The sequence below is a fragment of the Aeromonas sp. 602658 genome (assembly GCF_049173005.1).
GTDB lineage: Bacteria > Pseudomonadota > Gammaproteobacteria > Enterobacterales > Aeromonadaceae > Aeromonas > Aeromonas veronii_A.
This window is the reverse complement of sequence record NZ_JAAKRF010000001.1, coordinates 288,358-403,700: the sequence shown is the minus strand read 5'-3', so window position 1 is coordinate 403,700 and position 115,343 is coordinate 288,358. Positions and strand designations below refer to the sequence as shown.

Genomic DNA, 115,343 nt, shown 5'->3' with positions numbered 1-115,343 from the left:
GTGCGAAAATCGCCGCGGGAGGTGGAAATGGGGAGCGGCAGGAACAGTTCTCGCCGTGCCGGGATCAAACCATCTTCAAACAGCACCACCAGTTGGCCTTGATCTTTTGCAAGCGGCGGCGCTTTGCGGCCTATCTTTTTCTCGGTCTCGCGGATCTCGTCCGGTGAGCCACGTAGCCGCGCCAGACGCAACAAGGCATCTTGCAGGCTGCGGTTGTCTGGCGCTATCTGGTAGCCGCGCTGATAGTCGACCCAGGCATCGTTGAGATCCCCGGCCGCCTCATAGAGCACGGCGGAAAAGTAGAAGGTGTAGGCGTTCTGAAAACCGTTCTTGACCTTGCCGATCAACCGGTCGAGATCCGGTGCGCCGCGCGACATCAGCTGGCGTATCTCGCCTTCTGCTTCGGCCTCTTCGCTCTCATCCTTCGCTTTGCGTACCTCATCGGCTCGCCGTTTCAGGGCCTGCTCCTGCACCTGATTGGCCCGGCGTACCTCCACCAAGGCGCCATCGGCATCTCCCCGTTGCAGGTAGTTGAGGGCCAGATAGTGGTGCAGCATGGTGCGTTCGTAATCGGGGGTGAGATAGGCCATCGACTGGTCGTTGGTAAGCAGGCTGCCCACCTGATCCAGACCGTGGCTCAGCCGGTATTCGGCCTGATTGTCTTCCCACTGAAGGCGGCTGTCGGCGGCGGTGAACGCCTGCTTGCTGTCCGCATCTTGCCCCGCCAGCCAGGCGATACGCCCCTGTTCAAGGCGATCGAGGACAAAGGTGTCATCGCCGAGGGTGGAGTCGCGCACTTCGGGCAGCGCCTCGGCGGCATGGCCCAGCAGCAGCTGGTTGCGCAAGGGCACCATCTGGTCGGAGTAGGAGACAAACATATCCTGCCAGTGGGAGGCGCAGCCTCCCAGCAGGAAACTGGCCAGCATCAGGCCGGCCAGTCGAATGCTCGGGAGTATCACAGGCTGAGCAGGGGGCCCAACGGCTCGCCGCCGACCAGATGCAGGTGGATGTGGTAGACCTCCTGCCCACCGTGGCGGTTGCAGTTCATGATGAGGCGGTAGCCATCTTCGGCGATGCCCGCATCGCTTGCCAGCTTGCGGGCCACGGTGAACATCCGGCCAAGGGCCAGTTCATGTTCGGCTTCCACGTCATTGACGGTGGGGATCAGCACATTCGGGATGATCAGGATATGGGTCTTGGCCTTGGGCTGGATATCCCGGAATGCGGTGACCAGATCGTCTTGATAAAGGATGTCGGCAGGGATCTCTTTACGGATGATTTTGCTGAAAATGGTTTCTTGCGCCATGGCTAACTCCCTTATATGAAAAAGAAAATTGAACTTGCATCCCAAGCGGCTCCCGAAAGAAGGCGAGCAGCGCGTCAAGTGTGACACAAGCCGAGATTTGACACAGCTGATGTCCCATTCCCTTCAGTTATTGTTAAGAATACCGATAGCCAGAGGGACGTCATCTGCAGCGCCTGTTCAGGGGTCTGCAGGGTATCAAAAGGACGGGGTACTCAGGCAAGGGACTTTTGCATATACAGCGGGACAATAATGAAACAAACAATGTCGGATCTCTCCATCTTGCAGCGAGTCTACCTTGGCTTCGCGATCCTGGTGGCCGTGATGGTGGCCAGTTCACTACTCACATTTCGTAGTCAGAATACCCTGGGGGGAGCGCTGGAACAGGTGACCCGGCAGTCTATGCCGCTGGTGATTGCCAGCAGCCAGACCCAGATCACCCTGCTTAGTGCCAACAAGTGGCTGGGGGATGTGCTCACCGAGCAGGACCCCAAACTGCTGCCTGCCGAAGTGGCCGAACTGAAACAGGCCAAGGCCGCGGTAGGCAAGAGCCTCGATGCCTTGCGCCAGCAGGTCGCCCACCACCCCGAGCTGCAAGGGGAGATGAGCACGCTCAGCCAGCAGGTCGACAGCTACCTGCAACTGACCGATACCCTGCCGGGCGAACACGAGGCGCTGCTCACCCGATTGCACAAGGTCAATCTGGCCAAGGGGCAGTTTCAGGTCAGCTTGCCCCAGTTCAAGAAGAGTCTGGGGGACATGATGATCACCATCGACGACAGCTTCATCAAGATGCTCTCCGAGACCCTGACCACCAAGCTCTCCGCTATCGAACTCTCCACCATGGATGCTCTCAATCAGAGCATTCCGGCCCCCATTGAAGCCGCGCTCAAGCGCAACAGGATGCAGATGGAGGGGTTCAACAGCACCATCAAGGATCTGCAGGGTGAGCTCAAGGATTTCGACAACAACATGGGTCACTACGTCCACGGTTTCGTGCGCGATACGACCGGTAATGAAGGTGTCCTGGCCCAGTATCTGGCGCTGATGCAACAGCAGGAGCAGATGCGGGAGAAGAGCAAGCAGGCGAGTGCGCTCATCGTGGCAATTCAGGATCGGCTTGAGCGGATCACCGATCAGAGCCAGCAACTGATGAACCAGAGCATTCAGCATGCTAAAGCCGCACAGAGCCAGAGCACCCTGACTCAGGGAGCCAGCATCGTAGTCGCCATCATGATTGCCATGCTGGTGGCTTATACCCTGGGCAAGGCCATTCGCCGTCCGCTCAGGGAGTTGCTGCGGGTGCTGACCGAAGTAACCCAGGGCGACATGACCCAGCGCATCGGTTTTCAGAGCAAGAATGAATTTGGTCAGCTGGGCAGCCAGATCAACCTGCTGATCGCCCAGATGGGGGAGGTACTGGCGCAGCTTTCACAAGCATCGGCCCAGCTTAACGATGCCGCCCACGGCAACCGTCGCACCACCGAATCGGTGCGGGCGGATCTGGAGAAACAGCGGCAGGAGACCGCCTCGGTCGCCGCCGCAATGACCCAGATGGAGGCCTCGGTGCGGGAGGTGGCGCAGGCTGCCAACCAGACACTGGAGCGGGTGCAGGATGTGGAGAAGGCCTCCGAGATGGGACGCAAGGTGATGGCAGGCAATATCACCACCACTCATCAACTGGCGGGCAAACTGCAACAGACCGGCAAGGTGATTGGTGATGTGAGCGCCATGAGCAGCCAGATCGGCAATATCCTCGATGTCATTCGCGGCATCGCCGAGCAGACCAATCTGCTGGCCCTCAACGCCGCCATCGAAGCGGCGCGGGCCGGCGAGCAGGGGCGCGGATTTGCGGTGGTGGCGGATGAGGTGCGCAGTCTGGCGGGCCGCACCGCCCAGTCCACCAGCGAGATCCAGACCATGATCGAGAACCTGCAGCAGGGGGTCGCCAAGGCGGTAACCGTGATGCAGGAGTGCTCCCGCGAGATGGACAGTTGCGTCGAACAGAGCTCCCACGCCAACAACGCCATGGAGGAGGTGCAGGGGATTGTGGTGCTGATCAGCGACATGTCGAGCCAGATCGCCTCTGCCGCTGAGCAGCAGCAGGCCACCAGCGCCGACATTGCCACCAACCTCAACCGCATCTCCGATATCTCGGATCTCAACTATCAGGGGATTGAGCGGGTAGCCGAGACCAGCCAGCAGCTGGACTCCCTTGCCGAGCAGCAGGAGAGCCTGGTCAAGCGCTTCCGCCTCAGCGCCTGATGGTCGAGAGTTGAAACAACAAGGCCCCGCAGATGCGGGGCCTTGTTATTGCGGTAGTCAACGCAGGAATTACGCGTAGGCGATGGCGCCCTTGCCGACCCCTTCATAAGCGACAATCTTGACGAACTTGTCGCCCACCATCTTCTTCACTTCGCGGGCGATGTAGCAGGCCAGCAGCTCGACCGTGGTGTCGGTGTCGATCATCTCTACCTCGGCGGTGGGGATGGCCAGCTGGAACAGCCCCTGGGGCGCCATATATTTGAAGCCGGTGTGATGCTCGCCAAGCTGGGCATTGGCGCGGGGGCTCAAGGTGAGCTCGGTCAGTGCCACCTTGTCCTCTTCGGTGCCGAGGTAGATATCGCCCCAGCGTTCGGCCCAGTTGAACTCAAGCTCCTGGTCGCGCTCACCATCGACGTGGATCTCGATGGGGGAGCGGTGGCCGTGGGCGATGCGCTGGCAGTTGCCATCGTGCTTTTTCAGGCCGTGGCTGTAGTGGTAGAAGGCACCGGTGATCGCCTCCTGACGCAGGGTCAGGGAGAGATCCTTGATATTGCCCGGCAGCCGTTTGGCCAGCACCGCCAGCAGGTAGCGGGTCACCGACTCTTTATCAACTTGCGGGGCAGGGATAAAGGCAAAGCCCTGGGATGGGCAGCGCAGATGGATGGAGCGACCCGGGCGCAGCAGATCCACTGTGCTTTCGTCACCATCCAGTGTCTCGACGTGGATCAGCGGGCACTCGGTCGGCACCAGCAGCTTGTGGTCCACCTCTTCATCGATGATCGATTTGATCAGCTTCTTTACCCGGCCAAAGTCCAGCAGCATGCTCATTTCGTTGAGCTCACCGCTCATTTCGATATCTACCAGCCAGCTCTCGCCCACCATGCCGCGGCGTTCGCAGAGGTAGCTGGAGTCGATCACGGTCAAATCTCTTACAAATAACTTCATCAGTCAGGCCTTGCTACAGAGAAAGGGCAGTTTTGCGCTATTATGACCCGCGATTATCGGCAAAGGAACTGGAACCCCCCATGAACAAACTGCTTATCAAGAATGCCACCCTGGTCAACGAAGGCCGTATCTATGCCTCCGATGTGTTGATCGAGGGGGAACGGATTGCCCGCATCGCCCCGGATATCGAGGCGCCCGATGCGCTGGTTATCGATGCCGCAGGTCGCCATCTCATCCCCGGAATGATCGATGATCAGGTCCACTTCCGGGAGCCGGGATTGACCCACAAGGGGACTATCGCCAGCGAATCCCGCGCCGCCGTCGCCGGTGGCACCACCAGTTTCATGGAAATGCCCAACGTCAATCCCCAGACCACCACCCTCGACGCCCTCGAAGCCAAATACCAGATCGCCGCCAACTCCTCCGTCGCCAACTACAGCTTCTATCTCGGCGCCACCAACGACAACCTCGAAGAGATCAAGCGTCTCGACCCCAAGCAGTCCTGCGGGGTCAAGGTGTTTATGGGCTCCTCGACCGGCAACATGCTGGTGGACAATCAGGAGACCCTGGCGGCCATCTTCCGCGAAAGTCCGGTGATGATCGTGACCCACTGCGAAGACACCCCGACCATCGCCAAGGCGGAAGAGGCGGCGCGGGCCAAGTGGGGCGAGAATGTGCCGATGGGCGAGCACGGCCGCATTCGCAGTGACGAGGCGTGCTATAAATCCTCCAGCATGGCGGTGGCGCTGGCGAAAAAATACGGTGCCAAGCTGCACGTGCTGCATCTGACCTCGGCCAAGGAGCTGTCGCTCTTTACCGCCAGCCATGACCTGAGCGAGCTGAAGGACAAGAACATTACCGCCGAGGTGTGTGTGCACCACCTCTTCTTCAATGATGCCGATTACGAGACCCAGGGCAGCCTGATCAAGTGCAACCCTGCGGTGAAGAGTGCCGCCGACCAGCAGGCACTGCTGGATGCGGTACGCAACGATGTGCTCGACATCATCGCCACCGACCATGCCCCCCACACCTGGGAGGAGAAGCAGAACAGCTACTTCAAGGCGCCGTCCGGCGTACCGCTGGTGCAGCACTCTTTGCAGGCGCTGCTGGAGCTCTACCACAACGGCGTGTTTACCCTGGAGACTATCGTCAAGAAGACCTCCCATGCGGTGGCCGAGCGCTTCCAGGTGCAGGATCGCGGTTATATCCGCGAGGGCTACTTCGCCGATCTGGTGCTGCTGGATCTGGGCAAGCCTTATGTGGTCAACGATGACAACATCCTCTACCACTGTGGCTGGTCGCCCTTCAACGGCTACCGCTTCCACAGCACGGTGGAGATGACGCTGGTGAACGGCCAGATCGCCTGGCAAAACGGGCAGGTGACTGACCAGATCCTGGGCAAGCGGCTGACCTTTAACCGCTGATTGTTCGCAAAGCAGGCGAACGCACCGTTGCTTAGGAATTGGCGGCGTTTCCCTGTTGACAGGGCGGGGTCATCTCCATAAACTCTGCCCCCGTCAGCCGAGCTGACTCCGTCGGTGTGTAGCGCAGCCAGGTAGCGCATCTGCATGGGGTGTAGAGGGTCGGAGGTTCGAATCCTCTCACACCGACCAAATTCCCCGGTAAAGGCCTTGTCAAACGACAAGGCCTTTTCTTTTGCCTGCGATTCGCCGCACAGGCGTGAAGCCAGTGGTGATGCACGCTGGTCGCTGCTGGCGTGAGCAGATTGTGCTGCCACCGCGCTTTATGGTGTAGTAACAACTCTGTTGCTCATTTGCCTGGCGAGGCCTCTCGTGTCTGCATCCGTATCTAAACCCTGTTGTCTGCTGATGCTCACCCTGCTGCTGGTGGGCTGCGCCACCCCTTACGAGAGTGAAAAGTCATTCTGGAACGGCCAGACCGGTTTCTCCCAGACCCGGCTTGGCCCGGACAAGTGGCAACTGGAGTTTGTCGGCAACGATCTGGTGGACAGGGAGACCGCCCGCAAATATGTGCTCAAGCGGGCAGGGGAGCTGGCACTGGCAGAGGGTTACTCTTGGCTCAAGGTCGATGAGCTGACCATTAACCGTGATGCCGTCAGGGTGACCCCATCACGGCCGATCTTCGGCTTTGACGAGGATGAACCGGATCTCTTTATGGCCCAGATGCAGGTGCAGCATACCATCTCGGCGCTGCTCACTTTTCGCCTGTTGCCACGGGCACTCGATGAGCGAACTCTGAATGCAAATTATCTCGCCGAAATCAAAATAAACAGTGATTAATATTGGTGGTTTGCAAGATCCATATCACATACACCTAATGGCGGGATAAAATTCTGGATAAAGCCTCTAGATTTACCCCCTGCTTTTAGGCATTCTCCCAGCATACCAGCCGCCAGGAATCAACGGCTCGGATCACAAAAACGGACTGTAGTGGCTCCCACGCCACTGTTTACGGCTTGCACCAATCAAAACCGGGACTCCCCCATGAAAATGAATAAACTGACGGTCGCCATCCTCATCTCCATGATGTTTGGCATCCTCACCGGCCAGGGCTATCGCATGTTTGCCGCAGATCAGGCTGCGGATTTTGCCAATAACATCACGATCCTGACCGATATCTTCCTGCGACTGATCAAGATGATCATCGCTCCCCTGGTCTTCACCACCCTGGTGGTCGGTATCGCCAAGATGGGCGACACCCGCACCGTGGGGCGTATCGGTGCCAAGACCCTCGGCTGGTTTATGCTGGCCTCCCTGATGTCCCTGAGCCTGGGTCTGGTGATGGTGACCCTGATGCAGCCGGGTGTGGGGCTTTCGCTCTCCCTGCCCAATGACACCGCCAGCTCGGGCATTGCTGCCGGTGCCATTACCCTGAAAGATTTCGTGACCCACGCCATCCCCAAAAGCGTGGTAGAGGCAATGGCCACCAACGAGATCCTGCAGATCGTGGTCTTCTCACTCTTCTTCGGTCTGGCCGCCGCTGCGCTCGGCGATCTGGCCAAGCCGGTGGTGGTGCTGATGGCCAGCGCTGCCGAGATCATGCTGAAAGTGACCGGTTACGTGATGAACTTTGCGCCGTTCGCGGTATTTGGCGCCATCGCCGCCATGGTGGCCAAAGAGGGGCTGGGTATTCTGGTTACCTACGGCAGCTTTATGGCCCAGTTCTACATCGCGCTGGCCTGCCTCTGGCTGCTGCTGATCGCCATGGGCAGCGTCTTCCTGCGTGGTCGTGTCATCAAGCTGCTGGCGATGATCCGCGAACCCATCCTGCTCGCCTTCTCGACCGCCAGCTCTGAAGCCGCCTATCCGAAGACCCTGGATCGTCTGGAGAAGTTCGGTTGTGACAAGCGCATTGCCAGCTTCGTGCTGCCGATGGGTTACTCCTTCAACCTCGACGGCTCCATGATGTACTGCACCTTCGCGGTGATGTTCATTGCCCAAGCGTATGGAATCGAGCTCTCCATGGCCCAGCAGATCACCATGCTGCTGCTGCTGATGGTCACCTCCAAGGGGATGGCCGGGGTACCGCGTGCCTCTCTGGTGGTGATTGCCGCGACCCTGAACCAGTTCCATATTCCGGAAGCTGGCATCCTGCTGCTGCTGGGGATCGACCATTTCCTCGATATGGGCCGCTCTGCCACCAACGTGCTGGGCAACGCCATCGCCGCCAGCGTGGTTGCCAAGACCGAAGACAGCTTGGGTGACACCGTCGCGCTGGGTGAGAGTGAGCCAGCCAAGGCCTGATCACAACGCTATGAAAAATAAACAACAACGGCCCGCCAATGCGGGCCGTTGTTGTTTATGGCTCGTCTACACTGCTAGATAGTTTCCATCTGGAGTGTACGGTTATGAACATTGCTCGTCGACTGCAACTGATAGCGCTGCTGGTGATGCTGACGCTCATTTTTCTCAGTTGGTTCAGTATTAATCGCCTTGGGGCTGGCAATCGAGACTTGAGCTATGTGACGGACAATACGGTGCCCAGTATTTCATTGATCAAGGAGGTGCAGGCGGTCTTCTATGAGCTGCACTCACGGGTGCAGAGCCATATCCTCAACACCGACAATGACAAGATGCAGCAGATAGAGACGGACATTGCCGATAAACGCAAACAGATTAATTCGTTGTTGGACAAATATAAGGCCGAGATGCTCTCCAATGACGAAGATCGCCGCCTGACCGACGATGATCAGCGCCTTATTGCGCAATATTATCAGGAGATAGACAAGGTTCTGCAGCTCTCCAGACAAAACAAGAACGATGAAGCCAGGGACATGTTGGCGGGAGAAGCCACCAGAGTGTTCCAGCAGTTTGCCAAGGCAATCGAGCTTCATGTCAACTTCAATATGGATTTGGGACTGGCGCTCAAGAAGCAGGGCCAGGAGAATTATGACAACAGCCTGCAAACCCTGTTGTTTATCGCCGGTGGTGCCACCGTGCTGACGATGGGGCTGTTTGTCTGGTTGTTCAATCAGGTGGCCAATCCCCTTCGCACCGCCATGGATACCCTGACCCGGATCCAGCGCGACCTCAACTTTACCCTCAGAGCGGATGTGAAACAGCAGGATGAGATTGGTCTGACCCTCAATGCGGTCAACCGATTGCTCGATACGCTGCAACAGACATTTACCGAATTTTCCGTCGGCAGCTTGCAGATCAAGAGCACTGCCGAATCCCTCTCTCAGGCAGCGCAGCACCTGGCCAGCTCGGCTAATCAGGCCAATGATGCCACCAGTCTGATAGCCGCCGGTGTGGAAGAGATGACGGTCAGCATCACAGATATCTCCCAGCGTACTCAGGAGACGAGCCGTATCACCAATGAGTCGGGGCAGCTGGCTAGCGAAGGAAGCAGAACCATAGATCGTACCGTTCATGCCATCAACGAGATCGCCGACTCCATTCGGCAGGCCTCGGCCGAGGTCATTGCGCTGGGTGAGGGCATTTCGCGCATTGGCGGTGTGGTCAACGTGATCCGTGATGTGGCGGGGCAGACCAACTTGCTGGCCTTGAACGCGGCCATTGAGGCGGCGAGGGCCGGGGAGTCCGGCCGTGGCTTTGCGGTGGTGGCAGATGAAGTGCGCAAACTGGCTGAGCGCACAGCCCAATCCACTCAGGAGATATCTGCCACTGTAGAGGCGATCCAGCAGGAGTCGAACAATACGGTCTCCCGCATGCATCTGGTGGAGGAGAAGGTGAGCCAGGGGGTCAACATGGCTACCGAGAGTGGCGCCATTATTGCCGAGATCCGCAGTGCGTCGCACCGGGTGATGGAGCAGGTGGGCGAGATCACCAATGCCATCCGCGAGCAGAGTTCGGCCGCCGAGTCGATCGCTCACCAGGTAGAGCAGATTGCTCAGGTCGTGCAGCAAACCAGCAGCACAGCGGAGGAGACCTCAGCCGCAGCCGAGGAGCTCAATGTCACCACCGAGAGCATCCACCAGCAGATATCCCGCTATCGCATTCAGTAACGCCGAGAGTTGTTATCCATCTGCTATCCCCGCCAGCTAGCTGGCGGGGATTTTTTATATGGCCTGCTTAGAAGCCCGAGCCCGGTTGCTGCAAAAATGTCGCCTCTTCCGGTGTGCTGGTGCGACCCAGAATGTCGTTGCGGTGGGGGAAGCGGCCAAAGCGTTCGATGATCACCTGATGGCGGCGGGCAAAGTCGGCAAATCCGGCAAAGGTCGCCTGCGCCGGTGTGCCAGCTTGCTCGGCAGCCAGTGCCTCGAACAGCGCCACACTTCTGGCCTGCTGCTCCCGGGATTCGGCATGCTCCAGCGGCAGATAGAAGAAGACCCGCTCCAGTGGTGAGAGGGATTTGTCCGCCCCGATGGACAGCCCTTTCAGGCAGAGATCCCGTGCCAGCGGATCCCGGGCAAAGGCTGCAGGCGTGCCGCGATGGATATTGCGGGGCAACTGGTCGAGCAGCAGGATCAGCGCCAGCCGACCGCTGGGGAGATCGGCCCAGTGGGCGAGACTGCCCTTGGCTGCGGCCTCTGCCAGCTCGCCAAAGCGGCTGGCCAGCAGGGCATCCGTTTCGCTGCTTTTGCCCCACCAGAGCGGGGCTTGCCGTGTGGCCCGCAGGACGTCATCGGCTTCGTCGCCAAACCAGAAATCGATCAGAGGTTGCCAGGGTGGCATGGGAACTCCTTGATGTGATTCAGAGGGAACCAGGAACAAATGGCTCAGGGGTGCTGCCGAAACGGCAGCTTCTCGTTACACTGTGCCATCTTTTGCCCGAAAGACGTAACCCCCCGATGGCGAGCGCCGGATTCTTGGCTCGGCCGATGATGGCCTGCCATCGCCATGAGGTGGCCCTCTTGACCCCGGTGGTTATCGGGACGTACACCTCTCTCCCGGGGTTGTTCTCACTGATATAAGGAATCTCTGATATGGCCGGAACCAGTTTGTTGGCCCTGCTCGATGATATCGCCAGCGTGCTTGATGACGTGGCGCTGATGACCAAGGTCGTGGTGAACAAGCGCGAGACATTTTTCGGGAAGACGTTTCTCACTGATATAAGGGATCTTTGATATGGCTGGAACCAGTTTGTTGGCCCTGCTCGATGATATCGCCAGCGTGCTTGATGACGTGGCACTGATGACCAAGATGGCGGCGAAGAAGACCGCCGGGGTGTTGGGGGATGATCTGGCCCTCAACGCGGAGCAGGTTTCCGGAGTGCGTGCCGATCGGGAGCTGCCGGTGGTGTGGGCGGTGGCCAAGGGCTCATTTCGCAACAAGCTGATTCTGGTGCCCGCCGCCATCGCCATCAGTGCGCTGGTGCCCTGGCTTATCACGCCGCTCTTGATGCTGGGAGGTGCCTACCTCTGCTTTGAGGGGGCCGAGAAGCTGGCCCACAAGTTCCTGCCCCATGAGGCGAGTGAAGGTGAGGCATCCACTGCTCCTATTCCTGATGATCTGGTGGCGTTTGAGCAGCAGAAGGTGAAGGGGGCGATCCGCACCGATTTTATTCTCTCTGCCGAGATCATCGTCATCGCCCTTGGCACGGTACAGGGAGCAAGCCTCGCGCTGCAGCTCTCGGTAGTGGCGGGCATCGCCCTGCTGATGACCATTGGGGTCTACGGGCTGGTGGGGCTGATCGTCAAGCTCGATGACATCGGCCTGCATTTGCTGCAAAAACCTGATGGCAGCGCCCTGCGCCGCGCGGTGGGGCAGGGACTGCTGAGTACGGCGCCCAAGCTGATGCATCTGCTGGCGCTGGTAGGGACGATCGCCATGTTTATGGTGGGCGGCGGCATTCTGGTGCATGGCTGGCCTTTTGCCCATCACCTGATTGAAGGTGCCGCCGCCGTTGTCGCCACTCTGCCCACTGTAGGGGCCGTACTGGCGGCGGTGACGCCGACCTTGCTCAACGCCGTGGCCGGTGTGGTGGCGGGTCTGCTGCTGGTTGCTGTGATGACGCTGGTGAGCCGTCTTGCCCCGGCCAAGGGATAAGCGAGCTTGCGGGCCATTTTATCTTTTTTCCTCTCTTCATTTTTTGGCCGTCGGGTTGCCCGGTGTCGGACTTGCTGCCCGCAGGTCTGTTGTGCCTCCCGATAAAGGCCTTTGCGAGAAGTTATGTATCAACAACAGTGGAATAACGACCATATCTACCCGGGCCTCGACAGCACCGAGCTGGAAGCGGACATGCGCGCTGCCCGCCACGCGCTGGAAGATCTGGCCAGTTATATGGCAGGTCTGGACGGGGTGCGCGGCGATGACGCAGCGCTGCTGGATTTCTTGCGGGAAGTGCGGCTGCGCGCCCGTGATATTCGCCATATCGGCTGGAACGTCGCCATTCTGGCCGCGTGCCGCGGCAGTCAGGATGCGCGGGATCCGCAGGCCAAACAGCTGGCGTCCCGTGCCCGCGCCCTTAATGCCGATCTGTTCAAGACCCTGGCGCCGGTGGAAGATCTGATGCTGGCGCTGCCGGAAGTTGAATTTGCCGCGCTGATGAGTGATCCGCTGCTCGGCGAGGAGGCGTACCGCTTGGGCCATGAGCGTCGTTTGCAGGATCAGCGCTTGCCGGTGGCGGCGGAGCAGCTGGTGATTGGTCTGGGCACCGATGGTCTGCACGCCTGGGGCAACCTCTATAACGATCTGGTGGGCAAGATCCGCTTGACCATTGATGGCCGCGAGATGGGGCTGGCCGAGGCGAGCAATCTGCTCTCCAGCCCGATACGTGCGCTGCGTTTAGAAGCCTTTGATGCCATCAGTGCTGGCTGGGAGGGAGAGCAGGAGACGGTGGCCGCCATCCTCAATGCCCTCAACGGCTGGCGGCTGGAGCTGGCCCGCCAGCGTGGCAACACCCGGTTGCTCGATGCGCTGGATCTCTCCTGCCACCAGAGCCATATCGAGCGTGCCACCCTCGATGCCCTGATGAGCGAAACCTGGCGAGCCCGTGGGTTGGGCCAGCGCGCCCTAGAGCTGATGGCCGAGCGCCTTGGTCTCGACGATCTGGGGCCGGAGGATCTCTTTGCGCCGCCGCCTGCTTCCAGCAGCCGCGACATTCCTTTTGATGAGGCGATCGAGTTGATTGCCGATGCCTTTAGCCGTTTCGATCCCGAGATGGGGGCGTTTGCCCGCATGATGGCCGAGAAGGGGTGGATTGATGCGGCGCCCACGCCAAATCGCCGCACCGGCGCCTACTGCACCAAGTTTGCAGAACCGGTCGAACCGCGGGTCTTCGTCACCTATGCCGGCACCATGGATAACGTCATCACTCTGGCCCATGAGCTGGGCCACGCCTGGCACAACTGGGTCATTCGCGATCTGCCGATGAGCCAGCGCAGCTATCCCATGACGCTGGCCGAAACGGCCTCCATCTTTGCCGAGACTCTGGTGCGCTGCGCCCTGTTCGAGCAGGCAGAAAGTCCCGAAGAGCAGTTGGCGATCGCCTGGGCCGAAGCCGACGGTGCGGCCACCTTCCTGGTCAATATCCCGGCTCGCTTCGATTTCGAGCAGGCCTTGGTGGCCGAGCGGGCGCAGGGTTATGTATCCGCAGAGCGACTCAAAGCGTTGACCGACGAGGCGTGGGGACGCTGGTATGAGGGGAGCCTGACCCGCTATCACCCCATGTTCTGGGCGGCCAAGGCGCACTTCTCCATCGCCGGGCTGGGCTTTTACAACTATCCCTATCTGTTCGGTTATCTGTTCAGCCTCGGGGTCTATCAGCAGTTGATGAGCCGCAAGGCGGCGGGGGAAGAGGGCATTGCCGAAGCCTATCGCGCCTTGTTGCGCGATACCGGCCGGATGAGCGCCGAAGATCTGGTAGCCAAGCATTTGGGGCAGGATATCCGTGAGGCCGCCTTCTGGCAGGGGAGTCTGGCACAGGTAGCGCATGCGGTTGAGCGCTTCGCGCAGTTGCCTGCCTGATTGGGTCTGCGGTGATATGAACAACAGGCCTCCGGACAGTCTCGCTGTCCGGAGGCCTGTTTGTTATGCCTGCTTTTGTTGCGGTTTGATGGGGCCAACGAACAGGGGGCGGGTCTGGTGAGTCAGATCCGGCTGATAGCCGTTGAAGAAGAGGTTGAGCAGCACCGAACTGATGGTGGCCAGCAGGATACCGCTATGAAAAAGCGGTTGTAGCTGCGCCGGAAGCTGCTGGAAAAAATTCCCGGAGACCGTCGGGATCATGCCAATTCCGAGACTGATGGCGACGATATAGAGGTTGTGGCGGTTGCTGTTGTAATCGGTGCGCGCCAGGATGCGGATCCCGGTTGCCAGCACCATACCGAACATGACGATACCGGCGCCCCCCAGTACGAAGGGCGGGATGGAGGCGACTAGCACCGACATCTTGGGGATGAGGCCAAAGGCGAGCAGTATCCCCCCCGACATCACACAGACCCAGCGACTAGATACTCCGGTCACGCTCACCAGACCGATATTCTGGGAGAAGGAGGTGTGGGGGAAGCTGTTGAATATCCCACCAATAATGGTGCCGATGCCATCCACCCGCAGCCCGCGCACGATATCACCGCGCCTGGCCGGATGGCCGACGATGTCGCCAAGGGCCAGAAACATCCCCATGGATTCGATAAAGGTGATGAGCATGATCACCGTCAGGGTGGCGATGGAGATGGGATCGAAGGTGGGCCAGCCGAAGGCGAAGGGCACTATGGGGGCAAACCAGGCTGCCTCGCCGAGGCCATCGAGGCTCACTTCGCCCATGGCGATGGCCACCACGAAACCGAAGATGATCCCGAGCAGCACCGAGATATTGCTGAAAAAGCCCTTGGTGAAGCGGGTCACCAACAGGATAAAGACGAGCACCAGGAAGCTGGTGCCGATATAGCGCAGGCTGCCATATTCCGGATTACCCTTGCCCCCCGCCATCCAGTCGATCCCCACCTGCATAATGCTGATCCCGATGGAGGTGATAACCACTCCGGTCACTACGGTGGGGAAGAGCGGCATCAACCTACCTATCAGCGGCACCAGCAGGGTCGAGATGATACCGGCTGCAATGGTGGCGCCGAAGATGCCCGTCAGCCCCAGATCCGGGTTGGCTCCGATGGCCAGCATCGGCATCACGGCGGCAAAGGTGACCGACATGATGACCGGCAGCCGGATCCCGGCAAAGCGGCCAATCCCGACACATTGCAGCAGGGTGACGATGCCGCAGCAGAAGAGATCCGAACTGATAAGGTAGGAGATTTGATCCTTGGGCAGCCCCAGACTGCCGCCAATCACCAGCGGCACCGCCACGGCGCCGGCGTACATCACCAGCACATGTTGCAGGCCGAGGGTAAAGAGTTGGCCCATGGGGAGCATGCGCTCCACTTCATCCACCGGGCGCTTGCGCGCACCCGGTCGGGGGGAGGGGGGATTGGTCTCGTTCATGAACAGATCACTCCTTGAAGCCCGCGCAACTGCTGCAGGCAAGATAGTGAAAGCCGCAGCTTTCCCGGTCATTGATCTCGTGTATTGACAGAGGTGCCAGATCCCTCGGCAGTAGTGAGAGGGATCCGGTGCAGCACGGGTCAGTGCACAAAACATGCACAACGCCACTCACGAGAGAAAACGTTTGGCGATAACGCCTTGTTTTTGCGAAATGAGTCACATACCGGCCAGATAAGTGTCCGGCTGCTGGCAGGGGAAGGAGCTGAGGGCATCTCAGATTGGTAAGGGGTTTATCATTATTGGTCTGGCGATCTCACTTTGATAGCCGGGCACCATAACGTTGCTCGCAATGCGCCCGTCTTCATGTGACGGCGCTCGCGGGCTGCTGGGCGCAATCGGGGGCGGGGGCGTGATCCAAAGCAAGAAAGTTGGATGTTTTGGTGGCGCGCATGGCCGCCGCTGGGGTAGTTTCGATAAAACCGACACAGATCCTGAGGTCTTATCCATGATCATCTATCTGCATGGCTTTGATGCCACCAGCCCAGGCAATCACGAGAAAGTGCTGCAGTTGCAGTTTATTGATGATGATGTGCGTTTCGTGCACTACAGCACGGTTCACCCCCGTCATGATATGAGCCATCTGCTCAAGGAAGTGAAAAAACAGCTCGATATGAGTACCGATCCCAAACCGCTGATCTGCGGCGTGGGTCTTGGTGGCTACTGGAGCGAGCGGATCGGCTTTCTGTGCGGCATTCGCCAGGTGATCTTCAACCCCAACCTCCATCCTGAAGAGAACATGCAGGGCAAGATCGACCGGCCGGAAGAATATGACGATATTGGCACCAAGTGTGTAACTGAATTTCGTAAGAAAAATTCAGGAAACTGCCTGTGTATCCTTTCCGTTCAGGATGAAGTGCGCGATAATCGGGACACTGAACGTGAATTGAAGAACTATTACGACATCGTGTGGGATGAGCGCGAGACTCATAAGTTCAAAAATATCTCGCATCATCTGCAGCGGATGAAGGCCTTCAAAGAAGCCTGATCCATCACGTCGACCGATTTCGTTTTAGGGAGCCAATGGCTCCCTTTCGTTTTGAGGAACCGAGGAAAATCATCATGATGAATATTGTCGTTGTAGGCGGCGGCGCCGGTGGCCTGGAGCTGGCCACCAGTCTGGGTCGCAAGCTTGGCAAGAAGAACAAGGCCAGGATCACTCTGGTCGATCGCAACCGCACCCACCTGTGGAAACCCCTGCTGCACGAAGTGGCCACCGGCTCTATGGACGCGGGCATCGATGCTCTGAGCTACCAGTCTCACGCCAAGAACCACGGTTTCGACTTCCAGCTCGGCACCCTGACCGACATCAAGCGTGACGATAAACGCATCGTGCTGGCCCCGATCCACGACGACAATGGCGACATCGTGGTCAACGAGCGCGAGCTGCCCTACGACTATCTGGTGATGGCCATCGGTTCTGTCTCCAACGACTTCAACACCAAGGGCATCAAGGATAACTGTATTTTCCTCGATAGCCCCTCCCAGGCGCACCGTTTCCACAACAGCATGATGAACCGCTTCCTGCAGTTCGCCACCGAATATAAGCCGGGCGACAAGGTGAAGATTGCCATCGTCGGCGGCGGCGCAACCGGCGTCGAGCTCTCTGCCGAGCTCTACAACGCGGTCGAGCAGCTCTACGCCTACGGCTTCAAGAACCTCACCACCGACAGCCTGAAGGTGACCCTGGTGGAAGCGGGCCCGCGCATTCTGCCTGCTTTGCCGGAGCGCATCAGCGGTGCCGCTCATCAGGAGCTGGTCAAGCTGGGTGTGGACGTGCGTACCGCCACCATGATCACCGAAGCGACCAGCGATGGTCTGCACACCAAGGATGGCGAGCTGATTGAAGCTGACCTGATGGTGTGGGCGGCCGGTATCAAGGCACCTGACTTCATGAAGGATATCGCCGGTCTTGAGACCAACCGCATCAACCAGCTGGTGGTGAAAGAGACCCTGCAGACTACCCGTGATGAGAACATCTTCGTTATTGGTGACTGCGCAGCCTGCCCGCAGCCGGATGGCAAGTTCGTGCCGCCGCGCGCCCAGTCTGCCCACCAGATGGCCAGCCAGGCGTTCAAGAACATCCTGGCCAAGATGAACGGCGGCGAGATGAAGCCCTACCTCTACCACGACCACGGTTCGCTGGTGTCCCTCAGCCGCTTCTCCACCGTGGGCAGCCTGATGGGTAACCTGATGCGTGGCTCCATGATGGTCGAGGGTTACATCGCCCGTCTGGTTTACATCTCTCTCTACCGGATGCACCAGATCGCCCTGCACGGCTACGTCAAGACCGGCCTCATCATGCTGGTAGGTCGCATCAACCGGGTACTGCGTCCGACCCTGAAGCTGCACTAAGCCGGGATTTGCCACAATTCGGAATAGCAAAAGGAGAGGCGATGGCCTCTCCTTTTTTTATGCGCGCAGATCGGGAAAGAGAGCATTACTTGCCCAGATAGGTGCGGTCGAAGAAGGTGTTGACCCAGTGGGGGCGGTAGATGGCCAGCACCGTCATCGCCATGCCGTTGAGCAGCGCTTCGGGGAAGAGCAACAGCGGCCAGATGGAGAGGTAGTCTGCCGTGATGGTATGCCAGGGGTAGCTGCCGCTTATCCCCATCAGCAGGGCGCTGGCTGCCACCTTGACCGAGATGGCGAGGGCGCCGCCAAGAAAGGCGGCAACGAAGATATAGACAAAGAGATGGCGCGGCAGCCAGGCCCAGCTGGCCAGAAACAGCAGCCAGCTGCTGGCTACCGGCAGGGCAATGCCGACCAGCGCCTGCCAGCCAAAGTCGGCCAGATTGGTGACACCGAAGTAACCGAGCACCAGCAGGGTCAGACAGGGGGCGAGCAGTGCCAGCCGCCAGCCCAGCAGCAGGGTTAGGGTGGTGAGCCCGAGAAAATGTACCTCCAGCCCCTTGTGCAGACCGGCCCTTAGATACCAGAGCGGCACCAGCGCGATGGCACTACCCAGCAACAGGTGCTGATAGAGGGGGTTGTCATGGAGGGTTTGCCACAGGGAGCGGCGCAGGCTAAAGGCCAGCAGTACCAGCCAGATCAGGAGGGCGGCGAGTTGTCCTTCACTCATCTTGTCGTCCATTCATGCAGTAGAGTCCGGGCGGCCTTCCTGACCGCCCATAGCAGAGCAGGCTGACGAGTCAGCCTGCTTTTACCATCAATATTTGACGTTGTTGTGGTACTTGCCGAGGATGCCCTTGACCCGTTCCATGGTCTCCTTGCTGGGGGGCTTGATCCCGCTCAGCTCGTACGGGTCGCCCAGTACGTCCCACTTGTGTTTGCCGAGCTCATGGTAGGGGAGCAGCTCCACCTTCTCCACGCTCTCGCCCAGCTCGGCGATAAACTGGCCCAGCCCTTCGGCGCTCTCGTCGTCGTCGCTCCAGGTCGGCACCACCACGTAGCGGATCCACATGGTCTTGCCTTTGGCCGCCAGATAGCGGGCAAACTCCAGGGTATATCTGTTGCTGACGTGGGTCAGCGGAATGTGTTTCTCGTCATTGATCTGTTTGATGTCGAGCAGCACCAGATCGGTCTGGTCGAGCAGCTTGTCCACCTGTTCGTCGAGATGACGGACGAAGCCGTTGGTGTCGAGGCAAGTGTGGATCCCTTTCTCTTTGCAGGCGGTAAAGAGTTCAGTGATGAAAGCCGGTTGCAGCATGGCTTCACCGCCGGACGCTGTCACACCGCCACCGGAGGCATTCATGAAGTGGCGATAGCTGGTGATGTCACTCATCAACTCCGGTACGGTCACTTCGCGACCACCCTCGGTATCCCAGGTATCACGGTTGTGGCAGTACTTGCAGCGCATCAGGCAGCCTTGCATGAATACGATAAAGCGTATCCCCGGACCATCGACAGTGCCGCAGGTTTCGACGGAATGGATCCGGCCAACGGTGCCGTGAGCTCCGGCTGGCTGGCTGATTTCAACGGCAGGGATCCGATTAATGACAGACATAAACAACTCCAACGATTCGAGCAGGCCGTTATTTTATTACATAAACCCCTATTGATCCTACACCTTTAGTCCGCCGCCCGGCTGCCAAGCAGCTGCTCCAGCCCCTTGACGGTGAGCGGCCGACTGGTGAGATACCCTTGATAATGCTGGCATCCCAAGGTTTTGAGGATGGCCAGTTGCGCCTCCTCTTCCACCCCTTCGGCAGTGACGGTAAAGCGGAATACCTGGGCCAGATCGAGGATAGCCTTGACGATAGCCCTGTCCTGTTCGCTGTGCACCAGGGTCTGAATGAAGCTTCTGTCCAGTTTCACCTCGTCGGCGGGCAGATCCCGCAGGTAAGCCAGCGACGAGTAGCCGGTGCCGAAGTCATCGATGGAGATGAGGATGCCGAGCTCCTTGAGCTGGCGCATTCTGGCAATACTCTCCTGCCTATTCTCCAATACTACCGATTCGGTCACCTCCAGCAGCAGGCGGGAGGGGGGCACACCGGTTTCGCGCAAGATGTACTCCACCTGTTGTACGAAGCCCTGGGTGTGGAACTGGCGAGCGCTGACGTTGACCGACAGATGGGGGATCAGCAGGCCACGGTTGAGCCAGAAGCTGTATTGGGCACAGGCGGTCTTCATCACCCAGTAGCCGATTTCGAGGATCAGGCTGGTCTCTTCGGCGATGGGGATAAACTCCCCGGGTGGCACCATGGTGCCGTCGCTGCGCTGCCAGCGCAGCAGCGCCTCGATACCCGACAGTGAGCCATTGTCGACCCGGTATTGCGGTTGATAGTGGAGTTGCAGCTCGTGATGACGCATGGCATCGCGCAGTTCATTGGTAAGGGTCAGCCGATTTTTCTCGTGCTGGGCCATCGCCTCGGTAAAGAAGACGTAGTGGCCCTGACCGGCGCGCTTGGCCATGTGGGTCGCGGTGTCGGCCTGTTGCATCAGTACCAGATGATCCGTCTCGTTGCCGGAGAAGAGGCTGATCCCCACCGAGGCGCTGCAGTGCAGCTTGTGATCGCCGATGTCAAACGGGGTGCGAAACAGCCCCATCAGCTCGCGGGCGAAGTGCTCTGCCAGAATTTTGGCGGTGACCTCGCCTTGTCCGAGCTGGGTAAAGAGCAGGGCAAACTCATCCCCCGAGATGCGCGCCTGTACCAGATTGTCCTGGGGCAGCTCCCTGAAACGCTGCACCACGGCCTGCAGCAACAGATCGCCGCAGGCGTGACCGAGGGAGTCGTTGATCGACTTGAAGTTGTCGAGATCCACCAGCAGCAGGGCGCCCCACTGGCCGTTGGGGGCGCTCAGGGTCTGCTGCAAAATATGGTTGAGGCTGCGGCGGTTGTGCAGACCGCAGAGATCGTCGTAGTAGGCGAGCTGCTCGATATGTCTGGCCGCCTCTTTTTCCTGGGTGATGTCGTAGAAGCTGCAGATAAAGTGGCTCAGTTCTCCCTGCTCATCCTTGACGCCGTTCACCATCAAGCGCACCGGAAAGAGGTGACCATCCTTGTGCAGGCAGCGCTCTTCACCGAGCCAGAACTCCTGCTCGTTGACGGTGCGGCTGACATCCTCCTTAAGATGATCCCCGTAGTAGGTGGGGCGCAGCTTGCGAATGGAGTGACCGATCACCTCTACCTCGCCAAATCCGGTGATCCGGCTGAAGGAGTGGTTGACCTTGAGGATGATGCCGTTGTGATCCATCACGATCAGCCCATCGTGGGTATTAAAGGCTACCTCGGCCAGTCGCAGGGCATCGTCGGTGGCGAGGCGCTTGAGCTCGATGGCGGCCCGCTCGTGCTGGCTGCTCAACAGATCCAGCAACTGCTCGGGCTCCTCAAGGGGGGTATCGAGCAGCAGGGTGATCTGGCCAATGGGGGCGCCGCTCTGGCCATGGAGCGGAATGCCGATGTAGGCGCTGGCATTGAGGGCCAGCAGCCGGGTCGCCTTGGGATAGCGCACGGGCAGATCTTCCACATAGATGGCCTGACCATGCTGGAACAGCTCCTGAGCGGGGCCGGGGTCGAGCTGGATGGGCTTGAGGGTGGAGCAGATCTCCTCGTTGATGACGCAGCGGGGGATGATCCAGAGATCCTGACCGCGGGGCTGGAACTCGCCGATCCAGCCCACCCGGGCACCGCTGGCGCCCATGGCCCAGCTTACCAGCGTCTTGCAGTAGTCGATGCCGGTCTGCTGGTGTAGCTCGGGCGGGAGGGCCAGCTCGGCGCGGTGCTCTTCCGGTTGCGGTTGCCAGTGGCCGAGCAGCTGGGCGCTGCTGCGCACCAGCTGCAACATCTCCTCGCTAAGCGGGGTGGGATCGAGATACTCCAGACTCAGCACCCCGAACAGCTTGTCCTGCTCCAGCAGGGCACCATCGAGGCGTGAGCGCACACCGGCACTGGTCAGATAGAGGTGATTGCTCAGCATCGGCTGGTGGGCGGCCTCCGAGAAGCTCAACGCTTTGCGGGTACGTAGGGCGCGGATATAGCGGCTGTCACCACGAATGGGGTAGAGCGCCTCGACCCCCAGGGTGAACACAGGGGTGAGTTGCTCGCTGCCGAGATCGCCGTTGGCCTGATAGTGCCAGAGGATGAGCCGATCGGCCCCCAAACTCTCTTTAAGGGCCTCGAGCAGGGGCGCATACTGTTGCTGGCTCGCCATCTGGCTGAGGCGCGGCAACTGCAATGCCAGATCGGCGATGGGCTCTTGGCGAAGGTTCTGCAGACAGATGAGCCAGAAGCCATCCTGCTCGTGGGCGAGGGCGATATGCCACAACTGGCTGGCAAAGCGCACGGTGATCTTGCCGCCATGGCCGTTGGCCAACAGTTGTTCGATGGGCAGGCGCAGGGCATCGGGCAGCTGGGCAGGCCAGGGGGCGCGCGGTTCGTCGAGCCAGTAGAGCGGGGTTTGCATCACGTCGGTCAGGGCGACCAGCCGTTGACTGCGCAGGTCCAGACGGAAAAAGAGCGGCGTCTGGAGGGCAGGAGGAAGATGACTGAGTGCGGTAGACGACATGAACAAACAACATCCTGTTAAGCAACCGTCGGGGTTGCAAGAATACTGCAAAATGGTGTGAAACAAAATTTCATTGAATTCTAAATTAGAAAAGTCTAATTTATTGCCCATTATCATGTATGAGGAGTCTTGCAGATGAAACGGATCCTGATTATCGGTGGTGTCGCGGGGGGCGCATCGGCGGCGGCTCGTGCTCGTCGTTTGAGTGAAGAGGCAGAGATCGTGATGTTCGAGCGGGGCGAGTTTGTCAGCTTCGCCAACTGCGGTCTGCCCTATCACATCGGGGGCGATATCCCCGACCGGGATGCCTTGCTGCTGCAGACTCCCCAGAGTTTCAAGCGCCGTTTCAACGTCGATGTGCGGGTCTTCCACGATGTGATTGAGATCGACAAGGCGGGCAAGACCTTGCTGGTGCGCAACCTGCAAACCGGTGAAGAGCAGCGCGAGCATTACGATGTGCTGCTGCTGAGCCCGGGGGCGGCGCCGATCCGTCCTCCCTTCCCCGGTATCGACAGCCCCCATGTCTATACCCTGCGCAACATCCCGGACATGGATCGCATTCTGGCGGCCCTGCATCACGATCAGCCACGCCACGTCACCGTGGTGGGCGGCGGCTTTATCGGGCTGGAGATGATGGAGGCGCTGCACCAGCGCAAGCTGGATGTCACATTGCTGGAGCTGGCCGATCAGGCGATGGCGCCGGTGGACAAGGAGATGGCCAACATGCTCCATGCCCGCATCCGGGAAGAGGGGATCGACCTGCGCCTGCGCACCGGCCTCACCGCCATCGAGAGTCTGGATCTGCCAGCCGAGAAGACCTCCGCCGTGCCGACCGCCAAAAGCGGTGGCCTGCGCCTGACCCTCAATGACGGTTCCCATCTTGATACCGGTCTCTTGATCCTAGCCATCGGCGTCAAGCCGGAAACCCTGCTCGCCGCCAAGGCGGGGCTGGAGCTGGGGCCGCGGGGCGGCATCAAGGTGGATGCCGGGATGCGTACCTCGGATCCCTTCATCTATGCGGTGGGGGATGCGGTGGAAGAGATTGACTTCGTCACCGGCGAATCTGTGCTGATCCCGCTGGCGGGCCCGGCCAACCGGCAGGGGCGCATCGCCGCCGACAATATGCTGGGCCGAAGCGAAACCTACAAGAAGACGCAAGGGACCGCCATCTGCAAGCTGTTCGATCTGGCGGTGGCCAGCACTGGCCTCAACGAGAAGCGACTGGTGCAACTGGGATTGCCGTTCGAGAAGGTTTATGTCCATCCGGGCAGCCATGCCGGTTACTACCCGGGCGCACATCCGGTCAGCCTCAAGCTGCTGTTTGCCCCGGATGGCAAGATTTATGGCGCCCAGGCCATCGGCAAGGATGGCATCGACAAGCGCATCGACGTGCTGGCCGTGGCCCAGCGCGCCGGTCTCACCGTGTTTGACCTGCAGGATCTGGAGCTCACCTATGCGCCGCCGTTCGGGTCGGCCAAGGATGTGATCAACATGGCGGGCTTTGTGGCGAGCAACCATCTGAAGGGGGACACCCTGCTCTGCCACGTGGCCGAGGTGCAGGCTCGTAACCCCCATCAGCTGGTGGTGGATGTGCGCAATGGCCCGGAGCTCGACAAGCTGGGCCGCATTCCGGGGGCACTGCATATCCCCCTCGACGAGTTGCGTGGTCGCCTCCATGAGTTGCCCAAAGAGAAAGAGCTGCTGATCAGCTGTCAGGTCGGGCTGCGCGGCCATGTCGCCTGCCGTTTGCTGAGCCAGCACGGCTTTAAAGTGAAGAATCTCTCCGGCGGCTTCAAAACCTGGCAGATGGCCACCGCCGAGTAACCGTTTTATTTCTGTGCCTGTTTGCCCCTCTCCCTTGTGCGTGCAAGATGAGGGGCTTTTTGTTTCTGCTTTTCGCCCTCCTTGCATTCCCTAATTGCAGCAATATTTCGACACACTTTATTTCCTGTGCCGGACAAAATTAACGTTTTGTTCAGGGGATGGGTGCTATAACCCCTGCCTCGTTCATGATGAACCGTGTAGTAGGGAGAGTGACATGCTGGATATGCTGATGGCCATTTGGCATCAGGATTTTGACGCCCTGGTTCAGATGCAGGCGGTACCCCTGCTGATCAGTTGCCTGATGCTGGTACTGCTGCTGGAGTCCGCATTCGTCTTCCTGCCCCTGCCGGGGGACAGTCTGGTATTGCTGGCCGGTGGGTTGGTGGGCATGGGGGTGTTTGGCCCTGAAGTAACACTTATTTATCTGCCGTTGGCTGCTGGCATAGGTTCTGTGCTCGCCTATTGGCAGGGACGGGCTCTGCAGCGTACCCGCTTTATGGATCATATCGAGCGGATGTTGCCTCCCGACAGCCTGCCCAAGGCGACCCGGCTGCTGAAAAAGTACGGTTTTCTGGCGATGTTCTCCTCCCGTTTTATCCCGTTCGTGCGGGTGCTGACCCCCATGCTGATGGGGATTGGCCGCCTGAGCGTGCTGCGGATGTGTGTGGCCAGCTTTGCCAGTGCCTTTATGTGGGCGCTCTGCCTCAGTTTGGTGGGCAAGCTGGCGATGAATACCCCCTTCTTCCTCCACCACAGCGAACTGTTGACCCGGGCTCTGCTGATTACCTCGCTGGTGCTGTTTCTGGCGGCCGTCATGGCCATCCTGTTTCGCTGGTTCAAAGGCGGAGCGAAAAACGAGACCAGCCACGACTAGATGACAACCCTTGCCGCACGGAATCAGTGGGCAAAGGGGTTCTCGTGCAGTAGGGGCGCAGAATTGTGCCCATTCGGGTAATGAGCTTTGTGTCGGGTGAGCAGGATGCCTTATCCTGTTTCCAGCCACGCTGCGTTTGCAGCGCTCCAACTCGGGATGGAACCTATGCGCCTCTTCGACTCTCCCTCTGCTTTTCACCGCTCTACCGCCGGAACCGGCGCTCTGCGCCGCCGCTGCTCGGCCCTGCTGCTTTGCGGGGTGGTCGGTTTGCTGTCTGGTTGCGGCCCTGACAAGCCCGCCAGCCAAGTACCGACCGCAGAATCTACAGCGCTGCAGGAGGCCGGGGCGCCAACTTCTGTAGTGCAGGCCAATGCCCGCCAATATCGCGATGCGCCGGCACTGGCGCTGGTCTTCTCCGGCCCCCTGGCGCCGAAGGCAAACTGGCAGAGCTGGCTCGGGGTCAGTGAGGGGGGCAAGCAGGTGCAGGGGGAGTGGATCCTCGCCGACGATGGTCGCACCCTCTATTTCCCGAACGTTCAGCCCGATAAAAGCTATGAAGTGAGCCTCAAGGTGGGGCTGGGCCCATCCCCCCAGAGCTGGACCCTCAAGACCCGCCCGCTGGAGGCGGGAGCCTCCTTTACCGCCAGCGGCATGGTATTGCCGCTGCGCGACGAGCTGCGCCTGCCCATCAGCGCGGTCAACGTGGATGAGGTCAATATCGACTTCTTTCGGGTCGATGCCGAGTATCTACCCCGTTTTCTGGCGGAATATCGCCCCGGTGCTGGCATGGGGAACTGGGAGCTTGAGCAGATCACCAAGCGGGCCAAGCGGGTATTCAGCGGCCGCTATGCGCTGGAGCTCGATGCCAACCGGCGCGAGACCCGCCTCATTAATGTGAAGGAGCCGCAGCTGGCCGAGGCTGGCGTCTACTTTGCGGTGATGTCGCCCCTTGGCAACTACGACTGGCGCAAGGAGACCACCTATTTCGCGGTGAGCGACATGGGGCTCAGTGCCCGCCGTTACCGCGATCAGCTGGAGGTGTTCGTGAGCTCCCTGGCCAGCGCCGACCCGCTCAAGGATGTGCAGCTCTCCCTGCTCGACGAGAAGGGCAACCGGCTGCAGGTGCAGACCACCGATCCCCAAGGCCATCGCCGCTTCGATCAGGTGCAGGGTGCTCGCCTGCTGCTGGCCGAACAGGGCAAGCATCTGGCGGTGCTGCGCCTCGACGGGGCTGCGCTCGATCTCTCCACCTTCGATCTCGGCACCCAGCCCTGGCAGGCCCAGCAGTTGTATCTGTTCAGCGGGCGCGATCTCTATCGCCCCGGCGAGCGGCTCGACAGCGAGATCCTGCTCAAGGGGCAGGATGGCCAGCTGCTGCCGGGTATGGCGGTAGAGCTGGAGGTGAAGCAGCCGGACGGCCAACTGCTCGAACAAAAACGGCTGCTGCCGGACAATTTGGGCGCGGCCCACTACGGTCTGCGCCTGCCGGATGATGCGCCGCTCGGGCGCTGGACTATCAACCTCAAGACCGCCGCCGGTAGCCGCTTCGAGTGGCCTTTTCTGGTGGAGGAGTTTCTGCCGGAGCGGCTGAAACTGCAGCTTGGCAAGGGGCCGGATGGGGAAGTGACGGATTTGGACGCCGCTCTCATCCTGCCGCTGCAAGGGGACTATCTCTATGGCGCCCCTGCGAGCGCAACCAAGGCTAAGGCGGAGGTAAAAATCAGCCGCGCTACCATGCCTTTCACCCAATGGCAGGAGTTCACTCTGGGTGACGTGCTGCTCGCCGAGCAGGCCAGGGATCTCGAGCCGCGGAGTCTCACCCTCGATGCGCAGGGGCAGGGGACTTTTTCGTTAGCTGATGAGCTCGATGGGGTGCGCGCCCTCGGGCCGCTGGAGGTGGCCTATCGGGTGTCGCTCGCTGAGCCCGGTGGCCGCGCCGTCAATCGCAGCCGCACCCAGTATGGCTGGCCCGCGGGCAGCCAGTGGCCGGCGCTCAAGGCCGATTTTGTGGCGGATCGGGTAGAGGGGGGCAAGCCGCTCCCCTTCCAGATCCTCAACCTCGATGAGCAAGGCCAGCCGGTGGCGGGGGCGGTGAAAGTGCGCCTCATCAACGAGTACCGCGACTACTACTGGCACTACGCCGATGGCGAGGGGTGGAAGTACGAGTTCAACAGTCAGCCCTATCTGGAGCAGGAGCAGACCCTGCAGCTGGATGGCAAGGGTCCGACCCCGCTCACGCTGCAACTGGCGGCGGGCTGGTATCGGTTGGAGGTTGAGAACAGTCAGGGCCATCAATCGAGCCTGCGGGTTGAGATCGGCAGTTACGCCTGGGGCGGCGGTGGCGAGCAGGCGCGGCCTGACAAGATTGCCATCACCCTCGACAAGCGCGCCTATCAGGCGGGCGACAAGGCCAAAGTGACCCTGGTGGCCCCGCGCCCCGGCAAGGGGTTGTTGCTGGTGGAAGATGGCGACGGCCTGTGCTGGTGGCAGCGTATCGAGCTCAAGGGGGCCGGTGGCGATGCCAAGGATGCCCGCGGCGAGTTCGAGATCCCGGTCAGTCCCGAGTGGCAGCGCCATGACTTGCATATCTCGGCCCAGATCGCCGCGCCAGACAGCGCCTCCAAACCGGCTGGCAAGCAGCAGGGGCAGAGCTTGCGCTCGGTCGGGCTGGTGCCGCTCACGCTTGATCGGGAAGCGCGCCGTCTGCCGCTCACCCTGAGCGCGCCAGATAAAGCGGTGCCGCTTACCCGGCTGGAAGTGACCGCCACCTCCACCCCCAATAGCCAAGGCCGCGTGGTGCTGGCGGCGGTGGATCGGGGCGTGCTCAATATCAGCGACTACCAGCCTCTCGACCCGTTCGAGATCTTCTTTGGTCGCAAGCGCTTCTCCCAAGATTTGTTCGACAACTACGGCCAGGTGATCCCGCCGCAAGATGGCAAGCTGGCCCGCCTCAACTATGGGGGCGATCGGGCACCGCTGAAAAAGGGCGGTGCGCTGGAGAGTCGGGTCGAAGTAGCTGCGCTCTGGAGCGGCGAGGTGAGTTTTGATGAGAGCGGCAAGACGGTGATCCCGCTCGATCTACCCAACTTCAACGGCGAGCTGGCGCTGATGGCGCTGGCCTGGAACGAACAGCAAGTGGGTGAGGCCGAGCGTGCCGTCAAGGTAGTGGCACCCTTGGTGGCCGAGATTGGCTGGCCGCGCTTTGGCGCCAGAGGGGATGAGACCCGGGCATTGGTGCAGCTGCGCAACATGAGCGGCGAGGATCAGACCCTCTCCCTTGTCTGGACCCTCAACGGTGGGCTCAAGGCAAATGGCGAGCTGCCCGGCACCCTTTCCCTGAAAAATGGCGAGGAGCAGTGGCTGACCCTGCCGCTCACCGTGACCGGGGCGAGCGGTGTGGCAAGCCTGCAGTTGGCTGCCAGCGGCAAGGATTTTGCCATCAACCGCGACTGGACTTTGCCGCTGCGATCCCCCTGGCCTGCCGAGACTCGCCAGCGTTATCAGATGCTGGCCCCCGGCCAGCAGATGAGCTTTGCGCCAGCTGAGCTGGCCGGGCTGGATCGCGCCAACCTGCAGGGGCTGCTCAGCCTCTCCGGCACCCCGCCCTGGGATCCGGCAGCCCAGTGGCAGGCGCTGGCCGATTACCCCTATGCCTGTCTGGAGCAGACCTTGTCCCGTGCCTGGCCTTACTTGCTGACCACGGCCGATGAGCGGGCCGCCTGGAGCAAACCCGCAGAGGGCAAGAAAGCGGCGAGCGAGGCGGACGTGCAACGTGCCCTGTTGCAGCGGCTGCAGCGGTTGCAACTGCCCAGCGGCGGTTTTGGCCTGTGGGATGGTCGCTCCGACGAGGAGCAGTGGCTCACCGCCTATGCCGCCGACTACCTGCTGGCGCGCAAGGAGGCGGGCGACGCAGTGCCGGAGGCGATGCTCAATCAGTCTTTGAACCGGCTGCAAAGCTATCTCACCGACAGTCAGTATGGCGAGCGCTGGAGCAGTGCCCCCGAGCACAGCCGGCTGGCCTATCAGGCTTACAGCGCCTATGTGCTGGCCCGGGTGGGCAAGGCGCCGCTCGCTACCCTGCGCCTTATCTGGGAGCAGCAGGCCGATCACGCTCGCTCCGGTTTGCCGCTTTTGCACCTTTCGCTTGCGCTCTCGGCCATGGGGGATGAGCAGAACGCCGGCAGGGCCCTCAGCCGGGCATTGGCGACCGAGCGCGGGGACGACTATCTGGGGGATTACGGCTCGCCGCTGCGTGATCAGGCCCTTGAACTCTCACTGCTGCGCCAGCACAAGCTGGCTGCGGAGCGCTGGCTTGATCTCAGTGCCAAGGTGGCCGACACCCTGGCTCACCGTCAGTGGCTCAGCACCCAAGAGCGGCTCGCCTTGTTGCGACTCGCCCGCTTCGATCCTGCCGTCGACTGGCAGGCCAGGGTAACTTCCTCTCTTGGCAGTGGATCCCTGAGCGGTTCGGCTCCGCTGCAGCAGAGTGCCCCCGAGGCACTGGCGGCGAGCGCCGTCACCAACGAGGGCAAGGGCTCGCTCTATGTGCAGCGCACCCTGATCGGCTACCCCGAACAAGCGCCAGCACGGATCAGCAAAGGGATGAGCGTGACCCGCAGTTGGTTCAACAGCGACGGTCAGCCGTTCGATCCCGCCAAGGTGAAGGTGGGCGATCTGGTGGTGGTGCGGCTCAATGTCAGCAGTGAATCGGCAGTGCCCTATGCCCTGCTGGTGGAGATGGTGCCCGCTGGCTTCGAGCTGGAGAACCCGGCCCTTGGCAACAGCATCAAGCTGGAAGAGCTCTCCATTGAGGGGAAACCGGCGTGGCAGAGTGAGTGGAACGACTATCTCAAGCATCAGGAGTTTCGCGATGACCGCTACACGGCGGCGCTGGATCTGAGCGAGGGGAGCAACCAGCAACTGGTCTACCTGATGCGTGCAGTGACGCCGGGTCGCTATCAGGTGCCACCGACCCAGGTGGAGGATATGTACCGGCCTGAACTGCGGGCTGTGGGTGAGGATATCCACGAGGTGCGTATCTCTGAGTAACAAACCCTCCCTTGAGCGGGTTCGCCCGCTCACTTTTTGGCAGCGTGGTTGGCTGAGCCTGGGTCGCAGTGGCCGCGCAGGCTGGCGCTGGCTTGGCGGTCTGCCGCGCTGGCTGCACTTTTCGGTGCTGGGAGTTGTAGCACTGCTGCTGTCATTGCTGGCGCTGGATCGACTCTTCCCGCCGCCGCCACTCGACCCTGCCTACGCACGGGTGGTGCTCGACATGAAGGGGCGGCCGCTGCGCGCCTTTGCCGATACCAGCGGCGTGTGGCGCTATCCCGTGACCCTGGAGCAGGTCTCCCCCCGCTATATCGAGGCGCTGCTGGGCTACGAGGATCGCTACTTCTGGTGTCATCCCGGGGTCAATCCGGTGGCCATGGTGCGCGGGGTCTGGCAGTGGCTGCGCTATGGGCGGGCTGTATCGGGCGGCTCGACCCTTACCATGCAGGTGGCGCGTCTTATCGAGCCCTACCACAGGAGCGTGCCCGGCAAGCTGCGCCAGATGGCCCGCGCGCTGCAGCTGGAGTGGCACTATGACAAGCGCACCCTGCTCACCGTCTACCTCAATCGGGCGCCGTTTGGCGGCAATCTGGAGGGGGTGCAGGCGGCAAGTTTTGCCTATCTCGGCAAGAGTGCGGCCAAGCTGACCTATGCCGAGGCGGCGTTGTTGGCGGTGTTGCCGCAGGCTCCCAGCCGCAACCGGCCGGACCGCCATCCCGAGCGGGCCCGCACCGCCCGTGACAAGGTGATGCAGCGACTGGTAGCGCAGGGCGTCTGGCCCGAACAGGCGTGGCTGGAGGGACGCATCGAGCCGGTGCTGGCCCGCGGTCACTTCACGCCAATGGAGGCGCCGCTCTTTGCCCGCCTTGCCGCCGATAATCAGGCCGGGGCGCTGGTGCACACCACCATTGATGGCGATCTGCAGCGCTGGCTGGAGGGGCGGGTGGCGAGCTATATCCGTCGCTTCCCCGAGCAGACCTCAGCGGCGTTGCTGTTGGTAGATAACAAAACCATGGCGGTGCGCGCCTATGTGGGCAGCGCCGAGTATGGCAATCTGCGTCGCCACGGTTACCTCGACATGGTGCAGGCGATCCGCTCCCCCGGCTCTACCCTCAAGCCCTTCATCTACGGGCTGGCCATGGACGAGGGGCTGGTGCATTCGGCCTCCCTGCTCTCCGATGCGCCAAGGCTGGGCTCGGAGTACCGCCCCGCCAACTTTTCCGGTGCCTTTCAGGGGCCGGTGACCCTGGCCCAGGCGCTGCAGCAATCCCTCAACGTGCCGGCGGTGCAGGTGCTGGAGGCGCTGGGGCCGGACAAACTGGTCAGCCGCCTCGACAACGCCGGGGTGAGACTGGCGCTCTCCGACAAACCCAATCCTGCCATCGCGCTGGGGGCGGCGGGCATTCGGCTCGAACAGCTGGTGGCGCTCTACAGCTCGCTGACCCGGCAGGGGCAGGTGGCGATGCCGGTCTGGCTGGCGGGGCAGCAGGCGGTGTCACGCCCCTTGCTGAGCCCGGGCGCGGCCTGGATCATCTGGCAGATATTGAGTGCCCAGGGGCGCGCGGATCAGCCCTTTGCCAGTGAGGCGACCGGCCGGGTTAACCGACTGGCCTGGAAGACCGGCACCAGCTACGGCTATCGCGACAGCTGGGCCATGGGGGTCTCCGGTCGCTGGACTATCGGCATCTGGCTTGGGCGCCCCGACGGCACCCCTTTGCCCGGTTTTTACGGCCAGAGCGCAGCGGTGCCGCTGCTGCTCTCTGTCTACTCGCGGCTGGCTGACAACAGCTCTCTGCCGGCACAACCCAACACGGTGAGCGAAGCCGAGATCTGCTGGCCGCTGGGGCGCAAGGCGAGCGCAACCCTGCCTGAAACCTGTTTGCAGCGACAGAGCGCCTGGTTGCTGGAAGATCGCGATCCACCCACCTTGCCGGATCCCATGGATTGGCCCTCGCCGCTGCGTCAAGTTGCATTGACCGCCGCGGGCAAGCCGACCCTGGCCCGCTGCCAGGATGCGGCGCAATCCGGTTTTCGGGCGCTCTGGCCGTTGTCGCTGGAGCCTTGGCGGTCCTCCGGCGAGCGACGACAGGCGCTGCTTGCAAGTGGTTGTGCTGGGGAAGGGCAGAGCGCCGAGCTGCAGGCCCCCATTCGCATTGTGGCGCTGGGGGAGGGCAACCTCATTCGCAGCCAGCGCTATCGGTTGCAGCCCAAGGTGCTGGGCGGTGTCGGCAAGTCTGCCTGGTTTCTCAACGGCCAGCGACTGCGCTGGGACGGGGATCAGGTGCTGAGTGTGGCGGGTCGTTATCAGCTGGTGGTGGTGGATGAAGCGGGCAACAGCGATCGTATCGAGTTTCGCGTGGTGCATCCTGACAGTGATGCCAGCACCATCACCCGTTGATCGTTTTGCCGACAGCCATTGAGGTGAATGTAATTAACTATTTGAAATGCATCAATATTTGATTGGATGAATTAATTTGTGAATAATTACGAATTCATTCAAATCCAATCGGGAGTTCTCTTTTGCTGCGTGTTCTGTGTCCCTTGCTGGTGCTGATGAGTTCGGGTTGTGCCACAACCAATCATGGTGATCACCATGTTTCTCCTGAACGTACCGGGTTCTATTCACCTTTCGAACCTGCTTCCGAGAGTTTTGCGCGTTGCTATCAGAAACAGTTTGCCTGTACCCCTGCCAATATCCGCCGTGACAGGGCGATGGAGGCGCGCAGGCAGGCGCAAGAGCGGGCCAATCATCGTGGTGATGATTGGTAGGCCGCAGATAACGAGAGGGGTTGGCAGATGCCAACCCCTTTTTCATTCCGCCCATTCAGCCCGGTTGGCGCAGATGGCCGAGCCGGGTGAAGAAGTGCTGGCTCTTGCGCTGGTGAAAGTGGCTCTTCTTGATGGGATGGAAGATGAGGTTGCTTTCGGGGTGGCTCGCCTTTAACTGGTGGAGCATGGCTACGGCGGGCAGGCTGGTGCTGACCAGGGTGGTGAGTGGCATGCTGAGGGTCTCGGGCCCCAGCAGTTGATTGAGCCCTTGCTGAGCCTGCTCAAAGCGAGTCTGGGCCGCCGGGTCGGCATAGCCGCTGCCCAGCATGGCGAGCAGGTTGTCGAGGGCTAGATGAAATTCGGCCAGCTGTTGGCGAAATCCGCTGCGCCCGCGCAGGGCAATCAGCTCTGCAAACGGAATGTCGGCCAGGTGAGTGGGCACTTGCAACGGGATCTCGAGATGGAAGCAATCCTGCCCGCCCCGGTTGTGGTAGCGGGATTCCAGCAGATGGAGCAGGCGGTCGAGATAGTCGTGATCGGTAATGAGCGCCCCGTCATTGGCGAGTGCCCACTCACGGGCGAGGCGCATGGAGAGCAGGTTGGCAAAGCGCCGCGCCATTCTGATCCCTCCCTCATCCCGGGTTGCAAAGCCGTGAGTCAGGCAAAAGCCGTGCAGCCGCTCCAGCCCCGCCTGATCCGGGCAGAAGCAGTCGTGGTTGGCGCCCTGGCGCCAGCGGCCAATCAGCTCCTTGTTGCCAAACACCTTGTGGCGGACGAAATCGGGGGCCACCAGGCCACTGATCTGGCTCTCCAACTGTGGAGTGATGGCGGCAAAGAAGGCGGCATCGGGCCGCTCGGCCAGCAGATCGGTCTGCTGTTGCAGGGTATCGAGCAGGGTGGTGAGGCCACTTTTTTCACTGACGGTGAAGACGAAGGCGAGCCGCTCCAGATAGAGCAGGGCAAATTTGAGCCAGAGCTCGTCGCGTACCTCCATGCCGGGGTAGTAGATATAGGTCTTCATCGGATCAGTCTGTTGTCAAAAATCTGGCGAGGCGCAGGGTCGGGAATATACGCAAGATTGGCGCTGCACGGCAAACACTGCGTGGGGGAATGTGAGCAAACGCTCATCCAGTAGGCGCTGGCCACAAAGTTCTGATATAATTCGCGCCCTTAAATCAAGGTCACCCGAGTCATTACCATGAAGTTCATTATCAAGCTGTTCCCGGAAATCACCATCAAGAGCAAGTCGGTTCGCCAGCGCTTTATCAAGATCCTGCAGGGCAATATCCGCAATGTCCTGCGCCGCTTCGACGACGATGCCCGCGTACGGATGGATTGGGACAAGCTGATCGTGAGCTCCCGCAATGACCAGTTCCGCGAGCAGGCAATCGAAGCCCTGGCCTGCATTCCCGGCATTCAGGCCTTCCTCGAGGTACAAGCCAGCAAGTTTACCGATCTGCACGACATCTTCGAGCAGGTGAAAGCCGTTTGGGGCGACCAGCTCAAGGGCAAAACCTTCTGCGTGCGCGCCAAGCGCCACGGCAAGCATGAGTTCTCCTCCCTCGAGGTTGAGCGCTATGTGGGCGGTGGACTGAACCAGCACTGCGAAAGCAATGGTGTGCGCCTCAAGAACCCGGATGTGAAGATCAACCTCGAGATCGACGGCGAGGAGCTCTTTATCGTCAGTGCTATTCATCAGGGCCTGAGCGGCATGCCCATCGCGACCCAGGAAGATGTGCTGAGTCTGCTCTCCGGCGGTTTTGACTCCGGTGTGGCTTCGTTCCAGTTCATCAAGCGCGGCTGCCGGGTGCACTACTGCTTCTTCAATCTGGGCGGTGCGGCCCACGAGATCGGCGTCAAGCAGGTGGCCTATCACCTGTGGAACCGCTTCGGTTCATCCCACCGGGTACGTTTCACTGCTGTGGACTTCGAGCCGGTGGTCGCCGAGATCCTCGAGAAGATCGACAACGGTCAGATGGGCGTGGTGCTCAAGCGGATGATGATGCGTGCTGCCGCCAAGGTGGCCGATGAATTCCAGATCCCGGCGCTGGTGACCGGTGAGTGTGTGGGTCAGGTATCCAGCCAGACTCTCACCAACCTGAACGTGATCGACCGGGTGACCGACAAGGTGATCCTGCGCCCGCTTATCACCTGGGACAAGCCGGATATCATCAGTGAAGCCCGCCGCATCGGCACCCTGGAGTTCGCCGAGACCATGCCGGAGTATTGTGGGGTCATCTCCAAAAAGCCGACTGTGAAGGCCGAGCTCTCCCGCATTGAAGAGGAAGAGGCCAATTTTGACTTCTCCATTCTGGACAAGGTGGTCTCCGAGGCCCGTTACCTTGACATTCGTCGCATTGGTGAAGAGACCGCCGCCGAGGTGCAGGAAGTGGAGACTACCGCCGAGAGCGGTGACAACGAGGTGATCCTCGATATCCGCTCCATGGACGAGCACGACGAGAAGCCATTGCTGGTGGAAGGTCGTGAAGTACTGCATATCCCCTTCTTCAAGCTGGCCACCGCCTTTGGCGATCTGCCCAAAGAGAAGACCTACCTGCTCTACTGCGATCGCGGCGTGATGAGCAAGCTGCAGGCGCTTTACCTGAAAGAGAAAGGCTTTGCCAACGTCAAAGTTTACCGTCCGTAATTTGACGCTCAATCTCCCATAAAAAATCCGGCCAATGTGCCGGATTTTTGTTTTATAGCTCGGAGCTTGGATTTATGGACAGGGAACGGGAGTGAAGGAGTGCTCCCCCAGGCAACGCCAACCCATTTCCGCTCCCCTCATTTGCCAAAGGTTATCGCTGCGATAGAGAGTCAGGATATAGAGCATGTCGTTCTTGCTGCCATCGAGGGCAACCGAGAGTACCAGATCATTATCCAGTTGCTGTGCATGGATGCGACTGGGGATGTCGCTATGACCGACAAAACGAAGTGCTACCTCACGGTAGTCATTGACCCATTTCTGATGTAGCTCGTTCGCCTGACGTATCTGCTGGTTGAACTGCTGCACTGGCGCCGATGCCAGTCGTCCAAAAACGGCTTGTGCTTCGGCATGTGCTGCTGTCACGTTCGCAAGGAGGAGAGTGGTAAGCATACCGATTTTGTGCATGAGAATATCCGGCTAACAACGACTGCTTCTATGACAACAGAAAAGCCCATTTGGTTCAACGCACAACCCACAGAGCCATATTCCACTGCGGGTGTGCTTTCAGTTGCGTTGCAGCGAGAAGGTTGGTAGCGACAGGTGCCAGTAGATAGCAGCTACCCGCAAACCGAACACGGCTGTCATACAGATGAGCATGGCGGTTACTCTGTCCATATTCGCCTCCAGTGCCAGGGTGTAGAGGATTCCGCCCAAAATGCAGGCTGTTGCATAGATCTCTTTTTGCAACACCATAGGCACTTCCCTGGCCAGTACATCACGGATCATGCCGCCTGCTACCCCTGTCATGGTCCCCATCAGCACAGCGATCAGTCCCGGGGTACCGAAGTTGAGGGCTTTTTGCGCCCCAATCACCGTAAAGAGGGCCAACCCGAAGGCATCCGCGACGGGCAGTACATACCAGGGCATTCTGCGGGGCAGTTTGACCATCCACATCCCGATCAGCGCCGTTGCAATGACCACCCAGATATAGAGAGGATCGCGAACCCAGAACACCGGGGTTGCTCCCAGGATCATGTCGCGGATGGTGCCACCGCCGATGGCGGTGACTGCCGCCAACACCATGACGCCAAATCCGTCCATTCTGAGCCGGCCCGCCACCAGAACCCCTGAAAACGCGAATACCGCAGTACCAAACATGTCGCTGATGTAAACAATCTGCTCAACCAGTGTCTGCATGGAAAACAACTCACGCCAAATTGTTGATGGGGCCGCGATTTTAGGGGCTGGAGAGCCCAATCGCCAACTGTGCTCGACAAAATTGAGAGTCGACACCGCTTTTTTCTCGCATCATGGACAGGGAGGGGCTCGAGTGTGCCTGTTTACCTCCTTGTTGGAGGAGGGGCGCGATGAGTTTCTGCCACGTTTTAGTGGGCGTTTTTTTCCTTAAGTTTATCCCCGACCTGTCGATATATAGGGTAAGCGGCGTTAACGTGATGAAGCGTTGAAAAAAATGCTAAAGACATCGAAAAACGGGCCGTTAAATAAGACGCATCGGGCACAGAAAATAATAAAGCCAGAGCAAATAGAAGAGTAAATTTAATAGCTTAGGAGAATAGTCATGGGCCTTTATATCAACACTAACGTTTCATCACTCAACGCTCAGCGTAACCTGATGAACACGACCAAATCACTGGATACATCCTACACTCGACTGGCATCCGGTCTGCGTATCAACAGCGCCAAAGACGATGCCGCCGGCCTGCAAATTGCCAACCGTTTGACCTCTCAAATCAATGGGTTGGATCAGGGTAACCGTAATGCTAATGACGGCATCTCCGTTGCACAGACCGCAGAAGGCGCCATGGATGAAATCACCTCCATGCTGCAACGGATGCGGACCCTGGCACAGCAATCTGCCAACGGCTCCAACAACACAGATGACCGTACCGCGCTGCAGCAAGAGTACACTCAGCTGATGACTGAGATCGACCGGGTAGCCAAAGATACCACCTTCGGTGGCCAGAACCTGCTCAATGGCGGCTATGTGGGGTCTTTCCAGGTGGGGGCCGATGCAGGTCAGACCATCACTTTCCGGATGACCACCGCCTTTAGTATCTCTGGAATGGCATCGGCCACGAAAGGCAGTGCAACAGTCACCACAACAACAACTGGTGAGCCCTATTCTGTGACGAAGAACGTGAGCGGCACAGTGACCACTACAAGCATTGGAACTATTACCACTGCCAAGGATGCACAATCCGCTATGGCTAACTTGGACTACATGATAAAGGTGGTCGACAGTAAACGAGCCGAGTTGGGGGCAGTCCAAAACCGGTTTGACTCGACCATTCGCAACCAGGCGAACGTCTCCGAAAATGTCAGTGCCGCGCGTTCACGTATTCGTGATGCAGACTTTGCCACCGAGACTGCGAACCTGACCAAGCAGAATATCTTGCAACAGGCTGCCTCGACCATACTGTCACAGGCAAACCAGCGTCCCCAGTCAGCCCTTTCATTGCTGCAAGGCTAACAAAAGAAAACAGGGCGGTTGTTCAGGCCGCCCTGGTCAAGAGATGGAACAAAGGGGTGTTCGGTTCGCACTCTGTTCTATCGGGAGAGATATAATTCTCTAGTAGTAATGCCAAGTGTTGTCCAGCTGTTCAGTTCTGTCACGCTTGGTCATATTCTCCTGAGCATATGCTCATGTTTAGGCCGGTTTACCGGCCTCTTTTTATTGTGTCGTCAAATCGACGTCACTCTACCCAACCTAAGCACAAACCATGCCACAAAAATAATCCTGTCACACCATCCTGCAACCCCTCTATTACGTCTTGCACTATGTTTGCCATCTGGCTTTTCCTTGCCATGTACCGGAGAAAAATTGCCGCATTAGGCAACAATTTTCCTAAAGATTGTATCTGCACTGCCGTTAAACAAGGTGAAGCAATCGAGGGGTGTTCGGAATCCAACGTTTGCACTACTGCGGGTGACCTGTCCGTTCAAACAGACACCCGCCAGAAGACTCAGGCTCGTTCAACCTGTTCTTCTAACGGTGGGACGCCGCATTGGCGGCGCAACCCGCAGTCGCATGTTCTTCGGGAGAATATTTTATGGCCATGTACATTAACACTAACGTTTCATCACTGAACGCCCAGCGTAACTTGATGAACACCAACAAGTCGCTGGATACCTCCTATACCAGGTTGGCATCCGGTCTTCGTATCAACACAGCCAAGGATGATGCTGCCGGTCTGCAGATTTCCAACCGTTTGACTTCACAGGTTAACGGGTTGGATCAAGGTAACCGTAACGCTAACGATGGTATTTCAGTGGCACAAACTGCAGAAGGTGCGATGGATGAAGTGACCACCATGTTGCAACGGATGCGTACTTTGGCTCAGCAATCAGCGAATGGTTCCAACAACACAGATGATCGTGTTGCTTTGCAGCAGGAATATGATCAACTGACGACTGAGATCAATCGTATCTCAGGCGATACCACTTTTGGTGGTCAGAAGCTGCTTGATGGCACTTATAAGGGGTCCTTCCAGGTAGGTGCAGATGCAGGACAAACAATTACTTTCAAGATGACATCTGCTTTCACGATCAAGGGTATTGCATCTGCGACAAAAGGAAGTGCCACAGTAACTACCACTACCACAGGTGAGCCTTATACGATTGGTAAAACAACTACTGCGGTTACTACAGCAAGTGTCAGCAGTATTAAAACAGCTAAAGATGCCCAGACAGCCATGGCCAACCTTGATTTCATGATCAAGGCGGTCGACAGCAAGCGGGCAGAGCTGGGTGCGGTGCAGAACCGGTTTGACTCCACCATTCGCAACCAGTCCAACGTCTCTGAAAACCTGAGCGCAGCACGTTCTCGTATCCGTGACGCAGACTTTGCAACCGAGACCGCTAATCTGACCAAGCAGAACATTCTGCAACAGGCTGCTTCCAGCATCCTGGCTCAAGCCAACCAAAGACCGCAATCAGCCCTGTCCCTGCTGGGTTAACAGGCTGTGATGAGATAAAAAAGGAGCGACGATATGGCCAATGAAATTGGAATTCCGTCATCGGTCACTCCTTCTTCTCTTCAGTCAAGTAGCAAGAGCGGCCAGTCGGCCGCTCAAGTGCTATCTGGCACAGCAGAAGAGCAGCGGGGGACGGCAAAGGACATGGAAAAGCAACAGGGGCTGCCTGAGCAGGAGAGGGCTGGCAAGCCGAAGATTTCAGACAAGGAAATTGAGAAAGGGGTACAAAACTTGCAAGAGTTCAGTCAGTTGCAAGGATGGACCGTCAATTTCAGTGTTGAAAAGGAACTGGAGCAGGTTGTTATCAAGGTTATGGATGCCGATACCAAATCAATGATCCGTCAGATACCAAGCGAAGAGTTGCTGGCTATCAGCAAACGAATCCAGGCTCTGCGCGAAGGTGATGTGATTGGCGGTGGCTCTCGAGTCGGGTTATTGCTTGATAAAGAGATTTAATAGTTACGTTTGCGAGGAGAGTGAGTATGGCTACTATTACGTCTGCTGGTGCGGGCTCTGGACTGGACTTGGAGTCTGTCATCGCTGCAAGCGTTGATGCCAAAAAGGCGCAGCTGTTGCAGCCAATTACCACCAAAAAGACCAACGCCCAGATCACTCTCTCAGGGGTAGGCCAGCTGAAGTCAGCGATCGCGACTTTTGTCACCACTCTGCAGGCTATGTCAAAGGATGACGCGTTTAACAAACGTGCGATAAACATCACCCAGGATAAAGATAATCCGGTTCTCAAGGTGGAGAGCAAGAGTGGCGCTTCCAACGGGCAATATGACATCAGTGTCGAAAAATTGGCGAAGACCAGCAAATTTGAAGGTAGTTTCGCCTCTTCTACCACGCCCATGATCACTCAAGATGGCACCCTGACATTCAAGGCAGGTGACAAGACCTTTGATGTGGATGTTAAAGCAGGGGATTCACTCCAGTCCATTCGCAAGCGGATCAACAATGATAGTGACAACTTTGGTCTTAGCGTCAATATCATGAATACCTCCGATGGCAAGGCGGCCCTTGTGATTGACTCCGGTGTCAGTGGAACAGGTAAAGATCTGCAGATAACCGGCAGTACACCTGAACTGACTGACAATTTCATCTCCAAGCTGACCCAGAAGCAACAAGCCCGTGATGCCGAGATAAGCGTGGATGGCAATAAATTGACCAGTGCGACCAACACCTTTGATGGCACCATTGTGGGTCTCAAGATTACGGTGTTGAAAGAGTCGGAGAGCACCACTACCACGAACCCGAGTGATGGTACCGTGACGACCACTTACAAGCCAAACAGAGTGGATGTGACGACAGACAAGGCTGGCATCAAGACCATGGTGCAGAGCTTCATCGATGGCTATAACGCTCTGGTGAAGAAGAGCACCGATCTGGGCAAACGCAGCTCTATCGTGGCCGGTGTCAGCCAGAATGATGGTGGAGCCCTGGCGGGGGATGCGACGACCAAGGCTGTGACCAACCTGATGAGTGGCACCGTCACCGAGCCTTCTAACAACTCTTCGACCTTCTCTACCATCTTTCAGTTGGGGGTCAAGATGGACAACAAGGGAGTGCTCTCACTTGATTCGACGAAATTCGATGAAGCGGTCGAGAAGAACTTCGACCAGGTAGTGGCTGTATTTGGTGGCAAGGACGGTGTTGCTGGCAAGTTGGCCAGCCAGCTTGAGACCTACTCCAAGACAGGGGGACTGCTTGCCAAGCGGGAAGAGACACTCAATTCTGATCTGCGTGATGTCAACCGCAAACAAGCAGATGTCGCGGCGCAGCTCACCAAGTATGAAGAGACGTTGAGGGCACGCTACGGCAGTCTGGATACCTTGCTGGCCAAGATGAACAAATCTGCCTCCTATCTCAACCTGCTCAATACCAACAACAAAACCAGTTAATTTGTAGTCAGGAGCTGAGTCTCGTATGTATCGAAAAACGATCAAGGCCTATACAACCCAGAGTTTGCAGTCTGAGCTGGCAGTGGCGGATCCCTATCGCGTGATCCAGTTATTGATGCAAGGGTGTCTCGAACGTCTCGCTCAGGCTCGCGGTGCAGTCGAGCGTCGCGATTTCGAGGGTAAGTCCCAATCTATCTCCAAGACGCTGGCCATTATCAATGGTCTGCAAGATTCACTTGATCTCTCTTATGGCAAGGTCCCCGAAGACCTGTTCGCACTTTATGACTATATGAAAGTGCGCATGATGGATGCCAGCCGTGACATGGATGTAGGCGCCATTGATGAAGTGATGAACCTGATGCTGACGGTCAAGAGCGGTTGGGATGCCATCCCTGTCGATGAGCGAGACAAGGCGCTGGCACAGCAAAAGGTAGGCAGACCGGCATGAATGAGGTCAATAGTACTTCTGTGTCTGCCTTGATGAGACAGGGCGAGCAGTTGCAGTCTCTACTGGTGCAAGGTGAGCTGGTTGCAGCAGAACAGCTGGCTGAACTTTATCTGCATGCTCTGGAAGAGGTATTCGGGTCACTGCCTTGGGGAGAGACACTCAATGTGGAACAGCGGCAGGCACTGATGCAGTTCCAGCTTATTTATGATTGGGTGGGTCAGGAAAAGCAGCAGGCTGAAGCACAATTACGACAATTCTCCCAGGCCGGACGTGCATCCGGTCTTTACAAGCTGAATGCAGGTTAGTCTGACATGGATATCCATCACAAGATTCATGATGTAGAAAGTGAACTGGCACGCCTGGCTCTGCAAAAGCAGCAGGAGGCCGCCATGCTGGAAGTACTCCCCGTTCGTTATGAACTCAATATGGCTGCGTTTGCCAAATACATGCCCGCCATTCATGACTTTTTCAAGGAGTACCAGCCTGCCAGGCCTTTTCGTTTCTTCTGTAATGAAAACGGCGTTCCCAATATTCTGTGGCTCGACGAGGGTATCTCGCTTTATGGGGATGATCCATTTAGCGAGGTTCAGTCGCAGATTGCCGAGGTCATTGAACACAGTGTCTTGCAGTGCATCGATTTTGTGCCCCAGTGGTATATCGATGGCCAAATCCATATCAAATACAACAATGAAATCTCCAAATTAAAAGAGAAGTCAGCTCTGGAAGGGTTGCTTCTAAAGGCAGCATTACATACCGATATTCCTCTGGCACTGATGTATGGCATTGGTTTGGGCTACCAGCTCGGTTGCTTGTATGAACAGTGCAAGATCAAGAATCTGTTTGCTTTCGAGCCTGATCTTGACATGTTTTACGCCTCGCTCTTCTGTTTTGATTGGCATCAGCTGCTCGCCTACATGGAGGAGGAGTCGATCAGTCTGCACCTCTTTATCGGTGTTGACGAGCGATTGCTGGTCGCTGACATGATGGAGGCGCTGCATCGCAAGGGGGCATTCTGGTCGGCAAGCTATTTCTCGTTCTGTCATTACCATTCCCCCAAGCTGCACGCCTTGATAACACAGGTGGAAAGGGAGTTCTATCTGCTCAAAACGGGGTGGGGGTTCTTTGATGACAACATCTATGCACTTGCCCATAGCCACACCCATCTGCAAGACGGCACCCCCTTTCTGAAACGGTGGCGCGATAGCCGTGCCTTCGAGCAGATCCCTGTCTTTGTGGTTGGCAATGGCCCCTCGCTGGATCAGAGCATCGAGTTCATCCGGCAGCATCAGCAGCAGGCAATCATTATCGCCTGCGGTACTGCGGTCAGTGCACTCTACAAAGCTGGCGTAAAACCGGATATCTACGTTGCAGTGGAGCGCACCAAGAGCTCAGCCGATTTTCTGAGCATTCTCAATGCCGATGACTTTATCAAGGACACCGTGTTTCTGAGCGTTGATGTCATTCACCCTGAATGCAAGCGCTTCTTTCGTAAAACAGGGTTGGCGTTCAAGCCCAACGAGCCAATGTTCTCCATGCTGATTAGCGCATTTGGTCAGGCATTCGAGTACGATACTATCGAATTTTCCAACCCGTTCGTCGGTAATACCGGCCTCAATTATGCGGCCTTGCTTGGCTTCAAGCAGGTATATCTGTTTGGCATAGACAATGGCTATAAAACAGCCGGACAGCATCACTCCAGCCTGAGTCTCTATTACAACGACAAGCAAGAGGCGAAATACGAGGAAAATTTAAAGGATACTTTCCCGGCACCGGGTAACTTTGGCGACGAAGTGCGTATCAACCATCTATTTGGGCTAGCCATTCATAATATGGCCAGTGTATTGCGTGATTATCCCGAGATGCAGTGCGTCAACAGTAGTGACGGCGCTTATATAGAAGGGGCAATCCCTCGTCGTGTTGAATCGTTGCAACCTGAATGGCCGGTACTCGACAAAATCCCGCTCATGGATGAAGTGATGGCCACTTGTTTCCAGTCCTTTGACATGAGCAGCGTTGATTTCGCTGCTGCATTGCAGGTGCCGCTGTTCGTTGAGCTGGTAGACAAGTTACGCGATGACTGGCGCCAGGTAGCCTGTGAACACAATGCGGTATTGGCCATGATGCAACGCCATCACGACTATCTGCTCTATCTGCTGATGAGCCGCGAATCACATCTCTATCGTGTGTTGATTGGTTCAATTAACTATTTCTACGCCAATATCATCAGCCTAATGATGGCGCAGGTGACAGCAGAACCCGAGGTGCTGGCGGGCAAGATAAAAGAGGCGCAGGCAATTCTGGAGTTATTCTTCGAGGATAGCAAAGTGATGTATGCCGATGCGTTCGATGGCCATGATACCACCTACTTTACCGGCCTGGATGTGTTCAAGCGTTAGTCCTTGAATCGGATGGGGATGACACTGTTCATCTCCATTCCCTAACAGTATGATATAGAAGTATTTAATCCTTTCAGGTGCATATATGGCCACCCTTTCCCTGGCATCCACCGCATTTCTCATGCCCGGTAATGTGGCATGGGCTCCTTTGGCCCGACATGCACAGTTGCAATTTTGTCCTCAAGGTCAATGGCAGCCGATGGCCGCTTGTGACGGACATCTGGTGCTCTGGTTTTGGGAACAACTGCTGACCGACAGCGAATGCCGGCATTGGCACACCTTGGCTGAACCTGCATTGTCCGAAACCATCGACACCTGGTTGGAAGCATTGCTCTCGCCACTGCGGGGGCTCCCTCATCTTTATCTCGGTGCTTGTTCACTGCAAGGAGGCAGTGTGAGTGGCGCTCTTCACCCCTGGATGATGCAGCTGGATATCTGTTTTACCCGAGCACTTGCACGTCACCATATTAGGGATTTGGGGCTGGGTCGCTGGCTCTTTGAGCAGGGGCGAGCCCATTGTGTGGACGAGCGTAATCGTTACCTTCTTTCTTGTCCTCTCTCGATGCACGGCTTGACCAGCCTTGCCGACTGGATTGCCGCGCGTTGGATGCTTGATCAGGCGCCGATACGCAAGGTGCTGGTGCTCGATTGTGACAATACCCTATGGGGGGGGGTAGTGGGTGAAGAGGGGTTGACTGGCCTGTACCTTGGTCAGGACGGTCTCGGCAAACTCTATCAGTCGTTTCAGGATGCGGCGCTCTATTGGTATCAGCGTGGCGTGTTATTGGCATTGTGCTCTAAAAACGAGCCTGCAGATGTTTGGCTGGTGTTTGAGAAGCATGGCGCCATGAGACTCAAAAGGCGAAATTTTGCAGCGTCTGCCATTGGTTGGGGCTCTAAATCTCAAGGTTTGCGACATATTGCTGCCAGCCTCAATCTGGGGCTTGAGGCCTTGGTCTTCTGGGATGATTCCCCCCTGGAAAGGGCCGAAGTTCGCCATGCACTGCCACAAGTCGATGTCATTGAACCACCAGCAGATATTTGGGTATGGCCTACAACCTTGCTCACTTATGGGGGGTTCTCGCGTACCTTCAGTGGTGATGACGCTGTTCGTCAGGCCTCCTATCTGGCATTGGCAGATGCCGCCCGGTTACGTAGCGAGGTTGGCAGTGAACAACATTTTCTCGCCTCCTTGTCGTTGCGTGCGGCGATACAGCCGTTGGCGGTGGATAACCTTGCTCGTGCCGAGCAGATCATCCATAAAACCAACCAGTTTAATCTCTCCTGTCAGCGATATGAGGCGAGCGAGCTCAAACGGCTGGCGCAGTCTGGCTGGTGCTGGCTAGTGTCGTTGCAGGATCGCTTTGCCGATCATGGTTTGGTTGGCTTGGTGCTGATCATAAACCTCACGCCCAAACTGGCATTGCTCGATACGCTGGCTCTGAGTTGCAGAGTGTTGTCCAGAGGGCTCGAATATTGGTTACTGGATAGAGTCTCGGCTGCATTGCGCGAGGCGGGGATCGAGCGCTTGGTTATTGGCTCGAACCGTTGTGCTCGTAATGAACCTGCGCTGACATGGTTGGCATCCCTGTCGTTGACTCCCTGTGATAATCCAGATCCCGCCCGTTTTTCCCATGAGCATTACCATAGTCTGGCGCTCGAACAGCTGAATTTGCCTTTTTTGGAGTTTTATCACGATGACTGATCTCTTCACTCTGTTGGAACAGCAGTTTCCTTCTGCAACCGTCACGCGAGACGACTATCAGTTGGGACTTGGGGCCTTTCCGGAATGGGATTCGCTCGGCCATTTCAATTTTCTGCTGCTGGTTGAACAGACGTTCTCGGTACGCTTCGAGCCTGAAGAGCTGGCGAAGATGAAACAGCTTCAGGATATTCGTGAGGCGCTGTTGCGTCGTGGTCTTGCCCTGTGATTGAAGCTCTCTCTCATATTCTTGGCTCCCTCGGGATCGCACGAGGGAGCGCTATAATGGTTCACTCTGACGCCATGGCTGTGGCCCAGTTTCCAGGACGGGGCAATGAAGCCGGCATACATGCTTTTTGGCTCGGAATGCAGGAGTGGCTTGGAAACGAGGGCACTCTGCTGGTGCCAACATTCACGTATAGCCTGACTCGTCAGACCTGTTTCGACAGGGCGACGTCTCCCAGTGAAGTGGGCCTGATGACGGAGCTGTTTCGCACTCTGCCAGGGGGTGCGCGGACCCGCGATCCTATCTTCAGCGTTGCGGTATGGGGAGCGGGGCGTGACCAGGTGGTTGCAGCAGGGGGTCATGACTGCTTTGGTGAAGAGAGCCCCTTCGCCTGGTTGGCGGCCCACGATGGCTGGATTGCCGGTTTTGCCTGTCATCCCGATCGCATTACCTTCACCCACTATGTCGAGCAGCAACTAGGTGTCGATTATCGCTTTATGAAGCGCTTTGAGGGTGAAGTCTGCGATGGCGGTGCTGTGCGCCCCTGGTATTGTGACTACTTTGTGCGAAGACTCGATCTGGCCAGCGAGATAGATCTTTCCCGTCTGGTTGAAGCTCTTAAAAGTCAAAACAAGTGGCATCAGGGGTTATTTGGCCGGTTACCGGTCTGGGCGGTTCGTTGCGCCGACTTTGCTGCGGTGGCCAAACAACTGATAGCAGAGCATCCCCATGCTCTTATCCGGGAGGGGGCATGAAACTGCATCATATCGGGTTGGTGGTATCCGAGCTTGAGCTCGGGGTTTGCTATTGCCGCGAGACCCTCCGGATTTCCCGATTTAGCGAGCCGGTGCTTGATCCCTTGCAGCGGGTACATATCTGTTTTGCATACGATGATGCCGGGATTTGCTACGAATTGATTGCCCCGGCCGGTGACGATAGCCCGGTCAGCCAGGCGTTACGTACGCGCCATAACCTGCTCAATCATCTGGCCTATGAAGTGGCAGATATAGCGATGGCAGCCGAACGACTTCGGGCTCAGCGCCACCTTCCCCTCGGGCCCAGCCAGCCGGCGATCGCCTTTGGCGGCGCCCACGTTCAATTTTTCCTAAGCCCGCTTGGGCACATTGTCGAATTGGTTCAGCATACCCATGACTCCTGACACGGATTTTTTACCTGCAGACTGGCAAGACCCGACGCAGATTGGCCAGGCCATGTATGATCTGGCGGCGCGCCTTTATCCTATCAATCGCAGCCTGACCGGTAATGGCGTTCGAGAAAGCCTGGCATTGCTATGCCATTGCCTGCCGGAGTTGCAGGTTCACGAAGTGCCGACCGGTACTGAGTGTTTTGACTGGCAAGTGCCTGAAGAATGGAACGTACGCGAGGCTTACATAGTGGGGCCGGATGGGCGTCGGGTAGTCGATTTTCGCGATCACAATCTGCATCTGGTGGGGTATTCAGAGCCTGTTGATACGATTCTGTCCCTGGAAGAACTGCAGCTGCACCTGCACTCCTTACCGGAGTTGCCTGATGCCATTCCTTATGTCACTTCCTACTACCGGCGTCGGTGGGGCTTTTGTCTGACTCACAGGGTTCGTGAACAGTTGCAGCCAGGGCAGTACCGGGTAGTGATCGATGCGACGCTTGCTCCGGGGTCACTGACTTATGCCGATATGTGTTTGGCAGGAGAGAGCAAGCAAGAGATCCTGCTGTCAAGCTATCTTTGCCATCCATCCATGGCCAACAACGAGCTTTCGGGTCCCTTGGTCGGTGTGTTTTTGATGGCCTGGCTCGCCAGTATGCCGCGTCGCCGGTATAGCTATCGCCTCATATTAGTGCCTGAAACGCTGGGCGCCATTGTGTACCTGTCACGCCATCTGGCATACCTCAAGGCACAGACGCTGGCGGGGTTCAACCTCTCTTGTCTTGGGGATGAACGTGGTTACTCCTATTTGCCCTCACGCCGTGGTGGCACATTGGCTGACAGAGCCGCATTGCACGCTCTTGCCCACATTGACCCGGGATTTCATCGTTTCAGCTTTCTGGACCGAGGTTCCAATGAGCGTCAGCTGTGCGCTCCCGGGGTTGACCTGCCGATCGCCTCGATTATGCGCACAAAATATGGTTGTTACCCTGAGTATCACACCTCGCTTGATGATCTCTCTCTCATCACGCCCGCTGGCTTGGCGGGAGGCTTTATGGCTGTGCGCAGGGCAATTGAATGTATTGAGCTGGATGGACGTTATCGAGTAACGGTGCTTTGCGAACCACAAATGGGCAAGCGCGGTCTCTATCCGGATCTGTCGACCCGCTGGTCAGGATGGGCTGTGCGAGACATGATGAACCTGCTTGCTTACAGTGATGGAGAGATGACCCTGTTCGAGATTGCCGAGACGATCCACATTCCATTCTGGCAAGCCCGCCAGCTGGCAGACATGTTGCTTGAAGCGGACTTGCTCAGTCCAGTCTAGGTGCTTAACAGAGCTGCCAGCTCACCTTCCAGCCAATCGGCTAATCCAAGCCAGTCATTGCGCTCTTGACATGCCAGCAATGCGGCAATGATTCTGGCTGCCTCGCTGCGATGTTCGTGTGGGAGCGCCAGCAAAACCTGTTCGAGTAAATCAGGAAGGGTCAGAGCACTCTCCACATGGTGGCCGAGCCGAAAACGGTGGGCGAGTGTGATGCAATGGTGTTTGAGCGTCATGATACAAAGTCCGGATGATATTCACTGCCGAGCAGAGCAGCACCATCTCGGCTGCTGTTCCAGAAATGAACTTCGGGATGGGCTGCCATATAGCGTTCTAGCTCAATTTGATAGGTTGTGAAGTTGGGATTGGTGCTGACCCGGTTCCCATGACCATCCACGACCCAGCTCAGTGCCTGACTGGCGCTGGGGCCGAGAGCTCCGTCTTGCCAGCCGGCATGGGTCTGGCCACCGGGGAAGGCAAAATCGCAACCAAGCAGGAGTACCTCAGTGCATCCGATTTGTACTGCCAGATCGACGGTCGGATGAATGACGCTTCCTCCCTGATGCAGGGTTCCCTTGGGATGTTTGCGAGCCAGCGTTGCATACATGGGACTGACTGAGTAGGTGGTAAGCCGTGGGCCTGGCCAAGCATTCAGAGTGTCGGATGGTACCATGGGCGCGTAGACAAGAGGGACTGTATCCAACCCTGCCCCTGGCAACCTGTCTGGGGTAAGCGCATCATCAATACTGACCACTAAATGAGGCGCAAGGCCATAACTGCGTAACGAAACCAGCGCTGTATCGACGCAAATCACCAGCCAGTCGGGATGATGTGCCAGCCAGCCAGCCAGTTTTGGCAGATGTTGTGCTAGGGTGGGTCCACTGGCGATGACCAGTGCACTGCTATCAGGACGAGAGCCAAATAGAGAACTCACGTCACCATCTTTTGCCACCAGAGACATATTCTCAGCCAGCCGGCTTAAGATCCGTGGCGATGCAGGATCAAAGCGTTGGCGAGTGTACCCGGCCAGTATCTCGCTAATCAAACGCCCACGAATGCGGCAGGCCGCATCTTCGGCCAGCTCCAGTTCGCTGGGGAGGGCGAAGAAGGGGAGGACAATCTCCTGTTCATCGGCCGCGAGGCTCAGCTCTACCCGGGGGTCTTGCAGCCACTCGTCGTGCTCGAGCAAGGCCAGCACCAGAGTGAAGAGATTGTGGTGCATGATATGGACATGGAGGGTTTCTAACCGGTTGCGTGTCAGCAGCACCTTCTGCAGATCGCCGAGTCCGGTGCCATAAAGGTGCAGCACGGGTACATCGGGAAGAGTTGCCGCTTGCAGTTCGGCCTCCTTCACCCGGTCGTGCCGGCTGGTGAGTTGGATGCCATTGACTAGCAGTGTGCTGCTGAGGCCTTCACACAACTCCACCTGCAGATCGCCCAACTGTGCCACCGTGAGGTGGGCAGCAAGCTGTGGCCAACGCTGTTCGATTATCGCCAGATGGTGGCGCAGCAGATCTTCATTCATCTTGTGCAATCCAATCCCAGTTGAGAGGCTGATTGGCTGCCATGTCGCGGTTGACCCGCTTGCCGATGAGCCGATCGTAATCGGCCGGGGGCAGGCCGAGGGCGGGGCGCACCGACTTGATATGCTCTGCGGTGAGCACCTCGCCAGCTGCCATCTCCTTGACCAGATAGAGGGAGCGGCGAAAAGCGCGGTTACCCTGTTCACTGGCTGTGAGCTGGTAATCGGCCACTCCGAGGGCGGCATGGGCGGTATTGACCGAGGTTACCAGTTCGGTAAGTTCCGCCGGCTCCATGGAGAAGGCGCAATCCGGCCCGCCGTCGGCGCGGGCCAGGGTGAAGTGTTTCTCGATAAGGGTGGCCCCGAGCGCGGTAGCGGCGATGGCCGTGGCCGACCCCAGGGTGTGATCGGAGAGCCCCACCTCGACCCCGAAGCGTTGGCGCAACATGGGGATGGTACGCAGGTTATATTCGGCCGCCGGCGCCGGATAGCCGCTGACGCAGTGCAGCATCGCCAGCTGGCCGTTGCCGTGCTTGAGTGCCATCTCGACCGCGGCGGCGATCTCGGCTTCGTTCGCCATGCCGGTGGACATGATGAGCGGCTTGCCGGTCTGGGCGGCGTAGCGGATGAGGGGCAGATCCACCAGCTCGAAGGAGGCGATCTTGTAGGCCGGGCAGTCGAGGGATTCCAGCAGATCTACCGCGCTGAAGTCGAACGGACTGCTAAAGACCGTCAGTTCCAGCTCGCGCCCCTTGGCAAACAGCGCTTGGTGCCATTCCCACGGGGTATGTGCCCACTCATAAAGATCGTAGAGGCTGTGGCCATCCCACAAACCGCCATGGATCTGAAATTCCGGTCGATCACTTTTGAGGGTGATGGTATCCGGGCGGTAGGTTTGCAGCTTGACGGCGCTGGCACCCGCTGCCTTAGCGGCGGTCATAATGGCTAGGGCGCGGTCCAGATTGCCATTGTGGTTGGCCGACAGTTCGGCAATCACATAGGGAGCCTGTTCTTGGTTGATGGAGCGATGATCGATCTGCATCTGTGTTCAGATTCCTGTGCCAAGTTGCCAGCCTTGCGGCGCCGGTTGCCAAGGGGCAGGGGGCGCTATCTGCGGTGGCTCGGCAAGATAGAGGGGAAATTGGGAGAAAATTGTTTGCAAGCGATGTGCCAGCTCTTGCCACTCCGTGGGCTGAAGTGACCGGGTGGCCTGCCATGTCAGCCGCTGGCCGTTCAGCGTCAGGGTGAGCAGCAGTTTGCTATCATGGCGTAGTTGCCACAGTTGGCCATCTGGTAACAGCTGATAATCCGATTGTTGCAGCAACCAAGCGGTGAGCCGATCCAGCCCCAGCCCGTCCACCTGCAGCTGGCCACGGCGGCGGTAGTCGTCTGAGTGTTGTTCAAGCCGTTGCAGAGCCTGCAGCAGTCGCTCAGGCTCGGCCAGCTCGCTCAGGGTCAGCCGCTCGGCAAGCTGAAAGCGGGCGATCACCTGGTCGTTGAACTGCTGGTTGTCGACGATGGGGACTGCCAGGGTCGGCAGGCCGAGGCAGGCCCGCTCCCAGGTCATGCCGCCCGCTGCTCCGATAGCGAAGTCGTGTCGGCTCATCAGGTCGGCCATCTGGTCGCTCTGACGCAGCAGGGTCAGCGGCAGATCGGGCAGTTCGGCAACCCTTTGTTGCAGCTCTGGCCAGAAAGGATTTGCCCCACCGGCTACCAGAGTCCAGCTGACGGTTTTAGCCCATGGCAGTCGAGCCAGCGTGTTGAGAGTGATGAGGCAGGCTCCGGCTGGATCGGCACCACCAAAGCAGATGAGGCCACGTCGCCACCGGCTGACCTTTTGGCGTGCAAGCTGGCGATAGGCGGGGCGTAGCAGGGCATAGTCGGTGCCCAGCAGCAGCCGACAGTCGGCAGGGACGAGTGACTGGTAATCGGCTGTGCTGCGCAGTGGCCCCTGATCCAGCAGCAACTGACCTTGATGAGTGCGAGCGGCCAGATCGTCGATCACCAGCAACTGACCACAGTGACTTGCCAGTGTCTGCTCGATTTGCCGATCAATCTGGTAGTGATCACACACCAGCCACTCCGGGCGCAAGGTGGGCAAGGGGCCCGCATCGTCCAGAGCGCAAAGGGGGTGATGCTGGTGGGATTGCAGCAGTGGCAACAGGTGGACCGGTAGCTGATGGCAGAGAAAGTGGCACTCAGAGCCAGCCGTTTTCAGCCGATCTGCGATGGCCAGACAGCGCATCAGATGACCCAGCCCAATCTCGGCCCCGGCATCGAGCCGGAAGGCTACCTTAAACGTCATCTTGGGCCAGCACTTGATAGAGCAGTTCGGCCAGGTGCCAATCTTCCGATGTATCGATATCGACCACCCTGTGCCGCGGTAATATGTGGCCAATCCCTTCTCCCCCCACCGGACTGATGCCCCCCAGCCAGGCCGTGCGGCTGCCCCAGTAGAACTGGCCGGCATCCTGATAGGCGGGCTCGAGATCCTGGGAGCGTTTCGCCATCTGTTCCGGCCAGAACGGCGTGACCCGTCCCTGTTCGTCCATGCGCACTGCCCGCTGGATCGGGAAGCCGAATTCGGCCACCGTATAGACAAATGGAGCATTACTTGCGATCAGTCGCTGATGGGCGGCCTTCAAGTCATCGGCTTGAATAAGCGGGACAGTGGCATAGATGCAGCAGTAGTGCTTTGCCTGGATGCCGAGCTGGTCGAGTCGCTGGATGGTGTCGATCACCACAGGGGTGGTACCTGCGTGATCATCAGCGAGGTTGGCTGGCCGCAGAAATGGCACTTCCGCGCCCAGTTGACGAGCGACCTTGGCAATTTCCTCATCATCGGTGGAGACCACCACCTTGCTGAAACAGCTCGATTGTTGCGCCGCCTGGATGGCATAGGCGAGCATGGGCTGGCCACAAAAGGGGCGGATATTCTTGCGTGGAATGCGTTTGCTGCCACCCCGGGCCGGGATAATGGCGATGGCCATGATGGGTTCTCTCTGCTGGATTAATGACTGGCCAAAGCCAGGATAATCGATGACAACTCTTTGATTATTTTTGATATTATACTAGTTTTTCTGCTTGTATTATCGATTTTTGCTACGGAATGGCGGCCGTGTGGTCGATAAGAGAGACAGGTCATGGAAGTCATGGAAACTGTATGGCGTTGAAGATGAGTTATGGCGTTGAGCTACGCCCGATAGCGCCGTGGGATCTTCCCGCTTTGCGGCGTTGGCGCAATCAGGATGAGGTGCGAATGCAGATGGTATCCCAGACGCGTATTTCGCCACGGCAACAGCGCCAATGGTTCACCGCCACCCGTGAGCGGCGGGATCAGCAGCACTGGGTGCTCTGGTGCAAAGACGTGCGAGCGGGCTACGTCAATCTGAAAGGTAAGTGCCAGGACGCGCTACAGGGGCAGGCGATTGCCGATGCGGGACTCTATCTGGGCAACTCGACCGTGCGGCATCCCATGCTGGCCGTTGCTGCTGCCTTATCCCAGCTTGATCAGGGTTTTGACGAGTTGCACATCGGTTGTATCCGCACTTTGGTTCGGGAGAACAATCGCTCGGCCCTGCGCTTGAATGAACAACTGGGTTACCGCCAGATAGGGCAAGAGACCGGATTTTTTGCTTTGGAACTGCGGCCTGCTGATTACTATGCCGCCCGTGAGCGGCTACGGAGATTTTTCAGATGACAATCGCATTGGAACAAGTTTTTGCCGAGGCTCTGGGTCTCGATATCGGCAGCGTCAGCGATGGGCTCGCCTACAACAGTATCCCGCAGTGGGATTCTGTAGCCCACATGGGGCTGATTGCCCAGTTGGAGGATAACTACGGCGTGCTGCTCGACACCGATGACATTATCGACATGAGTTCGGTCGGCAAGGCGCGCGAGATCCTGGCCAAGTACGGGGTCGCTTTCTGATGCAGGGGCTGTTGCAGGGCAAACGTGTGTTGATCACCGGTGCCGGGCGTGGCATCGGTCTTGCCATCGCCCGCCAGTTTGCTTCTCAGGGGGCTGAACTGTGGCTGGGAGGCCGTGATGAGGTGACGATGAGCCAGCTGGCGACCGAGATTGGTACCGAGTTTGGCGTGCCTTGCCAGCCTCTCTGTTTTGATGTGGCTGATCCGTCGGCGGTCAAGCAGGCTTTTCAGCAGCTGTTTGCTCAGACTCGTCAGCTGGACGTGTTGGTCAACAATGCCGGCATGCTGGAAGAGGCGTTATTGGGGATGGCGAACCAGACCCATCTGCAAAAGACATTCAGCAACAATACTTTTAGCGTGATCTACAGCAGCCAGTATGCCGCCCGCCTGATGCAACGCAACGGTGGTGGCAGCATCATCAATCTCGCCTCCCTGATGGGGCAAGTGGGAGCGGCTGGGCTCAGCTGCTATGCCGGCAGCAAGGCGGCAGTGATCGGAATTACCCAGTCACTGGCCAAGGAGCTGGCCGCCAGCCAGATCCGGGTCAATGCGATTGCCCCCGGTTTTATCGCTACCGATATGGCCCACGCCATCCCGCAAGATAAGTTTGCTGAGCGGGTGGCCAGCATCGCCATGGGGCGGATTGGTACGCCAGATGAAGTGGCCAAGGTGGCCCTGTTTTTTGCATCCGACTTGTCGAGCTATGTGACCGGGCAGGTGATTGGGGTCGATGGGGGGATGGTGATTTGATCCAGCCTGATTTGTTGACACGTCTGGTTGAAAGTAATGACGAGCCCGCCTGGCGAGACCCGCAAGAGGGGTGGCTCAGTTATGGTGAGCTGGCTCGGCGTGTGGCGCAGTTGGCCACCACCTATCCCGTCGGTCGTCATTTGGTCTACCTGCCATTTGTGACGTCCACCCAGCATCTGCTTCACTACTTGCTGGCCCTGCGTGATGGCCACGCCATCATGTTGGCCGATCCTGCACAGGATGCCCGGTTGCACCATGAGCAGTGCCAGCGCTTTGGTGTCAGTCTGCGGGTGTTGGAGGATGGGGCAGTTGCGCATCTTGGCGATGCGCCCTCGCTTCACCCTGAGTTGGCCTTGCTGCTGCCGACATCGGGCAGTACCGGCTCCTGCAAATGGGTGCGATTGTCGCGAACCAATCTTGATGCCAATGCCGCGGCCATCGCCGAATATCTGGCGCTGAACGGGCGTGAGCGAGCCATCACCTCGTTGCCACTTTTTTACTCCTTTGGCATGTCGGTGCTCAACAGCCATCTTTTGGTTGGCGCCTCTCTGGTTTCATGTACTGCCAGTCCCCTTGAGCGCCAATTCTGGGATGAGGTAAATCGTCATCAAGTCACCAGCGTGGCGGGGGTCCCGTTTACCTTTCAGATGTTAAACCGCTTGCGTTTTGACTGGGCGCGTTATCCCAGTCTGATGACACTGACCCAGGCCGGAGGACGGCTTGAGCCGGCACTGGCAAAACAGTTTGCCGAGCAGGCAGCTGCACTGGGACGCCGTTTTTTCGTGATGTATGGCCAGACCGAAGCGGCACCGCGTATCGCCTGGTTGGCACACGATGAAGTGATGATTGCCCCCGATGCCATTGGCCGTGCTGTACCGGGCGGGTGCCTCTCTCTTCGTCATGAGTCCGGCTTTCTCGACGGGGAGGGGGAGCTGGTTTACCAAGGGCCAAATGTGATGTTGGGCTATGCGGAGCGCCCTGAAGATCTGGCTCGGGGGCGTGATATGGATGCGCTCTTTACCGGCGATCTGGCTCGTTGTGATGAGGCGGGCCGCTTCTATCTGACCGGGCGGCTCAACCGTTTCCTGAAGCTGTTTGGCAAACGGGTGAGCTTGGCAGAAGTGGAAGCTTGGTTGCAGGGGCGGGGCTATACCTGCGCCGCGACCGGCCGTGATGATCGCCTGCTGGTGGCCATAGAGGCAGACGCGTGCCCCAGTGATGCACTACAGCTGGAGTTGGCCCGCTGGCTGATGGTGCCGCCATCAAGCGTTCGCATTTATCGGCATCATTTGCCACGACGCAGCAATATGAAGATTGATTATCCTGCCCTGTTAACAGAGCTGGAGCAACTATGAATAAGCTGTTTGATGCGCCGGTTTTCGGGCTGCCCCAACAGGAAAAAAGTGGGCTGCTCCTTGCTCGCCTGAATGAATTGACGCAGCGGCATGCGCAGGGGTGCCCAGCTTTTGCCAATATTTTGTCGGCGTTTGGTTGGGGGCCGGCTTCGACGTATCAAGAGCTTCCCTATCTGGCCGCACGCCTGTTCAAATTGGCCCAATGGCAGAGCGTGCCGCAAGACGAGGTGTTCAAGGTGCTCACCTCCTCTGGCACTACCGGAACGCCGTCACGGATCGTGCTGGATCGGGATACCGCCGCGTTGCAGAGCAAGGTGCTGGTGAAGATCCTGCAAGAGTTCGTCGGCAAGCAACGGCTGCCCATGCTGCTGGTGGAGCAACCAGCTCTTATCCAAAACCGCAGCGGTTTTTCAGCCCGCGGCGCCGGTGCGCTTGGGCTCTCCTTCCTTGGCCGCGACCATACCTATGCCCTCGACGAGCAGATGCGGCCCAACTGGCCGGTCATCGAGGCCTTTTGTGACAAATATGCTGGCCAGCCGGTCCTGCTGTTCGGTTTCACCTTTATGGTCTGGCAATGTCTGCTGGAGCCGCTGCGTGAGCGCGGTTTACAACTGCCGCTGACGCAGGGCACGCTTTTTCACAGCGGTGGCTGGAAGAAGCTGCAACACCTAGCGGTGGACAATCCTGCCTTCAAGCAGCGCAGCCATGAGCAGCTGGGGCTGAGTCGGGTGCACAACTTCTACGGCATGGTGGAGCAGGTGGGGTCGGTGTTTGTCGAGTGCGAGCATGGCCATCTCCATGCCCCTCTCTTTGCCGATCTGCTGGTGCGGGATCCGCTGACTCATCGACCGCTCGGGGTCGGCCAAGCCGGCTTGCTGCAGGTGATCTCTGCCATTCCCCAAAGTTATCCTGGCCACAGCCTGCTGTCCGAGGATCTCGGCGTGCTGCTGGGGGAGGATGATTGCCCCTGCGGCCGTCGTGGCCGTTATTTCCATGTATCAGGACGTCAGCAAGGCGCCGAGGTGAGGGGATGCAGCGACACTTTCCAGTGAGCCGATCAGATGTAGAAGATGCCATCTGGCAAGCGGGGCCAGAGGTCGCTTTCGCGGCTCCCGTCAGCGGCTGGCAAGGTTTTGTCATTCGCCCGTTGCCAAGCTTTGCGCCCGTCATCTGCGACTTTGTAGCTGCGCTCTCTGCACGTCTGCTGAAGGAGGGGCGAGAGAACCCGGATCTGGCCGCCTTTGGCTTTTGGTTGCGGCCGCGCCAGATTCAGGTACAGCGCAAACGCATGGCAGGGCGTGCACCCTTGGGGATGGTTTTTCATCTGGTCCCCTCCAACGTGCCGACCGTCGCGTTCTACTCCTGGATCATGGCGCTGCTGATGGGCAATGGGTCCGTGGTACGTCTCTCATCGCGCATCGACCCGGTGCAAGAGGCCATGCTGGCCATCCTGAACGAGCTCTTCTCTCTGCCCGAGTGGCAAGAGATTGTCTCCCGTACCCGTTTTATCCGCTATGACCACGACGAGGGCATCACCGCCTGGCTGTCGGCCCGGTGTCGGCTTCGTATTATCTGGGGAGGTGATGAAACCATCAGCCGGGTACGGGCTATTCCGCTCTCACCCCGCGCTCAGGAAATCGTGTTTCCGGATCGCCGCTCCATGGCGGTGTTGGATAGCCAATGGCTCGCCAACCTGGATGCTGCTGCGTGGCGGCAAGTGGTCGCGGCTTTGCAACAAGACTTTACCCGTTTCAATCAACAAGCCTGCGCCTCACCCACTACGATTTGCTGGTTGGGCACTCCCGCCAGTACGTTGCGCCGTTGTCTGCTCGAAGGGATCTTCGCCCCATTTGCAGACAGCCCTGCCCTGATGATGGAACGCCTTATCAATAGTCAACAAAATGCCGCCCATGATGGCCAGATGAAGCTTGACACCTTCTCTGGCGTCACCTTATTGACTCCCAGCGCCTCTTTGCGGCTTGCACACATCGGAGGAGGTACAGTCGCCGAATTTGTTGCCGATACCCTTGATGAGTTGCTGCTACAGCCTTGGGATATGCAGACCTGTGTCTGGGCTGGCCCGGATAAAACGCAGCTTGAGCATGCGCTCCTGGTATCGCCAGGTTGTCGTATCGATAGGGTGGCAAGTCCGGGACAGGCGCTGGCATTCGAATGGCTCTGGGACGGCATCGACATGCTGGTGGCCTGCAGTCGTCAGCTTGCTCACATTGAATAGTGGATGCCAAGTCACATAAATCAAGTCATATCAATGAATTAGCTTGGTCAGGCACGGCTCTTGCAGTAATTATTGTGATGAAGGGCAGGAAAGGTTGACAGAGACCGTGCGGTAGCCTTGTCCATTTTCTTTGTTTTGCTTCTTTTTTACTCAAACCCTGGGTTTCCTTATGAAAATCAGCGTACTGGTGCCGGTATACAACCTCGGGCGCTTCATTGAACCTTGCCTACTTAGCCTGCTGGAACAAAAAACGAATTTCGAATTCGAGGTGATCGCCATTGATGACGGCTCGAGCGATGACTCCTGGGCCATTATGCAGCGGTTGGCGTTACAGTGGCCTCGGCTACGGGCACTACAGAACGCGCAAAATATGGGGTTGGCTAAAACCCAGAAACGCTTGTTGAGAGAGGCGAACGGCGAATATATCGCCTATGTCGACGGGGATGATCTGGCCCTGCCGGGCAAGCTGCAGCGTCAGGCCGATTATCTGGACGCGCATTCCGGTTGCACCCTTTGCTACCACGAAGCGGAGATGTTTGATGATGAGACCGATGCTCGGATCAAGCTCTTCACCCGCGATTATTACAATGCTCGCTATCTCGAACTAGTGATGACGCGGGAGGCATTAATCCGCTTCGGGGTGTTCGTCAATGCCAGTTCCATTATGTTTCGCCGTTATGAAGGGATGGAGAACGCTATCGATGAGGGGTGCAAGATCATCCTCGATTATCCCTGGCATATCTTGAACCTCTCCCACAATCCGGGGACGCTGGATTTTATCCCCGAATTATTGGGCCGCTATCGCTTCCATACCCAGAGCTTTGGCGGGCAAACCCGCAAATCGGCTGAACGTCGTGAACAGTCGCTGCGCGATTTGCTGCGTGCCTGTGACAATGCGGCGGCATTCGGTGCTGATCCCGTGATCATTGCTCAGGGGCGTGCCCATCACTACTACTCTGCCGCGCTCTACTTTTTGCGGCAGGATGATGTCGTGCGCTTCACTCAGCTTATCGAGCAGTCGGTCGATGCTGTGGCAAGGCTAGCCCCCGGTTGGTTCTTCGACGAACGACATCAGTTGGCATGGGCAGAGCGGGCCCATCCCGCGCGTGTCATGCAGCAACTGTTTGGAGATAGAGCGTGAGCTATCAGGCGATCGTCATCGGCGCTGGGCTTTCGGGCGCCGTCATGGCTGAACGAATGGCCAGCCAGCTTGGCTGGAAGGTGCTGGTGCTGGAACAGCGCGATCATCTCGGGGGTAACTGCTTCGACGCGTATGACGAGCACGGCGTGCTGATCCATCGTTATGGGCCACACCTGTTCCATACCGACAAGCAGGAAGTCTGGGATTACCTGTCGCAGTTCACCGAGTGGTTGCCTTATGAGCATCGTGTGTTGTCACGCATTGACGGGCAGTTGGTGCCTATCCCGTTCAACCTGACCAGCATTGAACGCTGCTTTCCGGCGGAGAAGGCAGCGGCCATGATTGAGGCCCTTCAGGCCAGATTTGGTGAGGGGGCCAGAGTGCCCATCATGGCACTGCGGCAGGAAGCTGAGCCTCTGCTGGCTGAGCTGGCCCAGTTCATCTATGAGCGAGCCTTCGTCAACTACACCAGCAAGCAGTGGGGTGTATCGCCAGAGCAGGTCTCGCCCGAGGTCACTGCGCGCGTGCCGGTTGTAGTCAATCGTGATGACCGTTACTTTATTGATCCCTGGCAGGCGGTGCCCGCGCAGGGTTATACCGCCATGTTCGAGCGCATCTTGGCGAACCCCTTGATTGAGGTGAGGCTATCCATTCCCATGGGGTCCCGCGTCTGTCTGGATTGGCAACAGAAACGGATACTGCTGGATGGCGTGCCCTTTGCCGGGCCCTTGGTCTATACGGGGATGCTGGATCAGCTGATGCCGGCGGGGCACGACGGCTTGCCATACCGTTCACTGCGCTTTGAGCACTGTCATCTGCCGCAAGCTCAATTTCAGCCGGTGACCACGGTCAATTATCCGAATGAAGAGGCCTATACCCGCATCACCGAATTCAAGCATCTGACGGGGCAGCAACATCCCGGCACCAGCATCGTTTATGAATACCCCTGCACCTATGTGGCCGGGCAGGGGCTGGAGCCTTACTACCCGCTGTTTACCGATGCAGCCAAACAGCATTATCAGACTTGCCGCGATGAATTGGCCCAGTTCCCGCAACTGATTGCTTTGGGCCGCCTTGCCGAGTATCGCTATTTCGATATGGATGATGCAGTGAGTAATGCATTAAATATTTTTGGCACAAGTTTTGAAAAAACACCCAGTAAACCCTTGGTTTCGGTCATTATGTCTGTTCATAACTGTGTTAATTATATCGAAGATGCGCTGGATAGCATATTGAAACAGACCTATAAGAATCTGGAGATAATAATATTTGATGACGGCTCAACTGATGAAACTGGATCTGTAATTGGCAGGATGGCAGCAAAGGACAGTCGAATCATTAATTATCACCGGCGGCAGCAGGGAATAGCCAATTGTCTGAACGAAGCGCTATTGCTAGCTCGTGGGGAATTTATAGCCAGGATGGATGGGGACGATATTTCGTTACCAGAGCGGATCGAGAAACAGATGGCGTTTTTACACGAACATCCGCATATAGATCTGGTGGGGTGTTGGCTGAAACTGTTCGGTGCCCGTGATGAGGTATGGCATTACCGACCTTATGATAACTTTATCAAAAATGCGATTCTGCTATTTAGTAATGGAGTTGGACACAACGCGATTCTGGTGCGTGCTGATGTTTACAAGCGTTTTCGATATGACCCCGAATATACGGATGTTGAAGATACCGAGTTGTGGACCAGAATGGCTATCAGCAAGCCCGAAGTTCGTTTCGCCAACTTGCGTGAGGTGTTGGTGCTGTATCGTATTCATGGCGCCCAATCGTCCATATTGCGCAAAGTCAGACAACGAGAGCTTTACCGGCGTATTGTCAGCAAGTATCTGGATTCGCTAGGTGTTTCAGCTACTGAGCAAGATATGGAGGCTCATGAATGGCTGGTGGATCAACCGACTAACTTGTCGGATTCGCAGCTCTATCGCTTGGCCAATTGGCTGAACCATATTGCGGTACTCAAGCATAGTGCGCTGCCAGATGAGTATGGTGTATTGGCCGAGCGCTGGCATCAACTGTGTCAAAAGAACCGAGCCCGCCTAGATATTTATAAGCGCTATCACGCAGAGTTCGATATTTGCTGGCTTCCACCGATGTCTACGTAATGAAGGGAAGATGGACATGGTCGTTAAAAACATCCCCCTAGGATCAGAGATAGCTATGGTTGGGGGTTGCCATGAGATTTGAGAGCGTCAATCGGCAAGGGGTCTGCTCATTATCTATTGCTGAACTGCCTTCATCAGGGTACCTGTTGGCTGGTATGGGAAATTACAGTCAACTGATCCTGCAACGGTTACAAGAGATGCAGCGTCCACTGCCTGTTGCCCTGATCGATACCATGACGAGCGATTGTTCGGAAAAGTTCGGTCTTCCGGTGATCGATATGACGCAGGCGAGCCAGCATGATCTGAGCATCATCATTGGTTCTTCTCCCTATGACTATGAGCAGGAGGTGATGGCCAAATTGCGGCAACATGGCTGCCATAGGCTGGTGGCTCTTGAGCCAGAAGAGATCCTGCCACCCTTGCTCGATCCTTTGGCCGATTCGTTGGCCGATACAGAGACTTGGCCTGTGTTGTTACTTGTCTGCATGTTGGATCACCATGTTCAGCAGTTGGCTAGTCTTATGATTTGGCTACATCAGCGGCAGATTCTGTGCAGAGTAGTCCGCTCTTATGATGCTCATGCGATTATGGCTATTCCTCCTTCACGCCTGCTTGGCGCCATCATCTGGAATGGTACACCGGCCTACTATGACAGCGTAAAACAGTATCTTCAGGATATGGGGAAGCAATATCTCTATGCCGAACTGGGTTTTTTCCCGCAAAGGGAGCATGTTTATCTCGATAGACAAGGCGTCAACCTGGGGCGATGCATGGGGCTAATGCCATGCCAGAAAGATGACGCTGAGCAGGAGTTGGTGAGAGTGAGGGAACGGCTTCTGGGCGGGCGCCTATGGGTTCCTGGGGATGCCGTTCTTGTGCCTTTACAGATTGCTACCGACACCAATGTGCGTCTCTATTCCAACTATGGAGACAAAATGCAGCAGTTTATTGACGATGTGATCCGCGATTACGGAAACGAACGACTGCTCTTTAAGCCCCACCCGTTGGATCCTCTGGGAGACACATATGATTTTCATGGCCGTGAAATTGTTAGTGGCGATTTCATGACGCTGGCGCTATCGAGCAAGTTTATTTGCGGTATCAACTCCAGCACTCTGTTTGAGGCTCGTCTGGTTGGAATTCCTGTGCACTTTTACGGTCGTTCATTGTTAAGCGAGTGTCCCGATGAGCAAGAGGTGATGTTGCAAATGGTTCAAAACCAGTTCCGGGTTGATGGGAGCGATTTAGTACGAAAAATCGGGCCTTACATGCAGCAGTTTGGAATTGAAATATAACGATGTTTATTCAATATCGGACAGTTAAAGGATGTATAAAATGAGAACGCTGGTGGTAACCCGTGCAACCTGTGGGCAGGTCACTCTGCGGGTCGAGGGACGGTCTGAGGTGAGTTGTCCGATCCCTGAAATTGCACATCAGTTGGATAGCGAGTTTGAGTTGATCCAAGTACTGGATTTGCAATTTTTGACCAGTATGGAAGCAGATACACTGTTAACACGTCTAGTCGATAAACTTGCAGTTAATGGTCACTTACGGGTTACGGTCCCCGATCTGGATTACGTCGTGGGCCAGTGGCTACAGGCTGAGTGGGATGAAGGGACTTTACGCGATGTGACCTCAGTCGCTCGTCAGAGCTTCGCCGGGCTCTTTGGCCCCCAGCACGATGGTAATCCCATGCTACCGGGCTATTCGACGCATTATTCGGGCTGCAACAAGTCTGGTTATAACAGTAAACGACTGGCTTTTTTGCTTGCCCGCCAGGGGTTGGTTGACATCAACATCGTGACTGATGATACCCACCTATTACAGGCTTCAGCTCGGCAGTCGATGGTGCGTGGTGAGCGACAAGTGGCACCGGATTTGCGTAATATCCGCCAGGACCACCTGAATCGTTATCGGTTCGCGGCAGAGTGCCTACGCGCTGTTATGCCGCAACGAGTGCTCGACTTGGCATGCGGGATCGGCTACGGCAGCCAACTGCTGGCTAACCAGCTTAATTGTCAGGTCACCTCCGTCGATATTGAACCCGAAGCGCTTGCTTATGCGCGAAAACACTATAGTTCGCCGAAGATTACTCATCTGTGTGCCGATGCTAGAACTCTGCAGCTGGATTCAGCTTCCTTTGACGCGGTTGTCTGTTTTGAAACCATTGAGCATGTGACGTTTGATGAAACCCTACTGGGTCAGTTTCATGAATGGCTACGTGCTGGGGGCAAGCTAGTGATGTCGACGCCGAACGAGAGTGTCATGCCTTTTAGTGCCGCACAATTTCCCTATCACGTGAAGCACTATACCTATGCCGAATTGGAGTCGATGCTGGCGCGCTGTGGTTTCCTCCTCCAGCAAGTCAGCAAGCAGCAAAATCTCCAGAATCCAGAGATTGTTCCTGGCAGCGATGGCTGTTTCATGATCGTTATCGCGGAAAAGGTGTGAGGTCGGGATGAGCGCAGCATTTGTGCGGTTTAGTATTATTATTCCGGTCTATAACCGGGATGAGCCGTTACAGCGGGCGCTGGATTCACTTTCTCGGCAAACATTCGGCAACTTTGAGGTCATCATAATCGATGATGGTTCAACACCCGAGTTTGGTGAGCGAATACAAGCTTTAGTGACCACTTTATCTGATTATCGTTTTTCGCTGATCTGCTACCAGCCTAACCGAAACGGCGCTTATGCGCGTAATCGTGGCATCGAGGTTGCTCGGGGCGAGTATCTATGTTTTTTGGATTCGGATGATGAGTGGTTACCGGAGAAACTGGAGCGCATCGACCAGATATTAGCGATTGAGCCACATTGGCAGGTGATTCATCATCCGTATCAGAACGTGAGCCATGGTGAGCGTAGTGCTCCCTTTCCTCGGGAGGCCCGCCGCACCGATGAGAGCGTTGCTGAATACTCGTTCTGTACTAATCGTGTCGGTGGTATTCAATCGAGCTGTCTCATCGTCAAGCGTGAACTCGCGCAGAGGGTACGTTTCAATGACAAGTTGCGAGGGCATCAGGACTGGGATTTTGCATTGCGGCTTGGCGCAGAAACGGATCGCTTCTTGTTTATCGATCAGGTGTTGACGCTGCGTCATGTCGCTGACGCAGCGACTGGCATGGTGTCCCGTTCTCTTGACTACGCATACTCGTTGGCCTTTCTACGTGAGAACCAACACTATTTTTCATGGCAAGCTCAGGCCGGGTATGCGGCCCATATCTTGTTACCTAAAAAAATGACAGCTAATGTTCAAGCATTTAATCGCTATGAATGGCTGGCTATGCTGTTTTACCCAATTTTGATCGGAAACTGGAAAATAAAACAGCTGCATCTACATTGGCGCTGTATACGGTTGGTTTTGTGGTGTCGCTGGCACAACAAAAAGAATATTGCGTTAATGGGATGCAATGATTACACATGTTTTTTTATCAAAAACTATGCTTCGTATTTATCAATTCAAAGACTGATTGATAAAAATAAGCATGGAGAGTCTTTTTATGGTTGGTGTGTATTTTCCGTGAAAGATCTCGCTCCAGTATTATGGGAAAGTTTAGATTGCGTGGTAACTATGACTGATAAACATCATGAAAGCATGAGTGGTGATATAAAGGTATATGCAGAAAATATACCTGTTGTTGCTTTTTGATGAATTTTATTGTCACTTTTATGCCCTTGCATGATTAAGCCATTGCGGCGGAATTTTAATTATGGTGGTTAATTGATAATGAACAAGCTTCTGGTTTTTAGAACTCATCTTCTGCCATATTCTGAAACATTTGTCTTGGCTCAGGTTTGTCATTTGAAACGTTGGCATGCAGCCATCTTGGGAGAGGTCAGATTAGATAACGGCTTGTCGCTTCAGGGGCTGGAGGTTGATACGTTGCTGAAAAACGAGGAGCATTATAAAAATTTATCAATGAACCGGGCTGTAAATGAATTTGTTCGTTCGTCCCTGTTGTCAAAGGCTAATTCATTTAAGAATGCCGGTTATAAGCTAATTCATGCGCATTTTGCTGTCGATGCACTGCGCGTTTATCCATTAGCTAAGGAAATGGATGTTCCATTGGTTGTAACACTACATGGTTATGATATTAATAGAAATCATGATTGGTGGCAGAATGGGCTCGGTGGTCGGAGCATGATTACTTATCCCGAAGAACTGGTGAAAATGTCCACAGACCCCAAAGTAAGGTTTATTGCCGTCTCAAAGGCTATCCATCAGAGATCCATAGAGTTTGGTATATCTCCATCCAAAGTGACCCATATCCCGATAGGGGTGGATGTTTCGTATGCTGAAAAATTTAATCTTAAGTTCAAACAGCACAACAAGGAAGTTATATTTGTTGGTAGACTGACAGAAAATAAAGGCTGTATTTTTTTGTTAAGGGCCATGCGCATCTTGCAAAAAAGGATTGATGGTGTGCATCTGCGAATCATCGGTGATGGTCCTCTGCGTAATGGATTGGAAGAATTTGCCAAAATATACAATCTAAATGTTTCGTTTTTAGGCGTGCTACCTAGTGCTAATGTGATGAGAGAAATATCAGAGTCAAAGGTTTTATGCTTGCCCAGTATCACTATCGGTAATGGGGAATCGGAGGCATTCGGGTTGGTTTTGTTGGAGGCTCAGAGTTTAGGGGTGCCTGTCATCACATCATCCAGAGGGGGGAAGGGGGAGGGACTGATTCATGGGGAGACTGGATATGCGTTTGATGAAAGAGATGATAAATCGTTAGCAGAATATCTATATCGGCTTCTGATGGATGATGAGCTAGCCCATGCCATGGGGAAAAAAGGGTATGCTTTTGTAAAGAATAACTTTGACATCGTCAGGCAGACCGAAATTCTAGAGTCATTTTATGATGACGTTGTTAGTGAGTTTAATCGGGGGTGATATGGAGGAGTTTAATTCAAAACTATATTGGGAAAAAAGATATGCAACTGGTGGGAATTCTGGCGCTGGTTCATATGAAAAATTTGCCGAGTTCAAATCTGCAGTATTGAACGAATTCGTAAAGGTTAATAATATTGATAGCGTTATCGAACTTGGGTGTGGCGATGGGAATCAATTGTCGTATGCAGATTATAATTTCTATATAGGTGTTGACGTCAGTCCGTCAGCTATAAACATCTGTAAACAAAAATTCATAAATGATGTAAGAAAAATTTTTTTAATCTCTGATGAGCTGAAAGAACATCGGGCAGATTTGGCTATATCGCTTGATGTAATATTTCATTTAGTTGAGGATGCTGTGTTCTTTAATTACATGAAACAGCTTTTTAGTGTAGCAGATAAATATGTTGTTATATATTCTAGCAATACGGATGATAACGAGTTATCCCCGAAGCATATTAAGCATCGAAACATTGAAAAATATATTTCCAGGCATTTCCCGAATTGGTTGCAGACTAATAAAATAAATAATATATATCCATATACAGGAGACCATTTAACTGGTTCGTTCTCGGACTTTTACATCTACCAACGTAGATGAGTTTGTTTTCCATTTGCACAGATTTAAATCTTATTAAAGTTAGAGGGTGGTTGAAAGATGCCAAAATTCAAATGCTATGTTGGTGTTCCTGTTTTCAACGAAGAAAAATATATAGAGCAGACTCTACTTTCTTTAATTAGGCAAGATGAAGACAATGTTTGCTTTCACGTGTCTGATAATTGTTCAACCGACAATACATGGAACATTATCAATGATATCTGTGCTCGCGATAAACGATTTATCCTGACTAGGCAAGAGAAAAATGTAGGTGCATTTGAAAACTTCAAACAGTTATATGATATTTCTGACTCACAATATTTTATGTGGCTTGGGGGGCATGACTATATTTCGGATGGTTACCTGTCTGCGATGAAAGAAACCCTCGATCATGATGAATCACTGTCAATGGCATTTGGTATACCACATAAGATCCTGGATGGCATCGATTATGGTCGAATGGAAAAGGCTATCCATACGTTTTCAAAAAGACGAATTGCTCGTTTTCTTCAAGCGACAAAAAACATAACTCTGTGTGCTATGTGTCAGGCTTTATTTAGACGAGAACTTTTGCAAAACTTTGATTTCAGAATGAAGCTTGGTGCGGATTTCGTAATGATTTGTCACTTGCTTTGGTATGGAAATATTAAATTTGTTGAAGGGTGTAAATATTATGCCCGCTTTTTTTCTGCAACGTCGGAAACCTCGGATGAGCGAGTTACTGGTCAAAAAGATATATATTTGAGTAATTATGATTTCATCATTTACCAGTTAGATTCATTAGCTAATTTATATGATGGAGACCCGCGAATAAAGCAATATCTAGAATATGAAATCATCCATGCCTTGCAGCAATACCGAGGTATACATAGCCTGATGATTAACGATGATCGGTGAAAATAATGAAAGCAATTATTCTAGCGGGTGGTTTAGGCACCCGGATCAGCGAAGAGTCTCATCTTCGACCTAAACCCATGATTGAAATTGGTGGTAAACCGATCCTTTGGCATATTATGAAAATATATTCTCACTATGGTGTTAATGATTTTATAATATGTCTTGGTTATAAAGGCTATGTGATAAAAGAATATTTCGCAAATTATTTTTTACATATGTCTGATGTCACGTTTGATATGCCGAATAATCGAATGGAGGTCCATCATAACCATGTGGAACCCTGGCGGGTGACATTAGTCGACACCGGTGAAGATACGCTTACAGGTGGACGATTGCGGCGTGTCGAAGAGTATGTGAAAGGTGAATCGGCTTTTTGCTTTACCTATGGTGATGGTCTCAGCAATGTTGATATTGGAAAACTGATAGAGTTTCACCATAGCCACGGCAAGCTGGCGACTGTTACCGCTGTTTCACCGCCAGGCCGTTATGGGGCTTTGACTCGAGACGGAAATTTGGTGACAGGTTTTTCTGAAAAACCGCGCGGTGATGGGGGCCTGATTAATGGCGGTTTTTTTGTGCTTTCTCCTGACGTGTTCAAGTTGTTGGATAGCGACCACTGTAGCTGGGAAGGAGAACCTTTGGTTGAGTTGGCCGATATGTCGCAGTTGGTGTCATTTGAGCATCAAGGTTTTTGGCAGCCGATGGATACGTTGCGCGAGAAAAATCAACTGGAGGAGCTATGGGCCAGTCACAAGGCTCCCTGGAGGGTTTGGGAATGAGACGAGGTCTCTATGCATCCTTTTGGTCAGGAAAGAGAGTGCTCGTTACCGGGCATACAGGGTTTAAGGGGAGTTGGCTGACTATATGGTTGCATCGCCTCGGGGCGGATGTGACGGGAATTAGCTTGCTGCCCCATTCAACGCCAAATCTGTTCGAGGCTGCAGAGGTTGCGAAGATATGTCGACACCATATTTGTGATGTCTGTGCACCGGAACATTTCGTGCCACTGGTTCAGGAATCGCAACCTGAAGTGGTATTCCATCTGGCGGCGCAGTCATTAGTGCGCGAGGGGTATCGTGAGCCTGCGCGGACATTTGAAACCAATTTGATGGGGTCTGTTTATCTATTAGAAGCGCTCCGTACGTTGGATTCGGTTAAGAGCCTTGTCATGGTGACCACGGATAAAGTCTATTACAACCAGGAGTCCATCTGGCCGTATCGCGAAACCGACCTATTGGGAGGACATGATCCCTATAGTGCGAGTAAGGCGGCCAGCGAACTGGTTATTACCAGTTATCGTGATGCTTTTCTGGCAGCACGAGGCGTTGCTATTGCAACCGCGCGAGCAGGCAATGTTATCGGTGGAGGGGACTGGTCCGTCGATCGTTTGATTCCTGACGCAATACGGGCCTGGCAAGGTGGTCAGACTTTATCCATTCGGCGCCCTGAGGCTGTTCGGCCGTGGCAGCATGTCTTGGAGCCTGTTGCTGCCTATATGGTGTTGGCACAACGTCTGTATCAAGAGCCTCGGTTGGCGGGGGCTTATAACTTTGGTCCAGATAGCCGGGATGCTGCGAGTGTGGCGCAGGTGGTGGATTTGGCGGCTTTAAGTTATGGGCTCAGTCATAAGGCTTGGCGTTTGGTGGGTGAGTCAGGCCCTCATGAGACCAGTTGGCTGGCGCTGGAGACAGCCAAGGCGCGACATACTCTGAACATTTCACCTCGGTGGTCATTGCCACAGGCCGTTGAGAAGACCATGTCTTGGTATCGCGACTGGTATCAGGGGGGGAGGGCCCGAGACTTGTGTGAGCAACAAATTAAAGCCTACGAGGCTCAGCCATGAATCGTTTTACCCTATTGTCAGAGCCGCTTGGTGCCAGATTGTTGCAGCGTGAAGTGCATGGTGACTCACGCGGTGCTTTGAGCAGACTCTTCTGTGTCGAAGAGTTGTTGGTGCTGGGGTGGGGGACATGCGTGGCACAGGTCAATCTGACATGTACGTCCCGTTGCGGCACTGTCCGTGGTCTTCACTTCCAATATCCACCGCATGCCGAGAAAAAGTTGGTGACTTGTACTCGAGGTCGGGTTTGGGACGTAATTGTCGACATTCGGGCTGGTTCACCGACTTTTCTGATGTGGCATGCGGAGGAGCTTTCGGGTGATAACCACCGTTCTTTGCTGATTCCAGAAGGATTTGCGCACGGTTTTCAGGCTCTGAGTGATGACGTCGAAATGCTTTATTGTCATTCGGCAGCCTATGTTGCTGCAGCAGAAGGAGGACTCGATCCGTTGGATCCGTATCTTCAGATTTCATGGCCGATGCCGATAACAGAAATCTCCGCACGAGATCGCCAGCATTCTGCATTAAACGACAGTTTTCAGGGAGTGATAATTCGATGAGATGCCGACACTGCGGTACCCTGCTGGTCCATCGTTTTCTCGATCTGGGCTTTGCTCCGCCATCGAATGCCTATCTGTCTGCCAGCGATCTCTCCCGACCAGAAGTAACCTACCCATTACGCTTGTGCGTGTGTGACCGGTGCTGGCTGGTACAAACGGAGGATTTTGCTTCGGCAGATCAGCTTTTTTGTGCAGATTATGCATATTTTTCAAGTACATCGACCAGCTGGTTAGCTCATGCAGCCCGTTATTGTGCGCGTATGATTGACGAATTGTCTCTTACGTCCAAGAGTCATGTGGTTGAGATTGCAGCCAACGATGGGTATTTGCTGAAGAACTTTGTCGCCGCAGAGATTCCTTGCCTAGGAGTGGAACCTACCGCTGGTACTGCCGCTGCGGCTGAATCGCTGGATATTCCGATTATCCGGGAGTTTTTTGGTTCCGAGTTAGCTCAACAAATGAGAGGAAAAGGACAAGGGGCGGATCTACTGATCGGTAATAATGTTCTAGCTCATGTGCCGGATATCAATGATTTTTGTCGTGGCTTGAAGTATCTGCTTAATCCTGGTGGAACGCTGACGCTGGAGTTTCCTCATCTGCTGCAATTACTGCTGCAGGTTCAGTTTGATACGGTTTATCACGAGCATTTTTCGTATCTGTCGCTGCAGACGGTGCAGCGGATGTTGGCTTCGGTTGGCCTGAGAGTGTTTCATGTCGAGTCATTAGCGACCCATGGTGGAAGTTTACGGGTATTTGCCTGTCATGCCGATGAACAACGACCGGATACTCTGGCTGTCGCAGATTGTTTGTATCAGGAGGCTGTAGCTGGATTACATCAGTTGAACCTCTATCTGGAATTTCAAGCGCATGTGGACAGAGTAAAAAATTCACTACTTTCTTTCTTATTAACACAGTATCAAGCGGGGAAGACGGTGGCAGCCTATGGTGCTGCTGCTAAAGGCAATACATTGTTGAACTATGCCGGTATTCGTCCAGATCTGCTGCCTTATGTTTGCGATGCAGCCGGCTCGAAACAGGGGCGATTTATGCCTGGCAGCCATATTCCAATCTTGTCGCCAGAAGTACTGATGGCTAATCCACCAGATTTTGTCCTGATTTTACCTTGGAATTTGGCTGATGAAATCAGCCATCAATTGGCGCACCTGAGGGCAGCAGGAACTCGTTTTGTCGTTGCGGTTCCTCATCTGGAGTTCCTATGAGTGAGCGTATCTTATATACCAAACCATCTATCACCGAGCTAGAAATTGGCTACGCCACAGATGCGGCGACTAACGGATGGGGTGAGCGCTGTTACGAATATATTGACCGCTTTGAACTGCTTTTTCGTGACTATTTGGGGGTGAAATATGCGATTGCCACGTCAAGTTGTACCGGCGCCTTGCATATGGGGATGGCTGCGTTAGGAATAGGTGCTGGCGATGAAGTAATATTGGCTGATAGCAACTGGATTGCCAGTGTTGCACCCGTCGTCCATCTGGGGGCGACGCCTGTTTTTGTCGATATCTTGCCGGACTCTTGGTGCCTTGATCCTGAATTGGTTGAGGCGGCAATTACGCCACGCACCAAGGCCATCCTAGCAGTACATCTGTATGGTAATCTCTGCCATATGGATCAGTTGTTGGCTATTGGTGAGAGATATGGCATTCCGGTGATTGAAGATGCCGCTGAGGCGATTGGCTCTGTGTATCACGGACGGCGAGCTGGTTCCATGGGCTGTTTTGGTGCTTTCTCATTCCATGGAACCAAAACCCTGACTACTGGGGAGGGCGGCATGTTTGTTACCAACGATGCTGACCTCTATGAACGTGTGTTAACGCTCAGCAACCACGGCCGGGCTCGTGGACAGACTCGTCAGTTCTGGCCTGACGTTGTGGGTTATAAATACAAGATGTCGAACATTCAGGCTGCGATTGGCTGTGGCCAGATGGAACGAATCGAAGAGTTAGTTTCGCGGAAGAGATATATTTTAGATTGCTATCGGCGTGAATTATTGTGTGTCGATGGAGTCAAAATGAATCCAGAACCGAGCGGTACGATTAACGGTGCCTGGATGCCAACTATTCTGATTGAAAAATCAGGTTCGGAGGCAGTTGAACAGCTGAAATTTAAATTCAGCACTGAAAATATAGATGCGCGAGTATTTTTTCATCCATTGTCATCTCTGCCCATGTTCATGCAAAATAACTGTAATGCTCTCGCGAAATTTATATCTAAAAGTGCGCTAAATCTTCCAAGCTATCATGATATGAGCGATGAATCTCTAGAGAAAATCATCAAAATCATTCGTTCCGTGCTGAAGAGTAATTAGAGAGATGAATAATCAAAAAATTAGTCAGTTGTTATGTGAACACTATTCAAATACATTCATTAAGCATGGCCGAAACTCCAAAGGGGTTGATTGGGGTGATAATAAAACAGGTCATTTATTGCGCCTTGAGAAAATGCTGAATGTCATAGATGTGACTAGTGTTTCAACCGCCAGCTCAATCTTGGATGTCGGCTGCGGATATGGAAGTTTGCTTGAGTTGATCAGACAAAAAAAAATGCCCGTAAAATACACTGGAATCGATATCAGTTTGCCCATGATTAATTCAGCAAAGAGCCTCCATCCTAACGATGAATGGAGGTGTATTGATATATTGAATGATTCGTGTTCTGGGCAATATGATTATGTCGTTTGCAATGGTATTTTGACGCAAAAACTGAATGTCAGTCATAAACTAATGGATCGCTATGCTCATGAACTAATAAAAAAAATGTTTAGCTTGTGTCGTGTTGGGATTGCCTTCAATGTCATGACAACCCATGTTAACTTTCAAGTTGATAATTTGTATTACCGAAACCCGGCGGAATTGCTCGCCTGGTGTATGAGTGAGTTATCATCGAAAGTTAGAATTGATCATTCTTATCCTTTATTCGAATACACTATTTATTTATATCGGGATGTGGATAATAAAGATAAGGATTGTGATATGAAATATAATTCGGCGATAAGTTCAGTATGATGCGGCTTGGTATTATTGCTTCAAGCGGTGGTTCTGTATTCGCGACAGGCATTAACTTGCTAAAGTCGTGTGGCTATGAAGTATCTGCATATGTGGTTACGGATCGTGAATGTGGGATAGAAAGAGCCTGTGACGAGTTAGGTGTCTCTTACACTAGAATAATTGATAATGATAATGTTGGCTTTTCATGTAAAGCCAGCCAGTGGTTATTTTTTGAAAATAATGTCGACTGGGTTTGTCTTTTTTTTACCAGGCTGATCAGCTCGTCGATATATTCATTTAAACCGTGCATAAATATACATCCTTCTTTGTTGCCTGCGTTTCCTGGATTTAACTCTCTGCAGCGGGCCTTTGAAAAAAAGGTCCGATTTGTTGGCGCAACAGCTCACTTTGTTGATGGAAGTACGGATGGTGGCGAGCTCGTGGCTCAAGTGGTTGGCTCTGTAGTCAATATGCATGATATACAGCAATTAGAGCGGCTCTCTTTTGCGCAGAAGCTATATATATTTCTTGTTTTGTGTGAGTCAGTACTTCTGGATGGCGTTAGTTATTTATACAAGTCTAAAGACAACTTAAACACATACCCCGCGCATTCATGGAACAGCCAGTCTCTCAGGAGTAAAAAATTAGCAGATGCCTTCGAAGACTTTTTGAAAAGTGAGAAAATATATTGGATACGGTAATGGTCGATAACAAACGAGTTGTCATATCACAATCCATGTACTTCCCATGGGTTGGATTGCTTGAGCAAATCCGTCTAGCTGATATTTTTGTACACTATGATGATGTTCAGTTTTCTCGTGGTTTTTTCAACCGTGTACAAATTAAAACGTCAAGAGGCATTGTCTGGATGACTGTTCCTCTAAAAAAACATCATCAGAAAGAAAAAATAAATGAAATAGAAATTGACAACTCAATAGATTGGCAAAGACAACACAAAATCCTTCTCAAGGAGGCATTTTCATTTGCTCCCTATTGCCAAGATGTTATGGATATTGTAGATGGAGTTTTCTCTTTACCCTGTAATACATTAAATGACCTATCAAGACGTTCGACTGTCGCATTGGCCGAGTACTTTGAACTCGTTCCATCCACTATTTTTTATGAATCTAGCCAATTAAATGTGTCCGGCAATAGCACTGACAGATTACTTGGAATTGTTAAAAGACTTGGTGGAAATATATATGTCACTGGGCACGGTGCTAAAAATTACTTAAACCATGAGCAATTTTTAACATCTGGTATTTCTGTTGAATATATGAACTATCAGAAAGCAGCATACCCCCAATTATTCGGAAACTTTACTCCTTACGTGTCAGCTCTTGATCTGATTGCAAATTGTGGGGCTCATGGGAAAAAATTTATCCATTCTGGAACTATACCTTGGCAGGAGTTTGCTGATGAATCATAATGATCTATTCAAAGAAGAAGTTGAGACAAATATTCGCTCTCTCGCGTCAGATATGGATCTACAAGCTTTATCAAGGATCTGGATTAGGGAGATAGCCCCCCATAAATGGTCATATAACTTTCGATGGATGGGAAGGCCTGCTATACAGTTTCCGAATGACGCATGGGTAATGCAGGAGTTGATTTGGGAAATACGTCCAGATCTTATTATTGAGACCGGCATTGCTCATGGTGGATCACTTATATTTAGTGCTTCGATGCTGGCACAACTAGATTTGTGCGAAGCCATTGAACGTGATGAAAAATTTGATGCTAAACGATCAGAACGGAAAGTCATTGGAATTGATATTGATATTCGGAGTCATAATCGAGAAGCGATTGAAAAACATCCAATGTCATCAAGGATTCACATGATTCAAGGATCAAGTACGGATGAAAAGGTGATTTCTGAAGTCAGAGAGCTTGCACGGAAATATAACAGAGTACTCGTTTGTCTAGATAGCAACCATACGCATGACCATGTTCTTGCCGAGTTAAACGCGTATGCATCATTGGTCAGCGTCGGTAGTTACTGTGTTGTATTTGATACCATCATTGAAGATATGCCAGATAGTCTGTTTCCAGACCGACCGTGGGGGAAAGGTAATAATCCTAAAACAGCTGTTTTCGAGTTTATGAAAAACTGCTCTGATTTTTGTATCGACGAGAATATTGCCCATAAGCTGCTTATAACTGTAGCTCCAAGTGGATTTTTGAAGCGACTCAAATAATCAGCGACACTACAACATCAGATATAAAATACAGGAGCTATATGTATAAAAGAATTTATTTCGACATTTCTGGGGTTTGTAATGCACACTGTCGATATTGTGTAAGTGGTAAAGATTCAATATCTGGCTCTGAACATCGTAAACAGGGAAAGTTTATCGATATTGAGACCTTTTCTGGGGCCATCACTCATATGCTGAGCAAAAAAATAATTGCTCCTGACTGTGAGGTTATTCTATATAGCTGGGGGGAGCCATTCTTACACAAAGATCTAAAAATGATAATAGATATATTAAATCGCAATGAGCTATTTTATAGCCTCAGTACTAATGCATCTATATGTATATCATTTAATGAGGAACAGATATCTCGTCTAAAAAATATAACCTTTTCAATGCCTGGCTTTAGTCAGGACTCATACGATAGGATTCATGGTTTCAAATTTGACAGGATCAAAAATAATATCTCTGATATGGTTTTATCTCTTCGTTCTAGTCGCTATACAGGCCCCATAAATCTTGCTTATCATATATACAAGTTTAATCTGCATGAAATAAGCTTGGCAGCAAATTTTGCAAAGGAAGTTTGCATAAATTTCGTTCCGTCACTTGCATATTTAAATGGTTACAACATGTTTCGCCACTTTCTGACAAAGGCTATGAAACCTAACCAAATTGAGGTGATTTCGACGGAAGTTTTCACAGAACATCTGGGGAAGATGCAGCGACAAAGACCTACCGATTATATTTGCCCACAATTCGAACGACTTTCGATCGATGAAAGCTGCAATGTACTTATGTGTTGCGGGATGGAAAAAACATGTGGCGATAGGGGACTCGTTGGTGATTTATTTAAGATGGATTTCAACGACATCCAAGAACGAAAGAGAGAGATGACCATTTGTGATGAATGTACATCCCTTGCTATTGATTATATAGGCCATAATGCGATTGGCATTGTTGATTTCCTCAGGCTGTATGGCGAGTTGTTCAGCATTGTTGATTACGATAGCAACGAGAAACAGATGGGGGGTGATATATATGTGTATGGGACGGGTGAAACTGCTGATGCTTTATTTGGCTCATTCTTGAATAATAAATTGTTTAATGTGAACGGTGTAATTCATGGGCAGTCTGTAGAAAAAAATATATTTTTTAGAGGTCATAAAGTTGAAAGTATTGATGTGCTAAAACACAATCCAAGTCAAAAAATATTAATAGCTTCATTGTCATCCAAGTCAATTGATGAGATATATCATATGCTTCGTCGTGAATTTAAAATAACTAACCCTATTATAAAATTCGAAATCAACATATAGTTCTCATATTTGGATGGCATTCGACTTATTTGGATATGATATTTTCCAAATGGTATATGACCTTCTCCTGTTGCTTGGTCAAACCTGGATAGAGAGGGATTGATATACTTTGTTGATAGAATATTTCGGATGTTGGGTGTTTTTTGATTATCATATGGTGAAATGGTTGAGAATAGATTGGCATGTAGTGCACATTAACTCCGAGTCCTGCAGAACGAAGTTGTTCAAAAAAAACCTTTCGATCATCTGCGGGTATCTTTATTACAAACAGATGCCATGCCGAGAGACGCCCCTCTCGGTTGGCTAGGATCTCAAGCCCCAGGCTAGGCAGTTTGGCCTGATAACGTGCGGCAATGGTGCGGCGCTTGGTCAGAAATTCCTCCAAGCGTACCATCTGGCTCACCCCCAGTGCAGCCTGAATGTCGGTCATGCGGTAGTTGAAGCCGAGCATCTGCTGCTCGTAGTACCAGGGGCCATCCGGTTCATTGATGAAGTCTTCCGGTTCGCGGGTGATGCCATGGCTGCGGAGCATGCGCATCGTCTTGGCGAGCGCAGGGTCGTTGGTCATGGCCATCCCCCCTTCACCGGTGGTGATGATCTTCACCGGGTGGAAGCTGAAAACGGTTATATCGCTGTAGCGACCATTACCGGTTGGTTCATCGTGATAGCGAGCTCCCAAGGCGTGGCAGGCATCTTCGATGATCCGAAAGCCATACTCTTGTCCCAGGCGGCGGATCTCCTGCATGTCGCAGGGGAGGCCGGCAAAGTGCACCGGGATAACGACTTTGGGCAACTTGCCCGCCGCTTTAGCAACAATTAGTTTCTTTTCCAGCTCCAAGGCGCACATGTTGCCGGTATCTGGCTCAATATCGACGAAGTCGACTTGTGCACCGCAGTAGAGAGCACAGTTGGCGGATGCAACAAAGCTGATGGGGGATGTCCAGACCCTGTCGCCGGGGCCGACGCCCAGCGCCAGACAGGCGATATGGAGTGCTGCAGTACCTGAATTGACCGCCACCCCAAATTTAGCTCCGCAGTAATCAGCTACTGTTTGCTCGAAACGGGGGACGACTGGCCCCTGAGTCAGGAAGTCGGACTTGAGAACTTCCACGACAGCATCGATATCTGCCTGGCTGATGGATTGGCGGCCATATGGGATCATTCTGCACTCCCTTTTTGGTTCATTTTCAAAAGCTGTTCAATGGTAAAAAAGTGAGGGTTGCTGCGAGAGTTATATTCAAAGCCCTGCTCTACCATTTTTCCTTTTTCGCCCGCAGCTGTTTTGGAGAAGTCGTTGTTGCGATTATTGAAGTTGATGGTTGGGCCAATCACGAAGAAGTCATCAAACTCGAAGGTGTGATAAGAGTCATCGGCAGGGCACATCACTTCATGGAGCTTCTCTCCCGGGCGAATGCCGATGATCTTGTGTGGCAGGTGAGGGGCCATAGCACTGGCGAGCTCCGTAATTCGGACGGATGGCAACTTGGGAACAAATATTTCCCCCCCCTTCATCCGCCCAAAATTTTCCAGCACGAAATCCACCCCTTGCTGCAAAGTGATCCAGAAACGCGTCATCTCCTCATGGGTGATGGGTAACGCATCTGCTCCCTGGTCAATCAGCTTTTGGAAGAAGGGGACGACAGAGCCGCGAGAACCGACCACGTTACCGTAGCGAACTACGGCAAAACGGGTGGGATCCTGCCCCGCGATGTTGTTTGCTGCCACGAAGAGTTTGTCTGATGCCAGTTTGGTGGCGCCGTAGAGATTGATTGGATTGGCGGCTTTGTCAGTGGAGAGGGCAATAACTTTTTTGACTTGATTGAGCAAAGCGGCCTGGATAACGTTCTCTGCACCATGGATATTGGTTTTAATGCACTCCATGGGGTTGTATTCAGCGGCAGGAACCTGCTTGAGTGCGGCTGCATGAACTACGTAATCCACGCCGCGCATTGCCATGGTAAGGCGGTTGGCGTCTCTGACATCCCCAATGAAATAACGCATGCAGGGGTCGTTGAACTCTTGCTGCATCTCGAACTGCTTCAGCTCGTCGCGAGAATAAATGATAAGGCGTTTGGGTTTATAACGTTCCAGTACTGTTTTGACCAATCGTTGGCCAAACGAGCCGGTGCCACCTGTGATCAGTAGCGTTTTATCGTTGAACATTGTGGGCATCTCGTCATAAAAACAGTAGATGAATCATATGCTAGCAAATAAAGTACCAGTTTTTTTGGCAAAGAGTGTGATCCATTCACACAAAAACAGTTCTAAAGATTTGGTTGCTACCCAGAACACTTCAGGTCGATCCTCATCATTAGTGATGTATCAAGATGTGCTGATGCTTTGCGAGCTTAGCTGGATAGCTTGGCAAATCTGCTCCACCGCATTGAGGGCTCTCGGGGTGAAGCGGTGCAGCTCATCCGAGTTGATCAAATCGAGTCGCTGATGCTGCACCGCGTCGAGATTTGGCCACTTTCGCCAGTGACGCAGGGCGTCAGGATCTTGGCTCCCGGCCAGGATCAGCGTGGGGTTGGCCCTGATCACCTGTTCCATGTCAACTTGAGGATAGGGGGTCTTGGCATTCGCCATGATGTTGATCCCGCCGCAGAGTTCGATGGCCTGCGCAGGCCAGGCGTTGCCGCTCACGCTGGTGAGCGGCGGGTACCAGAGCTGGTAGAACACCTTGACGCCGGTTGGCCTGCCATAGCGCTGTTGCAGGGAATGCAGGCGTGCCAGATAGCGATCGGCGGCTTCGTTGGCACTCGTTTCCACTCCCAGCAATTTGCCGAGAGCCCGCATCTCGGTGGCCAGCGAGGCAAAATCGGTAGGCTCTGAGTAGAAAACCGGGATACCCAGCTGCTCCAACGGGGCCAGCATCCGTGATTGAGCCGAGCGCCAGCCGAGAATGAGATCCGGCTTTTGCGCCAGCAGCGCCTCGACGTTGATGCTGCGATAATTCGCTACCTTTGGTTTGGTTTTGACCTCGGCAGGATAGTCGGAGGCATCGTCGATGGCGACCAGCTTGTCACCGGCTCCGATGTCATAAAGCAGCTCGGTAAGATGTGGCACCACGCTCACCACCCGGTTCGGGGTCGCGGCCTGCAGGACACCGGGCAACCAGGCAAGCAGCACGCAGGGCAGCCAGATCGGCAAGCGCAACACCCTACCCATGAAATAACCCCGCTACCGTGATAATCAGCGCCAGCATCAACCAGCCCCAACCTATTGCTTGCAGAATATTGAGCACCTTGCGCGGTGACTCGCTATCTGGTTCAGCACCAGTGCCGATGACGGGCCAGCGCTGGAGAGTCCCTTGATAGTAGCGAGGGCCACCAACTCGGAATCGGCACTTTTCGGCCAGCAGAGTGAGCAGCATCCCCATGGCGGGATAGGGCCAGAGCGCGCCACTGCGCAGCAGCTGTGCGGCCTGTTTGAGACGGCTTGCCAGCAGTGGCAGCGCCAGCAGCAAAATGACGGAGGCATTGAGCCCCTGATAGAGGGCGCTGGCGGCGCGACCAAAGTGTTCGAAGGCGGGATCTTTGCGACTCCAGCTCTGATTCATCAGCTGCACCAGCCGCCAGAGCAGGGCGCCCTGTACGCCAGCCAGAGCAAATCCCAGCAGCGGGCCAGCCCATTGGCCGACCAGACGCAGGGCGCAGCTCTCCGTCACCGCTTTGGCGAGCCCCATGGCAGAGAGTTTGCCGGTTTCCCGTTTGAGCCAGGGGGCAGACTGCAATCTTGCCAGCGGCAGGGTCTCCTGGGTGGCGAGCGAGCGAGTGGCATGGGCGAGTTCGCGCAGTGGACGGGATTCGAGCATCAGCAGCAGGAACAGCAGGTCGAAGAGCGGCTCGCTCAGGGCCAGATTGCGCAGCGACCAGAGCCCGGCAGCGCAGGGGAGCCAGACTACCAGCATCGCCAGCATACCTGCTTGCAGCTGCTGGCGTGGCGTGCCATCGGCTCTGTGCACCTTGTGACCCAGCCGGGTCAGCAGTGGCGTGACGGCCGAAAGACGCAGATGGGATGGCCACGGGATCACCGCCTCCAGCAGAGCAGCACCTACCAGAATGGCCGCCATCGTCGAGAGGAGGGCGTCGGCCATCAAATCAAGCGAGCCGGTCTCGATCACAGCTTGCCGAGCATCTTGATGATCACTTCGGCGGAGTGCTTGCCGGCCACTTCGATAAAGGCATCGAAGGATTCAACCTGTTCCTTGCCAGCGATATCGGACATGGCACGCACCACCAGATAGGGCACCTTGAACATGTGGCACACCTGACCGATCGCTGCACCTTCCATCTCGACCGCCAGCATCTGCGGGAAGTCGGCGCGAGCCTTGGCGATGGCGTCCGGTTTGCACATGAACTGATCGCCGGTGCAGATAAGGCCGACCTTGGTCTGGTGCTTGCCCTGCTCGGCGATGCAATCCTGAGCGACCGCGATGAGTTTCTCGTCGCAGGGGAAGGCGGCGGGTTGCTGCGCCATCTGGCCCATCTCGTAACCAAAGGCGGTCACGTCCACATCGTGGAAACGCATCTCGCTGGCAATCACCACGTCACCGATGTGCAGGTCCTGGGCAAAGCCGCCTGCAGAGCCGGTATTGATGACGCAGTCGGGAGCGAACTTTTCCAGCAGCAGGCTGGTGGCCACGCTGGCGGCGACTTTACCGATGCCGGAGCGGGTCAGGATCACCTCTTTGCCCGCCAGCATCCCTTGATAGAACTCACAGCCGCCCAGTTGCAGGGTGGTGGGGTTGCTCATCTGGCTGCGCAGCAGGGCCACTTCTTGCTCCATGGCGCCGATAATACCTACTTTCATTGCTGACCTCGTCTTGCTAGCCGTGTGGCTGAATTTAAGTTGCTGTAGATCATAACAAAAGATGGCGTCGGCGCCGAGAGGCGCAAGCGAAAGGAGAGATGAAGTGCAGCGCTCCATATGGGAACGCCGCAGGTGACAAAAAGCATTGATGAGAGAGGGCCTTTAGCCGAGCGCGGTGTCTAGGGTCATCATCAGGGCAAAGCCCGCCATCAGGCCGAGGGTGGCATAGGTCTGGTGACCGTTGCGGTGAGTCTCCGGGGATCACCTCGTGCGAGACTACAAACAGCATGGCGCCGGCGGCGAGCCCAAGTCCGATGGGGTAGGCGATGGCAAGGCCGCTGGAGAGCCCGACCCCGAGCAGGGCGCCAACCGGTTCGAGCAGGCCGCTGGCGATGGCAACCAGCACCGCCACCGAGGGGCGAAAACCGGCGGCGCACATGGCCAGCGCCACCGCCAATCCTTCCGGAATATCCTGCAGTGCGATGGCAGTGGTAAGCGGCAGCCCCACCGACATATCCCCCTGCGAGAAGCTCACCCCGATGGCCATCCCCTCCGGCAGGTTGTGCAGGGCGATGGCAAAGACGAACAGCCAGACCCGGGAGCAGCTCTCATGGCCGGGGCCGCAGGGGCCGGTTTTGTCATGCTCGTGCGGGGTGAACTGATCCAGCCCCAGCATTAACAGCACCCCGAGGGTCATGCCGACCACCACCACGGCGGCGGCGCTAAAGCCGTTGCCGGTAATCCCCTCGGCGGCCTCCAGCCCCGGCAGCAGCAGGGAGAAGGCACTGGCGGCCAGCATCATGCCGGCGGCAAAGCCCAGCATGGTGTCCTCTACCTTTTGCGGTACCGAGCGCAGTAACAGGGTGGGCAGGGCGCCGATAGCGGTGGCGGCAAACCCGGCGGCACCACCGATAAGGCCGTAGCGCACGCCGCTGGTCACTTCGCCGGTAGCGAGCATGATGAGACTCTGCAACAGCAGCAACAAGACGGCTGCCAGCGCGATAAAGAGGCCGAGAGCGGTGAGCGGGCGGCTTTGCATCTGGCTACGCAGCTGCTGTGACCATGATAACGGGGGGAGAGCAGAGAGATGGTCCATAGCATGACCTCGAGTGTGTAAAGTGGATGGTGGCATTACATCGATTTCGGCCGCCCCTTGTCCATGTCTGCAGGGCGATTGCCACTATCTGAAAATCTGGAAAGAGTTTATCCAGGCAACCACATGGGGACTCTTATCGGTAGCCAAAGGCGGGGGGCAAGAGGGGTTGTCTGCAAATGACTGAGGTGGATGTGGGGTGGCAAGTGGGGGATGCATCGCGAACTCTTTTAAATCAGCTGTAGATGTCTGCCTTGGTGTTCGGATAACAGATACAAGAAAACCGGCTTGCGCCGGTTTTGTTATCTGTCTGCTCGAAGGCTGGCTTATTTCGCCAGAGACTCCGGCAGCTCTTCACGGATCTTGCCGAGCATCTCTTTCAGGACGCGCGGGTTGGCAACCACGATGTTGCCGGAGTTTTCGTAGTTGTGACCACCGACGAAGTCGGTGACGATGGCGCCAGCTTCTTTGGCCAGCAGTTCACCGGCAGCGGTGTCCCAGGGCTTGAGGCCGATTTCCCAGAAACCGTCGACACGACCGGCAGCCACGTAGGCCAGATCCAGTGCGGCAGAGCCGGAGCGACGGATGTCGGCACATTCGATGAACATGCTCTGGAACATCTTCAGGTAAGGCTCGATGTGATGCTTCTGCTTGAACGGGAAACCGGTCGCCAGCACGGTGCCTGCCAGCTCTTTGGCTTTGCCGACACGAATGCGGTAGCCGTTCAGCTGGGCGCCGCTACCACGGGTAGCAGTAAACAGTTCGTCACGGATGGGATCGTAAACAACGGCTTGTTCGGTTTTGCCTTTCACGCGCAGGGCGATGGAGACGGCAAAGTGCGGAATGCCTTTGACCAGGTTGGTCGTGCCATCCAGTGGGTCAATGATCCATTGGTAGTCCGGATTGGTACCGGCAATCTCACCAGACTCTTCAGCAACAATGCTGTGCTCTGGGTAAGATTTTTTGATGGTGTGAATGATGGCCGCTTCGGCTTCACGGTCAACGTTGGTCACGAAGTCATTGCTGCCTTTTTGGATAGCCTCAATGTTCTCGGGCTGGGAGAAGGCTTTTACTACAACTTGACCGGCGTTGCGCGCAGCGCGCACGGCGATATTCAGCATCGGATGCATAGGTTCACCACTGGATGTTAAAGAACGGGGGATAAAAGGACGCGATATGATACCAGTATTTTGTGCGATGGCAACTGTTATCCCCCTACGACCAATTGATTACCACTGCCAGATTTGACGGCTCCAATATAGACCAGATCTGCGCTAGTCTTATCCCAGCAGCCGGATACAGGCTGTCATGAGCATAGGGATGTGAACCATGAATTTGTCATTAGTGAGTCAGAACGTGTCAGCGGCCAGCGAGGGACTGTTGGCCATCTTGCGGTCATCACCCGAGTATGGTGATCACTTTGCCCACATCACTGTGACCCCCCTTGCCCAGTGGCAACCGGCCAAGACGGAGGCGGCGATCCTGCTGATCGACGGCGATGCGCCCTGGCAGGATGCCGGATTTGCTCGGGGAGAGGATGAGACGATCGGTTTGCCGGTCTTGCCGTTGCTGATCCGCAAGGGAGACAAGGAGCTGACGGTCTGTGGGCCGGATGTGCGTGACCCCCGTTTCTATTTTGTCTCAAACGGCATCGTGCTGGATGAGTCTGAGCTGGCCGAGCCTGCCTGCAGCCGGGTGCTGCTGCGCAAACTGGAGTCTTACTTCCCGTTGCTTTCCCGCCTGATCATGCTGCGCCAGCGCAAGCCGGTCGCCATGCTCAACTAGCATTTACCATTGCCAGAGCGCACTAGCGGCGCACCGTAGCCTTGTTTGGCCAGCGGTGCGTCGCTTTTTAATGGTCTGGAGCCGGTCACTTGTTGCAAGATGAGGCGGCTATGGTGTTGCCCCCTGTTCCAACCGTGCAATCTGGCTATGACCAACAAGGAGTGAATCATGATCGACTTTTACACCGCCGCGACCCCCAATGGTTTCAAAGTGGCGATCGCCCTCGAAGAGCTGGGTTTGCCCTATCGGGTCATTCCTCTCGATCTCTCAGCACTGGATCAGAAGAAGCCCGAGTTTCTCGCCATCAACCCAAATGGCCGTATTCCGGCTATCGTCGATCGGGATAATGACGATTTTGCCGTATTCGAGTCGGGCGCCATCCTCATCTATCTGGCGGAGAAAGCAGGCAAATTGTTGCCGGCCGATCCCAAACACCGCTCTCAGGCTATCCAGTGGCTGATGTTCCAGATGGGTGGGGTAGGGCCCATGATGGGGCAGGCCAACGTCTTCTATCGCTACTTTCCCGAGAAGATCCCCGCCGCCATCGAACGCTATCAGAAAGAGGGGCGCCGTCTATTCGAGGTGCTCGACAGCCATCTGGCCCATCACGAATATCTGGCGGACGAGTACAGCATCGCCGATATTGCCACCTGGCCCTGGGTGCGTATTTATGACTGGAGCGGCATCTCCATCGAGGGATTGCCCCATCTGCAAGCCTGGATGGATCGCATGGCAGAGAAACCTGCCTGCCAGAAGGGGATCACCATACCGCCACGCAAGGAGCAGCCCGATGAGCTGATCAAGCAGGCGCAGCAGATGGTAACCCGTTGATTTTTAACTGCTGAATGGGCGTAAAGCTCCGTAATATTAGAAAAACTAAGGCAAGCCGATTATAAAGATTCGTTCGTTTTCTGTGAGCTGAATCACTATGATGCCCCCATACCACCAAGCGTCCTGTGCGGTGGTCTGGCGGGCTCCCCGCCTACTGTTTCCAACACTGTTTTTGATTGCATCACAGCATCTGTGATCGGATTCCTCTGGGCTATTTTGTGCCAGAGGGCGGTAGCATTTTTTCGATTTTTTGGGACTGATATGGATCGGCACAGTTTTTATCCGTTGTTTTTACTGACCATTCTGATGGTCGCTGTGGGCCAGATGACCCAGACCCTCTATGTCCCCTCCATTCCCATGATGGCGGAGGATTTCAATGTGGCCTCGGGCCAGTTGCAGGCGGTGATGGCCTGTTACCTGATCCCCTATGGCCTCTCCCAGTTTGTCTACGGGCCGCTGTCGGATCGCATCGGTCGTCGTCCGGTGCTGATCGTCGGCATGATGGTATTTCTGGTAGGAACCTTGATCATTCAGGTCATCCCCCATTTTGCCGCCCTGCTGGTGGGCAGCTTTATTCAGGGGCTGGGTACCGGTGCCGGTGGCGCCATGAGCCGTACCGTGATGCGGGATCGCTACAATGGCGCCGAGCTCAACCGCGCCAACAGTCTGGTCAGCATGGGGGTGATCTTCTCCCCGCTGCTGGCACCGGTACTGGGGGGATGGCTGACTGAGCTGTTCAACTGGCGTGCCGGTTACTGGTTCCTGTTCGGTTTTGGTGCCGTAGCCACTCTGGCGATCATGGCCTGGTTTGGTGAAACTCTGCCTGCTGCTGCCCGTCAGCCACTGCGCGTCGGTGCTGCCTATCGCCACGTGCTGGGCAACCCCAAGTTTCAGGGCAACCTGCTTTGCCTGATGGCGACCTTTGCCGGTTTGGCAGTGTTCGAGGCTGCGGCCGGTGTGCTGCTGGGCGATGTGCTGAAACTGAGCGCCCGTACCGTGAGCGTGCTGTTCGTGCTGCCGCTGCCCGGCTATCTGTTCGGGGCCTGGCTCTCTGCCAAGCTGAGCTTTCGTTTGACTCAGGGCAAGCTGATGCGTCTGGGGATCGCCTTTCTGGCGCTCGGCTCCCTCATTATTCTGGTGCCGGGGCTGTTCGGGGTGGTGAGTGCCGCCTCGCTGGTTGGTGGTGCGGCTGTCTACTTCATCGGTAGCGGTATTCTCTACCCGACCGCCACCTCCTGCGCCATCGAGCCCTTCCCGGGTCAGGCCGGCACCGCGGGGGCCATTCTCGGCGGGATGCAGAATCTGGGTGCCGGTGTGGTGACCCTGCTGGCCGCCGGTTTCCCGATGACCGGTCAGGTGACTCTGGGTGCCATCATGACCCTGATGGTGCTGATCGTGGCGCTGAGTTTTGTCTGGCTGCGTCACTACGGCTCGCCTCACGAGCAGATGGCCATCTAAATTTGCTTGCCTGCTGCAAAACAAAGCCCGCCTGTTTGGCGGGCTTTGTCGTTATGGCAGTGTCCGTTTCACACCTTGTCCCATTGGGTTCTCCATTTATTGGGCGAAAGGTGTAAACCATATTCAGGACGGGACAGTTCGTTGATCATCAGGCAAAGAAAAAGCCCGTCACGCTGGTGACGGGCTTTTGCTGTTGGTACCCCGAGATGCCGTTGCCGGTTTGGGCCCTTGAACCGTCGGTTCAAGGCGGGGATCGGATCTGACCGCAGGCTTCTCGGTCGTGCCGAGCATGCGCAATAGCCAGAAGGCAGATCCCCTGTTTGGTATGAATATCGGCTCGGGGACTTGAACCGGCTGACAAACATCCCAGGGAATTTTAAAACGGTTTGCGATTAGGGCTGCTGCCCCTCTTCGCTGGAATCACCATATTGTCCGTGCTCGATCAGGGCCGCTTCGATGGTGCGCTGCAGCATCTTGATCCGCTTGTCCATGGTCTCAGAGTATTGGTGGTTCTTCTCTTTTTCAAGGCAGAGCTCATGACAGAAATTGAGCGCCGCCATGATAGCCAATTGCTCGTTGCTGGAGACTTTGGAGCGTTGACGCAGGTCGATCAACTTGTCGGTCAGCTGCTCGGCGGCCTGGCGCAGGGCATCCTGCTGTCCCAAGGGACAGGATACCTTGTAGGGACGTCCCAAAATGACGATTTCTACGGCCTCTGTGCTCATGCCTTCCTCAATACGGCGGAGCTGATTTCCGCCTTTATCCACGTGGACAACTGGGCGGGACTATATAGCGCAGATGCATAAGTTTCAAGGCCTTGCTGGCTCTGCAAGAGGGAGAATGCTAGGATCCTGACCATTAATTCTGCAAATTTGACTGAACTTTGAGCGGATCCTCGATGAGCAAAACGAACCCCCTTAAATATGCGGCAGTGGCCGACATCATGGAACAACATGAGCTGATGGCCAGCGCAGTAGAGGCCCATGGTGTGATCTGCGGTCTGGTGTGCGGCGGTGTGGCACTAGACGACAAGAGTTGGGTGCCCCATTTCAACGATCTGGTGAACGACGGTTTCGGCCTGCCGGCCCCGGTGCGCCAGGTGATGACCGATCTTTATCACAATGTAGTCGAGAGCCTGATGGCCCAGAAGGGCGTCGAGCTGCTACTGCCAAGTGATGATGCTCCCCTCGATGAGCGCATCGATTCGCTGGTGGACTGGTCACAGGCATTTCTGGCCGGTTTTGGCGTGGTGCAGCAGGAGCTCTCCCGCGCATCGGAAGAGCTGCAGGAGATGATCCAGGATATCGCCAGCATCACTCAGGTATCCGCCGAGTTCGATCAGGAAGATGACGAGAACGAAGCCTCCTTCCTGGTGCTCTACGAACACGTCAAACTGGGGGTCATGATGGCCTTCGAAGAGTTTGGCAAGCGCCCCGATACCCCGAGCGCGCCGCCGACCCTTCATTGAGGTGCGGGTCAACGCGACCCTTACTGAATCTGCAAGAGCGCCTGATGGCGCTCTTTTTTATTTCCTTGTGGTGGCTAACCCTGTGAGGCGCAACCGGTTTTTTGCCGGTGGCCTCGCATTCGGCCAGCGGCTTTGTGATAGCATGAGGCCACCTTTTTCACTTCTTCCTCTCTGCTTATGTCTCAATCTGATGTGCGACAGGTCGATGTCACCCTGGTCGGCGGTGGAATGAGCGGTGCCGTGCTGGCCCTCTCGCTGGCAGCCCTGCTTCGATCCGATGGCTCCCCCCTCGAGATCCTGCTGCTGGAGGCAAGCGTCCCCGAACAGCACACCCATTCAGGGTTCGACGCCCGCGCCATTGCGCTCTCGGCCGGTACCTGCGATGCGCTGTTGCGACGCGGACTCTGGCCGCTGTTTGCCCCCCATTGCGCCCCCATTACCCAGATTCATGTCTCGGATCGGGGCCACTTCGGTCAGGCTCGCCTGTCGGCTGCCGAATACGGTCTGCCCGCGCTGGGCCAGGTGATCGAGCTGGCAGCTGCCGGTCATGAACTGCAACGGGCGATGGCGGCCTCGCCCAATATCCGGGTCTGCTGTCCGGCCCGGGTGAGCGAGATTGTGCCCGATGAGGAGAAGGTGACCCTCACCCTTGAGGGCGGTGAACAGATTGAGACCCGCCTGCTGGTGGCAGCAGACGGCGGCAACTCCTTTGTGCGTCAGCACTTCAAGTTGCCGGTGACCCGCCACGACTTTGAACAACACGCCATCATCGCCACGGTCAAAACGGCGCAAGACCCTGAGGGACGCGCCTTCGAGCGTTTTACCGAAGGGGGGCCGCTGGCCCTGCTGCCGATGCAGGAGGGGCTCTCCTCACTGGTGTGGAGCGTCGGGCAGCATGAGGTGGATGAGCTGATGGCCCTCGATGAGGCGGCGTTTCTTGCCCGTCTGCAGCAGGCCTTTGGCTGGCGGCTTGGTCGCTTCGAGCAATGCGGCGTGCGTAACGTCTATCCGCTCATTCTGACCGCCTGCGACTACCCGCTGGCCCAGCGCACCGTGCTGGTCGGTAATGCCGCCCACGCCCTGCACCCGATTGCCGGACAGGGCTTCAACCTCGGGATGCGGGATCTCGACCTGCTTACCGGCGCCGTAGCCAAGGCGTTGGCAGAGGGGGAGGATATCGGCAGCTTCCAGGTACTGAGTGGCTACTGGCAGCAGCGTCAGCGCGATCAGGAGCAGACCGTCTGGCTCACCTCTTCGCTGGCCCAGCTCTTCTCCAATGGTCACGATCCGCTGGTGGCGGGGCGCAATCTGGCGCTCACCCTGATGGGGCGATTCCCGTGCCTCAAGGCGCCGCTTGCCTCGCGCACCCTGGGCTTTGTCGCTGGTGTGTGCGGCAACTAGCCAGCACTTGTTGAGTGGAACCTGTTGACCGCAATTCGTTGAGCAAAACCTATTGAATAAAGAGGTGATGTCTGCGGGCGTCCCCTCGCTGGCCAGCCGGTCAGCCCAGAAAGGATGAGATGATGCAGATGCAAAATGTGGATGTGGTGATTGTCGGTGGCGGCATGGTGGGGTTGGGGCTCGCTGCGGCCCTGAAACATAGCGCCCTCAAGGTGCTGGTGGTGGAGGGACAACTGCCCGACCCGCAGCTGGGGGAGGTGGCCGATAACCGGGTCAGCGCCCTGAGTCTGGCCAGCCAGCAGATCCTGCGCCATGTTGGCGCCTGGGACGGCATTGAAGCGCGTCGCCTGCAGGCCTACGACAAGATGGCGGTGTGGGAGCAGGACAGCTTCGGCCATATCGACTTCGATGCCGCCAGCCTGCGTCAGGCCAATCTCGGCCACATCGTCGAGAATCGGGTGATCCAGCTGGCACTGCTTGAGGCGATTGAAGGTGCCAGCAATATCCAGTTGCTGACCCCCGCCAGAGCCAAGAGCCTGCAGAGCGGCCCGGCGGGCGCCCTGCTGCTCCTTGAAGATGGTCAGGCCATCTCGGCCAAACTGGTGGTAGCCGCCGATGGCGCCCACTCCTGGGTGCGCCGTCAGGCCGATATCCCGCTTACCAGCTGGGATTACGGTCACCACGCGCTGGTGGCGACGGTGCGCTGCGCCGAACCCCATGAAGCTGTTGCTCGCCAGATCTTCACCCCGGATGGCCCGCTCGCCTTTTTGCCGCTGTGGAAGGAGAACCTCTGTTCCATCGTCTGGTCGCTGCCTGCGGCCCGCGCCGAGGCGCTCTGCGCCTGCGATGACGAGCAGTTCAATCGCCAGCTTACCGCCGCCTTCGATGCCCGGCTCGGTCTGTGCAAGGTGGAGGGGGCGCGCAGCGCCATTCCCCTCACTGCCCGCTATGCCCGCGACTTTGCTCGCGAGCGGCTGGTGCTGGTGGGAGATGCCGCCCACACCATCCACCCCCTGGCGGGGCAGGGGGTCAACCTTGGCCTGCTGGATGCTGCCGCGCTGGCGGAGCAGATCTTGCAAAATGATGCCGCGGGTGAGGATATCGGCCTGCTCGCCAACCTGCGCAGCTACGAGCGCTGGCGCAAGAGCGAAGCGGCTCGCATGCTCGCTGCGATGGAGGGGCTCAAGCGGCTGTTCAGCGGGGCCAACCCGCTCAAGAAGCTGGTGCGGGGCGTGGGATTGCGCGCGGCCAATCTGCTGACGCCCTTTAAGGAGGGGGTGATCCGCGCCGCTATGGGGCTGGAGGGCGAGTTGCCCGCATTGGCCCGTCCTGACTGGGCTGTTGCTGCGACCAAGGGCAGTACCATGCAGGCCAAGGGTGAAAAAAACTAATATTACTCGCGTTTTTTGACAACAAAAGTAATCCGACAAGGCTGATGACCCGTTTTGGGTGTCAGCCTTTAATTTTGCTCTGGAGCGAAACGTTTTTCTGCAAATTGTGACGAAACGGTAAAAATCAAAATTTAATCTCGCCTGAGTCGGCTTATAGCTGTTTTTATCACTGCATTTATCTTAGTGTCTGGAGTCAGTTTTACGGGAGGGGATTAGTTTTTTTTGAGCGGCACGCTCGCCTGCTTGTCATATAATCCGCTCCGTTCAAGGAATCCCTCTTGCCTGGCAAGGGCAGGAGCGAGCACACACTTTTGGATCCGGTCGCTTTTTGCTGTACGTAGTGCAGTCAGAGCGGTGGCGCGGGTCGCAAGGGTGGTCGCCAAAGCGAAAAGGCTTTTTGCTAAGGAAAGAATGCGATGATCCAGACTACTGTACTGCATCCCAAACACCTGGAAGCCGGCGCCAAGATGGTGGACTTCCACGGTTGGGAAATGCCCATCAACTACGGCTCCCAGCTGGAAGAGCACCACGCGGTGCGCAGCGATGCCGGTATGTTCGATGTCTCCCACATGACCATCGTCGATTTGACCGGCGAACGGGTCAAAGCCTTTCTACAACACCTGCTGGCCAACGACGTGGCCAAACTCACAGCCCCCGGCAAGGCCCTCTACAGTGGCATGCTCAATCCGGAAGGCGGCGTCATCGATGACCTCATCACCTATTACCTAACCGATACCTTCTACCGGCTGGTGGTCAACTCCGCTACCCGCGAGAAGGATCTGGCCTGGATCCGCCATCACGCCATCGATTTCGATATCACAGTGACCGAGCGTCCCGAGCTTGCGATGATTGCGGTGCAGGGCCCCAACGCCAAGGTCAAGGCCGCAGCCGTGCTGAGCGCCGCTCAGCGTACCGCCGTGGTGGGGATGAAACCCTTCTTCGGCGTGCAGGCTGGCGATCTCTTTATCGCCACTACCGGCTACACCGGCGAAGATGGTTATGAAATCGTGGTGCCGCAAGAGAAAGCCTGCGAGCTGTGGCAGGCACTGCTGGATAACGGCGTCGCCCCGTGCGGCCTCGGTGCCCGCGATACCCTGCGCCTCGAAGCGGGCATGAACCTATACGGTCAGGATATGGACGAGTCAATCTCTCCACTCGCCGCCAACATGGCCTGGACCATCGCCTGGGAGCCGAGCGATCGAAATTTCATCGGCCGTGACGTGCTGGAAGCGCAGAAAGCGGCGGGCAACCAGCCCAAGCTGGTGGGGCTGGTGATGGAAGAGAAAGGGGTGCTGCGTGCCGGTATGCCGGTCACCTTCACAGCGGCAAACGGTGAGAAGCGGGAAGGTGTGATCACCTCCGGCTCTTTCTCCCCCACCCTGGGCTACAGTATTGCCCTGGCACGGGTGCCCCGCGATATCGGTGAATTGGCCGAGGTGGAGATCCGCAAAAAGCTGGTCACCGTGAAGGTCACCAAGCCCGCTTTCGTCCGTAACGGCCAGAAGCTGGTTTAATACCGTTTTGGGGGAGGGCAGTGCCTCCCCCATCCCTTTTCATATTCGTTTTTAAACGCGACTCAAAGATCAAAGGAAGCACAAATGAGCCATATCCCGAGCGAACTGAAATATGCCACTTCCCACGAGTGGATCCGTGTTGAAGCCAACGGCGAGGCCGTGGTCGGTATCACCGAGCACGCCCAGGAGCTGCTGGGTGACATGGTGTTTGTCGAGCTGCCGGAAGTGGGCAAGCAGGTCAGCGCCGGTGACGACTGCGCCGTGGCCGAGTCGGTCAAGGCGGCCTCCGACATCTACAGCCCGGTGAGCGGCGAGATCATTGCCGTCAACGAAGAGCTGGAAGGGAGCCCCGAGCTGGTCAACTCCGATCCCTACAGCGCTGGCTGGCTGTTCCGCATCAAGCTCGATGACGAGAGCGAGCTGGCCAACCTGCTGGATGCCGAAGGCTATCAGAACGTGGTGGACGAAGAGTAATGCCCCCGGGCCCTGCCAACACAGCAGGGCCCCTTTGTATGACCACCAGCCGGGCAAGCGCCGGCCGGTGGAAGGGTGAAGTCGCCCGCGCCTGCCGTTTGCCAGTCTAGGTGCCTAGGGGGCAAACAGGCCGGTTCGCAACAAGGCGATCCCCTCTTGATGCTGCCGCAGCATCCGGTGCCGCACCCTGTCTGCGGGACCCAGAACATGAGTGGAGTCGGTATCAGCCGACGATCAGGAACATCAGGTCTTGGTTATCAGGATGTCATGCCAGGACTTATTTATCAGGAAATAGGGAAATGACCCAGTCACTGTTTGAACTCGAGCAAAAAACCGATTTTGTCCGCCGCCATATCGGCCCGGGCGAGGAAGAGCTGCGCCAACTGCTGGCGACCGTTGGGGCCGAAAGCCTGGACGATTTGATTGAACAGACCGTGCCCGCCGCCATTCGCCTGCCGGGTCCGCTGGGGATCGGTGCCGGCATGACCGAGGTGGAAGCGCTGGCCAAGCTCAAGGGCTATGCCGCTCAGAACAAGATTGCCAAGAGCTATATCGGTATGGGTTATCACGATACCCATGTGCCCCACGTCATTTTGCGCAATGTGCTGGAAAATCCGGGCTGGTATACCGCCTACACCCCCTATCAGCCCGAGCTGGCACAGGGCCGTCTCGAAGCCCTGCTCAACTTCCAGCAGCTGACGCTGGATCTGACCGGCATGGATCTGGCAAGCGCCTCCCTGCTGGATGAAGCGACCGCCGCCGCCGAGGCGATGGCGCTGGCCAAGCGGATGGCCAAGTCCAAATCCAACCTCTTCTTCGTGGCCGATGATGTGCACCCGCAGGTGATCGATGTGGTCAAGGAGCGCGCGGTTCACTTCGGTTTTGACGTGGCGGTTGGCGCCGCGAGCGATGCAGTGAGCGAAGAGGTGTTTGGTGCCCTGTTCCAGTACCCCACCACCACAGGTGAGGTGAAAGATCTGCGCGCCCTGATTGCCGCGGTACAGGCCCAGAAAGGATTGGCCTGTGTCAGCGCCGATCTGCTCTCTCTGCTGCTGCTCAAATCCCCGGGTGAGCTGGGTGCCGACGTGGTGTTGGGCTCCGCCCAGCGCTTTGGTGTGCCCATGGGCTACGGTGGCCCCCACGCCGCCTTCTTCGCTACCCGCGATGCCTACAAGCGCTCCATGCCGGGCCGTATCATCGGTGTCTCCAAGGATGCCCGCGGCAAGGCCGCGCTGCGCATGGCGATGCAGACCCGCGAGCAGCACATCCGCCGCGAGAAAGCGAATTCCAACATCTGTACCGCTCAGGTGCTGCTGGCCAACATGGCGAGCTTCTATGCCGTCTACCACGGTCCGGTGGGGCTGAAAACCATCGCCTCCCGCGTGCACCGCCTCACCACCATTCTGGCGCTTGGCCTCAAGGCCAAGGGCGTGGCCCTCAAGCATGCCAGCTGGTTCGATACCCTGACCGTGCAGACTGCTGACAAGGCCGCGCTGATCGCCAAGGCCGAGGGGCTCGGCATCAACCTTCGTGCAGACCTAGATGGCGCGGTAGGGGTGTCACTCTCTGAAACTACCACCCGCGCTGATGTGGCCGAGCTGTTCGATCTCTTCCTCGGTCAAGGTCATGGGCTCGATATCGAGGCTCTCGACAAGGCGGCTCAGGCCCATCACGCTATCCCGCAGGATCTGCTGCGCACCGATGCCGTGCTGACCCACGAGGTGTTCAACAAGTACCACTCCGAAACCGAGATGCTGCGTTATATCCACCGTCTCGAAGCGAAAGACCTGGCCCTCAACTACGCCATGATTTCGCTCGGCTCCTGCACCATGAAGCTCAACGCCACCGCCGAGATGATCCCGGTGACCTGGCCCGAGTTCGGCAAGTTGCACCCGTTCGCTCCGCTGGCGCAGGCCAAGGGCTACCAACTGCTGCTGGCCGACCTCGAAAACTGGCTGGTGAAGGTGACCGGTTACGATGCGGTTTGCATGCAGCCCAACTCAGGTGCTCAGGGCGAGTACGCTGGTCTCTTGGCCATCAAGAAGTACCATGAATCCCACGGCGAGGGGCATCGCGATATCTGCCTTATTCCGGCTTCTGCCCACGGCACCAACCCGGCCTCAGCCCAGATGGCGGGGCTCAAGGTGATCGTCACCGCCTGTGACAAGTCCGGCAACGTGGATCTCGACGATCTGCGCGCCAAGGCGGCCGAGGCGGGGGATCAACTCTCCTGTCTGATGGTGACTTACCCCTCCACCCACGGGGTGTATGAGGAGACCATCAAGGAGGTGTGCGACATCGTTCACCAGCACGGTGGTCAGGTCTATCTGGACGGCGCCAACATGAACGCGCAAGTCGGGTTGACTGCGCCGGGCTTTATCGGGGCGGATGTGTCGCACCTCAACCTGCACAAGACCTTCGCCATTCCTCACGGCGGTGGCGGCCCGGGCATGGGCCCCATCGGCGTGAAGAAACACCTGGCACCGTTCGTAGCCGGTCACGCCGTGGTCAAGACCGACAAGGAGAGCCGCAACAACGGCGCCGTGTCGGCGGCACCGTTTGGCTCGGCCAGCATCCTGCCCATCAGCTGGATGTATATCGCCATGCTGGGCGACGAGGGGCTGAAGAGATCCACCCAGGTGGCCATCCTCAACGCCAACTACCTGGCCAAGAAGCTGGGTGAATCCTTCCCCGTGCTCTACTCCGGGCGCAACGGTCGGGTGGCCCACGAGTGCATCCTGGATATCCGCCCGCTCAAAGAAGCTTCCGGCATCAGCGAGATGGACGTGGCCAAGCGGCTGATGGACTACGGCTTCCACGCGCCGACCATGAGCTTCCCGGTAGCGGGTACCCTGATGGTCGAGCCGACCGAATCGGAATCCAAGCGCGAGCTGGACCGCTTCGTGGAGGCGATGACCGCCATCCGTGCCGAGATCGCCAAGGTGCAGGACGGCCACTGGAGCCTCACCGACAACCCGCTGGTCCATGCGCCGCACACCCAGGACGACGTGATGGATGCAGAGTGGTCCCGTGGCTACAGCCGCGCCGAGGCGGTCTTCCCGTCCGACGCCGTGCGCGCCAGCAAGCTGTGGCCCTCTGTGAACCGCATCGACGATGTCTACGGGGATCGCAACCTGTTCTGCTCCTGTATCCCGACTGAGGATTACGCCAAGTAAGTGGCGTCCAGGAGCAACAGTTAAGCCGTATAAACAACAGGGCCACCCAGACGGGTGGCCCTTCGTTTACATGGACTTTATCTGCATGCTGCTATCCGAATGTCCGGCTTAGGTCCTTGAGCTGGCTCGCTTTGCTCTGCAAGTTGGCACTGGTTTTACTGACCTGATCGATTTTGAGGCTGTTATCGTGAGAAAGTGAGGATATCTGATTGATATTACGACAGATCTCCTCGATCACCGCTTGCTGCTGGGTCGCTGCAGCGGAAACTTGATTGGAAAAATCAGAGACCTTGTCTATTTCGATCACGACCTGATTCAGGTTGCCGGTGCTTGCCCGAGTGGTTGCGAGGCAATCATTGGTTCTGGTCACATTGAGATGCATCATCTCTTTCCATCCCCCGAGGGTTTGCTGGATATGACCAATGCTGCTCTGGATCTGCTCTGTTGCTCTATGGGTTCTGGTCGACAGGCTGCGTACCTCGTCAGCCACCACTGCAAAGCCGCGTCCCTGATCGCCCGCCCGCGCTGCTTCAATCGAGGCATTGAGTGCCAGCAGGTTGGTTTGATCCGCAATCCCGCGAATTTCACTCATGATGCTGCCGATCCGTTCGGACTCGCTTGCCAGCTCGACGGCTGACTGGAAGGCCTGCTCTGCCTGGGTAGCCAGTGCCGACATCTCTTCTCCCGCATCGGAAAGCTGATTGCTGGTGGTGATGCAATGGTTGCGCGCCTCTTCGATCTGCTGGTTGCTGTCCTGAATATTGCGGCTGATCTCTTCGGCAGCTGATGCCATCTGGGTAACTGCGGTGGCGACTTGCTGAATTTGCATATCCTGTGAGGAGATATCCCTGCTGGCCAGTGCGGCCGAACCACTCAAATTGTTGGCCATGGCATTGAGCGAGAGTGTGGTGTCATCGACTCTTCCCAGCACGGTACGGATTCTGGCTTGCCAGAGCTTGATATGGAAATCGGCAATGCTGTGGGGGGCATCCCCCGAGAAGATCAGGCGGCTGATGCTGTCGTAGTCCTGCTCAAGCTGTTGCAAGAATCGCGGTGTGAGGAAGAGCGCATTACGGTTGAACCAGAGGGTGGCCAATAGGGGAATGATGATCCAGAGCGCCTGCAGTGGTGTGAGCAGCCAGAGCGCGCTGATCACGCTGAGCAGCAGCAGGGGTATGGTCATGATGGCCGGAGTGAGCAGGCGCTGCCCCATGTGAATGGCGGAGCCGGTTTCGCGTGCCTTAAGGGTTTTGTACATCTTGTTGGCACGCGCTTTGTGCTCTGCGGAGGGTCGGCAACGAACGGATTGGTAACCCACCATCTTGCCATCTTCATAGATCGGGGTGACATAGGCATCAACCCAGTAATAGCTACCATCCTTGCAGCGGTTTTTGACTATGCCCCGCCACGGCTTGCCCGCTTTTAGATGGGCCCAGAGATCGGCGAATGCCGCCTTGGGCATGTCTGGGTGGCGTACCAGGTTGTGATGTTGTCCCAGCATCTCTTCAAGGCTATAGCCTGCCACCTGACAAAACGCCGGATTGGCGTAGGTGATGTCCCCTTTGAGATCGGTGGTCGATACCAACTGGACGTTGTCGGTAAATTCAACTTCGGTATCTGTAGTGTGAGGTGTGTTGGTTACCATGATCAGGCTCCGGTTTTACCATAACGGAATGCATCGTCTGAGTATGGCAGAGGCTGCTCATTTTATTGTGTTGTTGCTCATTAACTGTTCTGCGCCTAGCAGGGGCATCTACACATCTTCCATCGCAACGGTTTGGCGGGGGACGCAAGCCAAGTAACATCGCATGACTTATAGCCACGCAGCGATACAGGTAAGGCAATTAAGTTGGGGGCGATTTTATGGAATTATGACGGCACCCTGGTCAATTCGGTGCCGCAGAATATCGATATCGCCAAGCAGATCCTGGCTGAAGTCGCCCCCCATCTGACCGGCGATCAGTTACCTCGTTATCTGCGCAGCGAAGCGGAGTATCACCATGCCAATCACGCCGCCAAGAACTGGCAGGATCTCTATAGGGATTACTACGGTTTGTCGCGGGACGAGATGGTGCAGGCTGGCAGTCTGTGAGCCAAACATCAGGAGAGACAGGGACTTAGGTGCATTTTTTAGGAGCTGGAGGTGGTGATTGACCATTTCTCTGCCATTTCCCATGGCATTTGTTCGAAAAACGCCTAAAAACCCTTCTCCAGGTGCTTGAACTGCATGGTGTGAACAGCCAGTTCAAGGCCGTGGCTGGCTACGATGACGTGCCCGCACAGTAGCAAAAAACACCCTTTCGGCGGCCTCAAATGTCTGGAGTCTATCTTCGGCCCAGCCAGGTGTCCGTCGCTCATCTATATCGGTGATCATGAAGCGGATGTGCAGTTTGCCCGTCATTTGCAAGGGGCGCTTGGCGAGCAGAGCCGTGTGATCTCGGTGGCTGTCGCCTATAGCCGCGCGACCCCGGAGCGCTGGGAACACCAACCCGACCATATCGCCCGTGACGTCGAGGATCTGCTCCCCATCGTCGGGCAATATCTGTAACGCCGGTTGCAGATTGCCGTACGGAATAGACAAACGCCGATCAGTTGATCGGCGTTTTGTCTATGGGAAGCCTGATGGTTTCACACTCAGCTGGCTTAACACCCTGTCTGTTTAATGATGGGCGACTTAAAACAGCAGTTGCATCAGGTAGCCCATCAGGATCGCCATGCCGAGGATCACGGTAAGGAAGGCCGCAATCATCGGAGTTCTGAACATCGATTTGAGCAGGATCACCTCGGTCAGACTGGCACCGGCACTGCCGATGATCAGCGCCATGACTGCGCCCATTCCCATCCCTTTGCCCAGTAGTACCGACGCCAGCGGGATCACGGCCTCGGCACGGATGTAGAGCGGGATCCCGACGATGGCGCTGAAGGGGATGGCCAGCGGGTTGTCGGCACCAGCATGGGCGGCGATCCACTCGGCCGGAATAAAACCGTAAATAAACGAGCCGATGAGCACCCCCAGCAGCAGGAAGGGCAATACCGCTTTGAACTGCTGCCAGGCATCGAGGCGAGCTTTGACCCAGGCGGTGGGGAGCTGTGGCGCACGAGTCAGGGTTGCCGTGCCATCGCCGCAGCAGGAGAGGGTGGCCTGTTCTGCCATCTCTGGTTGCGGTGCCGGGCAGCACGCTGCCCCGTTGAGGGGTTTGATTGCACGAATGGCGCTGCGTTGGTTGTCACTGCAATGTGCTTGAGTGGTGGCGCGGGTCGCCGGGCCACAGCCGCTACCGCAAGAGGGGGTGGCCTCTTTGGGGTCGATGACATGGCGCTCGAACCCGAGCCTGTCGAGCAGCATGCTCGCCATGACGGAGACGCTGGCAGCGATCACGGCGTAGAGCAGGGTCACTTTCCAGCCAAAGGTGGCCCACATCAAGCCGACGATGATGGGGTTCAGCAGTGGCGAGATAAACAGGAAGGTGAGGGTGGGGCCAAAGCCAGCCTTGGCCGAGAGCAGCCCTCTCAGCATGGGGATGGTGGAGCAGCTGCAAAAGGGGGTGACGGCGCCGAGCAGGGCAGAGAGCAGATAGCCCTTGCCGTGGCGGGCCCCCAGCATCCGCTGGATCTTCTCGTCGGGGATCTTCTGACGGATCAGGCTGACCCCGGCGCTAATGACCAGAAACAGCACCGACAGCTCGACAGCCAGAAACAGGAACATCTGGGCTGCGTCGGTCAGCATGGTTAACCACTCATTCATTGTCGTATCCTCACTTGGTTTCTATATTTCCAAAATAATCGAAATTAATGGTCGGTCAAGATATTTCTGGTATTATCGAAATATCAAATTCGTGGAGGGCGCAGAGATGCAACTGGAAGAGGTCGCCAAGGCATTGAAAGAGCTGGGTCATCCGACCCGGCTGTTTATCTTCAAGCATCTGGTCAAGGCGGGAGAGCAGGGGTTGCCGGTGGGGGAGCTGCAAAAGCAGCTGGTGATCCCCGCTTCCACCCTCAGCCACCATATCGCGGCGCTGGTCTCGGTGGGGCTGGTGAAGCAAAACCGGGAGAGTCGCACCCTGCTGTGCGTCTCTCAATACGCGGTGCTGGAGGAGATCATCGCCTTTTTCCGCGATGAGTGTTGCGTCAACAGCCCGGAGCATCGGCAAGATCAAAGGCAAGAGCTGCCTTCCTGAGGGCTATGGCTGCTAGTAGTGCTGCGCGTAATAAAAAAACGCCGATCATGCGATCGGCGTTTTGCATTGTTTTTCTCAACTGCGGGCATTAACCCAGATTGGCTGCAACCTTGCTTTGAGCTTGTCCTTTGCGCTTGATGACAAAGCCAATACCCAGTACCACCAGCCAGGCGGGGATCAGTTCGACCGAGATGCGGAAATCGGGGGTCATATACATGATCACCAGAATACCGGCCATGAACGCGAGGCAGAGGTAGTTGCCGAAGGGGTACCAGAACGCCTTGAACTTGGGCTGGACACCCTCTGCGACCTTGGCCTTGCGGAACTTGAGGTGCGCGAGGCTGATCATCGCCCAGTTGATCACCAGTGCGGAGACCACCAGCGCCATCAGCAGACCGAACGCCTTGCCCGGCATCAGGTAGTTGATCAGCACGCAGAGCAGGGTGGCGATGGCCGAGACCGAGAGGGCAACCAGCGGCACGCCGCTCTTGTTGGTCTTGAGCAGGGCTTTCGGGCCGTTGCCCTGTTTGGCCAGCCCGAACAGCATCCGGCTGTTGCAGTAGACGCAGCTGTTGTAGACCGAGAGTGCCGCCGTCAGCACCACGATGTTGAGTACGGTGGCGACCAGATTGCTGTCCAGAGCGTGGAAAATCATCACGAACGGGCTGCCGCCTTCCACCACTTTACCCCAGGGGTAGAGGGACATCAGGATAGCCAGAGCGCCGATGTAGAAGATGAGGATGCGGTAGATCACCTGATTGGTGGCCTTGGGAATGCTCTTCTCGGGGTTGTCCGCTTCGGCGGCGGTAATGCCCACCAGCTCCAGACCGCCGAAGGAGAACATGATCACCGCCATCGCCATCACCAGACCGCTGATGCCGTTGGGGAAGAAACCGCCCTGAGCCCACAGGTTAGTGACGCTCGCCTCGGGGCCGCCGGCACCAGAGATGAGCAGATAGCCGCCAAAGCCAATCATGCCGATGATGGCGACCACCTTGATGATGGCGAACCAGAACTCCATCTCGCCAAACGCTTTGACGTTGGAGAGGTTGATGGCGTTGATCAGCACGAAGAAGAAGGCTGCCGACATCCAGGTCGGGATCTCGGGCCACCAGTACTGGACATAGATGCCCACTGCGGTCAGCTCGGCCATGCTCACCAGCACGTAGAGCACCCAGTAGTTCCAGCCGGACGCAAAACCGGCAAACTCGCCCCAGTATTTGTAGGCAAAGTGGCTGAAGGAGCCAGCTACCGGCTCTTCAACCACCATTTCACCGAGCTGGCGCATGATCAGGAAGGCGATAAAGCCGCCGATGGCATACCCCAGCAGGACTGAGGGGCCTGCCATCTTGATGGTTTGGGCAATGCCCAGAAAGAGGCCGGTGCCGATGGCACCGCCCAAAGCAATCAACTGAATGTGGCGGTTTTTAAGGCCGCGCTTCAGATCCTCACCGTCTTGTTTCAAATCCATGGGTCTGTCCTTACGTCTCTGTTGTCTCTGGTCGGTGTTGGGCTCATCCTGAGCAGGCCGCAGTGCGTAGCCAAAACCTGACGAAAGCTGTATTTATTTCGTTACGACATGCCATTTTCAATTTTTAGTGTTGGCTGGCAACCGAAGCAGAATAGTGATAATCCGCCATGAATGCACCTGTTTTCCATCTCTAATGGCCGTGTTTTGTACCAAAGGCAGCTTTTTCATGATCTGAAGAGGCTTCTTGGCAGTTTCTGGTTGATGTTTGCGCAATCGAATTCTGTTTTATTGACATTTTGTCTTGTTGGTGTGCTTTTGTGGTGCCAGGCCACAAATGGATGCAAATGATGCCAAACAAGCGAGAGTACAGGGAAGAGTGCAGGGAGTTGGAGTACAGAGAGCGCGAAAGCGTGCTGCAACAAGGGGTTGCCCAGGGTGTACTGGTGGCGCTCTGGTTAGGGATTGCCGCCAGTCCGCTGTTGTTGCTGGTGGCCGCGATTATGTTGCTGGGTTGGCTGTTACTCGGTGATCAGGAGTTGCTGCACTACTGGCAGTCGCTGTTGCTGGTGGGTGGGGTAACGGGGGCGCTCGTTGGCGGCTGGCTGGCGGAGCGGGTTCGCCTGCGCCACGGTTTGCTGGCCTTCTATGCCCGGTTGATGAACAACCCTGAGCTCAATCGTTAGTTAACGCTGGGTGTTTGCCGAGCGCAGCAGAACGGAATCGAATAGCGGCTAACTGGCAGCAGGTGACAAGGGCACAACGCCAAGGTCGACAAGAAGAGGGATAAGCATTTGTGGTGCTTATCCCTTTTTTATCCACGCTTTTCACTGTCATCTATGTGAATTGCAGTTCGCCACAGCTGACTTTCGCCGCGACACTGTAATTTTTATCTTTTGTTGATGCCGATAGCTGTCAAGCTGGCTTAACAGAGCTGGCGGCGCAGACCGGTTGCCTCGAGGACCTTGGCGCTGATCTCCTCCACCGAGTGGGAGCTGGTATCGAGGAAGCGGATCGCCTCCTGGCGAAACAGTCGCTCCACGCAGGCCAGCTCCTGCTCGCACTGTTCGATGGAGGAGTAGCGGCTGTTGGCACGGCGCTGGTTACGGATCTCGTGCAGCCGCTGCGGCGCTATAGTGAGGCCAAACAGCTTGTGACGATTGGCCTTGAGGGGGGCGGGCAGCTCCAGCATGCCCATGTCCTGCTCGATAAAGGGGTAGTTGGCGGCACGAATGCCGAACTGCAGCGCCAGATAGAGGCTGGTGGGGGTCTTGCCGCAGCGGGAGACCCCGATCAGGATGATGTCCGCCTCATCGTACTCCCTGGTGGTGATGCCATCGTCGTTGGCCAGTGCGAAGTTGACCGCCTCGATGCGATCGTCATAGAGCTTGCGGTTCTCCATGCCGTGGGTGCGGTGGAGGCGGGGCTCGGCTTTGACCCCCAGCTCCTGCTCCAGCGGGCTGACGAAGGTATTGAGAAAGTCGTGGCCGCACGCCTCCGATTTCAGTACCTCTTCCCGTACCAGCGGGTCGACGATGGTGTGAAACAGAATGGGGCGTACCCCGGTCTGGCGAAACTGCTCGTCGATCCGCATCCGTACCTGACGGGCTTTCTCCAGTGTCTCCACAAAGGGGATAGTGATCTGCTCGAAGGCCAGCGGAAACTGGCTCAGTACCGCGTGGCCGAACACTTCGGCGGTGATGGCGGTGCCGTCTGAAACATAAAATACGGTGTGCACGTAGGGCTCCTGTGATACCGCGGGTGGGGTCGCATGGGGTAAGGGGTGAGAAGTATCTCCCGAAACCATACCAGTTTTGTCAACCGGTCTGCTGTGCCCAAGTTGTGAAGTGGCTTGCAAACCTGAATCGTTATCTTTTTGTGTCGCCATTGTAGAATGTTCCGGTCATTCGACCATCCCCAACTCTTGCTCGGGGATTTTTTTGAAAATCAGTAGAAAACGTTTTCATTGTCGTTGGCAACAAAAGAAACAGACAATAACGCACCTGACTTACCCATAACCTCATCGATTAAATCGGGCGCACGAGGTGCTATGGCATCGGTGCCCACCAACCTGGAGACATCCAAGTGCAACAGTACGTGCTCTGGTACGAACAACTCGGAATGCAGGACGTAGAACGAGTTGGCGGCAAGAACGCATCCCTTGGCGAGATGATCAGCAACCTCTCTGGCGCCGGCGTATCCGTGCCGGGGGGCTTTGCCACCACCGCCTTTGCGTTTAACGAGTTTCTGGAGTCAAGCGGCCTCAACGGCAAGATCCACCATCTGCTCGACAATCTCGACGTGGACGATATCGCCGCCCTCAACCGGGCCGGTCAGCAGATCCGCGATTGGGTGATCGAAGCCCCGTTCCAGCCCGAGCTGGAGCAGGCTATCCGGGTTGCCTATGAAAAGTTGAGTGCCGGTGTCGAGGCCTCGTTTGCGGTGCGCTCCTCCGCCACCGCCGAGGATATGCCGGACGCCTCCTTTGCCGGCCAGCAGGAGACCTTCCTCAACGTACGTGGCATCGATGCCGTCATGACGGCGGTCAAGCATGTGTTTGCTTCTCTGTTCAACGATCGCGCCATCTCCTATCGGGTGCATCAGGGCTACGACCACAAGGGTGTTGCCCTCTCGGCCGGGGTGCAGCGGATGGTGCGCTCGGATCTCGCCGCCTCCGGCGTCATGTTTACCCTGGATACCGAGTCCGGTTTCAACGACGTGGTCTTTATCACCGGCGCCCATGGTCTTGGCGAGATGGTGGTGCAGGGCGCGGTCAACCCGGACGAGTTCTATGTGCACAAGCCGACCCTCAAGGGGGGCCGCCCGGCGGTGGTACGCAAGACCCTCGGCTCCAAGCTTATCAAGATGACCTACTCTGACGATGCCGGTCATGGCCGTCAGGTGAAGATTGTCGACACCAATGAGGCCGAGCGCAGCCGCTTCTGCATCAGCGATGAGGAGGTGATGGCGCTGGCGAAACAGGCCCTCATCATTGAGCAGCACTATGGCCGCCCGATGGACATCGAGTGGGCCAAGGATGGTCAGGATGGCCAGCTCTATATCGTGCAGGCCCGCCCGGAAACCGTGCGCAGCCGCCAGGAGGCCAACACCCTCGAGCGTTTTGCCCTCAAGCAAGCGGGCAAGGTGCTGATCGAGGGGCGGGCTATCGGTCACAAGATTGGCGCGGGCCCGGCGCGGGTCATCTCCTCCATCAGCCAGATGGACGAAGTGCAACCCGGCGACGTGCTGGTTACCGACATGACCGACCCGGACTGGGAGCCCATCATGAAGCGGGCCTCCGCCATCGTCACCAACCGGGGAGGCCGCACCTGTCACGCCGCCATTATCGCTCGCGAGCTGGGCATTCCGGCGGTGGTCGGCTGTGGCAACGCCACCGACCATATTCAGCCGGGCCAGCGGATCACCGTCTCCTGTGCGGAAGGGGATACCGGTTTTATCTATGACGGCGAGCTGGACTTCGATGTGGCGGTGACCGAGGTGGGCAATATGCCGCGCCTGCCCATCAAGATCATGATGAACGTCGGCAACCCGGACCGCGCTTTCGACTTTGCCCAGTTGCCCAATGCAGGGGTTGGGCTGGCGCGCCTTGAATTCATCATCAACCGGATGATCGGCGTGCACCCCAAGGCGCTGCTGGAGTTTGACCAGCAAACCCCAGAGCTGCAGACCACCATCGGCAAGATGATCGCCGGTTACGACAGCCCGCGGGAGTTCTATGTGGCCAAGCTGACCGAGGGGATCGCCACTCTGGGGGCCGCCTTCTGGCCGGAGCGGGTGATCGTGCGGATGTCGGACTTCAAGTCCAACGAGTACGCCAATCTGGTGGGCGGTCGTGGCTACGAGCCCCACGAGGAGAACCCGATGATCGGTTTTCGTGGCGCATCCCGCTACATCGCCGACAGCTTCCGCCCCTGCTTTGCCCTCGAGTGCGAGGCGATCAAGCGGGTACGCGATGTGATGGGGTTGACCAACGTCGAGGTGATGATCCCCTTCGTGCGTACCGTGGGCGAGGCGGAGCAGGTGATCGACATCCTGGCCGAGAACGGTCTGCGCCGCGGCGAGCGGGGGCTCAAGGTGATCATGATGTGCGAGATCCCGAGCAATGCCCTGTTGGCAGACAAGTTCCTCGAGCACGTGGACGGTTTCTCCATCGGTTCCAACGACATGACCCAGCTCACCCTTGGGCTGGATCGGGACTCGGGGCTGATTGCCCACCTGTTCGACGAGCGCAACGAGGCGGTCAAGGCACTGCTGTCGATGGCGATTCAGGCCGCGCGCAAGGCGGGCAAGTACGTGGGGATCTGCGGTCAGGGGCCATCCGATCACCCTGACTTTGCCGCCTGGCTGGTGGAGCAGGGGATTGACTCGGTGTCGCTCAACCCCGATACAGTGGTCGATACCTGGCTCTATCTGGCGGAGCAGCATGGCGCCAAGTAAGTCACTATCGACATGAGTGATTAGAAAGGGGGGCCTAATGGCCCCCTTTTGATCGCTATTATCTTATGTTTTGCCCTTGGGCTTATTCCACCAGGCTCATACCGGGGATCTGGCGCCAGTAGCCGTTGCAGTCGCTTCCTTGCTGCAAGGAGAGGGGAGCCTGGCCCTGCCGGTTGGCTTTGAAGCGGGCCAGCATCTCCAGCGTCTCCATCCCTTGCGGCGAAAGCCTGACCACATCTACCAGACCTTCCATACCAGCCAGCTCGTTACCCAGGTTGTAGCAGTAGCCGGACTGGGTCTGGATCCCGTTGAGATTGAACACCCGCTCCCCCTCGCGGCTGTTGGCCAGTCGTCCGGTGGGGTAGTTGATGCAGGCGAGCTCGCAGTTGTCCTTGGGCTTGTCGAGGGAGCGGGCGGTGAAGCAGCGCGCCGAATAGGCGAGCGGCAGATGGCCGTAGGCAAACACCTCCACCTCAAATTGGTCGCGCAGGGGACCCAGATCCTGATTGAGCTGGATCAGCCAGTCACGGGAGAGCTCCACCGGCATGACCCAGCGTTTCATCCCCTGTTTGAGCAACATGCGCAGCACATCGGCGTTATAGGCGTTGATGGCGGGACCACAGACGAAGGGGATCCCTGCCTCCCTGGCGAGTTGCACCGTACCGAGATCGTTGGCTTCGACCATAAGATCGCCATTGTCGACCAGCCGCTTCACCTCCTTGAGCTCGGAAGGGGCGGAGATAAGGGCGAGGGTCGAGAGCACCACCTGCTTGCCGGAGTTGGCCACCTGACGGGCCAGTGCAATCCAGTCATCGACTTTGAGTTCGCGCCGCTTGCTGCAAACGGTCTCCCCCAGATAGATGATGTCGGCCTGACTGTCGGCGGCGGCATGGTAAAAGGCTTCGGTATCGGCCTTGGGCCAGTAGAAGAGCAGGGGCCCGAGAGAAAATTGCATGGGTGGACTCCTTATTGCCACTGACGATGGTAGGCGCCGAGGGTAGTCTGGCTACCTTCGGAGACGCGTGCGAGCTGGGCATCCCACTCGGCTTTGACCTGATAGGCTTCGGGATTGGCCTGATAGGCATCGATGGCCGCACGCCAGACCCGGGTCACTTGCTCCACATAAGCAGGGCTGCGTTGGCGCCCTTCAATCTTGACCGACTGGATCCCGGTCTTGAACAGCTCGGGCAACAGGCCAAGGGTATTGAGACTGGTGGGCTCTTCCAGCGCGTGGTAGGTCTGGCCATCCACGTCGAAACGCCCCTTGCACAGGGTCGGGTAACCAGCATTTTCGCCCGGGCCATAGCGGTCGATCAGCACTTCGTTGAGTCGCGACTCGAGGCCATTCGGGGTCTCTTCCCAACGGACGAACTTGGCCGGTGAGCAGGCGCCGACGGTGTTGGGGCTCTCGCCAGTCATGTAGGAAGAGAGATAGCAGCGCCCCTCGGCCATGATGCAGAGGCTGCCAAAGGCGAATACCTCAAGGCCAACATCGGTCTCGCGGGCCAGCTGCTTGACCTGATGCATGGAGAGCACCCGGGGCAGCACCACCCGTGTGACATTGAATTGCTGCTGATAGAAGCGAATGGCGGCGGCATTGGTGGCGCTGGCCTGCACCGAGACATGGAGTTCCATCTTGGGGTAGTGGCGGCTGGCATATTCCAGCACGGCGAGATCGGCGATGATTAACGCATCGGCGCCGAGGGCCACCCCGCGATCAACCGCCTGTTTCCATCGAGTATCGGCCCCGGGATGGGCAAAGGTATTGATGGCAATATGCAGCTTGCGACCATGTTGATGCACATAATCTACCGCCTTCTCCAGTTTGCTGTCGGTAAAGTTGAGACCGGCAAAGTGGCGTGCATTGGTGTCATCCTTGAAACCGATATAAACGGCATCGGCCCCGTTATCCACGGCGGTTTTCAGTGCCGGCAAACTGCCTGCCGGACAGAGTAATTCCATTGGTACGCTCCGAGAGTGCATATGAAGGGCAAACGAGCCCTGATTGTATGCAGCCATGCACTCCCGCTTTTTGACCTGAGGCAGCTTTATGTGGCTTTACCCTTCTTGAGGTAACCCTGCACAAGTTTGATTTCCAACAGGATCTTGCCACTCTCCCTGTGTTTGAATGCGCAAAAAAAGGGAGTCTATCGTGTTTCAACAACTGCAACGCCGCCTGGTCGAACAGGCTCCGCGCTTCTTGCGCCATCCCCTCAAGCTGGTTCCCTTCAATCTGCAAAAGCAGCTGATGGAGAGTTTGCTGGCCCGGGTATTCAAAGAGGCTATCGAAGATGGCGATTTCGAGTTTCTGGCAGACAAGTGGCTGAAAGTCGAAGTCTCTGATCTGGAGCTGTGCTGGTTTATCAGTGAGCAGAATGGCCAGCTGGTGGTAGCTCGCGAGTGTGACAAGGCCGATGTCTGCTTCAGCGGTACCGCCAACGACCTGATCCTCATCGCTGGTCGCAAAGAGGATCCGGATTCGCTTTTTTTCCAGCGCAAGCTGAAGATAGAAGGGGATACCGAACTGGGTCTTGAGGTGAAAAACTTGATGGACAGTCTGGATCTCGATGGCTTGCCAAGCCTGATGAAGTATCCCCTGATGGATCTGGCGACGTTTATCGAACGGGCCCGCACCGAGTCAGCGCAGGCTCCGGTGCAGACGGCGCCGGGCGGGATCCCGTCTTAAGTGGACAATCACCCCATGGGCATGGCGACGATAATGGTGCCGTGCCCAGAGGCAGCGACAGGCCCACAGACAGGGCACCAAGGCGATGAGTGCCGCAGGGGCGGGCAGCTGTGACATGGCCAGCCCCGCAGCCAGCCAGATGAAGGGCAGCGCTTCATATAACCACTCCGGCTGTAGCCAGCGTTTGCTCGGAAAGATAATCAGATCGGTACGTCGGTAGCTGGAGCGCATCATCCAGGTCACCGCTCCGGCGATAAACAGCAAGGCGCCTGCAAACCAGAGCAGGGGCTGTTCACTCAACGTAATAATGGCAATGGCTGCCAGCAGGTAGAGGCTGGGCAATCTCTCATAGATAAAGGGAGGAAGCATGGCGTGGTGTCTCCTGTGCCGTTTATCGGATATCCATCAAGTTTAGTCCCCCCCTCTCACTTCCATCATGCTGGTTTGTTATACAAACGGGTGGTTTTGTTCTGAAATGGCTCGGCTTTTACGGTGCCAACATTGTGTTCTCTTATGTTACAATTGCGCGCCATTTTTGACTGAAGATTGACTGGGCATGTTGGATCAGATTCGTATCGTTTTGGTAAACACCTCTCATACCGGCAACATGGGGTCTGCGGCACGCGCCATGAAGACCATGGGGTTGACCCAGCTGGTATTGGTTGATCCGCAAGCCTTGCCGGATGACAATGCCTTCGCCCTGGCGGCTGGTGCCAGCGATGTGCTTGCCAATGCCCGTATCGTCCCGACTCTGGACGACGCGATCGCCGATTGTGGTTTGGTGATTGGCACCAGCGCCCGCTCTCGAACCCTGAGCTGGCCCATGCTCGATCCCCGTGAGGCCGGCGAAAAGTCGGTGGTTGAGGGGATGCAGCACCCGGTCGCGCTGGTGTTTGGTCGTGAGCGCACCGGTCTCACCAACGACGAATTGCAAAAGTGCCACTACCACGTGGCCATTCCGGCCAATCCTGATTACAGCTCTCTCAATCTGGCCATGGCGGTGCAGACCCTCTGTTACGAAGTGCGGATGCGCTGGCTGCAGGGGCAGGCCGCCGAGCCTGAAGATGAGATGGCCTATCCGAGTGCCGCCCAGCTGGAAGGGTTTTATCAGCACCTGGAACAAACCCTGATGAAGACCGGTTTTATTGCCGATGACCATCCGGGTCATGTGATGAGCAAGCTGCGTCGCCTGTTCAATCGGGCTCGGCCGGAAGCGGCAGAGCTCAACATTCTGCGCGGGATTCTGACCTCGGTACAGAAAGCGCGCGTACCGGATTAATCCGACTGATTTACTCAACCATATACTTGACTGTTTTGGTCGGGTATGTGACCATGTGCCCCATTAAATTGCTTCGCAAGACGGTAAGGCACATGAGACTGACTTCAAAAGGACGTTACGCTGTAACCGCCATGCTCGACGTGGCGCTGCATGCAGAGCAGGGGCCCGTCCCCCTTGCCGATATTTCCGAGCGCCAGGGCATCTCGTTGTCCTATCTCGAGCAGCTCTTTGCCCGCCTGCGCAAACATGGTCTGGTGAGCAGCGTGCGTGGCCCGGGCGGTGGTTATCGCCTCGGGTTGGCCCCAGGCGAGATTTCGGTTGGTCAGGTGATCACCGCGGTCGATGAGTCGGTCGATGCCACCAAGTGTCTCGGCAAGGGCGGTTGCCACGGCGGTACCCAGTGCCTGACTCACTCCCTGTGGCGCGACCTGAGTGAGCGGATCTCCAGCTTCCTCGGGGATATCACCCTGGCTGAGCTGGTACGCCAGGCCGATGTGCGCCGCATTGCCGGCAAGCAAGATGAACAAATGAAGACCGTGTTGTCCCTGGTTGATCGGGCAGAACACGGCGATGTGAGCTTGAAAGTCCAACTATAAACGTGCTTTCCACAGCGGGACTCTGTATGACCCGGACTGTGACGGAGAAAAACATGAAACTGCCTATTTACCTTGATTATTCGGCAACCTGTCCGGTGGACCCGCGTGTCGCAGAAAAAATGATGCAGTGTCTCACCATGGATGGCCTGTTCGGCAATCCGGCTTCCCGTTCTCACCGCTTTGGCTGGCAAGCCGAAGAGGCGGTGGATCTGGCCCGTAATCAAGTGGCAGATCTGATCGGCGCCGATCCCCGCGAGATCGTCTTCACTTCCGGTGCGACCGAATCCAATAACCTGGCCATCAAGGGTGTTGCCCACTTCTATGCCAGCAAGGGCAAGCACATCATCACTTCCAAGACCGAACACAAGGCGGTGCTCGATACCTGTCGCCAGCTGGAGCGTGAAGGGTTCGAGGTGACCTATCTTGAGCCGATGCCCAACGGCCTGTTCACTATCGAGATGATTGAGAATGCCATGCGTGATGACACCATCCTGGTCAGCATCATGCATGTGAACAACGAAATCGGCGTGGTTCAGAACATTGCCGCCATCGGCGAGTTGTGCCGTTCCCGCAAGATCCTGCTGCACGTGGATGCCGTTCAGAGTGTGGGCAAGATCCCGGTAGATGTGGAAGCACTGAAAGTGGACCTGCTCTCCGTCTCTGCGCACAAGGTGTATGGTCCGAAAGGGATCGGTGCACTGTTTGTTCGCCGCAAACCCCGCGTTCGTCTGGAAGCCCAGATGCACGGTGGCGGCCACGAGCGCGGCATGCGTTCCGGTACTCTGCCGACCCATCAGATCGTCGGGATGGGCGAAGCTTTCCGCATCGCCAAAGAAGAGATGGTGAGTGAAGGCGAGCGTATCTTGGCACTGCGCCAGCGTCTGTGGAATGGCATCAAGGACATTGAAGCCGTCTACATCAATGGCGATCTGGAGCAACGTGTTCCGGGCAACCTCAACGTCAGCTTTGCCTATGTGGAAGGGGAATCCCTCATCATGGCGCTGAAAGATTTGGCGGTCTCTTCCGGTTCGGCCTGTACCTCCGCCAGCCTGGAACCCTCCTATGTGCTGCGCGCACTGGGTCTGAACGATGAGCTGGCACACAGCTCCATCCGTTTCAGCATGGGTCGCTTCACCACCGAGGAAGAGATTGACTACGCGGTCAAGCTTATTCGTGACTCCATCGGTCGTCTGCGCGAGATGTCCCCCCTGTGGGAGATGTACAAAGACGGCGTCGATCTGAGCACGGTCGAATGGGCTCATCACTGATCCACCGGGTCAGTGAGCAACAGAATTAGCAGGAGTGAGATATGGCTTACAGTGAAAAAGTAATCGACCACTACGAGAATCCTCGCAACGTCGGTGGTTTTGACAAGAATGATCCCAGCGTTGCAACCGGCATGGTCGGTGCGCCCGCCTGTGGTGACGTGATGAAGCTGCAATTGAAGATCAGCGACGAAGGCATCATCGAAGATGCCAAGTTCAAGACCTACGGTTGCGGTTCTGCCATCGCCTCCAGCTCCTTGGTGACCGAATGGGTCAAGGGCAAGACCCTGGACGAAGCGGCTGGCATCAAGAACACCGATATCGCTGAAGAGCTGGCCCTGCCACCGGTGAAGATCCACTGCTCCATTCTGGCTGAGGACGCCATCAAGGCCGCCATCGCCGATTACAAGCAGAAGAAAGGTCTCTAAGCGCCGGAGAGCAGTATGGCTATTACCATGACAGATGCCGCCGCGGCACGGGTTTCCTCTTTTCTGGCTAACCGGGGCAAGGGCATTGGCCTGCGCCTCGGCGTCAAAACCACAGGCTGCTCCGGTCTGGCCTACGTGCTTGAGTTCGTTGATGAACTGACCGATGAGGATAAGGTGTTCGAGCAGCAGGGCGTCAAGATCATTGTTGATGCCAAGAGCCTGATCCATCTGGATGGCACCGAGCTGGATTTCGTCAAGGAGGGCCTCAACGAGGGCTTCCAATTCAACAATCCCAATGCCAAAGGCGAGTGTGGTTGTGGCGAAAGCTTCAGTGTCTGAGATGTTTGACGTGAATGATCCTTCGTCTGTGGTTGAGCGGGTTGTCCATGACCCGTTCAACCACATCTCATTTGCCAAGGGCGAGTGAGGTTGTGGCGAACGTTTCCAAGAGGTTTGCATGAATCATTTCGAGCTGTTTGGGCTGGTTGAAGGCTTCGAGCTCGATACCCGTCAGTTGGCTGATACCTACCGCCAGCTGCAAACCCAATTCCATCCTGATCGTTTTGCCACCGCCCCCGAACGGGAGCAGCTGGCTGCGGTGCAACGTGCCGCCCAGATCAACGAAGCATTCACCACCCTCAAGGCGCCGCTGCGCCGTGCCGAATATCTGCTCTCCCTGCGTGGCACCGATATCCGTGGTGAACAGCAGACCCTGCAAGATACCGCGTTTCTGATGCAGCAGCTGGAGTGGCGCGAGCGTCTGGCCGATCTGAAAGATGACGCAGACCCTGAGCGCGCCATCAAGGATTTTCGCAGCGAGATCAGGCATGATCACCAGATGTTGATGCAGCAGCTGACCGAGTCTCTTGCCGCCGGCAGAGATCTCGTTGCCGCTGATTGCGTTCGCAAACTCAAGTTTGTCGACAAGCTCCTCGAAGAGCTGGAACGATTCGAAGACTCGCTTCTCGAGTCTTGATCCTTTAACGCTGGAAGTTTCATTACCCATGGCATTACTGCAAATCGCCGAACCCGGCCAGAGCGCTGTTCCTCATCAGCACAAACGTGCCGTCGGCATCGATCTCGGCACCACCAACTCTCTCGTCGCTGCGGTTCGCAGCGGTCACGCTGATACTCTTTGCGATGAGCAAGGGCGCGACCTGCTCCCGTCAGTGGTGCACTATCAAAGCGACGCCATTCGAGTGGGGATTGATGCCAAGCGCGAAGCGGCACTCGATCCTCACAACACCATCGTCTCGGTCAAACGGATGATGGGCAAGGCGCTGGCCGATATTGATACTCGCCAGCAGCCCTACCAGTTCATTGCTGCCGACAATGGCATGCCGCAACTGCAAACCCGTCAGGGGCTGGTCAATCCGGTGCAGGTCTCGGCCGAAATTCTCAAAAAGCTGGCCGAGCGTGGCGCCCAGACTCTCGGGGGCGATCTCGATGGCGTGGTCATTACCGTGCCGGCCTATTTCGATGATGCCCAGCGTCAGGGCACCAAGGATGCCGCCCGTCTGGCTGGTCTGCACGTGCTGCGCCTGCTCAACGAGCCGACTGCGGCCGCGATTGCCTATGGCCTTGACTCCGGTCAGGAAGGGGTGATCGCGGTTTACGATCTGGGGGGCGGTACCTTCGATATATCCATCCTGCGTCTGCACCGCGGTGTGTTTGAAGTGATGGCGACCGGCGGCGATTCGGCCCTCGGCGGTGATGATTTTGATCACCTGCTGGCGGACTGGATCAAGGCGCAGGCGGGCCTCTCCGGCGAGCTGGATGCCCATCTGCAGCGCGAGCTGCTGGATGTGGCCGCGGCCGTCAAGCACGGCCTCACCGATACCGACAGCGTTCCCTGCACCTTTGCCGGCTGGCAGGGTTCAGTGAGCCGCAGCCAGTTTGATGAACTCATCACCCCGCTGGTGAAACGGACCTTGCTGGCTTGTCGCCGCGCCCTGCGCGATGCCGGTCTCGAGCAGGTGGAAGTGCTGGAAGTGGTGATGGTCGGTGGTTCCACCCGGGTGCCGCTGGTGCGTGAACTGGTGGGCGATTTCTTCCAGCGTGCGCCGCTGACCAGCATCGATCCGGACAAGGTGGTCGCCATTGGCGCCGCCATCCAGGCCGATATTCTGGTGGGCAACAAGCCCGATGCCGAGATGCTGTTGCTGGACGTTATCCCCTTGTCGCTGGGTCTGGAGACCATGGGTGGCCTCGCCGAGAAGGTGATCCCGCGCAACACCACCATTCCGGTGGCTCGCGCCCAGGAGTTCACCACCTTCAAGGATGGTCAGACCGCCATGGCCATTCACGTGGTACAGGGTGAACGCGAGTTGGTGGCCGATTGCCGCTCCCTGGCCCGCTTTACCCTGACCGGAATTCCGCCGATGGCAGCCGGCGCCGCCCATATTCGCGTCACTTTCCAGGTGGATGCGGATGGTCTGCTCTCGGTCAGCGCCATGGAGAAATCCTCCGGCGTGCAGGCCGAGATCCAGGTCAAGCCCTCTTACGGACTGGCGGAGCAGGATATCCTCAACATGCTGAGTGCCTCCATCGAGAATGCCCA

Annotated in this window: 104 protein-coding genes, 1 tRNA gene, 1 other RNA gene and 2 pseudogenes (2 of these 108 only partly in view); 76 read left to right on the top strand and 32 right to left on the bottom strand. The window is 56.4% G+C overall.

Going from position 1 to position 115,343, the window contains the following annotated elements:
- Both G5253_RS01705 and hinT read right to left on the bottom strand, forming a co-directional pair.
- Window positions 1-926, bottom strand: the 5' portion of a protein-coding gene (locus G5253_RS01705) for a COG3014 family protein (RefSeq protein WP_421173163.1). It extends 469 nt beyond the left edge of the window; the window shows 926 of its 1,395 coding nt (coding positions 1-926); the start codon lies at window positions 924-926; the stop codon falls past the left edge of the window.
- Window positions 927-955: 29 nt separating this feature from the next.
- Window positions 956-1,306 (bottom strand): purine nucleoside phosphoramidase, encoded by a 351-nt coding sequence (hinT, locus tag G5253_RS01700; RefSeq protein WP_266133813.1) that lies wholly within the window; start codon window positions 1,304-1,306, stop codon window positions 956-958.
- 249 nt (window positions 1,307-1,555) lie between these two features.
- Between hinT and G5253_RS01695 the strand changes: the two genes are divergently transcribed.
- The gene (locus G5253_RS01695) at window positions 1,556-3,568 is read left to right on the top strand and encodes a methyl-accepting chemotaxis protein (protein WP_421202615.1); all 2,013 of its coding nucleotides are present in this window, start codon (window positions 1,556-1,558) and stop codon (window positions 3,566-3,568) included.
- A gap of 69 nt (window positions 3,569-3,637) precedes the next feature.
- Here the strand turns inward: G5253_RS01695 and G5253_RS01690 are convergent, their stop codons facing one another.
- Window positions 3,638-4,513: a 6-pyruvoyl trahydropterin synthase family protein gene (locus G5253_RS01690; protein ID WP_421202614.1), complete on the bottom strand. Its 876-nt coding sequence runs from the start codon at window positions 4,511-4,513 to the stop codon at window positions 3,638-3,640.
- Window positions 4,514-4,593: 80 nt separating this feature from the next.
- Here G5253_RS01690 and G5253_RS01685 point away from each other — a divergent pair, with 80 nt between their 5' ends.
- The 5 genes from G5253_RS01685 to G5253_RS01665 all read left to right on the top strand — a co-directional run bounded on the left by G5253_RS01685 (window position 4,594) and on the right by G5253_RS01665 (window position 9,962).
- Entirely contained in the window at window positions 4,594-5,937 is a 1,344-nt protein-coding gene (locus G5253_RS01685; protein WP_042053202.1) for a dihydroorotase, read from the top strand.
- Between the two features lie 112 nt (window positions 5,938-6,049).
- A tRNA-Pro gene (locus G5253_RS01680) sits at window positions 6,050-6,126 on the top strand.
- Window positions 6,127-6,342: 216 nt separating this feature from the next.
- Window positions 6,343-6,774: a CC0125/CC1285 family lipoprotein gene (locus G5253_RS01675; RefSeq protein ID WP_421202624.1), complete on the top strand. Its 432-nt coding sequence runs from the start codon at window positions 6,343-6,345 to the stop codon at window positions 6,772-6,774.
- A 204-nt stretch (window positions 6,775-6,978) separates the two neighbouring features.
- Entirely contained in the window at window positions 6,979-8,238 is a 1,260-nt protein-coding gene (locus G5253_RS01670; RefSeq protein WP_421202613.1) for a dicarboxylate/amino acid:cation symporter, read from the top strand.
- 104 nt (window positions 8,239-8,342) lie between these two features.
- The gene (locus tag G5253_RS01665; RefSeq protein WP_421202612.1) at window positions 8,343-9,962 is read left to right on the top strand and encodes a methyl-accepting chemotaxis protein; all 1,620 of its coding nucleotides are present in this window, start codon (window positions 8,343-8,345) and stop codon (window positions 9,960-9,962) included.
- A 67-nt stretch (window positions 9,963-10,029) separates the two neighbouring features.
- Here the strand turns inward: G5253_RS01665 and G5253_RS01660 are convergent, their stop codons facing one another.
- Entirely contained in the window at window positions 10,030-10,632 is a 603-nt protein-coding gene (locus tag G5253_RS01660) for a DUF924 family protein (protein ID WP_266133817.1), read from the bottom strand.
- A gap of 251 nt (window positions 10,633-10,883) precedes the next feature.
- On the opposite strand from G5253_RS01660, the gene G5253_RS01655 reads away from it, so the two are divergent.
- The 3 genes from G5253_RS01655 to G5253_RS01645 all read left to right on the top strand — a co-directional run bounded on the left by G5253_RS01655 (window position 10,884) and on the right by G5253_RS01645 (window position 13,866).
- Window positions 10,884-11,024, top strand: coding sequence for a hypothetical protein (locus tag G5253_RS01655; protein ID WP_021231002.1), 141 nt, complete (start codon window positions 10,884-10,886; stop codon window positions 11,022-11,024).
- A gap of 1 nt (window position 11,025) precedes the next feature.
- Entirely contained in the window at window positions 11,026-11,946 is a 921-nt protein-coding gene (locus tag G5253_RS01650) for a DUF808 domain-containing protein (RefSeq protein ID WP_421202611.1), read from the top strand.
- A 123-nt stretch (window positions 11,947-12,069) separates the two neighbouring features.
- Window positions 12,070-13,866 carry a M3 family oligoendopeptidase gene (locus G5253_RS01645; RefSeq protein ID WP_421202610.1) on the top strand — a complete coding sequence of 599 codons (1,797 nt, stop codon included), beginning with the start codon at window positions 12,070-12,072 and terminating at the stop codon, window positions 13,864-13,866.
- 63 nt (window positions 13,867-13,929) lie between these two features.
- Here G5253_RS01645 and G5253_RS01640 read toward each other — a convergent pair whose 3' ends face one another.
- Window positions 13,930-15,336, bottom strand: a complete 1,407-nt coding sequence (locus tag G5253_RS01640) for a nucleobase:cation symporter-2 family protein (RefSeq protein ID WP_069527695.1) — start codon at window positions 15,334-15,336, stop codon at window positions 13,930-13,932.
- A 505-nt stretch (window positions 15,337-15,841) separates the two neighbouring features.
- Here G5253_RS01640 and ycfP point away from each other — a divergent pair.
- Window positions 15,842-16,381, top strand: a complete 540-nt coding sequence (gene ycfP, locus G5253_RS01635; protein WP_005334000.1) for an alpha/beta hydrolase YcfP — start codon at window positions 15,842-15,844, stop codon at window positions 16,379-16,381.
- Window positions 16,382-16,455: 74 nt separating this feature from the next.
- Entirely contained in the window at window positions 16,456-17,748 is a 1,293-nt protein-coding gene (locus G5253_RS01630; protein WP_266133819.1) for an NAD(P)/FAD-dependent oxidoreductase, read from the top strand.
- A gap of 85 nt (window positions 17,749-17,833) precedes the next feature.
- Here the strand turns inward: G5253_RS01630 and G5253_RS01625 are convergent, their stop codons facing one another.
- From G5253_RS01625 to G5253_RS01615, 3 genes are all read right to left on the bottom strand, one after another.
- Entirely contained in the window at window positions 17,834-18,475 is a 642-nt protein-coding gene (locus tag G5253_RS01625) for an energy-coupling factor ABC transporter permease (RefSeq protein ID WP_266133820.1), read from the bottom strand.
- A gap of 87 nt (window positions 18,476-18,562) precedes the next feature.
- Window positions 18,563-19,360 carry a pyruvate formate lyase 1-activating protein gene (gene pflA / locus G5253_RS01620; RefSeq protein ID WP_005333994.1) on the bottom strand — a complete coding sequence of 266 codons (798 nt, stop codon included), beginning with the start codon at window positions 19,358-19,360 and terminating at the stop codon, window positions 18,563-18,565.
- Window positions 19,361-19,425: 65 nt separating this feature from the next.
- Window positions 19,426-22,362 (bottom strand): sensor domain-containing phosphodiesterase, encoded by a 2,937-nt coding sequence (locus G5253_RS01615; protein WP_266133821.1) that lies wholly within the window; start codon window positions 22,360-22,362, stop codon window positions 19,426-19,428.
- A 135-nt stretch (window positions 22,363-22,497) separates the two neighbouring features.
- Here G5253_RS01615 and G5253_RS01610 point away from each other — a divergent pair, with 135 nt between their 5' ends.
- The 5 genes from G5253_RS01610 (at window position 22,498) to G5253_RS01590 (ending at window position 32,878) form a co-directional block, all read left to right on the top strand.
- Window positions 22,498-24,186, top strand: coding sequence for an FAD-dependent oxidoreductase (locus tag G5253_RS01610; RefSeq protein WP_266133822.1), 1,689 nt, complete (start codon window positions 22,498-22,500; stop codon window positions 24,184-24,186).
- 214 nt (window positions 24,187-24,400) lie between these two features.
- Complete coding sequence (locus tag G5253_RS01605) at window positions 24,401-25,060, top strand: DedA family protein (RefSeq protein WP_005333990.1); 660 nt, start codon at window positions 24,401-24,403, stop codon at window positions 25,058-25,060.
- A 165-nt stretch (window positions 25,061-25,225) separates the two neighbouring features.
- Window positions 25,226-30,109 (top strand): alpha-2-macroglobulin family protein, encoded by a 4,884-nt coding sequence (locus G5253_RS01600; RefSeq protein ID WP_266133823.1) that lies wholly within the window; start codon window positions 25,226-25,228, stop codon window positions 30,107-30,109.
- Window positions 30,075-32,507 carry a penicillin-binding protein 1C gene (pbpC, locus tag G5253_RS01595; protein WP_266133824.1) on the top strand — a complete coding sequence of 811 codons (2,433 nt, stop codon included), beginning with the start codon at window positions 30,075-30,077 and terminating at the stop codon, window positions 32,505-32,507. Before G5253_RS01600 ends, pbpC begins: the two co-directional genes overlap by 35 nt.
- A 122-nt stretch (window positions 32,508-32,629) precedes the next feature.
- Window positions 32,630-32,878: a hypothetical protein gene (locus G5253_RS01590; protein ID WP_081043467.1), complete on the top strand. Its 249-nt coding sequence runs from the start codon at window positions 32,630-32,632 to the stop codon at window positions 32,876-32,878.
- Window positions 32,879-32,933: 55 nt separating this feature from the next.
- Here G5253_RS01590 and G5253_RS01585 read toward each other — a convergent pair whose 3' ends face one another.
- A complete protein-coding gene (locus tag G5253_RS01585; RefSeq protein WP_266133825.1) occupies window positions 32,934-33,899 on the bottom strand; it encodes a hypothetical protein in 966 nt (321 codons plus the stop codon).
- Window positions 33,900-34,076: 177 nt separating this feature from the next.
- Here G5253_RS01585 and thiI point away from each other — a divergent pair, with 177 nt between their 5' ends.
- Window positions 34,077-35,525 carry a tRNA uracil 4-sulfurtransferase ThiI gene (thiI, locus tag G5253_RS01580; protein ID WP_266133826.1) on the top strand — a complete coding sequence of 483 codons (1,449 nt, stop codon included), beginning with the start codon at window positions 34,077-34,079 and terminating at the stop codon, window positions 35,523-35,525.
- A gap of 72 nt (window positions 35,526-35,597) precedes the next feature.
- Here the strand turns inward: thiI and G5253_RS01575 are convergent, their stop codons facing one another.
- A complete protein-coding gene (locus tag G5253_RS01575) occupies window positions 35,598-35,990 on the bottom strand; it encodes a hypothetical protein (RefSeq protein ID WP_042053183.1) in 393 nt (130 codons plus the stop codon).
- Between the two features lie 99 nt (window positions 35,991-36,089).
- A complete protein-coding gene (locus tag G5253_RS01570) occupies window positions 36,090-36,722 on the bottom strand; it encodes a trimeric intracellular cation channel family protein (protein WP_129503709.1) in 633 nt (210 codons plus the stop codon).
- 382 nt (window positions 36,723-37,104) lie between these two features.
- On the opposite strand from G5253_RS01570, the gene flaA reads away from it, so the two are divergent.
- The 12 genes from flaA to G5253_RS01510 all read left to right on the top strand — a co-directional run bounded on the left by flaA (window position 37,105) and on the right by G5253_RS01510 (window position 48,664).
- Window positions 37,105-38,016, top strand: a complete 912-nt coding sequence (flaA, locus tag G5253_RS01565) for a flagellin A (RefSeq protein WP_266133827.1) — start codon at window positions 37,105-37,107, stop codon at window positions 38,014-38,016.
- Between the two features lie 580 nt (window positions 38,017-38,596).
- Window positions 38,597-39,502, top strand: coding sequence for a flagellin B (gene flaB, locus G5253_RS01560; RefSeq protein WP_266133828.1), 906 nt, complete (start codon window positions 38,597-38,599; stop codon window positions 39,500-39,502).
- Window positions 39,503-39,535: 33 nt separating this feature from the next.
- Window positions 39,536-39,976, top strand: coding sequence for a flagellar protein FlaG (locus G5253_RS01555; protein ID WP_129503712.1), 441 nt, complete (start codon window positions 39,536-39,538; stop codon window positions 39,974-39,976).
- A 26-nt stretch (window positions 39,977-40,002) separates the two neighbouring features.
- The gene (gene fliD / locus G5253_RS01550) at window positions 40,003-41,421 is read left to right on the top strand and encodes a flagellar filament capping protein FliD (protein ID WP_216954022.1); all 1,419 of its coding nucleotides are present in this window, start codon (window positions 40,003-40,005) and stop codon (window positions 41,419-41,421) included.
- Between the two features lie 25 nt (window positions 41,422-41,446).
- Window positions 41,447-41,869, top strand: coding sequence for a flagellar export chaperone FliS (gene fliS, locus G5253_RS01545; RefSeq protein ID WP_005346697.1), 423 nt, complete (start codon window positions 41,447-41,449; stop codon window positions 41,867-41,869).
- Window positions 41,866-42,174, top strand: coding sequence for a hypothetical protein (locus tag G5253_RS01540; RefSeq protein WP_129503714.1), 309 nt, complete (start codon window positions 41,866-41,868; stop codon window positions 42,172-42,174). Before fliS ends, G5253_RS01540 begins: the two co-directional genes overlap by 4 nt.
- A 6-nt stretch (window positions 42,175-42,180) precedes the next feature.
- On the top strand, window positions 42,181-44,265 hold the full coding sequence (locus G5253_RS01535) for a 6-hydroxymethylpterin diphosphokinase MptE-like protein (RefSeq protein WP_266133829.1): 2,085 nt from the start codon (window positions 42,181-42,183) through the stop codon (window positions 44,263-44,265).
- An 85-nt stretch (window positions 44,266-44,350) separates the two neighbouring features.
- Window positions 44,351-45,970, top strand: a complete 1,620-nt coding sequence (locus G5253_RS01530; protein WP_236323416.1) for an HAD-IIIC family phosphatase — start codon at window positions 44,351-44,353, stop codon at window positions 45,968-45,970.
- Window positions 45,963-46,196, top strand: a complete 234-nt coding sequence (locus tag G5253_RS01525) for an acyl carrier protein (RefSeq protein ID WP_266133830.1) — start codon at window positions 45,963-45,965, stop codon at window positions 46,194-46,196. Before G5253_RS01530 ends, G5253_RS01525 begins: the two co-directional genes overlap by 8 nt.
- Entirely contained in the window at window positions 46,193-46,948 is a 756-nt protein-coding gene (locus G5253_RS01520; protein WP_409012766.1) for an AAC(3) family N-acetyltransferase, read from the top strand. The genes G5253_RS01525 and G5253_RS01520 overlap by 4 nt, the downstream gene beginning before the upstream one ends.
- Window positions 46,945-47,352, top strand: a complete 408-nt coding sequence (locus G5253_RS01515) for a VOC family protein (protein WP_236323418.1) — start codon at window positions 46,945-46,947, stop codon at window positions 47,350-47,352. The genes G5253_RS01520 and G5253_RS01515 overlap by 4 nt, the downstream gene beginning before the upstream one ends.
- On the top strand, window positions 47,342-48,664 hold the full coding sequence (locus tag G5253_RS01510) for a DUF4910 domain-containing protein (protein ID WP_236323419.1): 1,323 nt from the start codon (window positions 47,342-47,344) through the stop codon (window positions 48,662-48,664). The genes G5253_RS01515 and G5253_RS01510 overlap by 11 nt, the downstream gene beginning before the upstream one ends.
- Here the strand turns inward: G5253_RS01510 and G5253_RS01505 are convergent.
- From G5253_RS01505 to pseF, 5 genes are read right to left on the bottom strand one after another with little or no spacing between them, the layout of a single operon-like run.
- Window positions 48,661-48,897, bottom strand: a complete 237-nt coding sequence (locus G5253_RS01505) for a hypothetical protein (protein ID WP_111899745.1) — start codon at window positions 48,895-48,897, stop codon at window positions 48,661-48,663. The two genes, G5253_RS01510 and G5253_RS01505, sit on opposite strands and share 4 nt — an antisense overlap.
- Window positions 48,894-50,186, bottom strand: coding sequence for a motility associated factor glycosyltransferase family protein (locus G5253_RS01500; protein WP_266133831.1), 1,293 nt, complete (start codon window positions 50,184-50,186; stop codon window positions 48,894-48,896). The genes G5253_RS01505 and G5253_RS01500 overlap by 4 nt, the downstream gene beginning before the upstream one ends.
- On the bottom strand, window positions 50,179-51,225 hold the full coding sequence (pseI, locus tag G5253_RS01495; RefSeq protein WP_236323421.1) for a pseudaminic acid synthase: 1,047 nt from the start codon (window positions 51,223-51,225) through the stop codon (window positions 50,179-50,181). The genes G5253_RS01500 and pseI overlap by 8 nt, the downstream gene beginning before the upstream one ends.
- 6 nt (window positions 51,226-51,231) lie before the next feature.
- Window positions 51,232-52,488, bottom strand: a complete 1,257-nt coding sequence (pseG, locus tag G5253_RS01490; protein WP_236323422.1) for a UDP-2,4-diacetamido-2,4,6-trideoxy-beta-L-altropyranose hydrolase — start codon at window positions 52,486-52,488, stop codon at window positions 51,232-51,234.
- The gene (gene pseF / locus G5253_RS01485; protein ID WP_236323423.1) at window positions 52,478-53,173 is read right to left on the bottom strand and encodes a pseudaminic acid cytidylyltransferase; all 696 of its coding nucleotides are present in this window, start codon (window positions 53,171-53,173) and stop codon (window positions 52,478-52,480) included. Before pseF ends, pseG begins: the two co-directional genes overlap by 11 nt.
- A gap of 173 nt (window positions 53,174-53,346) precedes the next feature.
- On the opposite strand from pseF, the gene G5253_RS01480 reads away from it, so the two are divergent.
- From G5253_RS01480 to G5253_RS01360, 25 genes and pseudogenes are all read left to right on the top strand, one after another.
- Window positions 53,347-53,883 (top strand): GNAT family N-acetyltransferase, encoded by a 537-nt coding sequence (locus G5253_RS01480; RefSeq protein WP_236323424.1) that lies wholly within the window; start codon window positions 53,347-53,349, stop codon window positions 53,881-53,883.
- A complete protein-coding gene (locus G5253_RS01475; RefSeq protein WP_021230851.1) occupies window positions 53,880-54,113 on the top strand; it encodes an acyl carrier protein in 234 nt (77 codons plus the stop codon). Before G5253_RS01480 ends, G5253_RS01475 begins: the two co-directional genes overlap by 4 nt.
- A complete protein-coding gene (locus G5253_RS01470) occupies window positions 54,113-54,862 on the top strand; it encodes an SDR family NAD(P)-dependent oxidoreductase (protein ID WP_323137606.1) in 750 nt (249 codons plus the stop codon). Before G5253_RS01475 ends, G5253_RS01470 begins: the two co-directional genes overlap by 1 nt.
- A complete protein-coding gene (locus G5253_RS01465; protein WP_266133833.1) occupies window positions 54,859-56,217 on the top strand; it encodes an AMP-binding protein in 1,359 nt (452 codons plus the stop codon). The genes G5253_RS01470 and G5253_RS01465 overlap by 4 nt, the downstream gene beginning before the upstream one ends.
- A complete protein-coding gene (locus G5253_RS01460; protein ID WP_266133834.1) occupies window positions 56,214-57,269 on the top strand; it encodes an acyl-protein synthetase in 1,056 nt (351 codons plus the stop codon). The genes G5253_RS01465 and G5253_RS01460 overlap by 4 nt, the downstream gene beginning before the upstream one ends.
- Entirely contained in the window at window positions 57,248-58,453 is a 1,206-nt protein-coding gene (locus tag G5253_RS01455) for an acyl-CoA reductase (protein ID WP_266133835.1), read from the top strand. The genes G5253_RS01460 and G5253_RS01455 overlap by 22 nt, the downstream gene beginning before the upstream one ends.
- A 169-nt stretch (window positions 58,454-58,622) precedes the next feature.
- Window positions 58,623-59,594, top strand: a complete 972-nt coding sequence (locus G5253_RS01450; protein WP_227340783.1) for a glycosyltransferase family 2 protein — start codon at window positions 58,623-58,625, stop codon at window positions 59,592-59,594.
- Window positions 59,591-60,727, top strand: a pseudogene (gene glf / locus G5253_RS01445) (UDP-galactopyranose mutase); the annotation flags it as partial. The gene G5253_RS01450 and the pseudogene glf, both read left to right, overlap by 4 nt.
- Window positions 60,728-60,775: 48 nt before the next feature.
- The gene (locus G5253_RS01440; protein ID WP_323137611.1) at window positions 60,776-61,711 is read left to right on the top strand and encodes a glycosyltransferase family 2 protein; all 936 of its coding nucleotides are present in this window, start codon (window positions 60,776-60,778) and stop codon (window positions 61,709-61,711) included.
- Between the two features lie 71 nt (window positions 61,712-61,782).
- Complete coding sequence (locus G5253_RS01435) at window positions 61,783-63,006, top strand: hypothetical protein (protein WP_266133837.1); 1,224 nt, start codon at window positions 61,783-61,785, stop codon at window positions 63,004-63,006.
- 40 nt (window positions 63,007-63,046) lie between these two features.
- Window positions 63,047-64,162: a class I SAM-dependent methyltransferase gene (locus G5253_RS01430; RefSeq protein WP_266133838.1), complete on the top strand. Its 1,116-nt coding sequence runs from the start codon at window positions 63,047-63,049 to the stop codon at window positions 64,160-64,162.
- Window positions 64,163-64,169: 7 nt separating this feature from the next.
- Window positions 64,170-65,357, top strand: a complete 1,188-nt coding sequence (locus G5253_RS01425; RefSeq protein WP_266133839.1) for a glycosyltransferase family 2 protein — start codon at window positions 64,170-64,172, stop codon at window positions 65,355-65,357.
- A 78-nt stretch (window positions 65,358-65,435) separates the two neighbouring features.
- Entirely contained in the window at window positions 65,436-66,605 is a 1,170-nt protein-coding gene (locus G5253_RS01420) for a glycosyltransferase (protein WP_266133840.1), read from the top strand.
- The gene (locus G5253_RS01415; RefSeq protein ID WP_144715567.1) at window positions 66,571-67,206 is read left to right on the top strand and encodes a class I SAM-dependent methyltransferase; all 636 of its coding nucleotides are present in this window, start codon (window positions 66,571-66,573) and stop codon (window positions 67,204-67,206) included. Before G5253_RS01420 ends, G5253_RS01415 begins: the two co-directional genes overlap by 35 nt.
- A gap of 57 nt (window positions 67,207-67,263) precedes the next feature.
- On the top strand, window positions 67,264-68,100 hold the full coding sequence (locus G5253_RS01410; protein WP_266133841.1) for a glycosyltransferase family 2 protein: 837 nt from the start codon (window positions 67,264-67,266) through the stop codon (window positions 68,098-68,100).
- Window positions 68,101-68,105: 5 nt separating this feature from the next.
- A complete protein-coding gene (rfbF, locus tag G5253_RS01405) occupies window positions 68,106-68,879 on the top strand; it encodes a glucose-1-phosphate cytidylyltransferase (RefSeq protein ID WP_266133842.1) in 774 nt (257 codons plus the stop codon).
- Window positions 68,840-69,943 carry a CDP-glucose 4,6-dehydratase gene (gene rfbG / locus G5253_RS01400; RefSeq protein WP_266133843.1) on the top strand — a complete coding sequence of 368 codons (1,104 nt, stop codon included), beginning with the start codon at window positions 68,840-68,842 and terminating at the stop codon, window positions 69,941-69,943. Before rfbF ends, rfbG begins: the two co-directional genes overlap by 40 nt.
- Complete coding sequence (locus G5253_RS01395; protein WP_266133844.1) at window positions 69,940-70,500, top strand: dTDP-4-dehydrorhamnose 3,5-epimerase family protein; 561 nt, start codon at window positions 69,940-69,942, stop codon at window positions 70,498-70,500. Before rfbG ends, G5253_RS01395 begins: the two co-directional genes overlap by 4 nt.
- Entirely contained in the window at window positions 70,413-71,720 is a 1,308-nt protein-coding gene (locus G5253_RS01390) for a methyltransferase domain-containing protein (RefSeq protein WP_421202609.1), read from the top strand. Before G5253_RS01395 ends, G5253_RS01390 begins: the two co-directional genes overlap by 88 nt.
- On the top strand, window positions 71,717-72,829 hold the full coding sequence (locus G5253_RS01385; protein ID WP_144715576.1) for a DegT/DnrJ/EryC1/StrS family aminotransferase: 1,113 nt from the start codon (window positions 71,717-71,719) through the stop codon (window positions 72,827-72,829). Before G5253_RS01390 ends, G5253_RS01385 begins: the two co-directional genes overlap by 4 nt.
- A 4-nt stretch (window positions 72,830-72,833) precedes the next feature.
- Window positions 72,834-73,526 carry a class I SAM-dependent methyltransferase gene (locus tag G5253_RS01380; RefSeq protein WP_266133845.1) on the top strand — a complete coding sequence of 231 codons (693 nt, stop codon included), beginning with the start codon at window positions 72,834-72,836 and terminating at the stop codon, window positions 73,524-73,526.
- The gene (locus G5253_RS01375) at window positions 73,523-74,209 is read left to right on the top strand and encodes a formyltransferase family protein (RefSeq protein ID WP_216978537.1); all 687 of its coding nucleotides are present in this window, start codon (window positions 73,523-73,525) and stop codon (window positions 74,207-74,209) included. Before G5253_RS01380 ends, G5253_RS01375 begins: the two co-directional genes overlap by 4 nt.
- Window positions 74,209-74,937 (top strand): WbqC family protein, encoded by a 729-nt coding sequence (locus G5253_RS01370; RefSeq protein ID WP_266133846.1) that lies wholly within the window; start codon window positions 74,209-74,211, stop codon window positions 74,935-74,937. The genes G5253_RS01375 and G5253_RS01370 overlap by 1 nt, the downstream gene beginning before the upstream one ends.
- Window positions 74,927-75,706, top strand: coding sequence for a cephalosporin hydroxylase family protein (locus tag G5253_RS01365; protein WP_266133847.1), 780 nt, complete (start codon window positions 74,927-74,929; stop codon window positions 75,704-75,706). The genes G5253_RS01370 and G5253_RS01365 overlap by 11 nt, the downstream gene beginning before the upstream one ends.
- A gap of 41 nt (window positions 75,707-75,747) precedes the next feature.
- Window positions 75,748-77,022, top strand: coding sequence for a radical SAM protein (locus tag G5253_RS01360; protein ID WP_266133848.1), 1,275 nt, complete (start codon window positions 75,748-75,750; stop codon window positions 77,020-77,022).
- A gap of 25 nt (window positions 77,023-77,047) precedes the next feature.
- Here the strand turns inward: G5253_RS01360 and pseC are convergent, their stop codons facing one another.
- From pseC to suhB, 7 genes and pseudogenes are all read right to left on the bottom strand, one after another.
- On the bottom strand, window positions 77,048-78,184 hold the full coding sequence (pseC, locus tag G5253_RS01355; RefSeq protein ID WP_266133849.1) for a UDP-4-amino-4,6-dideoxy-N-acetyl-beta-L-altrosamine transaminase: 1,137 nt from the start codon (window positions 78,182-78,184) through the stop codon (window positions 77,048-77,050).
- Window positions 78,181-79,185, bottom strand: a complete 1,005-nt coding sequence (gene pseB, locus G5253_RS01350; RefSeq protein ID WP_216950542.1) for a UDP-N-acetylglucosamine 4,6-dehydratase (inverting) — start codon at window positions 79,183-79,185, stop codon at window positions 78,181-78,183. Before pseB ends, pseC begins: the two co-directional genes overlap by 4 nt.
- A gap of 159 nt (window positions 79,186-79,344) precedes the next feature.
- A complete protein-coding gene (locus tag G5253_RS01345; protein ID WP_266133850.1) occupies window positions 79,345-80,190 on the bottom strand; it encodes a cobalamin-binding protein in 846 nt (281 codons plus the stop codon).
- Complete coding sequence (locus G5253_RS01340; protein ID WP_266133851.1) at window positions 80,183-81,145, bottom strand: cobalamin biosynthesis protein CobD/CbiB; 963 nt, start codon at window positions 81,143-81,145, stop codon at window positions 80,183-80,185. Before G5253_RS01340 ends, G5253_RS01345 begins: the two co-directional genes overlap by 8 nt.
- Window positions 81,142-81,834, bottom strand: a complete 693-nt coding sequence (gene mtnN, locus G5253_RS01335) for a 5'-methylthioadenosine/S-adenosylhomocysteine nucleosidase (protein WP_040067225.1) — start codon at window positions 81,832-81,834, stop codon at window positions 81,142-81,144. The genes G5253_RS01340 and mtnN overlap by 4 nt, the downstream gene beginning before the upstream one ends.
- A gap of 162 nt (window positions 81,835-81,996) precedes the next feature.
- Window positions 81,997-82,930, bottom strand: a pseudogene (locus G5253_RS01330) (ZIP family metal transporter).
- Between the two features lie 323 nt (window positions 82,931-83,253).
- Complete coding sequence (gene suhB, locus G5253_RS01325; protein ID WP_021230872.1) at window positions 83,254-84,057, bottom strand: inositol-1-monophosphatase; 804 nt, start codon at window positions 84,055-84,057, stop codon at window positions 83,254-83,256.
- A gap of 199 nt (window positions 84,058-84,256) precedes the next feature.
- On the opposite strand from suhB, the gene G5253_RS01320 reads away from it, so the two are divergent.
- The 3 genes from G5253_RS01320 to emrD all read left to right on the top strand — a co-directional run bounded on the left by G5253_RS01320 (window position 84,257) and on the right by emrD (window position 87,001).
- Entirely contained in the window at window positions 84,257-84,712 is a 456-nt protein-coding gene (locus G5253_RS01320) for a hypothetical protein (RefSeq protein WP_266133852.1), read from the top strand.
- A 168-nt stretch (window positions 84,713-84,880) separates the two neighbouring features.
- Window positions 84,881-85,543, top strand: a complete 663-nt coding sequence (locus tag G5253_RS01315; RefSeq protein ID WP_266133853.1) for a glutathione S-transferase family protein — start codon at window positions 84,881-84,883, stop codon at window positions 85,541-85,543.
- A gap of 261 nt (window positions 85,544-85,804) precedes the next feature.
- Complete coding sequence (gene emrD / locus G5253_RS01310) at window positions 85,805-87,001, top strand: multidrug efflux MFS transporter EmrD (protein WP_266133854.1); 1,197 nt, start codon at window positions 85,805-85,807, stop codon at window positions 86,999-87,001.
- Between the two features lie 194 nt (window positions 87,002-87,195).
- On the opposite strand, the gene ssrS is transcribed toward emrD, so the two are convergent.
- Together ssrS and zapA are read right to left on the bottom strand one after the other, a co-directional pair.
- Window positions 87,196-87,377, bottom strand: a non-coding RNA gene (ssrS, locus tag G5253_RS01305) — 6S RNA.
- A 16-nt stretch (window positions 87,378-87,393) separates the two neighbouring features.
- Window positions 87,394-87,726, bottom strand: coding sequence for a cell division protein ZapA (gene zapA / locus G5253_RS01300; RefSeq protein WP_005333910.1), 333 nt, complete (start codon window positions 87,724-87,726; stop codon window positions 87,394-87,396).
- 173 nt (window positions 87,727-87,899) lie between these two features.
- On the opposite strand from zapA, the gene G5253_RS01295 reads away from it, so the two are divergent.
- From G5253_RS01295 to gcvP, 6 genes are all read left to right on the top strand, one after another.
- Window positions 87,900-88,469, top strand: a complete 570-nt coding sequence (locus G5253_RS01295) for a UPF0149 family protein (protein WP_005346580.1) — start codon at window positions 87,900-87,902, stop codon at window positions 88,467-88,469.
- A 177-nt stretch (window positions 88,470-88,646) separates the two neighbouring features.
- Complete coding sequence (ubiH, locus tag G5253_RS01290; protein ID WP_266133855.1) at window positions 88,647-89,870, top strand: 2-octaprenyl-6-methoxyphenyl hydroxylase; 1,224 nt, start codon at window positions 88,647-88,649, stop codon at window positions 89,868-89,870.
- 122 nt (window positions 89,871-89,992) lie between these two features.
- A complete protein-coding gene (locus G5253_RS01285; protein WP_266133998.1) occupies window positions 89,993-91,261 on the top strand; it encodes an FAD-dependent 2-octaprenylphenol hydroxylase in 1,269 nt (422 codons plus the stop codon).
- A 416-nt stretch (window positions 91,262-91,677) separates the two neighbouring features.
- Window positions 91,678-92,775 (top strand): glycine cleavage system aminomethyltransferase GcvT, encoded by a 1,098-nt coding sequence (gene gcvT, locus G5253_RS01280; RefSeq protein WP_058056652.1) that lies wholly within the window; start codon window positions 91,678-91,680, stop codon window positions 92,773-92,775.
- Between the two features lie 84 nt (window positions 92,776-92,859).
- On the top strand, window positions 92,860-93,249 hold the full coding sequence (gene gcvH, locus G5253_RS01275; protein ID WP_005333898.1) for a glycine cleavage system protein GcvH: 390 nt from the start codon (window positions 92,860-92,862) through the stop codon (window positions 93,247-93,249).
- A gap of 299 nt (window positions 93,250-93,548) precedes the next feature.
- On the top strand, window positions 93,549-96,425 hold the full coding sequence (gcvP, locus tag G5253_RS01270) for an aminomethyl-transferring glycine dehydrogenase (protein ID WP_266133856.1): 2,877 nt from the start codon (window positions 93,549-93,551) through the stop codon (window positions 96,423-96,425).
- A gap of 91 nt (window positions 96,426-96,516) precedes the next feature.
- Here gcvP and G5253_RS01265 read toward each other — a convergent pair whose 3' ends face one another.
- Window positions 96,517-98,070: a methyl-accepting chemotaxis protein gene (locus G5253_RS01265; RefSeq protein ID WP_216953960.1), complete on the bottom strand. Its 1,554-nt coding sequence runs from the start codon at window positions 98,068-98,070 to the stop codon at window positions 96,517-96,519.
- A gap of 204 nt (window positions 98,071-98,274) precedes the next feature.
- Here G5253_RS01265 and G5253_RS01260 point away from each other — a divergent pair, with 204 nt between their 5' ends.
- Together G5253_RS01260 and G5253_RS01255 are read left to right on the top strand one after the other, a co-directional pair.
- Window positions 98,275-98,517 (top strand): HAD family hydrolase, encoded by a 243-nt coding sequence (locus tag G5253_RS01260; RefSeq protein WP_216953957.1) that lies wholly within the window; start codon window positions 98,275-98,277, stop codon window positions 98,515-98,517.
- 291 nt (window positions 98,518-98,808) lie between these two features.
- Window positions 98,809-98,973: a hypothetical protein gene (locus G5253_RS01255; protein ID WP_204381166.1), complete on the top strand. Its 165-nt coding sequence runs from the start codon at window positions 98,809-98,811 to the stop codon at window positions 98,971-98,973.
- Between the two features lie 126 nt (window positions 98,974-99,099).
- Here the strand turns inward: G5253_RS01255 and G5253_RS01250 are convergent, their stop codons facing one another.
- The gene (locus G5253_RS01250) at window positions 99,100-100,170 is read right to left on the bottom strand and encodes a permease (protein WP_266133857.1); all 1,071 of its coding nucleotides are present in this window, start codon (window positions 100,168-100,170) and stop codon (window positions 99,100-99,102) included.
- Between the two features lie 106 nt (window positions 100,171-100,276).
- On the opposite strand from G5253_RS01250, the gene G5253_RS01245 reads away from it, so the two are divergent.
- The gene (locus G5253_RS01245; RefSeq protein WP_128815807.1) at window positions 100,277-100,603 is read left to right on the top strand and encodes an ArsR/SmtB family transcription factor; all 327 of its coding nucleotides are present in this window, start codon (window positions 100,277-100,279) and stop codon (window positions 100,601-100,603) included.
- An 88-nt stretch (window positions 100,604-100,691) separates the two neighbouring features.
- Here G5253_RS01245 and G5253_RS01240 read toward each other — a convergent pair whose 3' ends face one another.
- Window positions 100,692-102,074 carry an amino acid permease gene (locus G5253_RS01240; protein ID WP_266133858.1) on the bottom strand — a complete coding sequence of 461 codons (1,383 nt, stop codon included), beginning with the start codon at window positions 102,072-102,074 and terminating at the stop codon, window positions 100,692-100,694.
- Window positions 102,075-102,460: 386 nt separating this feature from the next.
- On the opposite strand from G5253_RS01240, the gene G5253_RS01235 reads away from it, so the two are divergent.
- Window positions 102,461-102,757 carry a hypothetical protein gene (locus G5253_RS01235; RefSeq protein ID WP_266133859.1) on the top strand — a complete coding sequence of 99 codons (297 nt, stop codon included), beginning with the start codon at window positions 102,461-102,463 and terminating at the stop codon, window positions 102,755-102,757.
- Between the two features lie 239 nt (window positions 102,758-102,996).
- Here the strand turns inward: G5253_RS01235 and ppsR are convergent, their stop codons facing one another.
- Entirely contained in the window at window positions 102,997-103,809 is an 813-nt protein-coding gene (ppsR, locus tag G5253_RS01230) for a posphoenolpyruvate synthetase regulatory kinase/phosphorylase PpsR (protein WP_005333888.1), read from the bottom strand.
- Window positions 103,810-104,156: 347 nt separating this feature from the next.
- On the opposite strand from ppsR, the gene ppsA reads away from it, so the two are divergent.
- Entirely contained in the window at window positions 104,157-106,529 is a 2,373-nt protein-coding gene (gene ppsA, locus G5253_RS01225; protein WP_266133860.1) for a phosphoenolpyruvate synthase, read from the top strand.
- 82 nt (window positions 106,530-106,611) lie between these two features.
- Here ppsA and G5253_RS01220 read toward each other — a convergent pair whose 3' ends face one another.
- Window positions 106,612-107,484 carry a U32 family peptidase gene (locus G5253_RS01220; RefSeq protein WP_216978555.1) on the bottom strand — a complete coding sequence of 291 codons (873 nt, stop codon included), beginning with the start codon at window positions 107,482-107,484 and terminating at the stop codon, window positions 106,612-106,614.
- Between the two features lie 11 nt (window positions 107,485-107,495).
- Window positions 107,496-108,491 carry a ubiquinone anaerobic biosynthesis protein UbiU gene (gene ubiU / locus G5253_RS01215; RefSeq protein WP_216978556.1) on the bottom strand — a complete coding sequence of 332 codons (996 nt, stop codon included), beginning with the start codon at window positions 108,489-108,491 and terminating at the stop codon, window positions 107,496-107,498.
- 190 nt (window positions 108,492-108,681) lie between these two features.
- Between ubiU and ubiT the strand changes: the two genes are divergently transcribed.
- Window positions 108,682-109,215 (top strand): ubiquinone anaerobic biosynthesis accessory factor UbiT, encoded by a 534-nt coding sequence (gene ubiT, locus G5253_RS01210; RefSeq protein ID WP_005344837.1) that lies wholly within the window; start codon window positions 108,682-108,684, stop codon window positions 109,213-109,215.
- Here ubiT and G5253_RS01205 read toward each other — a convergent pair.
- Window positions 109,168-109,584 carry a hypothetical protein gene (locus tag G5253_RS01205; RefSeq protein WP_199416033.1) on the bottom strand — a complete coding sequence of 139 codons (417 nt, stop codon included), beginning with the start codon at window positions 109,582-109,584 and terminating at the stop codon, window positions 109,168-109,170. The genes ubiT and G5253_RS01205 overlap by 48 nt on opposite strands.
- A gap of 187 nt (window positions 109,585-109,771) precedes the next feature.
- On the opposite strand from G5253_RS01205, the gene trmJ reads away from it, so the two are divergent.
- The 7 genes from trmJ to hscA all read left to right on the top strand — a co-directional run.
- Window positions 109,772-110,494 carry a tRNA (cytosine(32)/uridine(32)-2'-O)-methyltransferase TrmJ gene (gene trmJ / locus G5253_RS01200; RefSeq protein WP_005359790.1) on the top strand — a complete coding sequence of 241 codons (723 nt, stop codon included), beginning with the start codon at window positions 109,772-109,774 and terminating at the stop codon, window positions 110,492-110,494.
- 92 nt (window positions 110,495-110,586) lie between these two features.
- Window positions 110,587-111,090, top strand: a complete 504-nt coding sequence (gene iscR / locus G5253_RS01195; RefSeq protein WP_026035025.1) for a Fe-S cluster assembly transcriptional regulator IscR — start codon at window positions 110,587-110,589, stop codon at window positions 111,088-111,090.
- Window positions 111,091-111,143: 53 nt separating this feature from the next.
- Window positions 111,144-112,358 carry an IscS subfamily cysteine desulfurase gene (locus tag G5253_RS01190; protein WP_266133862.1) on the top strand — a complete coding sequence of 405 codons (1,215 nt, stop codon included), beginning with the start codon at window positions 111,144-111,146 and terminating at the stop codon, window positions 112,356-112,358.
- A gap of 41 nt (window positions 112,359-112,399) precedes the next feature.
- A complete protein-coding gene (iscU, locus tag G5253_RS01185; protein WP_005333813.1) occupies window positions 112,400-112,783 on the top strand; it encodes a Fe-S cluster assembly scaffold IscU in 384 nt (127 codons plus the stop codon).
- Window positions 112,784-112,798: 15 nt separating this feature from the next.
- Window positions 112,799-113,122: an iron-sulfur cluster assembly protein IscA gene (gene iscA / locus G5253_RS01180; RefSeq protein WP_043823953.1), complete on the top strand. Its 324-nt coding sequence runs from the start codon at window positions 112,799-112,801 to the stop codon at window positions 113,120-113,122.
- 118 nt (window positions 113,123-113,240) lie between these two features.
- Window positions 113,241-113,759 carry a co-chaperone HscB gene (gene hscB, locus G5253_RS01175; protein ID WP_005351031.1) on the top strand — a complete coding sequence of 173 codons (519 nt, stop codon included), beginning with the start codon at window positions 113,241-113,243 and terminating at the stop codon, window positions 113,757-113,759.
- Between the two features lie 28 nt (window positions 113,760-113,787).
- A protein-coding gene (gene hscA / locus G5253_RS01170; protein WP_266133863.1) for a Fe-S protein assembly chaperone HscA crosses the window boundary here: on the top strand, window positions 113,788-115,343 show its 5' portion. 292 nt of this gene lie beyond the right edge of the window; 1,556 of the gene's 1,848 nt are visible here — the first part of the coding sequence; its start codon is at window positions 113,788-113,790; its stop codon lies beyond the right edge, outside the window.

Excerpts from the sequence above, each read along its gene's own strand:
- hinT (WP_266133813.1), bottom strand. The coding sequence starts at position 1,306 with ATGGCGCAAGAAACCATTTTCAGCAAAATCATCCGTAAAGAGATCCCT.
- G5253_RS01695 (WP_421202615.1), top strand. The coding sequence starts at position 1,556 with ATGAAACAAACAATGTCGGATCTCTCCATCTTGCAGCGAGTCTACCTT.
- G5253_RS01690 (WP_421202614.1), bottom strand. The coding sequence starts at position 4,513 with ATGAAGTTATTTGTAAGAGATTTGACCGTGATCGACTCCAGCTACCTC.
- G5253_RS01685 (WP_042053202.1), top strand. The coding sequence starts at position 4,594 with ATGAACAAACTGCTTATCAAGAATGCCACCCTGGTCAACGAAGGCCGT.
- G5253_RS01675 (WP_421202624.1), top strand. The coding sequence starts at position 6,343 with ATGCTCACCCTGCTGCTGGTGGGCTGCGCCACCCCTTACGAGAGTGAA.
- G5253_RS01670 (WP_421202613.1), top strand. The coding sequence starts at position 6,979 with ATGAAAATGAATAAACTGACGGTCGCCATCCTCATCTCCATGATGTTT.
- G5253_RS01665 (WP_421202612.1), top strand. The coding sequence starts at position 8,343 with ATGAACATTGCTCGTCGACTGCAACTGATAGCGCTGCTGGTGATGCTG.
- G5253_RS01660 (WP_266133817.1), bottom strand. The coding sequence starts at position 10,632 with ATGCCACCCTGGCAACCTCTGATCGATTTCTGGTTTGGCGACGAAGCC.
- G5253_RS01655 (WP_021231002.1), top strand. The coding sequence starts at position 10,884 with ATGGCCGGAACCAGTTTGTTGGCCCTGCTCGATGATATCGCCAGCGTG.
- G5253_RS01650 (WP_421202611.1), top strand. The coding sequence starts at position 11,026 with ATGGCTGGAACCAGTTTGTTGGCCCTGCTCGATGATATCGCCAGCGTG.
- G5253_RS01645 (WP_421202610.1), top strand. The coding sequence starts at position 12,070 with ATGTATCAACAACAGTGGAATAACGACCATATCTACCCGGGCCTCGAC.
- G5253_RS01640 (WP_069527695.1), bottom strand. The coding sequence starts at position 15,336 with ATGAACGAGACCAATCCCCCCTCCCCCCGACCGGGTGCGCGCAAGCGC.
- ycfP (WP_005334000.1), top strand. The coding sequence starts at position 15,842 with ATGATCATCTATCTGCATGGCTTTGATGCCACCAGCCCAGGCAATCAC.
- G5253_RS01630 (WP_266133819.1), top strand. The coding sequence starts at position 16,456 with ATGATGAATATTGTCGTTGTAGGCGGCGGCGCCGGTGGCCTGGAGCTG.
- G5253_RS01625 (WP_266133820.1), bottom strand. The coding sequence starts at position 18,475 with ATGAGTGAAGGACAACTCGCCGCCCTCCTGATCTGGCTGGTACTGCTG.
- pflA (WP_005333994.1), bottom strand. The coding sequence starts at position 19,360 with ATGTCTGTCATTAATCGGATCCCTGCCGTTGAAATCAGCCAGCCAGCC.
- G5253_RS01615 (WP_266133821.1), bottom strand. The coding sequence starts at position 22,362 with ATGTCGTCTACCGCACTCAGTCATCTTCCTCCTGCCCTCCAGACGCCG.
- G5253_RS01610 (WP_266133822.1), top strand. The coding sequence starts at position 22,498 with ATGAAACGGATCCTGATTATCGGTGGTGTCGCGGGGGGCGCATCGGCG.
- G5253_RS01605 (WP_005333990.1), top strand. The coding sequence starts at position 24,401 with ATGCTGGATATGCTGATGGCCATTTGGCATCAGGATTTTGACGCCCTG.
- G5253_RS01600 (WP_266133823.1), top strand. The coding sequence starts at position 25,226 with ATGCGCCTCTTCGACTCTCCCTCTGCTTTTCACCGCTCTACCGCCGGA.
- G5253_RS01585 (WP_266133825.1), bottom strand. The coding sequence starts at position 33,899 with ATGAAGACCTATATCTACTACCCCGGCATGGAGGTACGCGACGAGCTC.
- thiI (WP_266133826.1), top strand. The coding sequence starts at position 34,077 with ATGAAGTTCATTATCAAGCTGTTCCCGGAAATCACCATCAAGAGCAAG.
- G5253_RS01575 (WP_042053183.1), bottom strand. The coding sequence starts at position 35,990 with ATGCACAAAATCGGTATGCTTACCACTCTCCTCCTTGCGAACGTGACA.
- G5253_RS01570 (WP_129503709.1), bottom strand. The coding sequence starts at position 36,722 with ATGCAGACACTGGTTGAGCAGATTGTTTACATCAGCGACATGTTTGGT.
- flaA (WP_266133827.1), top strand. The coding sequence starts at position 37,105 with ATGGGCCTTTATATCAACACTAACGTTTCATCACTCAACGCTCAGCGT.
- flaB (WP_266133828.1), top strand. The coding sequence starts at position 38,597 with ATGGCCATGTACATTAACACTAACGTTTCATCACTGAACGCCCAGCGT.
- G5253_RS01555 (WP_129503712.1), top strand. The coding sequence starts at position 39,536 with ATGGCCAATGAAATTGGAATTCCGTCATCGGTCACTCCTTCTTCTCTT.
- fliD (WP_216954022.1), top strand. The coding sequence starts at position 40,003 with ATGGCTACTATTACGTCTGCTGGTGCGGGCTCTGGACTGGACTTGGAG.
- fliS (WP_005346697.1), top strand. The coding sequence starts at position 41,447 with ATGTATCGAAAAACGATCAAGGCCTATACAACCCAGAGTTTGCAGTCT.
- G5253_RS01540 (WP_129503714.1), top strand. The coding sequence starts at position 41,866 with ATGAATGAGGTCAATAGTACTTCTGTGTCTGCCTTGATGAGACAGGGC.
- G5253_RS01535 (WP_266133829.1), top strand. The coding sequence starts at position 42,181 with ATGGATATCCATCACAAGATTCATGATGTAGAAAGTGAACTGGCACGC.
- G5253_RS01530 (WP_236323416.1), top strand. The coding sequence starts at position 44,351 with ATGGCCACCCTTTCCCTGGCATCCACCGCATTTCTCATGCCCGGTAAT.
- G5253_RS01525 (WP_266133830.1), top strand. The coding sequence starts at position 45,963 with ATGACTGATCTCTTCACTCTGTTGGAACAGCAGTTTCCTTCTGCAACC.
- G5253_RS01515 (WP_236323418.1), top strand. The coding sequence starts at position 46,945 with ATGAAACTGCATCATATCGGGTTGGTGGTATCCGAGCTTGAGCTCGGG.
- G5253_RS01510 (WP_236323419.1), top strand. The coding sequence starts at position 47,342 with ATGACTCCTGACACGGATTTTTTACCTGCAGACTGGCAAGACCCGACG.
- G5253_RS01505 (WP_111899745.1), bottom strand. The coding sequence starts at position 48,897 with ATGACGCTCAAACACCATTGCATCACACTCGCCCACCGTTTTCGGCTC.
- G5253_RS01500 (WP_266133831.1), bottom strand. The coding sequence starts at position 50,186 with ATGAATGAAGATCTGCTGCGCCACCATCTGGCGATAATCGAACAGCGT.
- pseI (WP_236323421.1), bottom strand. The coding sequence starts at position 51,225 with ATGCAGATCGATCATCGCTCCATCAACCAAGAACAGGCTCCCTATGTG.
- pseG (WP_236323422.1), bottom strand. The coding sequence starts at position 52,488 with ATGACGTTTAAGGTAGCCTTCCGGCTCGATGCCGGGGCCGAGATTGGG.
- pseF (WP_236323423.1), bottom strand. The coding sequence starts at position 53,173 with ATGGCCATCGCCATTATCCCGGCCCGGGGTGGCAGCAAACGCATTCCA.
- G5253_RS01480 (WP_236323424.1), top strand. The coding sequence starts at position 53,347 with ATGGCGTTGAAGATGAGTTATGGCGTTGAGCTACGCCCGATAGCGCCG.
- G5253_RS01475 (WP_021230851.1), top strand. The coding sequence starts at position 53,880 with ATGACAATCGCATTGGAACAAGTTTTTGCCGAGGCTCTGGGTCTCGAT.
- G5253_RS01470 (WP_323137606.1), top strand. The coding sequence starts at position 54,113 with ATGCAGGGGCTGTTGCAGGGCAAACGTGTGTTGATCACCGGTGCCGGG.
- G5253_RS01460 (WP_266133834.1), top strand. The coding sequence starts at position 56,214 with ATGAATAAGCTGTTTGATGCGCCGGTTTTCGGGCTGCCCCAACAGGAA.
- G5253_RS01455 (WP_266133835.1), top strand. The coding sequence starts at position 57,248 with ATGCAGCGACACTTTCCAGTGAGCCGATCAGATGTAGAAGATGCCATC.
- G5253_RS01450 (WP_227340783.1), top strand. The coding sequence starts at position 58,623 with ATGAAAATCAGCGTACTGGTGCCGGTATACAACCTCGGGCGCTTCATT.
- G5253_RS01440 (WP_323137611.1), top strand. The coding sequence starts at position 60,776 with ATGTCTGTTCATAACTGTGTTAATTATATCGAAGATGCGCTGGATAGC.
- G5253_RS01435 (WP_266133837.1), top strand. The coding sequence starts at position 61,783 with ATGAGATTTGAGAGCGTCAATCGGCAAGGGGTCTGCTCATTATCTATT.
- G5253_RS01430 (WP_266133838.1), top strand. The coding sequence starts at position 63,047 with ATGAGAACGCTGGTGGTAACCCGTGCAACCTGTGGGCAGGTCACTCTG.
- G5253_RS01425 (WP_266133839.1), top strand. The coding sequence starts at position 64,170 with ATGAGCGCAGCATTTGTGCGGTTTAGTATTATTATTCCGGTCTATAAC.
- G5253_RS01420 (WP_266133840.1), top strand. The coding sequence starts at position 65,436 with ATGAACAAGCTTCTGGTTTTTAGAACTCATCTTCTGCCATATTCTGAA.
- G5253_RS01415 (WP_144715567.1), top strand. The coding sequence starts at position 66,571 with ATGATGACGTTGTTAGTGAGTTTAATCGGGGGTGATATGGAGGAGTTT.
- G5253_RS01410 (WP_266133841.1), top strand. The coding sequence starts at position 67,264 with ATGCCAAAATTCAAATGCTATGTTGGTGTTCCTGTTTTCAACGAAGAA.
- rfbF (WP_266133842.1), top strand. The coding sequence starts at position 68,106 with ATGAAAGCAATTATTCTAGCGGGTGGTTTAGGCACCCGGATCAGCGAA.
- rfbG (WP_266133843.1), top strand. The coding sequence starts at position 68,840 with ATGGGCCAGTCACAAGGCTCCCTGGAGGGTTTGGGAATGAGACGAGGT.
- G5253_RS01395 (WP_266133844.1), top strand. The coding sequence starts at position 69,940 with ATGAATCGTTTTACCCTATTGTCAGAGCCGCTTGGTGCCAGATTGTTG.
- G5253_RS01390 (WP_421202609.1), top strand. The coding sequence starts at position 70,413 with ATGGCCGATGCCGATAACAGAAATCTCCGCACGAGATCGCCAGCATTC.
- G5253_RS01385 (WP_144715576.1), top strand. The coding sequence starts at position 71,717 with ATGAGTGAGCGTATCTTATATACCAAACCATCTATCACCGAGCTAGAA.
- G5253_RS01380 (WP_266133845.1), top strand. The coding sequence starts at position 72,834 with ATGAATAATCAAAAAATTAGTCAGTTGTTATGTGAACACTATTCAAAT.
- G5253_RS01375 (WP_216978537.1), top strand. The coding sequence starts at position 73,523 with ATGATGCGGCTTGGTATTATTGCTTCAAGCGGTGGTTCTGTATTCGCG.
- G5253_RS01370 (WP_266133846.1), top strand. The coding sequence starts at position 74,209 with ATGGTCGATAACAAACGAGTTGTCATATCACAATCCATGTACTTCCCA.
- G5253_RS01365 (WP_266133847.1), top strand. The coding sequence starts at position 74,927 with ATGAATCATAATGATCTATTCAAAGAAGAAGTTGAGACAAATATTCGC.
- G5253_RS01360 (WP_266133848.1), top strand. The coding sequence starts at position 75,748 with ATGTATAAAAGAATTTATTTCGACATTTCTGGGGTTTGTAATGCACAC.
- pseC (WP_266133849.1), bottom strand. The coding sequence starts at position 78,184 with ATGATCCCATATGGCCGCCAATCCATCAGCCAGGCAGATATCGATGCT.
- pseB (WP_216950542.1), bottom strand. The coding sequence starts at position 79,185 with ATGTTCAACGATAAAACGCTACTGATCACAGGTGGCACCGGCTCGTTT.
- G5253_RS01345 (WP_266133850.1), bottom strand. The coding sequence starts at position 80,190 with ATGGGTAGGGTGTTGCGCTTGCCGATCTGGCTGCCCTGCGTGCTGCTT.
- mtnN (WP_040067225.1), bottom strand. The coding sequence starts at position 81,834 with ATGAAAGTAGGTATTATCGGCGCCATGGAGCAAGAAGTGGCCCTGCTG.
- suhB (WP_021230872.1), bottom strand. The coding sequence starts at position 84,057 with ATGCATCCGATGCTGAATATCGCCGTGCGCGCTGCGCGCAACGCCGGT.
- G5253_RS01320 (WP_266133852.1), top strand. The coding sequence starts at position 84,257 with ATGAATTTGTCATTAGTGAGTCAGAACGTGTCAGCGGCCAGCGAGGGA.
- G5253_RS01315 (WP_266133853.1), top strand. The coding sequence starts at position 84,881 with ATGATCGACTTTTACACCGCCGCGACCCCCAATGGTTTCAAAGTGGCG.
- emrD (WP_266133854.1), top strand. The coding sequence starts at position 85,805 with ATGGATCGGCACAGTTTTTATCCGTTGTTTTTACTGACCATTCTGATG.
- zapA (WP_005333910.1), bottom strand. The coding sequence starts at position 87,726 with ATGAGCACAGAGGCCGTAGAAATCGTCATTTTGGGACGTCCCTACAAG.
- G5253_RS01295 (WP_005346580.1), top strand. The coding sequence starts at position 87,900 with ATGAGCAAAACGAACCCCCTTAAATATGCGGCAGTGGCCGACATCATG.
- ubiH (WP_266133855.1), top strand. The coding sequence starts at position 88,647 with ATGTCTCAATCTGATGTGCGACAGGTCGATGTCACCCTGGTCGGCGGT.
- G5253_RS01285 (WP_266133998.1), top strand. The coding sequence starts at position 89,993 with ATGCAGATGCAAAATGTGGATGTGGTGATTGTCGGTGGCGGCATGGTG.
- gcvT (WP_058056652.1), top strand. The coding sequence starts at position 91,678 with ATGATCCAGACTACTGTACTGCATCCCAAACACCTGGAAGCCGGCGCC.
- gcvH (WP_005333898.1), top strand. The coding sequence starts at position 92,860 with ATGAGCCATATCCCGAGCGAACTGAAATATGCCACTTCCCACGAGTGG.
- gcvP (WP_266133856.1), top strand. The coding sequence starts at position 93,549 with ATGACCCAGTCACTGTTTGAACTCGAGCAAAAAACCGATTTTGTCCGC.
- G5253_RS01265 (WP_216953960.1), bottom strand. The coding sequence starts at position 98,070 with ATGGTAACCAACACACCTCACACTACAGATACCGAAGTTGAATTTACC.
- G5253_RS01250 (WP_266133857.1), bottom strand. The coding sequence starts at position 100,170 with ATGAATGAGTGGTTAACCATGCTGACCGACGCAGCCCAGATGTTCCTG.
- G5253_RS01245 (WP_128815807.1), top strand. The coding sequence starts at position 100,277 with ATGCAACTGGAAGAGGTCGCCAAGGCATTGAAAGAGCTGGGTCATCCG.
- G5253_RS01240 (WP_266133858.1), bottom strand. The coding sequence starts at position 102,074 with ATGGATTTGAAACAAGACGGTGAGGATCTGAAGCGCGGCCTTAAAAAC.
- G5253_RS01220 (WP_216978555.1), bottom strand. The coding sequence starts at position 107,484 with ATGCAATTTTCTCTCGGGCCCCTGCTCTTCTACTGGCCCAAGGCCGAT.
- ubiU (WP_216978556.1), bottom strand. The coding sequence starts at position 108,491 with ATGGAATTACTCTGTCCGGCAGGCAGTTTGCCGGCACTGAAAACCGCC.
- G5253_RS01205 (WP_199416033.1), bottom strand. The coding sequence starts at position 109,584 with ATGCTTCCTCCCTTTATCTATGAGAGATTGCCCAGCCTCTACCTGCTG.
- trmJ (WP_005359790.1), top strand. The coding sequence starts at position 109,772 with ATGTTGGATCAGATTCGTATCGTTTTGGTAAACACCTCTCATACCGGC.
- iscR (WP_026035025.1), top strand. The coding sequence starts at position 110,587 with ATGAGACTGACTTCAAAAGGACGTTACGCTGTAACCGCCATGCTCGAC.
- G5253_RS01190 (WP_266133862.1), top strand. The coding sequence starts at position 111,144 with ATGAAACTGCCTATTTACCTTGATTATTCGGCAACCTGTCCGGTGGAC.
- iscU (WP_005333813.1), top strand. The coding sequence starts at position 112,400 with ATGGCTTACAGTGAAAAAGTAATCGACCACTACGAGAATCCTCGCAAC.
- iscA (WP_043823953.1), top strand. The coding sequence starts at position 112,799 with ATGGCTATTACCATGACAGATGCCGCCGCGGCACGGGTTTCCTCTTTT.
- hscB (WP_005351031.1), top strand. The coding sequence starts at position 113,241 with ATGAATCATTTCGAGCTGTTTGGGCTGGTTGAAGGCTTCGAGCTCGAT.